General features: G+C 45.5%; 111 protein-coding genes and 1 tRNA gene. 70 read left to right on the top strand and 42 right to left on the bottom strand.

The features are described from left to right. Positions 1 to 34: 34 nt before the first annotated feature. A complete protein-coding gene (locus KFK88_RS00565; RefSeq protein WP_223576711.1) occupies positions 35 to 1,348 on the bottom strand; it encodes an HD-GYP domain-containing protein in 1,314 nt (437 codons plus the stop codon). A 258-nt stretch (positions 1,349 to 1,606) separates the two neighbouring features. Between KFK88_RS00565 and KFK88_RS00560 the strand changes: the two genes are divergently transcribed. The 25 genes from KFK88_RS00560 (at position 1,607) to KFK88_RS00440 (ending at position 27,373) form a co-directional block, all read left to right on the top strand. Further along, positions 1,607 to 1,963: an NADH-quinone oxidoreductase subunit A gene (locus KFK88_RS00560; protein WP_223576710.1), complete on the top strand. Its 357-nt coding sequence runs from the start codon at positions 1,607 to 1,609 to the stop codon at positions 1,961 to 1,963. A gap of 3 nt (positions 1,964 to 1,966) precedes the next feature. Continuing rightward, a complete protein-coding gene (locus KFK88_RS00555) occupies positions 1,967 to 2,518 on the top strand; it encodes a NuoB/complex I 20 kDa subunit family protein (protein WP_223576709.1) in 552 nt (183 codons plus the stop codon). Then, positions 2,511 to 3,203: an NADH-quinone oxidoreductase subunit C gene (locus tag KFK88_RS00550; RefSeq protein ID WP_223576708.1), complete on the top strand. Its 693-nt coding sequence runs from the start codon at positions 2,511 to 2,513 to the stop codon at positions 3,201 to 3,203. Before KFK88_RS00555 ends, KFK88_RS00550 begins: the two co-directional genes overlap by 8 nt. Continuing rightward, positions 3,196 to 4,449 (top strand): NADH-quinone oxidoreductase subunit D, encoded by a 1,254-nt coding sequence (locus tag KFK88_RS00545; protein ID WP_263296320.1) that lies wholly within the window; start codon positions 3,196 to 3,198, stop codon positions 4,447 to 4,449. Before KFK88_RS00550 ends, KFK88_RS00545 begins: the two co-directional genes overlap by 8 nt. A 14-nt stretch (positions 4,450 to 4,463) precedes the next feature. Further along, complete coding sequence (locus tag KFK88_RS00540) at positions 4,464 to 4,967, top strand: NADH-quinone oxidoreductase subunit NuoE family protein (protein WP_223576706.1); 504 nt, start codon at positions 4,464 to 4,466, stop codon at positions 4,965 to 4,967. Positions 4,968 to 4,969: 2 nt separating this feature from the next. Continuing rightward, the gene (gene nuoF, locus KFK88_RS00535) at positions 4,970 to 6,244 is read left to right on the top strand and encodes an NADH-quinone oxidoreductase subunit NuoF (protein ID WP_223576705.1); all 1,275 of its coding nucleotides are present in this window, start codon (positions 4,970 to 4,972) and stop codon (positions 6,242 to 6,244) included. A 62-nt stretch (positions 6,245 to 6,306) separates the two neighbouring features. Continuing rightward, entirely contained in the window at positions 6,307 to 8,541 is a 2,235-nt protein-coding gene (nuoG, locus tag KFK88_RS00530; RefSeq protein ID WP_223576704.1) for an NADH-quinone oxidoreductase subunit NuoG, read from the top strand. Then, positions 8,541 to 9,581 (top strand): NADH-quinone oxidoreductase subunit NuoH, encoded by a 1,041-nt coding sequence (gene nuoH, locus KFK88_RS00525; RefSeq protein WP_223576703.1) that lies wholly within the window; start codon positions 8,541 to 8,543, stop codon positions 9,579 to 9,581. Before nuoG ends, nuoH begins: the two co-directional genes overlap by 1 nt. Further along, on the top strand, positions 9,581 to 10,072 hold the full coding sequence (nuoI, locus tag KFK88_RS00520; protein WP_223576702.1) for an NADH-quinone oxidoreductase subunit NuoI: 492 nt from the start codon (positions 9,581 to 9,583) through the stop codon (positions 10,070 to 10,072). The genes nuoH and nuoI overlap by 1 nt, the downstream gene beginning before the upstream one ends. A 36-nt stretch (positions 10,073 to 10,108) precedes the next feature. Continuing rightward, on the top strand, positions 10,109 to 10,789 hold the full coding sequence (locus KFK88_RS00515; RefSeq protein ID WP_223576701.1) for an NADH-quinone oxidoreductase subunit J: 681 nt from the start codon (positions 10,109 to 10,111) through the stop codon (positions 10,787 to 10,789). Further along, positions 10,786 to 11,088, top strand: a complete 303-nt coding sequence (gene nuoK, locus KFK88_RS00510; RefSeq protein WP_223576700.1) for an NADH-quinone oxidoreductase subunit NuoK — start codon at positions 10,786 to 10,788, stop codon at positions 11,086 to 11,088. The genes KFK88_RS00515 and nuoK overlap by 4 nt, the downstream gene beginning before the upstream one ends. Further along, positions 11,088 to 13,106: an NADH-quinone oxidoreductase subunit L gene (gene nuoL, locus KFK88_RS00505; RefSeq protein WP_223576699.1), complete on the top strand. Its 2,019-nt coding sequence runs from the start codon at positions 11,088 to 11,090 to the stop codon at positions 13,104 to 13,106. Before nuoK ends, nuoL begins: the two co-directional genes overlap by 1 nt. 27 nt (positions 13,107 to 13,133) lie before the next feature. Then, positions 13,134 to 14,645, top strand: coding sequence for an NADH-quinone oxidoreductase subunit M (locus KFK88_RS00500; RefSeq protein WP_223576698.1), 1,512 nt, complete (start codon positions 13,134 to 13,136; stop codon positions 14,643 to 14,645). Position 14,646: 1 nt separating this feature from the next. Then, the gene (gene nuoN / locus KFK88_RS00495) at positions 14,647 to 16,077 is read left to right on the top strand and encodes an NADH-quinone oxidoreductase subunit NuoN (RefSeq protein ID WP_223576697.1); all 1,431 of its coding nucleotides are present in this window, start codon (positions 14,647 to 14,649) and stop codon (positions 16,075 to 16,077) included. 193 nt (positions 16,078 to 16,270) lie between these two features. Beyond that, positions 16,271 to 16,347, top strand: a tRNA-Met gene (locus KFK88_RS00490). 289 nt (positions 16,348 to 16,636) lie between these two features. Beyond that, the gene (rimP, locus tag KFK88_RS00485; protein ID WP_223576696.1) at positions 16,637 to 17,089 is read left to right on the top strand and encodes a ribosome maturation factor RimP; all 453 of its coding nucleotides are present in this window, start codon (positions 16,637 to 16,639) and stop codon (positions 17,087 to 17,089) included. 66 nt (positions 17,090 to 17,155) lie between these two features. Further along, entirely contained in the window at positions 17,156 to 18,649 is a 1,494-nt protein-coding gene (gene nusA, locus KFK88_RS00480; RefSeq protein WP_223576695.1) for a transcription termination factor NusA, read from the top strand. A gap of 35 nt (positions 18,650 to 18,684) precedes the next feature. Continuing rightward, positions 18,685 to 21,327: a translation initiation factor IF-2 gene (gene infB, locus KFK88_RS00475; protein ID WP_223576694.1), complete on the top strand. Its 2,643-nt coding sequence runs from the start codon at positions 18,685 to 18,687 to the stop codon at positions 21,325 to 21,327. A gap of 27 nt (positions 21,328 to 21,354) precedes the next feature. Continuing rightward, the gene (gene rbfA, locus KFK88_RS00470; RefSeq protein WP_223576693.1) at positions 21,355 to 21,741 is read left to right on the top strand and encodes a 30S ribosome-binding factor RbfA; all 387 of its coding nucleotides are present in this window, start codon (positions 21,355 to 21,357) and stop codon (positions 21,739 to 21,741) included. A 27-nt stretch (positions 21,742 to 21,768) separates the two neighbouring features. Further along, positions 21,769 to 22,686, top strand: coding sequence for a tRNA pseudouridine(55) synthase TruB (truB, locus tag KFK88_RS00465; protein WP_223576692.1), 918 nt, complete (start codon positions 21,769 to 21,771; stop codon positions 22,684 to 22,686). Positions 22,687 to 22,693: 7 nt separating this feature from the next. After that, entirely contained in the window at positions 22,694 to 23,245 is a 552-nt protein-coding gene (locus KFK88_RS00460; RefSeq protein ID WP_223576691.1) for an alpha/beta hydrolase, read from the top strand. Between the two features lie 177 nt (positions 23,246 to 23,422). Then, positions 23,423 to 23,692, top strand: coding sequence for a 30S ribosomal protein S15 (gene rpsO / locus KFK88_RS00455; protein WP_223576690.1), 270 nt, complete (start codon positions 23,423 to 23,425; stop codon positions 23,690 to 23,692). Between the two features lie 105 nt (positions 23,693 to 23,797). Beyond that, the gene (pnp, locus tag KFK88_RS00450; RefSeq protein ID WP_223576689.1) at positions 23,798 to 25,918 is read left to right on the top strand and encodes a polyribonucleotide nucleotidyltransferase; all 2,121 of its coding nucleotides are present in this window, start codon (positions 23,798 to 23,800) and stop codon (positions 25,916 to 25,918) included. Between the two features lie 556 nt (positions 25,919 to 26,474). Next, positions 26,475 to 26,981 (top strand): hypothetical protein, encoded by a 507-nt coding sequence (locus KFK88_RS00445; RefSeq protein ID WP_223576688.1) that lies wholly within the window; start codon positions 26,475 to 26,477, stop codon positions 26,979 to 26,981. Continuing rightward, positions 26,981 to 27,373 (top strand): hypothetical protein, encoded by a 393-nt coding sequence (locus tag KFK88_RS00440; protein WP_223576687.1) that lies wholly within the window; start codon positions 26,981 to 26,983, stop codon positions 27,371 to 27,373. Before KFK88_RS00445 ends, KFK88_RS00440 begins: the two co-directional genes overlap by 1 nt. Before the next feature lie 17 nt (positions 27,374 to 27,390). Here the strand turns inward: KFK88_RS00440 and KFK88_RS00435 are convergent, their stop codons facing one another. The 5 genes from KFK88_RS00435 to KFK88_RS00410 form a co-directional block, all read right to left on the bottom strand. Further along, positions 27,391 to 28,476, bottom strand: a complete 1,086-nt coding sequence (locus KFK88_RS00435) for an endonuclease/exonuclease/phosphatase family protein (RefSeq protein ID WP_223576686.1) — start codon at positions 28,474 to 28,476, stop codon at positions 27,391 to 27,393. Positions 28,477 to 28,632: 156 nt separating this feature from the next. Further along, the gene (locus KFK88_RS11975) at positions 28,633 to 30,555 is read right to left on the bottom strand and encodes a M20/M25/M40 family metallo-hydrolase (protein WP_317851533.1); all 1,923 of its coding nucleotides are present in this window, start codon (positions 30,553 to 30,555) and stop codon (positions 28,633 to 28,635) included. A 67-nt stretch (positions 30,556 to 30,622) separates the two neighbouring features. Further along, positions 30,623 to 32,833: a M4 family metallopeptidase gene (locus tag KFK88_RS00420; RefSeq protein ID WP_223576685.1), complete on the bottom strand. Its 2,211-nt coding sequence runs from the start codon at positions 32,831 to 32,833 to the stop codon at positions 30,623 to 30,625. A gap of 588 nt (positions 32,834 to 33,421) precedes the next feature. Further along, on the bottom strand, positions 33,422 to 33,922 hold the full coding sequence (locus KFK88_RS00415; protein WP_223576684.1) for a hypothetical protein: 501 nt from the start codon (positions 33,920 to 33,922) through the stop codon (positions 33,422 to 33,424). 177 nt (positions 33,923 to 34,099) lie between these two features. Further along, positions 34,100 to 34,714: a YceI family protein gene (locus KFK88_RS00410; RefSeq protein ID WP_223576683.1), complete on the bottom strand. Its 615-nt coding sequence runs from the start codon at positions 34,712 to 34,714 to the stop codon at positions 34,100 to 34,102. Positions 34,715 to 34,833: 119 nt separating this feature from the next. Between KFK88_RS00410 and KFK88_RS00405 the strand changes: the two genes are divergently transcribed. The 24 genes from KFK88_RS00405 (at position 34,834) to KFK88_RS00290 (ending at position 59,347) form a co-directional block, all read left to right on the top strand. Further along, complete coding sequence (locus KFK88_RS00405; RefSeq protein ID WP_223577650.1) at positions 34,834 to 36,234, top strand: sodium:solute symporter family protein; 1,401 nt, start codon at positions 34,834 to 34,836, stop codon at positions 36,232 to 36,234. Between the two features lie 118 nt (positions 36,235 to 36,352). Further along, a complete protein-coding gene (miaB, locus tag KFK88_RS00400) occupies positions 36,353 to 37,702 on the top strand; it encodes a tRNA (N6-isopentenyl adenosine(37)-C2)-methylthiotransferase MiaB (RefSeq protein ID WP_223576682.1) in 1,350 nt (449 codons plus the stop codon). A gap of 25 nt (positions 37,703 to 37,727) precedes the next feature. Continuing rightward, positions 37,728 to 38,747, top strand: a complete 1,020-nt coding sequence (locus KFK88_RS00395) for a PhoH family protein (protein WP_223576681.1) — start codon at positions 37,728 to 37,730, stop codon at positions 38,745 to 38,747. A 17-nt stretch (positions 38,748 to 38,764) separates the two neighbouring features. Then, positions 38,765 to 39,253 (top strand): rRNA maturation RNase YbeY, encoded by a 489-nt coding sequence (gene ybeY, locus KFK88_RS00390; RefSeq protein ID WP_223576680.1) that lies wholly within the window; start codon positions 38,765 to 38,767, stop codon positions 39,251 to 39,253. A gap of 48 nt (positions 39,254 to 39,301) precedes the next feature. After that, entirely contained in the window at positions 39,302 to 40,153 is an 852-nt protein-coding gene (locus tag KFK88_RS00385) for an HlyC/CorC family transporter (protein ID WP_223576679.1), read from the top strand. 36 nt (positions 40,154 to 40,189) lie between these two features. Further along, a complete protein-coding gene (gene lnt / locus KFK88_RS00380) occupies positions 40,190 to 41,713 on the top strand; it encodes an apolipoprotein N-acyltransferase (protein WP_223576678.1) in 1,524 nt (507 codons plus the stop codon). 337 nt (positions 41,714 to 42,050) lie between these two features. Further along, on the top strand, positions 42,051 to 42,386 hold the full coding sequence (locus tag KFK88_RS00375) for a hypothetical protein (protein WP_223576677.1): 336 nt from the start codon (positions 42,051 to 42,053) through the stop codon (positions 42,384 to 42,386). 113 nt (positions 42,387 to 42,499) lie between these two features. Then, positions 42,500 to 45,106 (top strand): leucine--tRNA ligase, encoded by a 2,607-nt coding sequence (leuS, locus tag KFK88_RS00370; RefSeq protein WP_223576676.1) that lies wholly within the window; start codon positions 42,500 to 42,502, stop codon positions 45,104 to 45,106. Between the two features lie 55 nt (positions 45,107 to 45,161). Then, positions 45,162 to 45,674: an LPS-assembly lipoprotein LptE gene (locus tag KFK88_RS00365; RefSeq protein WP_223576675.1), complete on the top strand. Its 513-nt coding sequence runs from the start codon at positions 45,162 to 45,164 to the stop codon at positions 45,672 to 45,674. Positions 45,675 to 45,695: 21 nt separating this feature from the next. Then, entirely contained in the window at positions 45,696 to 46,778 is a 1,083-nt protein-coding gene (holA, locus tag KFK88_RS00360; RefSeq protein ID WP_223576674.1) for a DNA polymerase III subunit delta, read from the top strand. A gap of 10 nt (positions 46,779 to 46,788) precedes the next feature. Continuing rightward, a complete protein-coding gene (gene nadD / locus KFK88_RS00355) occupies positions 46,789 to 47,460 on the top strand; it encodes a nicotinate-nucleotide adenylyltransferase (RefSeq protein ID WP_223576673.1) in 672 nt (223 codons plus the stop codon). 8 nt (positions 47,461 to 47,468) lie between these two features. Beyond that, entirely contained in the window at positions 47,469 to 47,813 is a 345-nt protein-coding gene (gene rsfS / locus KFK88_RS00350; protein ID WP_223576672.1) for a ribosome silencing factor, read from the top strand. A 17-nt stretch (positions 47,814 to 47,830) separates the two neighbouring features. Then, entirely contained in the window at positions 47,831 to 48,301 is a 471-nt protein-coding gene (gene rlmH / locus KFK88_RS00345) for a 23S rRNA (pseudouridine(1915)-N(3))-methyltransferase RlmH (protein ID WP_223576671.1), read from the top strand. Positions 48,302 to 48,342: 41 nt separating this feature from the next. Further along, positions 48,343 to 50,295, top strand: a complete 1,953-nt coding sequence (gene mrdA, locus KFK88_RS00340) for a penicillin-binding protein 2 (protein WP_223576670.1) — start codon at positions 48,343 to 48,345, stop codon at positions 50,293 to 50,295. Next, positions 50,279 to 51,403, top strand: a complete 1,125-nt coding sequence (gene rodA / locus KFK88_RS00335) for a rod shape-determining protein RodA (protein ID WP_223577649.1) — start codon at positions 50,279 to 50,281, stop codon at positions 51,401 to 51,403. The genes mrdA and rodA overlap by 17 nt, the downstream gene beginning before the upstream one ends. A gap of 53 nt (positions 51,404 to 51,456) precedes the next feature. Then, positions 51,457 to 52,488, top strand: a complete 1,032-nt coding sequence (gene mltB / locus KFK88_RS00330) for a lytic murein transglycosylase B (protein WP_223576669.1) — start codon at positions 51,457 to 51,459, stop codon at positions 52,486 to 52,488. A gap of 17 nt (positions 52,489 to 52,505) precedes the next feature. Beyond that, entirely contained in the window at positions 52,506 to 53,399 is an 894-nt protein-coding gene (locus KFK88_RS00325; RefSeq protein ID WP_223576668.1) for a septal ring lytic transglycosylase RlpA family protein, read from the top strand. 43 nt (positions 53,400 to 53,442) lie between these two features. Continuing rightward, positions 53,443 to 54,603 (top strand): D-alanyl-D-alanine carboxypeptidase family protein, encoded by a 1,161-nt coding sequence (locus KFK88_RS00320; RefSeq protein WP_396326639.1) that lies wholly within the window; start codon positions 53,443 to 53,445, stop codon positions 54,601 to 54,603. Between the two features lie 68 nt (positions 54,604 to 54,671). Beyond that, on the top strand, positions 54,672 to 55,556 hold the full coding sequence (locus tag KFK88_RS00315; RefSeq protein ID WP_223576666.1) for an aminotransferase class IV: 885 nt from the start codon (positions 54,672 to 54,674) through the stop codon (positions 55,554 to 55,556). 15 nt (positions 55,557 to 55,571) lie between these two features. Continuing rightward, complete coding sequence (locus KFK88_RS00310) at positions 55,572 to 55,838, top strand: YbeD family protein (protein WP_223576665.1); 267 nt, start codon at positions 55,572 to 55,574, stop codon at positions 55,836 to 55,838. 40 nt (positions 55,839 to 55,878) lie between these two features. After that, positions 55,879 to 56,532 (top strand): lipoyl(octanoyl) transferase LipB, encoded by a 654-nt coding sequence (gene lipB / locus KFK88_RS00305; protein WP_223576664.1) that lies wholly within the window; start codon positions 55,879 to 55,881, stop codon positions 56,530 to 56,532. A 102-nt stretch (positions 56,533 to 56,634) separates the two neighbouring features. Next, positions 56,635 to 57,555: a lipoyl synthase gene (lipA, locus tag KFK88_RS00300; protein WP_263296348.1), complete on the top strand. Its 921-nt coding sequence runs from the start codon at positions 56,635 to 56,637 to the stop codon at positions 57,553 to 57,555. A 527-nt stretch (positions 57,556 to 58,082) separates the two neighbouring features. Further along, the gene (locus KFK88_RS00295; RefSeq protein WP_223576662.1) at positions 58,083 to 58,565 is read left to right on the top strand and encodes an FKBP-type peptidyl-prolyl cis-trans isomerase; all 483 of its coding nucleotides are present in this window, start codon (positions 58,083 to 58,085) and stop codon (positions 58,563 to 58,565) included. 119 nt (positions 58,566 to 58,684) lie between these two features. Next, positions 58,685 to 59,347 carry a glutathione S-transferase family protein gene (locus KFK88_RS00290; protein ID WP_223576661.1) on the top strand — a complete coding sequence of 221 codons (663 nt, stop codon included), beginning with the start codon at positions 58,685 to 58,687 and terminating at the stop codon, positions 59,345 to 59,347. 76 nt (positions 59,348 to 59,423) lie between these two features. On the opposite strand, the gene KFK88_RS00285 is transcribed toward KFK88_RS00290, so the two are convergent. Then, a complete protein-coding gene (locus KFK88_RS00285) occupies positions 59,424 to 60,224 on the bottom strand; it encodes a M48 family metallopeptidase (RefSeq protein WP_223576660.1) in 801 nt (266 codons plus the stop codon). Positions 60,225 to 60,383: 159 nt separating this feature from the next. Between KFK88_RS00285 and KFK88_RS00280 the strand changes: the two genes are divergently transcribed. Next, a complete protein-coding gene (locus KFK88_RS00280) occupies positions 60,384 to 60,977 on the top strand; it encodes a hypothetical protein (RefSeq protein ID WP_223576659.1) in 594 nt (197 codons plus the stop codon). Between the two features lie 37 nt (positions 60,978 to 61,014). On the opposite strand, the gene KFK88_RS00275 is transcribed toward KFK88_RS00280, so the two are convergent. Continuing rightward, positions 61,015 to 61,461, bottom strand: a complete 447-nt coding sequence (locus KFK88_RS00275) for a hypothetical protein (RefSeq protein ID WP_223576658.1) — start codon at positions 61,459 to 61,461, stop codon at positions 61,015 to 61,017. A gap of 167 nt (positions 61,462 to 61,628) precedes the next feature. Here KFK88_RS00275 and KFK88_RS00270 point away from each other — a divergent pair, with 167 nt between their 5' ends. Both KFK88_RS00270 and KFK88_RS00265 read left to right on the top strand, forming a co-directional pair. Continuing rightward, positions 61,629 to 62,405 (top strand): DedA family protein, encoded by a 777-nt coding sequence (locus KFK88_RS00270; protein WP_223576657.1) that lies wholly within the window; start codon positions 61,629 to 61,631, stop codon positions 62,403 to 62,405. After that, positions 62,405 to 63,106, top strand: coding sequence for a LysE family translocator (locus KFK88_RS00265; protein ID WP_223576656.1), 702 nt, complete (start codon positions 62,405 to 62,407; stop codon positions 63,104 to 63,106). The genes KFK88_RS00270 and KFK88_RS00265 overlap by 1 nt, the downstream gene beginning before the upstream one ends. Positions 63,107 to 63,122: 16 nt before the next feature. Here the strand turns inward: KFK88_RS00265 and KFK88_RS00260 are convergent, their stop codons facing one another. Together KFK88_RS00260 and KFK88_RS00255 are read right to left on the bottom strand one after the other, a co-directional pair. After that, the gene (locus KFK88_RS00260) at positions 63,123 to 64,550 is read right to left on the bottom strand and encodes an ATP-binding protein (protein ID WP_223576655.1); all 1,428 of its coding nucleotides are present in this window, start codon (positions 64,548 to 64,550) and stop codon (positions 63,123 to 63,125) included. Then, positions 64,531 to 65,229, bottom strand: a complete 699-nt coding sequence (locus KFK88_RS00255) for a response regulator (protein WP_223576654.1) — start codon at positions 65,227 to 65,229, stop codon at positions 64,531 to 64,533. The genes KFK88_RS00260 and KFK88_RS00255 overlap by 20 nt, the downstream gene beginning before the upstream one ends. Positions 65,230 to 65,614: 385 nt before the next feature. Here KFK88_RS00255 and KFK88_RS00250 point away from each other — a divergent pair, with 385 nt between their 5' ends. After that, entirely contained in the window at positions 65,615 to 66,481 is an 867-nt protein-coding gene (locus tag KFK88_RS00250; protein WP_223576653.1) for a DUF1853 family protein, read from the top strand. 43 nt (positions 66,482 to 66,524) lie between these two features. Here the strand turns inward: KFK88_RS00250 and acs are convergent, their stop codons facing one another. From acs to KFK88_RS00200, 10 genes are all read right to left on the bottom strand, one after another. After that, the gene (gene acs, locus KFK88_RS00245; protein ID WP_223576652.1) at positions 66,525 to 68,456 is read right to left on the bottom strand and encodes an acetate--CoA ligase; all 1,932 of its coding nucleotides are present in this window, start codon (positions 68,454 to 68,456) and stop codon (positions 66,525 to 66,527) included. A 195-nt stretch (positions 68,457 to 68,651) separates the two neighbouring features. Continuing rightward, positions 68,652 to 69,515, bottom strand: a complete 864-nt coding sequence (gene panC, locus KFK88_RS00240; protein ID WP_223576651.1) for a pantoate--beta-alanine ligase — start codon at positions 69,513 to 69,515, stop codon at positions 68,652 to 68,654. 24 nt (positions 69,516 to 69,539) lie between these two features. Then, positions 69,540 to 70,334 (bottom strand): 3-methyl-2-oxobutanoate hydroxymethyltransferase, encoded by a 795-nt coding sequence (panB, locus tag KFK88_RS00235; RefSeq protein ID WP_223576650.1) that lies wholly within the window; start codon positions 70,332 to 70,334, stop codon positions 69,540 to 69,542. A gap of 46 nt (positions 70,335 to 70,380) precedes the next feature. Further along, positions 70,381 to 71,031: a deoxynucleoside kinase gene (locus KFK88_RS00230; protein ID WP_223576649.1), complete on the bottom strand. Its 651-nt coding sequence runs from the start codon at positions 71,029 to 71,031 to the stop codon at positions 70,381 to 70,383. A gap of 38 nt (positions 71,032 to 71,069) precedes the next feature. Beyond that, positions 71,070 to 71,558, bottom strand: a complete 489-nt coding sequence (folK, locus tag KFK88_RS00225; protein ID WP_223576648.1) for a 2-amino-4-hydroxy-6-hydroxymethyldihydropteridine diphosphokinase — start codon at positions 71,556 to 71,558, stop codon at positions 71,070 to 71,072. Between the two features lie 8 nt (positions 71,559 to 71,566). Beyond that, the gene (gene pcnB, locus KFK88_RS00220) at positions 71,567 to 72,835 is read right to left on the bottom strand and encodes a polynucleotide adenylyltransferase PcnB (protein ID WP_223576647.1); all 1,269 of its coding nucleotides are present in this window, start codon (positions 72,833 to 72,835) and stop codon (positions 71,567 to 71,569) included. 120 nt (positions 72,836 to 72,955) lie between these two features. After that, positions 72,956 to 73,924 (bottom strand): tRNA glutamyl-Q(34) synthetase GluQRS, encoded by a 969-nt coding sequence (gluQRS, locus tag KFK88_RS00215; RefSeq protein WP_223576646.1) that lies wholly within the window; start codon positions 73,922 to 73,924, stop codon positions 72,956 to 72,958. Further along, complete coding sequence (gene dksA, locus KFK88_RS00210) at positions 73,924 to 74,370, bottom strand: RNA polymerase-binding protein DksA (protein ID WP_223576645.1); 447 nt, start codon at positions 74,368 to 74,370, stop codon at positions 73,924 to 73,926. The genes gluQRS and dksA overlap by 1 nt, the downstream gene beginning before the upstream one ends. 187 nt (positions 74,371 to 74,557) lie before the next feature. After that, positions 74,558 to 75,298 carry a DNA/RNA nuclease SfsA gene (gene sfsA, locus KFK88_RS00205; protein WP_223576644.1) on the bottom strand — a complete coding sequence of 247 codons (741 nt, stop codon included), beginning with the start codon at positions 75,296 to 75,298 and terminating at the stop codon, positions 74,558 to 74,560. A gap of 12 nt (positions 75,299 to 75,310) precedes the next feature. After that, positions 75,311 to 75,640 carry a Rieske (2Fe-2S) protein gene (locus tag KFK88_RS00200; protein WP_223576643.1) on the bottom strand — a complete coding sequence of 110 codons (330 nt, stop codon included), beginning with the start codon at positions 75,638 to 75,640 and terminating at the stop codon, positions 75,311 to 75,313. Between the two features lie 237 nt (positions 75,641 to 75,877). Here KFK88_RS00200 and KFK88_RS00195 point away from each other — a divergent pair, with 237 nt between their 5' ends. The 3 genes from KFK88_RS00195 (at position 75,878) to pepB (ending at position 78,586) form a co-directional block, all read left to right on the top strand. Further along, entirely contained in the window at positions 75,878 to 76,612 is a 735-nt protein-coding gene (locus KFK88_RS00195; RefSeq protein ID WP_223576642.1) for an alpha/beta hydrolase, read from the top strand. Between the two features lie 84 nt (positions 76,613 to 76,696). Next, on the top strand, positions 76,697 to 77,278 hold the full coding sequence (ribA, locus tag KFK88_RS00190; RefSeq protein WP_223576641.1) for a GTP cyclohydrolase II: 582 nt from the start codon (positions 76,697 to 76,699) through the stop codon (positions 77,276 to 77,278). A 36-nt stretch (positions 77,279 to 77,314) separates the two neighbouring features. Further along, a complete protein-coding gene (gene pepB / locus KFK88_RS00185) occupies positions 77,315 to 78,586 on the top strand; it encodes an aminopeptidase PepB (RefSeq protein WP_223576640.1) in 1,272 nt (423 codons plus the stop codon). 26 nt (positions 78,587 to 78,612) lie between these two features. Here the strand turns inward: pepB and thpR are convergent, their stop codons facing one another. Then, a complete protein-coding gene (gene thpR / locus KFK88_RS00180; protein ID WP_223576639.1) occupies positions 78,613 to 79,200 on the bottom strand; it encodes an RNA 2',3'-cyclic phosphodiesterase in 588 nt (195 codons plus the stop codon). 59 nt (positions 79,201 to 79,259) lie between these two features. On the opposite strand from thpR, the gene mrcB reads away from it, so the two are divergent. Beyond that, on the top strand, positions 79,260 to 81,581 hold the full coding sequence (gene mrcB / locus KFK88_RS00175; protein ID WP_223576638.1) for a penicillin-binding protein 1B: 2,322 nt from the start codon (positions 79,260 to 79,262) through the stop codon (positions 81,579 to 81,581). A gap of 55 nt (positions 81,582 to 81,636) precedes the next feature. Beyond that, on the top strand, positions 81,637 to 82,002 hold the full coding sequence (locus KFK88_RS00170; protein WP_396326638.1) for an HIT domain-containing protein: 366 nt from the start codon (positions 81,637 to 81,639) through the stop codon (positions 82,000 to 82,002). On the opposite strand, the gene KFK88_RS00165 is transcribed toward KFK88_RS00170, so the two are convergent. The 13 genes from KFK88_RS00165 to KFK88_RS00105 form a co-directional block, all read right to left on the bottom strand. Next, on the bottom strand, positions 82,003 to 83,043 hold the full coding sequence (locus KFK88_RS00165; protein ID WP_223576636.1) for a M28 family peptidase: 1,041 nt from the start codon (positions 83,041 to 83,043) through the stop codon (positions 82,003 to 82,005). Positions 83,044 to 83,045: 2 nt separating this feature from the next. Next, a complete protein-coding gene (locus KFK88_RS00160; RefSeq protein WP_223576635.1) occupies positions 83,046 to 84,410 on the bottom strand; it encodes an FAD-dependent oxidoreductase in 1,365 nt (454 codons plus the stop codon). After that, positions 84,407 to 85,696, bottom strand: coding sequence for a kynureninase (gene kynU, locus KFK88_RS00155; RefSeq protein ID WP_223576634.1), 1,290 nt, complete (start codon positions 85,694 to 85,696; stop codon positions 84,407 to 84,409). The genes KFK88_RS00160 and kynU overlap by 4 nt, the downstream gene beginning before the upstream one ends. A 2-nt stretch (positions 85,697 to 85,698) precedes the next feature. Beyond that, positions 85,699 to 86,556: a cyclase family protein gene (locus KFK88_RS00150; RefSeq protein WP_223576633.1), complete on the bottom strand. Its 858-nt coding sequence runs from the start codon at positions 86,554 to 86,556 to the stop codon at positions 85,699 to 85,701. After that, positions 86,553 to 87,572, bottom strand: coding sequence for an amidohydrolase family protein (locus KFK88_RS00145; protein WP_223576632.1), 1,020 nt, complete (start codon positions 87,570 to 87,572; stop codon positions 86,553 to 86,555). Before KFK88_RS00145 ends, KFK88_RS00150 begins: the two co-directional genes overlap by 4 nt. Before the next feature lie 3 nt (positions 87,573 to 87,575). Beyond that, entirely contained in the window at positions 87,576 to 88,118 is a 543-nt protein-coding gene (locus KFK88_RS00140) for a 3-hydroxyanthranilate 3,4-dioxygenase (RefSeq protein ID WP_223576631.1), read from the bottom strand. 14 nt (positions 88,119 to 88,132) lie between these two features. After that, positions 88,133 to 88,552: a RidA family protein gene (locus KFK88_RS00135; protein WP_223576630.1), complete on the bottom strand. Its 420-nt coding sequence runs from the start codon at positions 88,550 to 88,552 to the stop codon at positions 88,133 to 88,135. Positions 88,553 to 88,900: 348 nt separating this feature from the next. Next, positions 88,901 to 89,386: a YajQ family cyclic di-GMP-binding protein gene (locus tag KFK88_RS00130; protein WP_223576629.1), complete on the bottom strand. Its 486-nt coding sequence runs from the start codon at positions 89,384 to 89,386 to the stop codon at positions 88,901 to 88,903. Positions 89,387 to 89,422: 36 nt separating this feature from the next. Then, entirely contained in the window at positions 89,423 to 90,868 is a 1,446-nt protein-coding gene (locus KFK88_RS00125) for an aldehyde dehydrogenase (RefSeq protein ID WP_223576628.1), read from the bottom strand. Between the two features lie 18 nt (positions 90,869 to 90,886). Next, the gene (locus tag KFK88_RS00120; RefSeq protein ID WP_223576627.1) at positions 90,887 to 91,678 is read right to left on the bottom strand and encodes an SDR family oxidoreductase; all 792 of its coding nucleotides are present in this window, start codon (positions 91,676 to 91,678) and stop codon (positions 90,887 to 90,889) included. Positions 91,679 to 91,754: 76 nt separating this feature from the next. Continuing rightward, the gene (locus tag KFK88_RS00115) at positions 91,755 to 93,449 is read right to left on the bottom strand and encodes a diguanylate cyclase domain-containing protein (protein ID WP_223576626.1); all 1,695 of its coding nucleotides are present in this window, start codon (positions 93,447 to 93,449) and stop codon (positions 91,755 to 91,757) included. 81 nt (positions 93,450 to 93,530) lie between these two features. Then, positions 93,531 to 94,808, bottom strand: coding sequence for a glutamate-1-semialdehyde 2,1-aminomutase (gene hemL / locus KFK88_RS00110; RefSeq protein ID WP_223576625.1), 1,278 nt, complete (start codon positions 94,806 to 94,808; stop codon positions 93,531 to 93,533). 70 nt (positions 94,809 to 94,878) lie between these two features. Continuing rightward, entirely contained in the window at positions 94,879 to 95,892 is a 1,014-nt protein-coding gene (locus KFK88_RS00105; RefSeq protein WP_223576624.1) for an aspartate carbamoyltransferase, read from the bottom strand. A 159-nt stretch (positions 95,893 to 96,051) separates the two neighbouring features. On the opposite strand from KFK88_RS00105, the gene KFK88_RS00100 reads away from it, so the two are divergent. Beyond that, the gene (locus KFK88_RS00100) at positions 96,052 to 96,240 is read left to right on the top strand and encodes a rubredoxin (RefSeq protein WP_223576623.1); all 189 of its coding nucleotides are present in this window, start codon (positions 96,052 to 96,054) and stop codon (positions 96,238 to 96,240) included. A 138-nt stretch (positions 96,241 to 96,378) separates the two neighbouring features. After that, the gene (locus KFK88_RS00095) at positions 96,379 to 96,897 is read left to right on the top strand and encodes an Hcp family type VI secretion system effector (RefSeq protein WP_223576622.1); all 519 of its coding nucleotides are present in this window, start codon (positions 96,379 to 96,381) and stop codon (positions 96,895 to 96,897) included. A 37-nt stretch (positions 96,898 to 96,934) separates the two neighbouring features. Here the strand turns inward: KFK88_RS00095 and KFK88_RS00090 are convergent, their stop codons facing one another. The 3 genes from KFK88_RS00090 to KFK88_RS00080 all read right to left on the bottom strand — a co-directional run bounded on the left by KFK88_RS00090 (position 96,935) and on the right by KFK88_RS00080 (position 99,291). After that, a complete protein-coding gene (locus KFK88_RS00090) occupies positions 96,935 to 97,534 on the bottom strand; it encodes a glutathione S-transferase family protein (RefSeq protein ID WP_223576621.1) in 600 nt (199 codons plus the stop codon). A 30-nt stretch (positions 97,535 to 97,564) separates the two neighbouring features. Next, complete coding sequence (yghU, locus tag KFK88_RS00085) at positions 97,565 to 98,434, bottom strand: glutathione-dependent disulfide-bond oxidoreductase (protein WP_223576620.1); 870 nt, start codon at positions 98,432 to 98,434, stop codon at positions 97,565 to 97,567. A gap of 110 nt (positions 98,435 to 98,544) precedes the next feature. Further along, positions 98,545 to 99,291, bottom strand: coding sequence for a hypothetical protein (locus KFK88_RS00080; RefSeq protein ID WP_223576619.1), 747 nt, complete (start codon positions 99,289 to 99,291; stop codon positions 98,545 to 98,547). A 268-nt stretch (positions 99,292 to 99,559) separates the two neighbouring features. Between KFK88_RS00080 and KFK88_RS00075 the strand changes: the two genes are divergently transcribed. The 5 genes from KFK88_RS00075 to KFK88_RS00055 all read left to right on the top strand — a co-directional run bounded on the left by KFK88_RS00075 (position 99,560) and on the right by KFK88_RS00055 (position 103,176). Next, positions 99,560 to 100,066, top strand: coding sequence for an RNA polymerase sigma factor (locus tag KFK88_RS00075; protein ID WP_223576618.1), 507 nt, complete (start codon positions 99,560 to 99,562; stop codon positions 100,064 to 100,066). Next, positions 100,063 to 100,500, top strand: a complete 438-nt coding sequence (locus tag KFK88_RS00070; protein WP_223576617.1) for an anti-sigma factor family protein — start codon at positions 100,063 to 100,065, stop codon at positions 100,498 to 100,500. Before KFK88_RS00075 ends, KFK88_RS00070 begins: the two co-directional genes overlap by 4 nt. Next, positions 100,497 to 100,832 (top strand): YbjQ family protein, encoded by a 336-nt coding sequence (locus tag KFK88_RS00065; RefSeq protein WP_223576616.1) that lies wholly within the window; start codon positions 100,497 to 100,499, stop codon positions 100,830 to 100,832. The genes KFK88_RS00070 and KFK88_RS00065 overlap by 4 nt, the downstream gene beginning before the upstream one ends. Before the next feature lie 161 nt (positions 100,833 to 100,993). Beyond that, on the top strand, positions 100,994 to 102,256 hold the full coding sequence (msrA, locus tag KFK88_RS00060) for a peptide-methionine (S)-S-oxide reductase MsrA (RefSeq protein WP_396326636.1): 1,263 nt from the start codon (positions 100,994 to 100,996) through the stop codon (positions 102,254 to 102,256). A gap of 86 nt (positions 102,257 to 102,342) precedes the next feature. Next, positions 102,343 to 103,176 carry a DUF817 domain-containing protein gene (locus tag KFK88_RS00055; RefSeq protein WP_223576614.1) on the top strand — a complete coding sequence of 278 codons (834 nt, stop codon included), beginning with the start codon at positions 102,343 to 102,345 and terminating at the stop codon, positions 103,174 to 103,176. Here the strand turns inward: KFK88_RS00055 and KFK88_RS00050 are convergent. Together KFK88_RS00050 and KFK88_RS00045 are read right to left on the bottom strand one after the other, a co-directional pair. Beyond that, positions 103,138 to 103,557 (bottom strand): CopD family protein, encoded by a 420-nt coding sequence (locus KFK88_RS00050; RefSeq protein ID WP_223576613.1) that lies wholly within the window; start codon positions 103,555 to 103,557, stop codon positions 103,138 to 103,140. The two genes, KFK88_RS00055 and KFK88_RS00050, sit on opposite strands and share 39 nt — an antisense overlap. A 4-nt stretch (positions 103,558 to 103,561) precedes the next feature. After that, positions 103,562 to 105,415: a chloride channel protein gene (locus KFK88_RS00045; RefSeq protein WP_223576612.1), complete on the bottom strand. Its 1,854-nt coding sequence runs from the start codon at positions 105,413 to 105,415 to the stop codon at positions 103,562 to 103,564. 167 nt (positions 105,416 to 105,582) lie between these two features. Between KFK88_RS00045 and KFK88_RS00040 the strand changes: the two genes are divergently transcribed. From KFK88_RS00040 to erpA, 3 genes are all read left to right on the top strand, one after another. After that, positions 105,583 to 106,323: a DUF6776 family protein gene (locus KFK88_RS00040; RefSeq protein WP_223576611.1), complete on the top strand. Its 741-nt coding sequence runs from the start codon at positions 105,583 to 105,585 to the stop codon at positions 106,321 to 106,323. After that, on the top strand, positions 106,310 to 106,771 hold the full coding sequence (locus tag KFK88_RS00035) for a bactofilin family protein (protein ID WP_223576610.1): 462 nt from the start codon (positions 106,310 to 106,312) through the stop codon (positions 106,769 to 106,771). Before KFK88_RS00040 ends, KFK88_RS00035 begins: the two co-directional genes overlap by 14 nt. A 79-nt stretch (positions 106,772 to 106,850) precedes the next feature. Next, positions 106,851 to 107,177 carry an iron-sulfur cluster insertion protein ErpA gene (erpA, locus tag KFK88_RS00030; RefSeq protein ID WP_263296319.1) on the top strand — a complete coding sequence of 109 codons (327 nt, stop codon included), beginning with the start codon at positions 106,851 to 106,853 and terminating at the stop codon, positions 107,175 to 107,177. Positions 107,178 to 107,190: 13 nt separating this feature from the next. On the opposite strand, the gene KFK88_RS00025 is transcribed toward erpA, so the two are convergent. The 3 genes from KFK88_RS00025 to KFK88_RS00015 form a co-directional block, all read right to left on the bottom strand. Next, positions 107,191 to 108,303, bottom strand: a complete 1,113-nt coding sequence (locus KFK88_RS00025; protein ID WP_223576609.1) for a GGDEF domain-containing protein — start codon at positions 108,301 to 108,303, stop codon at positions 107,191 to 107,193. A gap of 75 nt (positions 108,304 to 108,378) precedes the next feature. Further along, positions 108,379 to 109,488 (bottom strand): anhydro-N-acetylmuramic acid kinase, encoded by a 1,110-nt coding sequence (locus KFK88_RS00020; protein WP_223576608.1) that lies wholly within the window; start codon positions 109,486 to 109,488, stop codon positions 108,379 to 108,381. A 21-nt stretch (positions 109,489 to 109,509) separates the two neighbouring features. Next, a complete protein-coding gene (locus tag KFK88_RS00015) occupies positions 109,510 to 111,066 on the bottom strand; it encodes a peptidoglycan DD-metalloendopeptidase family protein (protein ID WP_223576607.1) in 1,557 nt (518 codons plus the stop codon). 256 nt (positions 111,067 to 111,322) lie between these two features. Here KFK88_RS00015 and tyrS point away from each other — a divergent pair, with 256 nt between their 5' ends. Both tyrS and KFK88_RS00005 read left to right on the top strand, forming a co-directional pair. Continuing rightward, the gene (gene tyrS, locus KFK88_RS00010) at positions 111,323 to 112,522 is read left to right on the top strand and encodes a tyrosine--tRNA ligase (protein WP_223576606.1); all 1,200 of its coding nucleotides are present in this window, start codon (positions 111,323 to 111,325) and stop codon (positions 112,520 to 112,522) included. Positions 112,523 to 112,765: 243 nt separating this feature from the next. Next, the gene (locus tag KFK88_RS00005; protein WP_317851531.1) at positions 112,766 to 114,145 is read left to right on the top strand and encodes a S8 family serine peptidase; all 1,380 of its coding nucleotides are present in this window, start codon (positions 112,766 to 112,768) and stop codon (positions 114,143 to 114,145) included. Positions 114,146 to 114,438 lie beyond the last annotated feature (293 nt).

The following is a 114,438-nucleotide window of genomic DNA, read 5'->3' as shown; positions in this document are numbered from 1 at the left end:
ATGTGAAACTTATGGAGATTACAAACCTAGCGGGTTAAGCGGCGCCTTTAATTCCCTGGATGAATGTTTCAAGGTCAAACTCCACCTCGTTGTCAGCGAGTGTGGTCTTAATTCTAAGTAATTCGCCGTTACTGTCTTGTGGTTGTTTGGTCAAATCGACGGCCCTGGGTTTTATACGGTTTTTATTGGCATCCGTCACTAATTCAACCACAGGTTCGAGCTTACTGTTTTCATTTACAGATAAGACGACGCCAACCTGGCCATTACTAAATTCAACCATGCTACCCACAGGGTAAACGCCAACCATTTGTATAAACTGTTTGATAAGTTGCTCATCGTATAAGTCACCTTGGCCTTTATACAGTTGAGATAGAGCGCGGGAAGGTGACATGCCCTTGCGATAACAGCGATCACTGATCATTGCATCATAACTGTCTACAATGGCAATGATTCGATCGTAAGTCGATAATAGTTCGGCAGAAACTTTTCGCGGATAGCCACGACCATTCATTCGTTCATGGTGGTTGTATGCCGCGGTACACACTTGTTCGTCAATACCACCATGATTGCGTAGAAAAACATAGCCAAGGACGGTATGTTCTTTAACAATTTTATATTCGTCTTCGGTCAACGGGCCTTCTTTGTTAAGGATATGCTGTGGGACTTTCATCTTCCCAACATCGTGTAGCATGCCACAGAGCCCTAACAACTCTAACTCAGCCCTAGGTAATTGTAAGTATTTGCCGAATGCAATTGAAAGTATACCTACTCGGATGCAGTGCTCGGCAGTGTATTCGTCTTTATTTTTGATTTTTGACAGCCAAAACATGGCTGTCTCGTCGCTTAAAATACTATCAACGCAGCTGGAGACCAGTTCTTTAGAGCCTTCTATGTCTATCTTGCTATCGCGTTGAACATCTCGCATCAATGTGTTGATGTGCTTATGGGATTTATCAAATGTTATTTGAGCTTTAGGCAATTCTTCTCGCAAACTGATGCTAGCTTGCTGAGGCGTTAAGTTGGGTTTTTTATAGATTTGCTCACGCTTTCGGTTAACTAGCTGTTGTGCATAAATAGTTTTGTAAGAGTGATAGTCAATATAGACGTGTTGACAATACTTGCGTAGTAAATTGATTTCTTTGTCTGACTCAATGGTCACTTCTTGGAACATGACCGGAACGTCTGTCCAAGGGCGATCAAGCTCAACGACTGTCATACCTTTTGTGAGCTTAGCAACTGGAATTTTTTTCTTTTCAACTTTGTGCGAGGTAACAGTACGCTGTGAAGCTGACTTCCTTGCTTCAGGCTTGGGCTTTAAGCCAAAAAATTGTAATAAAGAGCTGAACATTGTTCTTATCCATTACCTCCATTCCCCATATTAATCAATCTACTGAAATTTTCAATGAAAAGTGATGCGGATCACAAAAAACAATATTTGGTTAGTTGGATAGGGAGGCAGTCTTTGCAAGATACTGAAAAGTTCCTACTTGATTAATCAGTGAGGATAAACATCACTAGCCAAACCAAAAATCTACTGGTAAGGTATTCGGAGTTAATGCCTAAATATTATTGATTTATAACAAGTTAGGGCAAAAAATTTAGACCTATGATAGAACAATACGCACCGATTCTAGTCTTCATCCTGATAGGCTTGCTATTTGGAAGTGGCATGCTTTTGGTTGGTTATTTTGCCAGTCCAACGAAGCCCAGCGAAGCTAAGAACAAACCGTTTGAGTGCGGCTTTGATGCGTTTGAAGATTCGCGCATGAAATTTGATGTTCGATTCTATCTGGTCGCCATTCTCTTCATTATATTTGATCTCGAAATCGCTTTTTTGTTTCCATGGGCCGTAGTGCTTGATGAAATAGGTTGGTTTGGCTTAATTTCAATGAGTGTCTTTTTGCTCTTGTTATTGGTCGGCTTTGCTTATGAATGGAAAAAAGGCGCATTAGAGTGGGAGTAATGCATGGGGTTAGAGGAAAAACTCAATAGCGACGGATTTGTAACGACCAGTGTCCAAGACCTGTTGGATTGGGCTCGTACTGGTTCAATGTGGCCGGTCACTTTTGGGCTTGCGTGCTGTGCGATCGAAATGATGCATGCTGGCGCAGCACGGTATGATATGGACCGTTTTGGAGTGATTTTTCGACCGAGCCCACGTCAGTCTGATGTCATGATAGTGGCGGGGACATTAACCAACAAAATGGCTCCTGCTCTACGCAGAGTTTATGACCAAATGCCAGACCCTAAGTGGGTCATTTCAATGGGATCATGCGCTAATGGTGGTGGCTACTATCACTACTCCTATTCTGTCGTTCGAGGTTGTGATCGTATTATTCCTGTCGATATTTATGTGCCTGGTTGCCCACCGACAGCCGAGGCCCTGTTATACGGCATTATCCAACTACAAAACAAAATCAAGCGCCAGACGGTGATTGCCCGAAACTCTAGAAAAAGTAAATCACAAGAGACTGAAGACAGTGCTGAATCTAAATCCGGCGAGGTGACGAGTGTCTGAACCTTTAGTAAAGCAGCTGGGTGATATTTTTGAAGACTCGTTGGTTGCTTGCGAAGAGGCCTTGGGCGAGGTTACCGTTGAAGTGAGTAAGGATGACTTGCTGGATATATGCCGACAATTACGAGACCAAGATGAACTGGCGTTCGAGCAGTTGATTGATGTGACTGTGGTTGACTATTTGACTTATGGACAAGATGAATGGGCTACCACTGAAGCCACAGGTTCAGGTTTTAGCCGAGGGCGAGAAGAGTCGCAGCCAGTAAGAAAATCATGGCAACGTGAGCGTTTTGCAGTGGTTTATCACCTCTTATCCATTGCTCACAACCGACGCCTTAGAGTGAAGTGCTTTATTAAAGAAAATCGCCCCTCAATTCCTTCTGTTATTGATATTTGGGCAAGTGCTAACTGGTATGAGCGTGAGGCGTTTGATCTATTCGGGATTTTATTTCTAGGGCATCCAGATCTACGTCGCATCATGACCGACTATGGTTTTGTTGGACATCCTTTCCGCAAAGATTTCCCGTTAATCGGTAATGTGGAACTACGATTCGATGCTAAGCAAAATCGTTGCGTCTATGAACCGGTATCAATAGAACCTCGAGTGCTGGTACCGCGTGTGATTCGTAAGAAAAAAGATGAAACGGTGTATGTGGCGGCTCCAGAGCAGGGAGGTCGTGATGGCTGAAATTCGTAACTACACGGTCAACTTCGGACCACAGCATCCAGCGGCGCATGGTGTCTTGCGCTTGATTCTTGAGATGGATGGGGAAACCGTGGTGCGAGCCGATCCGCATGTTGGATTGTTGCACCGAGCGACAGAAAAACTGGCGGAGAGTAAGCCCTTCAATCAAAGCATTGGTTATATGGATCGTCTGGATTACGTGTCTATGATGTCTAACGAACATGCTTACGTGATGGCGATTGAAAAGTTGATGGGGATTACGCCCCCTAAGCGTGCGCAATACATTCGTGTAATGTTCGCGGAGATCACTCGAATTTTAAATCATTTAATGTGGTTAGGCGCGCACGGTTTAGACATCGGTGCTATGACGGTATTTTTGTATACGTTCCGTGAGCGAGAAACTTTGATGGATGCCTATGAAGCGGTCAGTGGTGCTCGCATGCACGCGACTTATTTCCGCCCCGGTGGCGTCTACCGCGACTTACCAGAAACCATGCCACAGTATAAAGAGTCGCCGTTCACGGATAAGAAAAAAGCCGATGAATTAAACGCGAATCGTCAGGGTTCGTTATTGGATTATTTGTGGGACTTCACAGAGAAGTTTCCTGACTGCATTAATGACTATGAAAGCTTGCTGACAGAAAACCGAATTTGGAAGCAACGAACCGTTGGCGTTGGTATTGTTCAGGCGGAGCGGGCATTACAGCTAGGCTTTAGTGGCCCCATGTTGCGAGGCTCTGGCGTTGAGTGGGACTTGCGCAAGAAGCAACCCTATGAAGTCTATGACGAGCTTGAGTTTGATATTCCAGTTGGCAAAACAGGCGATTGTTATGATCGTTACTTGGTGCGCATGGAAGAGATGCGTCAGTCCAATAAAATCGTGCGCCAATGTATCGAATGGTTGCGTCAAAACCCTGGCCCCGTGATGCTCGATAATCATAAAGTGGCTCCCCCTAATCGAGAAACCATGAAACATGATATGGAAGCGCTGATTCATCACTTTAAATTATTCACGGAAGGTTATTGCGTTCCAGAAGGTGAGGCTTATTCCGCCATTGAACACCCGAAAGGTGAATTTGGCATTTATCTTGTCTCTGACGGAGCCAATAAACCTTATCGCGTGAAAATTCGGGCAGCTGGTTTTGCTCACTTGTCAGCGATGAATGAAATGGTGAAAGGACACATGTTGGCAGATGTTGTGGCCATTATCGGTACGCAAGATATCGTGTTTGGTGAAATTGATCGCTAAGGTTATGAATAACAATGACTGATTCAGAGACCAAAACACTGAATGAAATCCTCAGCGCTGAAAGCTTTCAGCAGGTTGAGACCTGGGTTAGAAAATACCCAGAAGAGCGCAAGCGTGCCGCCATCATTCCGATTATGCTTATTGTGCAAGACGAGTGCGGTTATCTAACCCAAGACTTAATGGATGCGGTGGCGGATTATCTAAGTTGTCCAAAGATTGCAGCTTATGAAGTGGCAAGTTTTTATTCGATGTTTCGTTTAAAAGAAGCGGGCAAATATGTTATTTCTTTGTGCACCAATGTGTCGTGCATGCTGGCGGGCAGCGGTGATATAAAGAAGTGGTTTGAAGACGAGCTAGGCATTAAACCGGGTGAGACCACCTCTGACGGTACTTTTACGCTGAAGGAAGTGGAGTGCATGGCAGCCTGTGGTGGCGCGCCGATGTTAGAGGTAGACAAAAAATACCACGAAAATTTAAACGTTGATAAGGTTGCAGAACTTATCAAGGAGTTAAAGTAAGCATGGCAAATGAAGTTTGTTTTAGAACCTTAGAGCTAGACAAACCTTGGACGCTCGAGACCTATGAGTCTGCGGGTGGTTATGCCATGTGGCGCAAAATATTGGCTGAGAAAACTCCCGCCGAAGAGATTATTGAAGAACTCAAACTCTCAGCATTACGTGGTCGCGGGGGCGCAGGCTTTCCTACGGGGCTCAAGTGGAGCTTTATGCCAAAACATGCACCAGGTCAAAAGTATGTGGTGTGTAACTCCGATGAGGGTGAGCCGGGGACTTTTAAAGACCGCGATATATTACGCTATAACCCACATCAACTGATCGAGGGCATGGCGATCGGTGGTTATGTCATGGGGGCGACGGTCGGTTACAACTATATGCGTGGTGAATTTTACGAGCCGATAGAACGTTTTGAACAGGCCTTAAAAGAAGCTTACGAAGCTGGTTTATTGGGCAAAGATATTTTGCAATCTGGCGTTGATTTTGACCTGCATAGCCATGTTGGTGCCGGCGCTTATATTTGTGGCGAAGAAACCGCTTTATTGGAGTCGTTGGAAGGTAAAAAAGGTCAGCCAAGATTTAAGCCGCCATTCCCCGCAAATTACGGTCTCTTTGGTCGTCCGACGAATGTGAACAATACCGAAAGTTACGCTTCTGTCCCCATCATTTTAGAGAAAGGGGGGCAGTGGTTCTTGGACTTAGGAAAGGAAAACAACGGCGGCACGAAAATATTCTCAGTATCAGGCCATGTCAATAAACCAGGCAATTATGAAATTGGTTTGGGTACGCCATTTAAGGATTTACTGGAGATGGCAGGCGGCATGAAAAACGGCAAGAAATTAAAGGCTGTGATTCCGGGTGGTTCCAGTGCTCCGGTATTGCCTGCGGATGTCATGATGGACATTACCATGGATTATGATGCGATTGGTAAAGCTGGCTCCATGCTGGGTTCAGGGGCGGTGATTATCATGGATGAAGATACCGATATGGTTGAGGTTTTGGGGCGAATTGCACACTTTTATTATGAAGAATCTTGTGGTCAATGTACGCCTTGTCGTGAAGGTACGGGCTGGATGTCACGTATGATTCACCGCATCGCACGGGGTGAGGGGCAGGTCGAAGACTTGGCCAAGTTGGATGAAATCGCTGGCAATATCATGGGCCGCACGATTTGTGCGCTGGGTGATGCTGCGGCAATGCCAGTGCAAAGCTTTATTAAATACTTTAAAGATGAGTTTGTGGCCAAAATTGAGCAAGCTCAAAAGACCCGCAAGGCAAGTTAGTCTGATTGTGATGATGCATCAGATGAAAAGATTAGTGAAACAAACGAGGACACGATAAGCCAATGGTTTCGATTGAAATTGATGGTAAAAAAATAGAAGCCGAGCAGGGCTCTATGATTATTGAAGTGGCGGATGCTAACGGCATCACCATTCCTCGTTTTTGTTACCACAAAAAATTATCCATCGCAGCGAATTGCCGCATGTGTTTAGTGGAAGTTGATGGTGTCAAAAAGCCACTGCCTGCCTGCGCCACCCCAATTTCTGATGGCATGGTGGTGAAAACTCAGTCTGACTTTGCACAGCAATCGCAAAAATCGGTAATGGAGTTTTTACTGATTAACCATCCGCTGGACTGCCCGATTTGTGATCAAGGTGGCGAGTGCGAGTTGCAAGATGTGGCTCTGGAATATGGCAATGATGTTTCGCGCTTTACTGAAAAGAAACGTGCGGTGGTGGATGAGGATTTAGGACCTCTGATTGAAACAGAGATGACCCGCTGTATTCATTGCACACGTTGCGTGCGCTTTGGGCGGGAAGTTGCGGGTATTCGTGAGCTTGGTGCGGTTGGGCGCGGTGAACATATGGAAATCAGCACCTTTATCGAACAATCAGTAGACTCTGAGGTCTCGGGGAATATTATTGATTTGTGCCCTGTCGGTGCTTTAACGGCGAAACCGTCGCGCTATCAGGCGCGGTCGTGGGAGATGGCGCAGCGTGACTCAGTTTCCCCTCACGATTGTATTGGTGCCAACTTGCATGTTCACACTTTGCGAAACCGAGTCATACGTGTGGTGCCAAAAGATAATGAAGCCGTTAACGAAGTTTGGCTGGCTGATCGTGACCGTTATTCTTATGAAGCCTTGGAAAAAAGCGAGCGCTTGCTTAAGCCGATGCTCAAGCATAATGGCGAGTGGAAAGAAGTTGACTGGGAAACGGCTCTGGAGCGTACCGCGAGTAAGTTAAACATGACGGTACAGACGGATGGTTCCGATCAAATTGCAGCCATTGCACACCCGAGCTCAACCACTGAAGAAATGTATTTATTGCAGAAGGTGATGCGTGGCTTGGGTTCAAACAATATTGACCACCGCTTACGAGTCACTGATTTTGCTTGGCAGAAATTTGAGCCTTTGCACCCTGAACTGGGTGTTGACCTGTCAGAGCTGGAAAACTTAGACGCTTGCTTACTGATAGGAGCGAACCTGCGTAAAGAGCAACCACTGGCATCACTGCGTGTTCGAAAAGCCACTCGCTACGGCGACGTTGCGTCGATTGGTTTATACCCTGTGTACCATAACTTTGATCTCAAGCATGAGATCATTACCGATGCTGAAACTTGGTTAGGTCAGCTAGCAGGGATCACTAAGTATTTATATCAAAATCAAGATGATAGTGACAAAGAGCAATGGGCTGACGCGATGGACCTTGAGGGGCTTGAGGAGCTGTTAGCGCCAATTAATATCCGCGATGAGCACCGCGACATTGCAGAGATGTTGCTTAAAGGGGAAAAGTCGAGCGTTATTCTAGGAGCCAGTGCATTAGAGTTTAGTTATGCTGGGCACATTCGCTTGATGGCAAAAGCCATTGCCAACTTGTCTGGCGCCAGCTACGGATTTTTCCCCCATGGTGGCAACAGCGTGGGTGCCTATTTGGCAGGTGCAATCCCACACCGAGGCCCAGCAGGCGCGGATGTGGAGCAGGATGGGCAGCATATTAAGGACTTGTTTGAACAAGGTAAGAAGAATTACGTTTTGCTCAAAACTGAACCGGGCAAAGAGTCGGTGATGGGCGAGCAGGCATTGAATAGCTTGCGTAGTGCTGACTTTGTGGTGTCGATGACCTGTCATGCGGATGATGAGGCCTTTGAGTACGCTGATGTGATTTTGCCCGTTGCCAGCTTTTTAGAGACGTCGGGTTCATACGTTAATGTGAATGGTTTATGGCAAGACTTCGCTGCGTCGGTTAACGCTCCTGGAGAGGCCAAGCCCGCTTGGAAAGTGCTGAGGGTTCTCGGTAACTTGCTGAATTTGAAGAATTTTGATTATGTGTCAGCAGAGGATGTTAGAAAAGAAGTGAAAGGTCGCTTGAGCGCTGTTGGTGACCGAATCAAACCTAAATGGCAATGCCCAGAAAAACTACCGCGAGATGGTTTCTCACCACGTCCCGTCAATATGTACCAAATTGATGGCTGGCTTCGACGGGCACCATCGCTTCAAGACACTGCACTAGCAAAAGGGCAGGAAGTATTGAAGCGACCTCGATTAAGTCCGTTCCATAATATTGTGGGGGGCGTTTGATGCTAGACATCATCATCGACTTCTTCATCATTGGAACTAAGATCGGCTTGATTTTGTTGCCGCTAATTTTAGCGGTCGCTTACACCACTTATGCCGAGCGCAAAATTATCGGCTACATGCAGATGCGTGTTGGGCCAAATCGAGTTGGACCGAAGGGTTGGTTACAGCCGATTGCTGATGTCATTAAGTTATTGATGAAAGAGGTGGTGATTCCCTCTGGCGCCAATAAAGGCTTGTTTTTATTAGCGCCAATTTTATTTATCGCGCCGTCTTTTGCCGCCTGGGCGGTGATACCGTTTGATGCAGAATTGGTCCTTGCGAATAGTGATGTGGGCTTACTCTACATTCTAGCCATGACCTCAATAGCGGTTTATGGTGTCATCATTGCTGGGTGGGCATCGAATTCAAAGTATGCGCTACTAGGCTCACTCAGGTCAGCGTCACAAATTATTTCCTACGAGATCGCCATGGGTTTTGCGTTAGTTGGCGTCTTAATGGCCTCTGGCAGCATGAATCTGGGAGAAATCGTTAAAGGGCAAGAGGGAGGCTTCTGGCACTGGTACTGGATTCCGTTATTGCCGTTGTTGGTGATTTACTGGATTTCAGGAGTTGCAGAGACCAACCGAGCACCCTTTGACTTACCTGAAGGTGAGTCAGAAATCGTGGCAGGCTTTCATGTTGAGTATGCAGGCATTTCTTTTGCGCTCTTCTTCTTAGCTGAATACGCTAACATGATTTTGATTTCCGTCCTGACTGCTTTGTTCTTTTTTGGCGGATGGCTCAATCCATTCCAAGGTATTCCTTTTATTGAGGGCATCACAAACTGGGTGCCGGGTATCGCTTGGTTGTTATTAAAAGCGGGTTTCTTCCTATTCTTAATGATTTGGTTGCGGGCGACCTTTCCGCGCTATCGATATGATCAGATTATGCGCCTAGGCTGGAAAGTGTTTATTCCAGTGACGGTTGTTTGGTTGATGATTTTAACCTTCATGATTAAAGCTGGTGTTGGTCCTTGGTTCACAGGAAGAGGTGTTTTCTAATGTCGAAACTCAAACACTTTTTCAGAAGTTACACCCTAAAAGATTTATTAACGGGGTTGCGGATTACGGGTAAGCATCTGTGGCGGCGGAAAGTCACGGTACAGTTTCCTGAAGAGCAAACACCGCAGTCGCCAAGGTTTCGCGGATTGCATGCGTTACGTCGTTATCCGAACGGTGAAGAGCGCTGTATTGGCTGTAAGTTGTGTGAGGCGGTATGCCCCGCGGCAGCGATTACGATTGATGCGGGCCCACGACAAGATGACGGTACGCGCCGAACAACTCGTTACGAAATTGATATGTTTAAGTGCATCTACTGTGGGTTTTGCGAAGAGTCCTGCCCTGTAGATTCCATCGTTGAGACTCGCGTCATGGACTATCACTTTGAACAGCGAGGTGACAATATTTTGACCAAAGCGCAACTATTAGCGATTGGGGATAAGTACGAAGAACAAATTGCTGAGGACAGAAAGCAAGATGCGAAATACCGATAATAGCAACAGCGCCATAAGCAACAGTAAGGGCTATCAATGACCGTTGAGTCCATTGTCTTTTACGTATTCGCGGCCTTGACCGTGATTGGGGCTTTAGGCGTTATTACGATGCGCAATGCTGTGCAGGCTGTGTTGTGTCTTGTTTTGACGTTTTTCTCAGCAGCAGTGCTGTGGATGCTGCTGGAAGCTGAGTTCCTGGCAGTCACTTTAGTGCTGGTCTATGTCGGTGCCGTGATGGTGCTTTTCTTATTCGTGGTAATGATGCTGGACGTGGACTACGCGAGCCTCAAGTCTGGTTTTACTAAATACTTGCCCTTGGGCATTGTTACGGCATTAGCCCTATTTGGAGCGATTTACTGGGTTATTCGCAGTGAAGTGTTAGGCGATATGCCGGAGCCAGCTAAACATAGCGCTGAGTACAGTAATGTCACTGTACTGGGCCGATTGCTTTATACCGACTATTTCTATGCTTTTGAAATTGCTGGGGTGATCTTGCTGGTGGCGATTGTCGCTGCGATTAGCTTGACGTTTCGTGGCCGTCGTGAGCGCCGTGGACAAAGCGTTCCAATGCAACATCAAGCCAGCCGTGAGGAGCGTTTGCGAGTGGTCAGCATGGAGTCTGGCCCGCGACAAGATGCGCATTTACGTAAAGAAGAAGAGGCTAAGAAAAAGCCAAAGTCAAAGCGCAAGAAAAAGACCAAAGGAGATGATGCATGAGTTTAACGCATTATTTAGTTGTTAGTGCTTTGCTGTTTTCGATCAGTGTCGTCGGCATCATTATCAATCGCAAGAATGTGATTACCTTGCTGATGTGCATCGAACTGATGCTGTTAGCTGTGAATACTAACTTTATTGCCTTCTCGCGATACTTGAACGATGAAGTGGGGCAAGTTTTTGTCTTCTTTATATTGACCGTAGCTGCAGCAGAGGCAGCCATCGGACTGGCTATTCTAGTGGTCTTGTTCCGCACCAATAAGAAGATTGATGTAGCAGAGTTGAAGGAGTTGAAAGGCTAATGACGATACAAGCCCAATTACTCATTGCCGTTTTAGCACCACTCGTTGGAGCGATTCTGGCTGGCTTGTTGGGCAAAAAGATAGGCAAAGTCGCTACTCACCGAGTGACGATTGCTGGGGTTCTGATTTCTTTTATTATTTCTGTGAGATGGTTTTTTGGCTTTTTGTGGGGCGACGCTACGGCAGTAGACGTCACTATTTACGAATGGGCGCGCTTTGGTGAAGTTACCATTCAGATAGGCTTCCTGCTGGACAGCTTAACCTCGATCATGATGTTGGTGGTGACGTTTGTCAGCTTGATGGTGCATATCTATTCGATTGGTTATATGCATGATGATTCAGGTTACCAGCGCTTCTTCAGCTATATCTCGTTATTCACCTTCTCGATGCTGATGTTGGTGATGTCCAACAATTTCTTGCAGCTGTTTTTCGGCTGGGAAGCGGTCGGTGTGGTTTCTTACCTGCTGATTGGCTTTTGGTATCAAAAAGACAGCGCGACTTTCGCCAACATGAAAGCCTTCCTAGTCAATCGAGTGGGTGATTTCGGTTTCTTGTTAGGGATTGGAGCCATTTTCTTACTCTTCGGCACTTTTGATTATGCGCCAATATTTAAAACCATGGGGCAAGCAGAAGAGTTGGTGTCATTAGGTAGCCAACAAAAAGTTAATGCTTTGGCGCTAGTCGGGCTTGATCATAGCTTCCCTGTTTGGGGTGAGCTTGAATGGTCAGCGATCAGCTTTATTTGTATCTGTCTATTTATCGGCGCCATGGGTAAGTCGGCGCAGGTCCCGTTGCATGTTTGGCTCCCTGATTCGATGGAAGGCCCAACGCCTATTTCTGCGCTAATCCATGCGGCCACCATGGTCACGGCAGGTGTGTTCATGGTCGCTCGGATGTCACCGCTGTTTGAGTTTTCTGAAACTGCTTTAGGCATGGTGACCTTGATTGGTGCCATAACAGCTTTGTTTATGGGGCTGGTGGCTATTGTGCAAAACGATATCAAGCGCATCATTGCTTATTCCACCTTGTCACAGCTGGGCTACATGGTGGTGGCGTTAGGTGTTTCAGCGTATTCAGCCGCTATTTTCCACTTGTTTACTCACGCCTTTTTCAAAGCCTTGCTGTTCTTGGGCGCTGGTTCTGTGATCGTGGCGCTGCATCATGAGCAGGATATTCGCAAGATGGGCGGGTTATACAAAAAATTACCGATCACCTACTGGTGTACTTTGATTGGTACTTTGGCTTTAATCGGCACGCCGCTGTTTTCGGGCTTTTATTCAAAAGACACCATTATTTCGGCAGTAGCCGCAGCCGAAGGTGGCTTCAGCGGATTCGCACATTTCGCAGTATTAGCAGGGGTCTTAGTAACCGCTATTTACAGTATTCGACTATTAATCCTCGTGTTTCATGGGAAAACACGAATGGAGCAGGAGCAGTTTAATCATTTAACCGAGTCGCCAAGGGTGATTACTTGGCCGTTGATAGCATTGGCGATACCGTCACTCTTAGCAGGGTTTGTGTTTGCTAAAGACTTACTGTTCCGCTCTTTCTTTGATGATTCGATAACGGTTTTAGAACAGCATGACGTGTTAGCTTCTGTCGAACAGTACTTTGGCGACGCTCTGAGTTTTGCGCTACATGGTGTGATGAGCCCGGTATTTTTAATGCTAGTCGCGGGTGTCGTTATTGCCATTGTCGTGTATGGCTGGGCGCCTCGCTTTATTACCATGTGGGCTGTTTTCTTGAAGCCAGTTAAAAAGCTGTTGGAGAAGAAGTACTTCTTTGATGAGTTCAACCAGTACGTTTTTGCTCGAGGTAGTCATTGGCTAGGGCAGGTCTTTTGGCGCTATGGAGATAAGGCCGTGATTGATGAAGGCATTATTGATGGTGGCACAAATGCAATCAAAGTCATTGCGTCAAAGGTTCGTAAATTACAAACCGGTTACTTATTTCACTACGCACTCTTCATGCTGATTGGCTTAGTCGGCTTTTTGGCGTGGCTGCTATTTAAAGGTTAGAGCGATGGGAACGGATAATACATTATTATGTTAGAACAGTTACCCGTACTTAGTTTATTGATCTGGCTTCCGCTGTTAAGTGGAATCTTAGTGCTGCTGAGTCCCGGCGACAAAATGCTGGTGTGGAGTCAGCGCTTTGGGGTCGTTGTATCCCTGGCGGTATTGGCGTTAAGTGTTTGGTTACTCGCCGCTTTTGATACCACGACTGCAGAGTTTCAATTTGTCGAGCGTGGTGACTGGATCCCTTCGTTAAATATTGGTTATGAACTTGGTGTAGATGGTATAGCCTTGCCTCTAGTAGTTCTGACTGGTTTGATAAATTTGTTAGTGCTTTTTGGGTCTACTCATTCAATTAAGTTTAGACAAACCCAATTTGTGGCTGCAGTATTATTGCTGACCGGGGCTATGAACGGCGTGTTCTTAGCGCAAGATAGCATCTTGTTTTATGTGTTTTGGGAAGCGATGTTAATACCGATGTTCTTAATGATCGGTATATGGGGTGGGCCTAACCGAATCTACGCCACGATAAAGTTTTTCTTATATACCTTCTTTGGTTCAATCTTTATGCTGGTCGCGTTAATTTATATGGGACGCGAAACGGGCGACTTTTCAATTCAAGCGATGCAAGGCATGCCTTTAAGTGGCACCGAGCAAAGCTGGATCTTTTGGGCCTTTTTACTGGCCTTCGCGGTGAAAATACCAATGGTGCCTGTTCACACTTGGTTGCCGGATGCTCACGTCGAAGCGCCGACTGGCGGCTCGGTAATTCTTGCAGCGATTATGTTGAAAATGGGTGGCTATGGCTTTTTACGCTTCAGTTTACCTATTACGCCCGATGCAGCCGGTGCTTATGCCAACCTGATAATTGTATTATCGCTTATTGCGATTGTGTATATTGGTTTTGTCGCGCTAGCGCAGAAAGACATGAAAAAACTGATAGCTTACTCATCGATTGCACACATGGGTTTTGTGACCTTAGGCACCTTTATTATCCTTAAGTTAATTAATATGGATGCCCAGTCGATGGCAGTACAAGGCGCTATGGTGCAAATGGTTTCCCATGGTTTAGTGTCGGGTGCGCTCTTTTTCTGCATTGGGGTTTTATACGACAGGCTGCATACCCGAAACATTAGCGATTATGGTGGTGTGGTGAACAGCATGCCGGTGTTTGCTACGTTGTTGATGCTGTTTATTTTTGCCAATGCAGGTTTGCCTGGAACCTCAGGCTTTGTCGGTGAGTTTTTTGTGATTATTTCTTCGTTCCAAGCCGATTGGAGAATTGCCCTGTTTGCTGGGCTTACACTCGTGTTAGGCGCGGCCTACAGCTTATGGTTTTATAAGCGAGTTATCTTTGGCAAAGCCGCGAACGATAAAATTGAACGATTGGACGACATTAATATTAGAGAAAGAAGCGTGTTAATTATTCTAGCGTTATTGGTTATTGCTTTAGGTGTCTACCCGCAGTTTTTGATTAACATCATGCAGCCAAGTATTGAGCAGCTGATTCAACTCACCAGCAGCAGTAAATTAGGGGGCTAGGATGACGCATAACTTGATACACCTGCTTCCAGAAATTTTTTTGCTGACGGCTGCTTGTATTATTTTATTGATTGATGTCTTTTCGAAAGATTTAGACCGAAATTTAACCTACCGCCTATCGCAGTTAGCTTTACTGGCAACTGCTGTGATTTGCATGGTGCAATTTCCAGACGTGCAATACCACTTATATGATCGTCACTTTATTCTCGATCCAATGGCCGGCATCATCAAGATCAGTGTGATCTTGCTCGCCATGCTGGCGCTGCTATTTGCGCGACCTTACATATTGCCACGTCGAATTCTTCGAGGTGAGTATTACCTGCTTCATTTATTTGCAGTACTTGGCATGATGGTGATGGTCAGTGGCGGCAGTTTATTAACGCTTTATCTTGGCTTGGAGCTATTGTCGCTGTCGTTATATGCCCTAGTCGCAATGCAGCGACATGCTTACCAGTCTGCAGAAGCTGCGGTAAAATACTTTGTGATGGGCGCTATCGCTAGCGGGTTCCTGTTGTACGGAATGTCTTTGGTTTACGGTGTGACGCAGGCGATACACTTGACTGATATCGCCGCTTACATTGCTGACAATGAAGCAAGTCTGACCTTGCGCTTTGGTCTGGTCTTTATTGTGGTAGCTATTGCCTTTAAGTTCGGCGCTGTGCCGTTTCAAATGTGGGTGCCGGACGTTTACGATGGCGCGCCGACCTCAACCACTGCGTTTTTATCTTCTGCACCTAAAGTCGCTGCGTTTGGTTTAGCCGTGCGCATATTCGGTTATGGCTTTATTGGGACTCTTATTGACTGGCAGGGGCTACTCATTATCTTGGCTTGCCTGTCCATGCTGGTGGGTAATATCGTTGCGTTAGCCCAAGACAACATCAAGCGGCTACTGGCCTATTCGGCAATTGCCCACATCGGCTACTTCTTGTTAGGACTACTCACTGGTACCGCGGAAGGTTTTGCGGCGTCATTCTTCTATATTTTGGCCTATGCGATTATGTCTCTAGGTGGTTTTGGCTGTTTGATTTATCTAGGCAAAGGCATCGAAGATGTTAAAAACATTGAGCAACTTAAAGGATTGGGGCGAAAGAACCCTTGGGGTGGCCTGTTAATTAGCGTCCTTTTCTTATCAATGGCCGGTTTGCCGCCGTTTGTCGGCTTCTGGGCGAAATTAGAAGTTTTCCTAGCCGTATTAAACTCTGGCTTTGTCTGGTTAGCCATTTTTGCCGCAATTATGTCGATTATTGGTCTTTTCTACTATCTGAAAGTGGTGAAGGTTATTTTCTTCGATGATCCTGAAAAAGAACAGAAGATTGTTGCTGCTCGCGGTTTACGCTTAGGACTGGGCTTAACCAGCTTAAGTGTGGTTGCGCTAGGGCTATTCCCAGCAAAACTGTTGGAGCTATGCGAGCAAGCGTTCCAGTATTTATAGGCTGTGAAGATTTATTGAAATTATTACGTCAGACCTCTTGTCAAAGCAATTTAAGTGAGTATAATGCGTTCCACGTTGAGGTAGGGACTTGTTAAATCTTCTACTGCAACGGGTCTTAAAGACCAAACTTATTAGTCGTACCAGAGTCTAGTAAGTACTCTTTCAAATAATAAGTTTGATAAGAGTTCATGGATGCGGGGTGGAGCAGCCTGGTAGCTCGTCGGGCTCATAACCCGAAGGTCGTCAGTTCAAATCTGGCCCCCGCTACCAACTTCTTAAACTTGTGAATAAGTGATAAGAAGTAAAGTGAGTCTAATTCATTGACTGACTTTCTATTATGAATATAATAATAAGGCCCCTTTATAGGGGCTTTATTGTTTGTAGCTAAAGTTCAGCTATAAACGACGTGGGTAGATGGATGCACTGTTTTTATGCTCCAAACCCATCATAAGCCTTGTTTTCAAGGCATGTCAGATAGATAAATGATGGGGCCGTATGGGCCTTTTTTTGTATTTGGCTTTTGCGAAAGCAAGCCTGATAAAAGTGAATAGTGAGTGTAATGAGTAAACAGTCACAACTGGAACAAATTATTCGTCCAGCTGTTGAGGCCGCAGGCTTCGAGTTTTGGGGCTTGGAATATTTGTCGCAAGGTAAGCATTCGATTTTGCGTGTGTTTATCGAGCATGAAGATGGTATTAGTGTTGATGATTGCGCTGAAGTCAGTCATCAGGTAAGCGGTGTCTTAGATGTGGAAGACCCTATCAGTGGTTTCTATAACTTAGAAATTTCATCGCCTGGAATGGATAGACCTTTATTCACAGAACAGCAATTCGCGATGTACGTAGGTGAAGATGCTGAGCTTCGTTTGTCGTTTCCGATAAACGGGCGTCGTAAATTTAAAGGCACTATTGAAAGTGTAAATAATGGCAAAATTAACTTGCTAGTCGATGGAGAAGTTCACGAAATCGACGTGCCGCAGGTTGAAAAAGCCCAGTTGATCGCAAAGTACTAGTCTAATAAAGATTAGTCTAGAACGGATTAGTGTAATAATCGCGAGTTTTATTGAAGGTTAACGCGTATGAGCAATAAAGAAATTTTGTTAGTGGTTGAAGCCGTTTCTAATGAAAAGGACGTCAAGCCAGAGGTTATTTTTGGAGCATTAGAAGCTGCTTTAGCGACAGCGACTAAGAAGAAGCATGGTATCGACATTGATGTCCGCGTGGATATCGATCGTGAGACCGGCGAATACGATACGTTCCGTCGCTGGACTGTGGTTGAAGATGATGGCGTTGAAGATCCGCTAACGGAGACGACGATTTCTGCTGCACAAGTTGAAGAGCCAGAAATTCAATTGGGCGAGTATGTTGAAGAACAAATTGAATCGATTGAATTCGGTCGTATCGCAGCTCAAACGGCAAAGCAAGTTATCGTCCAGAAAGTCCGTGAAGCTGAGCGCGCAAAAACGGTTGAAGCGTTCCGTGACCGCGTCGGTGAGCTTATCACTGGTGTGGTGAAAAAAATTACTCGCGACTACATCTACTTAGATTTGGGTAATAACGCCGAAGCTGTGATTCAGCGCGATGAAATGATGCCTCGCGAAACGGTTCGTGCGGGTGATCGCGTACGTGGATTGTTATACAGCATTAACGATGAGAATCGTGGCCCTCAGTTGTTTGTTAGTCGTACGCGTCCTGAAATGTTGGAAGAGTTGTTCCGCATCGAAGTACCAGAAATTGGCGAGCAAGTGATCGAAATCAAGGGCGCTGCGCGTGACCCAGGTTCACGTGCAAAAGTTGCAGTAAAAACGAATGACAAGCGTATCGACCCTGTTGGCGCATGTGTTGGTATGCGTGGTGCACGTGTACAGGCTGTAACTGGTGAGCTAAACGGTGAGCGTATTGATATCGTTTTGTTTGACGATAACCCTGCGCAGTTTGTGATTAATGCAATGGCTCCGGCTGAAGTTGTTTCAATCGTTGTTGATGAAGATTCTCGCAGTATGGATATCGCTGTTGATGAAGATCAGTTAGCACAAGCCATTGGGCGTAATGGTCAAAATATTCGACTTGCCAGTGAGTTGACTGGTTGGGAATTGAACGTGATGACTGAAGAAGAGTTTGCACAGAAGAATCAATCAGAAACAGAAGCTATTGTCAGCCTGTTTACTGATGAGCTTGGTGTTGACGAAGACTTAGCAGACATCTTGGTTCAAGAAGGCTTTACGACGTTGGAAGAAGTTGCTTATGTTCCTCAGTCAGAAATGCTTGAGATTGAAGGGTTTGATGAAGACTTAATCGACGCACTGAAGTCTCGTGCAAAAGATATTTTGTTGACAAAAGCTATCGCGACTGAAGAGCAGTTAGAGAAAAACGAACCAGCTGAAGATTTATTAAATATGGATGGTATGGATCGCCATTTGGCTTACGTTCTAGCGAGCCGTGGTGTGATTACGATGGAAGATTTAGCCGAGCAGTCGGTAGATGATTTAATCGATATTGAAGAGTTGGATAATGAGCGTGCCGCTCAATTAATTATGACCGCGCGTGCCCCCTGGTTTGAAGAACAGGAATAATCGGGGAGCGAGAAACCATTAAGCGGGGAGACTAAATGTCAGATACAACAGTTAAAGAATTTGCCGAAACCTTAAACACTCCAGTGGATAAACTGTTGGAGCAGTTAGAGGCTGCAGGCTCAAAAGTAAAAAATGCAGATGACACGATCACTGAAGAGCAGAAGAAGTCGTTATTAACTTATTTGCAAAAGTCGCATGGTGGCGATGAATCAACGGGTCCAAGAAAAATCACTTTAAGTCGTACAAAGAAAAGTACCTTGAGTGTGACCAGTTCTGAAGGAAAGAAAAAGTCTGTTCAGGTTGCGGTTAAGAAAAAGCGCACCTACGTTAAGCGATCGAGTGAAGAACTTAAGCGTTTAGCTGAAGAAGAAGAGAATCAAGCAAAAGAAGCTGAAGAAGCAAAACTAAGAGCTGAAGAAGAAGCTAAGCGTCAGGCTGAGGAAGCTGAGCGTAAAGCGCAAGAAGAAGCTGAGCGTAAAGCAAAAGAAGAAGCCGAAGCGAAGCGTAAAGCGGAAGAAGCCGAAGCGAAGCGTAAAGAAGAGGCTGTGAAGCGTCAGGCTGAAGAAGTCGAAGAGAAGGCAAAGCAGTCTAAGAATAAGGCTAAGCAAGAGAAGCAATCTTCTGACAAAGTTCAAAAGAAAATTGAAAAGCAGCTTGAAGAGCAGCAAGAACCCGAAGAAAAAGTGGTTAAAGCTGATCCAAACAAGCCTGCTAAGCCGATGTCGTTACGCGACTTTGAGGAAAAGTCAGGTAGAGGCAAGAAGAGAAAGAAAAAAGGTAAGAAGAAATCATCCGATGCGGATTTAGTAGCTAACGCTTATGAAGACAAAAATAAGCGTGGCACCAGTCACAAGAAAAAAGTATACCAGGCTCCAGATAATATGAAGAAACACGGTTTTAAAAAGCCAACGGACACGATCATTCATGATGTGCAAATTCCAGAAGCGATTACCGTGGGTGATCTCGCAAAAGCGATGGCAGTAAAAGCGCCTGAGCTGATGAAAGCCATGATGAAAGTTGGTGTTATGGCGACAGTTAATCAATCAATTGACCAAGAAACGGCGAGCTTGATTGTTGAAGAAATGGGTCATAACCCAGTTCTAGTAAATGAAAACGCGATGGAAGAAGCTGCACTGTCTGATGCAATGACAGATGATGGTGAAGGCAAGCCTCGTGCTCCAGTTGTGACCATTATGGGCCACGTTGATCATGGTAAAACATCGCTACTGGATTATATCCGCGCGAGTCATGTTGCGACCGGCGAAGCGGGTGGTATTACACAGCATATCGGTGCTTATCACGTTGAAACTGAACGCGGCATGGTGACTTTCCTTGATACTCCGGGTCACGCAGCATTTACATCGATGCGTGCACGTGGTGCCGAAGTCACGGATATCGTTATTTTGATTGTTGCTGCTGATGATGGCGTGATGCCACAAACGATCGAAGCGGTGCAGCACGCGAAAGCAGCTGGCGTACCGATGATTGTTGCAGTAAACAAAATGGATAAGCCAGAAGCTGATCCGGACCGCGTGAAGAATGAGCTATCACAGCACGATGTTATCCCTGAAGATTGGGGTGGCGACGTTCAGTTTGTACACGTATCAGCGAAATCAGGTGAAGGCGTTGACGGTTTATTAGAGTCTATCCTGTTGCAGTCTGAGTTATTAGAGTTAACGGCAGTTGACGAAGGCGCAGCAAAAGGTTTCGTTATTGAAGCTCGCCTTGATAAAGGTCGCGGTGCGATTGCATCTGTCTTAGTTCAAAAAGGTCAGTTGAATCAAGGCGATATCCTTTTAGCAGGTACTCACTATGGTCGTGTTCGTGCTTTATTGGATGAAAATGGTCAAGCGATTGATTCTGCAGGGCCTTCTATTCCAGTAGAAGTGCTGGGTTTATCCGGTGTTCCAGTGGCGGGCGACGAGGCAACAGTTGTTGCTGACGAACGTACAGCTCGTGAGATTGCGGAGCGTCGCGAAACCAAACAGCGTGAAGAGTTCCAAGCGCGCCAGCAAAAAGCCAAGCTAGAAAACATGTTTGCCAACATGGGTAATAGCGATGAATTACAACAACTTAACGTTATCATCAAGGCTGACGTACAGGGTTCGGTTGAAGCACTAAGCAAATCACTAACGGACTTTGCCACAGACGAAGTCGAAGTGAAGGTGATTTCAAGCGGTGTCGGTGGAATTAAAGAAACAGACGTTTCCTTAGCTGCTGCTTCAAACGCGATTATCATCGGTTTCAACGTGCGTGCTGATGCGACTGCTCGAAAAGTGGCTGAGCGTGATGCGGTTGAAATTCGTTACTACAGCGTAATCTATGAAGCGATTGAAGAAGTCAAAGCGGCATTAAGCGGTATGTTGTCGCCAGAGTCGCGTCAAGAAATCATTGGTCTTGCTGAAGTACGTGATGTCTTTAAGTCACCAAAGCTGGGTGCAATTGCCGGTTGTATGGTGGTTGAAGGTGTTGTTAAGCGTAGCAACCCAATCCGCGTATTGCGTGATAACGTTGTCATTTATGAAGGTGAGCTTGAGTCACTTCGTCGCTTTAAAGACGATGTGCAGGAAGTTCGTAAAGATATGGAATGTGGTATCGGCGTTAAAAACTACAATGATGTGAAGCCTGGTGATCAGATCGAGGTGTTCGAAATCGTTGAAGTTAAGCGTACGCTTTAATCCATTCCAACAGTGACGAGAAATTAAATGTCGCAAGCAAGAGCTAATCGAGTTGCAGACCAGATCCAGCGAGAGCTGGCTCTGGTTTTTCAGCGCGAAATGAAAGATCCTCGTTTAGGTATTGCTACCGTGTCTGCGGTAGAGGTATCGAGCGATTTACAGAACGCAAAAGTCTTTGTGACCTTTTTAGGCAAAGATGAGCAGGAACAAATTGATGAAGCGCTCGAAGTGGTTCGGGGCGCCGCAGGTTTCTTACGTTCGCAGTTAGCGAAAGAAATGCGGATGCGTAGCGTGCCAGCGTTACGATTCTTTTACGACAAGTCGATACAAGAAGGGCAGCGAATGTCCAGCTTGATTGATAAAGCCCTGTCGGAAGATAAGCAAAAAGCGTCTGATCAAGACGACCAATCTTAAGCGTTAACCGCTACTCCGGAGCAAGCAATGGCAAGAAGACGTAAGCGCGGTCGCGATATTACCGGTATTTTACTATTAGATAAACCGATGGATATGACCTCTAACAAGGCGTTGCAGCAAGCGAAGTTCTTGTATTTTGCACAAAAAGCAGGTCATACGGGCGCTTTGGACCCTATTGCTACGGGCGTTTTACCGCTCTGCTTTGGTGAAGCAACTAAGTTTTCACACTTTTTGCTGAATGCCGATAAGAAGTATCGTGTCGTGGGCAAGCTCGGACAAAAGACTACTACGGCCGATAGAGAAGGTGATGTTATCGAAGAAAAGTCAGTCGATGTGACTGAGCAGGAATTTGTAAAGGTAGTGCAACAATTCAAAGGTACTATCAAGCAGGTTCCTTCAATGTATTCGGCCTTAAAAAAAGATGGCGTGCCACTGTATAAATTAGCACGACAAGGTATCGAGGTGGAGAGGGAAGCACGCGAAGTGACCATTCACTCCATCGATATATTGCGTTTTGAAGATGATGAATTTGAGCTGGATGTCCATTGTTCCAAGGGAACTTATATCAGGAATCTGGTCGAAGATATGGGGGATGAGCTAGGTTGTGGTGCCCACGTTCAGGAGCTTCGCCGTACCGCGGTGAGTCACTTGCAACTGGAAGACTGCGTGAGCCTGGCTCAATTAGAGACGATGAAGCAAGCGGATGAGAAGCTTGCTATGGATGAATTATTAATGCCTCTAGAGAAGGCGTTGCATCATTTGCCTATTGCAGAATTAGATAGCGACCAGGCGTACTATATACGCATGGGACAGTCAGTGCAGATGAATGGTGCGCCACAAGAGGAAGAGTTTATCCTTAGAGATCCAGATGGATTTTTAGGGATCGGTTGTATTGACGATGATGGCAAGGTTGCTCCTCGTCGATTAATAAAGCAAACCAATTAGGAATCGTATGAACCCAGCTGTAAAACCATTAGTCATTTTCTCACACGGTAAGGTGTCGGGGCAGAAAGGAAGCCGTATTCAGGCACTGTCTAAAATTTGTGAGAAGAATGGCTTTGACGTAGAGTCTTTGGACTACCGTCGCTTGCCAACCAATGAACGGGTCACCAAGCTCAATAATTACTTATTGAACCTATCACGTCCTTATATTTTAGTGGGCACCAGTATGGGTGGTTACGTTTCTGCCGTTGCTGGATTGAATAATGACCCTATGGGGATATTTTTGATTTCACCAGCGGTTTATATGGACGGTTATGCCGAGGCTGAGCTGGAAAAGCTCAAGTGTCCCGTGACTGTGGTTCATGGCTGGCAAGATGATATTGTTCCCGTTGAAAACGTAATTCGCTTTGCTGGCGCAGCAAAAGCTGACTTGCATATCTTTGATGGTGGCCATCGTTTGCGGGAAAAACTCGCGGAAACAGAGACCTGTTTTGGGCAATTTTTAGATAATTGCAGAGAGCAGCAGCCACAACATCGGCTACGCAGTGTTGCTAACCAGTAGTCTTAGTTAACTTTTTATTTAAAAACCCTGTAAATTCAGGCCTTGTAGCTGAAATTTCCTTGCTGTCGGGGTTTGAAGTAGGGTACAATCGCGCATTCATTGAGCTGGCTGAATTAGTGATTGGCTGGCTCGTCAATAAAACTGAGTGTAATCACTCGAAATTGGAGATATAGAAGTATGTCACTAAGTGCAGAACAGAAAGCAGAAATCGTAGAAGAACATGGTCGCGGTGAAGGCGATACAGGTTCTCCAGAAGTTCAGGTTGCATTGCTATCAGCGCAAATCAACCACTTGCAAGACCACTTCAAGGCACACAAGCATGACCACCACTCACGTCGTGGTTTATTACGCATGGTAAGCCAGCGTCGTAAATTGCTTGATTACTTGAAGCGTAAAGATCATAGCCGTTACTCAGACTTGATTAAAAAGCTGGGTCTACGTCGCTAAAAAAATTAAGGGGCCTTGAGGCCCCTTTTTTGTTTGCTTTCAGACGATGTGGGTTCTGAGGGCAAGAGGGTACATAAGCCCAAGTAACTTAAATAGGAAAATATTGTGGATTATACGAAAAAATCATTTCAATACGGTGGCCGTGAAGTCACTATCGAAACAGGCCGTGTGGCTCGTCAAGCATCAGGTGCAGTAATTGTAGACGTTGAAGGAACGACTGCATTTGTATCGGTTGTTGGTAAAAAAGAAGCGAAAGAAGGCCAAGACTTCTTCCCGCTAACCGTTAATTACCAAGAAAAAACTTATGCTGCTGGTAAGATCCCAGGTGGTTTCTTAAAGCGTGAAGGCCGTCCTTCAGACGAAGAAACACTAACAGCACGCCTTATTGATCGTCCGTTACGTCCTTTATTCCCAGAAGGTTTCGTTAACGAAGTTCAAGTTGTTATTACTATTGTGTCAATCAACCCAGAAGTTGATCCTGCAGTACCATCAATGATTGGTGCTTCTGCGGCGTTGGCTATCTCTGGTATTCCTTTTGGCGGCCCAATTGGTGCAGCCCGCGTTGGTTATATTGATGGTGAGTACGCTTTGAACCCATCAACAACTGATATGGAAAACTCTAAGCTAGACTTGATGGTTGCTGGTACAGATAAAGCCGTATTAATGGTTGAGTCAGAAGCTGACGAATTACCAGAAAACGTGATGCTTGGTGCCGTTATGTATGGTCACCAAGAGTTACAAGTTGCGATTCAAGCGATTAAAGAATTACAAGCGGAAGCAGGTAAGCCTGCTTGGGACTGGACTCCTCCAGCTAAGAACACTGCATTGTATGATGCCGTTAAAGAAAAAATGCACGGCGCTATCGTTGAAGCTTATCAAATTGCTGAAAAAGCTGATCGTTATGAGAAGATCAACGAACTATCAGCAGAAGCGGTTGAAGCGTTAGCTGGCGAAGAAGAAGGTCAGCCTTCAGCAGATGAAGTAAAAGAAGTCTTCCACGACATCGAAAAAGAAGTGGTTCGTTCTCGCATCGTTTCTGGCCAGCCTCGTATCGACGGTCGTGAGCCAGATATGGTTCGTGCCTTGGATATTCGTACAGGCGTTTTACCGCGTACACACGGTTCTGCAATCTTTACGCGCGGTGAAACACAAGCGTTAGTGGTCGCGACTTTAGGTACAGAGCGTGATGCACAGATCAAAGACAGTATCATGGGTGAAGGTAAAGACCACTTCATGATGCACTACAACTTCCCTCCATACTGTGTAGGCGAAACAGGCTTCATGGGCTCTCCAAAGCGTCGTGAAATTGGTCACGGCCGTTTAGCGAAGCGTGGTGTTGCAGCGATGGTTCCAAGCATTGCTGACTTCCCATACACGCTACGTGTGGTGTCTGAAATTACAGAATCTAACGGCTCTAGCTCGATGGCTTCAGTCTGTGGTACCTCGCTCGCATTGATGGATGCAGGTGTACCGATGAAAGCACCTGTAGCAGGTATCGCTATGGGCTTAGTCAAAGAAGGCGAGAACTTTGTGGTTCTTTCTGACATCTTAGGCGATGAAGATCACTTAGGTGATATGGACTTTAAAGTAGCGGGTACTTCAGATGGTATTACCGCACTTCAAATGGACATCAAGATTGACGGTATTACTCAAGAGATCATGGAAAAAGCGCTTCATCAAGCAAAAGGTGGTCGTTTACACATTTTGAGCGTGATGAATCAAGCGATTGATAAGCCACGTGATGACATCTCTGAGCATGCGCCACGCATCACAGCGATTAAAATTCCAGTGGACAAAATTTCTGAAGTTATCGGTAAAGGTGGCTCTACTATCCGCGCGCTAACTGAAGAAACAGGTGCTACGATTGAAATTGAAGATGACGGTACTGTAAAAGTTGCGTCTAGTGACTCTGAAGGTGCTGCTGAAGCGATTCGTCGTATAGAGTTAATGACGATGGAAATCACTGCAGGTATGGAGTTCGACGGAAAAGTTGTTCGTATCGCAGACTTCGGTGCATTCGTAGAGTTAACACCTGGTCGCGACGGTTTGGTTCACATCTCACAAATCGCTCACGAGCGCGTCAACAAAGTTACCGACTACTTAAAAGAAGGTGACATTGTTAAAGTCAAAGTACTAGAAGTGGATCGCCAAAACCGCATCCGTCTTAGTATGAAAGCTTTGATTGACCCACCAGCGCAAGAAGAAGCGCCAGCTGGTCAAGAGTAATCACTTACTCGTTATGTTGTGAAAAGGGAGCTTAGGCTCCCTTTTTTGTGTCTTCTTGAATTATCTAAGCATGAATGAGTAATACTTTTTTCGCTACTCAGCGAGTTACTTTTTCTTGCGTGGACAAGAAAAAGTAACCAAAAAGAAGTCCACCCCTATATTTAGGTCATTCAAAGAATGACTACCTTCGTAAACTTCAAGTCATTATACGCACCGTTAAATACAGCACTTCCATGTGCTGAATTTAACTATTCAAATCTTCCATGATTTGAATTGCTATGACTTTAAGTTCACTCAGCTAAATATAAAGGGAAAACGGTGCTATAAGTTTGTGCTTTCGGTTACCCCTTAGAGCTTGCTGAGTATCGCAGTAATAATTGGAAATAAAGCATTTGAATGTTTGAGCGTAGCGAGTTGTCAAATGCGCCAATTATTATGAGAAACGGAGGGGAGCCGTAGGCCAAGCGACCGGGGTGTCGTTTCTTTTGGTTCGTTTTCTTTGGACAAGCAAAGAAAATGAACATATAACATAATAAACAGAGAAAAAGGAGAGCACATGAAATATCTAATAACTACAACATTGTTACTAGCGAGTTTCATCGCTAGTGGCGCTGAACAAAAGCAAGTACCTTGCTCGACTGAAGAATACAGTCAGTTTGATTTTTGGAGCGGTGAGTGGGAAGTCTTTGATCCCAAAGGAAAGAAGGTTGGTGAGAATACCATTGAGAAGATTTTAGGTGGTTGTAGCTTACAAGAGAGTTGGCGTGGGGCTAGTGGCAATGTCGGTCACAGTTATAACATTTATGATAGAAGCCAAAAACAATGGCATCAGACTTGGGTCGATAATAGCGGCACTTTGCTGGAGTTGAATGGTGGCATGGAAGGTGACTCAATGGTGATGTCTGGTACGACGCAGGGGGAAAGAGGTGTGGTGCTGAATAAAATTAGTTGGACTCCCGAAGAAGCTGATGTCAGACAGGTATGGTCAGTATCGACAGATAATGGTGAAAGTTGGAAAGTTATATTTAATGGCTTGTATAAAAAGAAAGTGGGGGAGTCATAATGGGTAAGCAAATACTAGCGGTGATTGTAGGAGTCATTGTTGGAGGTTTAACAATTTACGGTATTGAGTCTATCAATATGGTCCGGTATCCGTGGCCTGACAATTTGAGCATGGAAGATAAAGAGGCTTTTGCAGAGTATGTTTCGTCGTTGCCTGTTGATGCGTTTATTACGGTAATTATTGCGCACCTTATTGGGAGTTTTGTTGCAGGTTTTGTGTGCAGTAAGATCACTCCCTTTAGAAAATTACTGCTCGGAACGATTTGTGGAATGTTCTTTTTAGCTGGCGGTATCATGAACCTCGTGATGATTCCGCATCCGCTATGGTTCATGGTGATCGATCTTCTGATCTTCGTGCCATTTGCTTGGCTAGGGGCTAAGCTAGCAAAGTAGGGTAGGGCTTTAGGGATTCAAGTGGGGTTGTGAACATTATGGCTGGAAGCATTTTGCTCAGCCATAATAGATTCAGCCAGCTGCTCATCACCATCTTCTTTATCAACGCCTGACTGGTTAGGTGCTTTTTGGGGCTCTAAACTGAGTTGTGTGTAGAGGGCGAAATGGTCTGAACCGTAACCAGGTAAACGGGTAATTTTATCTAGGGTAAAGTGTTCGCTGTGGAATAGATGATCTAAGGGCCAGCGCATAAACCAGTATTTTGCGTGAAAGGTATTAAACATACCGCGACCGATTCTTGGATCGAGAAGCTGACTGATTTTACGGAAGAGTCGTGTTGTTCTTGACCAAGCCACATCATTCATATCGCCTGTCACAATGACTGGTTGATAACCATTACAAGTGTCTTCGATATTCTTAGCCACCATAACTAACTCTGCATCTCGTTCAGCGGATTCTTCATTTTCAGTTGGGCTGGGGGGTGCCGGGTGTAAAAAATGTAGCCGGACCTTATCACCACTTGTTAGAACGGCTTGTGCATGCATTGATGGGATATCATCTTCAACAAGAAATTGTGTTTCGGCACTTTCCAGCGGTAAACGGGAGTACACGTGCATGCCATACAAATTATCCAGGGGGCATTTGATGGTGTGAGGGTAAACGTCTTCTAGCTTGTCTAAATGCGACTGCCACCAATCGTTAGTTTCAAGAGTGACTAATATGTGTGGGTTGTATTGTCTAACTAAGTCGATGAGTTTGCGAGCATTGCGGTTAGTCATTAAAACATTAGCCGTGACGATACTAATGGTCGAGTGTTGCGCTGTGCCAGAGGGTTTAACCTCAGGCTTTGCCAATGATGTATACGGATAAATCCACCAGCTTTGATACACAAAACAAGCTAGGGTTAGCACGACCAATAACCAAGTCACAGGATGGGCAAAATCAAGCCAGATACATTCAGCGAGTAGCATCACTAAGCAAGTGATCGCCAGTTGGAGTCGTGGGAAGTCAAAAGCTCGAACCCACCATTTAGCGTTGCGCGATAGAGGAATAAGCGTGCAAAGCACCATAAGTGTGACGCAAATGCTGAGTAATACGACCATACAGTGTGAGGAATCCTTTTTATTGAGTAGTGCTACTAACCTTATGCTAAAGGATTTGAGGTGACTTTTCTGTAAAAGTTATCAAAATTTGGGAAGAGAAAGAAAAAAGCGCACATCCATGTACGCAACTACTGTGGAAGTTATAAAATCTTATGATTATTGTGGTGTTGCTTGAACGCTTAGTGTGATGCCTGAGGAGTTATTGTAGCCTCGTAGCCCAATGTGCCATGTGCCTGACTGCGGCGCACTGATAGTACAGGTTTCTTCGTTACCCCAACGGTAAGGACGGCAGTCGTAACTTGACGTTGTTGGCTGAGAGCCGTGACGAACGTATAAGTCGGCATCACCTGAACCACCGGTAATAGTGACGGTTAAGCTGCTGTAGTCACCGTTTAAGTCTTGGGTGTAGCGTGCCCATGCACCTTGAGCAACCGAAACGTTACTGTAGGTCTCATCGATTGGAGGATTACCCGGAGCCGTACCATCGTCATAGCTGCCGACCAGTGTGACGCCTGAGAAGCTAGAGTAGGCTTTTACACGCACGTAATAAGTGCCTTCGCCACTGCCTGAGCAACTTTCGTTGTTACCGTTTCGGTATGGACGACAATCGTAGGTTGAGTCAGTTGGTGCCGCGCCTTTACGAACGTACAAGTCTGCATCACCTGAGCCACCGCTGATGGCAAAGCTGATGTTGCTTGCGCCAGCTGGAACATCCATGGTGTACACAATGTCGTTACCTTGAGTCGCTGAAAGATCGGTTTCAGGAACGCCATTGTTTAAGACGTTATTGCCCGGTGGTTCGGGATCCGGATCAGGGTCAGGGTTTGGGCCAGTGCTCCCTTTAGCTAATTCGGCTATGTAAGTGACCGAGAGCTTGGCAAAGTTTACTGAGTGGTTGGCGTCAAAATGGTCATCGTTCGCGCTGTGAATATCACTATTGTAGTCATTCATGTAAGACTCAAAAGGCATCGATGCTGCATAACCTTTGTTATGCCATGACGCATGATCTGAGCAACCATAACCGCATTGGTCATAACCATAATCAACGCTTGGAAGATAGGTATCAATCAGATCGGCCATGAATTGATTTTGGTCTTGATTGGTGTAGTCCGTCATGAACACGATATCTTTGTTGCTACCCTTGTAGCCTGACATATCAAACTGCACCACACCGATGACATTGGCATTGTTGGATTTATGCTCTCCCGCGATTTCTTTCGAACCACGTAGACCGACTTCTTCTGCAGCGTAACCGATCAGTTTTATGGTGCGATTTGGCTTGAAATCAGTAGCAACAATGGCGCGCAAAGATTCCGTGGCGATAGCGATGCCAGAAGCATTATCGTCTGCTCCAGGTGCACTGCCTGACGTGTTAAAGCTATTGATAGAATCTAAGTGTCCCCCAACAACAACAATCTCGTTGGGGTTAGTTGTACCGGTGATGGTAGCTACAACTGACGGTTGGTTCCAGTTACTGTGGTTATAGAGTTGCACGTCAATATCATTGCGCCCGCTCGCGATAGATTGCCACTCACTCTTAATCCAGTTAGCTGCTTCAACGCCGGTATTGCTGGTGTAATATCGATTGTTATAACTGCTTAGTGTATTAACGGTTGAGATTAAATTGTTGCTAGAGATTTGACCGAGCAAGGCATTGACTGCATCAGGATTATCAATGGTGTAGTTGACGGCAGCAAACTCTTGGGTCTGATTTTTGCTGTGTGCGTAGTCTTGAGCTTCTTGCTGAGAGCTATGGTAGAAGAAACCACCGCAACGTTTGTGTTCCTCATGCATTAGTTGGCTCAGTTCCAAAATCTTGGACTCAGAGATTTGGGCAATAGCAACTTGGTTATCTTGTTTCTGGCCAATAAGTCCTGATAGTTTCATTGGAATCTTGGTTTGGTATTTGCGTTGAATCGTCTCGACAGCGTCGCCGCCTAAGGTGATCCAAACTTGTTTATTGCTGATTGATTGTTTGGCTACTGGTGCTGAGTCTTGTTCAGCAATTACACTTTGTGTAAGTACTAGCGATCCAGCAACCACTCCTGAAATAAGGAGACCGGTTGATAGACATTTCATGATGTGTACCTGCGAATTAAAAGTATCGAAAGGAGGGGCTTGAAGCCCCTCGCTTAGGTTGGAATGGTTATTGAGGAGTAGCAGTAATGTTTAATGTAACACCAGAAGCTGCATTGTAGCCTCGTAACCCAATGTGCCATGTGCCTGACTGTGGCGCACTGATAGTACAGGTTTCTTCGTTACCCCAACGGTATGGACGGCAGTCGTAACTTGATGTTGTTGGCTGAGAGCCGTGACGAACGTATAAGTCCGCATCACCTGAGCCACCGGTAATAGTGACGGTTAAGCTGCTGTAGTCACCGTTTAAGTCTTGGGTGTAGCGTGCCCATGCACCTTGAGCAACCGAAACGTTACTGTAGGTCTCGTCGATTGGAGGATTACCCGGAGCCGTACCATCGTCATAGCTGCCGACCAGTGTGACGCCTGAGAAGCTAGAGTAGGCTTTTACACGCACGTAATAAGTGCCTTCGCCACTGCCTGAGCAACTTTCATTGTTACCGTTTCGGTACGGACGACAATCGTAGGTTGAGTCAGTTGGTGCCGCGCCTTTACGAACGTACAAGTCTGCATCACCTGAGCCACCGCTGATGGCAAAGCTGATGTTGCTTGCGCCTGCTGGAACGTCCATGGTGTACACAATGTCGTTACCTTGAGTCGCTGAAAGATCTGTTTCAGGAACGCCATTCTCGAGGACATTGTCACCAGGAGGCGGTGGTGGGTTGCCGCCACAATCACGGCCTGGGCTAACGTTACTGCTGATGCCTACCGCTTGAAGTGTTGCGTTAACGTCGTCGACGCTATAGCCCAAATCACATGCTGAGTCTAATACGCCGTCACCAGCATCGTCCCAGTTGGTTCTAGATGTCCAGTAATTTTGGTTAGCGCGTGTGTAAACTTCAAATGCTTTTTTCGTGTCCCAGCCAGCGGTTGTGGCTAGCAAGTAAAATGCTTTGTTGTAGACACCTGAGCTGTGGTGTACGTCCATGCCAGAAGTATAATCACTTTGATGGCCAATAGAGTTTCCATCTTTTGTCGGATCATCCATGTAGCGTAATGCGCCATTACTCTTAAAGATTTGCTCACCAACTAAGAAGTCGTTTGTGCCGTTCATATAAAACTCAGCCGCTTCACCTGACATATCAGAATAGGACTCGTTTAGGCCACCTGATTTACCACTGTAAACTAAGCCTGAGTTTTGCTCGGTGAAACCGTGACTCACTTCGTGCGCCATGACGTCTAGCGATACCAATGGGTAAAAGCGATTAGCGCCATCACCAAAGGTCATTTGTTGCCCGTCCCAGAAAGCGTTTTCATAGTTGTTACCATAGTGAACGCGGACGCGAAGTTTTTGAGTCAATGGCGCTGTATTAAACCAGTCACCGAACATGTTAAAGACAACGCCGCCAAAGAAGTGGCCATCGTTTAACGGGGAATAAGCACCATTAATTTCTTTAACTGTATTTTCAGGACAGGTGAAGCTATGGATGCTTCCACCATACTGTGAGTTGTTCATGTTGATGGTATCAACGTTGCTATTGCTCATAGTACAAGTGTTGCCTGACTGTGAAACGTTCATTGGATCGAAGTCAGTTCCATATACATAACGTCCAGTTTTTTGGTTACCGCCTGGGCCTGTCGCATTAGCCGTTTGTAGGTTTTCATACGAGTGGAGCACATCGCCAGTTTTCGCATCAACGAACATTTGTGGACGTGATGGTTTATCACCGTGAGATACGTAGCTTACTGAGTAAACTAACTTTGCAACACCATCGTTATCTTGCCAGATGACTAAGTCAGACTGCTCGTTTTCAAAGTGTGATGGTGCTCGGTTAGTTTTACCTTGTGCGTTGAATGCTTGCGAGCTTTTCGCAATAGACAAAGCTTCTGCTGACGTAATGCTAGGCTTAACGCTAGGTACGTCTAACTCAATGTCGCTCAACACTGCGCCGTGAGCGAAGCTAAAAGCACCTGAGCTAGTGCGCGTGATAATCACGTCATCGCCAATAACTGGAATACCCTTGTAAAACTGTTGGTAACGTTTAGTCACCTGGCCGTTGCTATTGTAGCTTTTGCGAACTTGCAAAGAATCGTTGTTGCTATTTAGGCCTGCAATTTGTTTGGCATTCATAGAAACAGAGCCTGGTAAGGCTTGCTGTTCAGCGATGAGATTATTAACGGTGGGATTGTCGCGTAGCGATTGTCTTTCGGCAGCGTGACCAACAGCGGTCAACATGCTTAACGACAGCGCGCTGAACACGAATTTTGAACGTGTGTTCATAAACTTCTCCTTCTCATTTTGAGTAGATACTATTTTTTTGAGTGGCGCTGAAGTCTCTTTCGTTACCTTCTTAATCGCAGCGTTTAGACAGAGGATTAAGACCTATCAGGTATTGAAAAGAGTACCCCCCTCAGCGCCTTGTGTTCTAGATTTAATCTAAATAATTCTTTAAACACGACCTGTAAACTATCAGTGAAGTTAGAGCTGTTCAATTATTAAACTGTATCGAATTGTGTAGTTATGTAGCTTTGTGACAGGGGCGGGCTTTTGTTTGTGAGGCAATGCCTCGTTGAGTGTGAAGTGACGCTTTTTTGAGATTTTTTAAGTCATTGGTGCATTTTATATCTCAAATTACGTCGAGTTGTTATGTGCGTCTTTCAATAAAGTCGGGCACCGAGGTGCCCTTTTGTGGAGGAGAGTGTTGCAAGAAGATCTGTAGGGAGAGTCTGTAGAGAGTGCCTGTAGAGATTTCCTGTAGAGAGTTCTGTAGAGAGAAATAATAAGTGTGACATCCTTGTCTTGGAGTAGTCCTATGCTCTGGGGGATATTCTCAAAAGCCGCTAGTTCAGGGAGTTTAGTTCTGAGCTTTTAATTTTGAGCTATAGCGCTTTGGTTTAAGTGCTCTGAAAAACTCATGTCACTGGTTTGATGGAAACCCACCAGTAGGTTTGAATTCAACTCATAGCGCACGGTGTAAGTAATGGTCTCGCCACTGTTTAATGCCAGCTTTTGTGGATCGGATAGTTGGTTTGTTTCTTTATCCGTGTTGATGCTGTAATTGATTAGCGCACCAGGGTTTGGCAACGGAATATGGTAGTAGCCATTTAAAGCATCGTCCGTGTCGTTAGTAAAAGTTTGCGACAACGTTAAAACGGTCAGACCATCATAACGCTCCTGTTTGATGCTACTTGAGCTTGGTTGAAGAGGGCGCACTTCACGATTGGTATCGATCGAGTGGATGACGCCAAATAACTTAACATTCTCTAAAGGCTCAGTGGGTTGATCAGCTTTTAAATTGGTACTAAGACCTAAAGCCAGCATAGCGATTGCAGCAAAAGCGACTTGTTTAAATTTTGTGTTCGTGTTCATGGTTCACTCCTTAGAAGCTTCGTGCTTGAAGCTGTTTCGTTGTTCGATGGTGTTATTTAACCGAACCTTTGTGGAGCTAATCTGTGAACAAAATGATGGAAAATTTATAGAATCAGGCAGAAAAATGGCGACTTAAGGAAGTCGCCATGTCATGTTTGATAGCAGTAACCGCTGTGTTTACTGTTTCTTCATGGTAAAAGTAAAAGTTACAGGGACTTCGTCACTAATGCTATTTAACCCAGCAATTTCTTGAAGTTTATCCACTCCAGCTTTGAGCCCTAAGTTTTCAGCAGAAAGAACGATAGGTTTGGCAGTTTCAACTTTAAGGGTCCCTGCATCTATACGGGTGATAGTAACTTCAGCTTCGACGTCGACTTTATTGCCAGCTAAATCAAGCTCGGCTGCCATGGTCTTTGTTTTACTATCCGCAGGAAGGTCTTTTGATGTTATTTGGCCAGTGATAACTGCTTTAGGTGTTTTATCCGTCATGAACAAGTGCTTTTGCATACGCTCATCACGAATCTCAATGCCGGTATCGACGCTAGTCAGATCGACGCTTAAGCTAAAATTACCTTCAATGCCCACCACGGCATCAAAACGTTTAAACTGATGGTTTTCAGTGATGTCACCATTCTTGGTGCTGCTGAAATGAAGCTCCGATTGTTGTGAATCTAAACTCCACTGGCCGACGTGTTCTTTGCCTTGGTCGTTGTTGCAGGCTGAGACTGCTAATAATGCGCTGAGGGATAAGGCTTTGATTAAGGTGTTATTGGATAGAATATCTTTGGACATCTTGTGCTCCTTTGATTTCGATGGATTCGAGTGTATCAAATCTTGGGTGAAAAAAAATCTGGTGTTTTGGCGAAAAAAGGATTAATTTTCGCTTTTTATACTGCTTGGAATCGCTTTTGATGAATGCTGTGGTTCTGGGGGTTACCCTCTTTGTGGTTGTCCAACTCATGGTTGGGCTGTGGGCGTCTCGTAAACCTAAAAGCGAGACGGATTTTCTGTTAGCCGGGCGCCAGCTCAAGCCGAGCTTGGCGGTCTTTACCATTTTCGCGACTTGGTTTGGCGCTGAGACCTGTATTGGTGCTGCGTCGTCAATCTATGATAATGGTTTGTCGGGCGGTACTGCCGATCCCTTTGGTTTCGCTTTGTGCCTTTTTCTGATGGGCTTTGTCTTTGCGATGCCTTTGTGGAAGCGAAAATTCGTTACTTTTGCGGATTTATTCCGTCAGCGTTATTCGCCAAACATTGAAAAGTTGGTGGTGCTGATTTTAGTGCCCGCGTCGATGTTATGGGCGGCCGCACAAATTCGTGCATTTGGACAGGTATTATCATCACTATCCGGCCTACAAGTTGAAATCACCATTACCATTGCTGCAGCTGTGGTGATCATTTACACCATGCTGGGTGGCTTACTAGCTGTGGCGGTGACCGATGTGATCCAAGCCAGCTTTTTAATTCTGGGCTTGTTGTTATTGGGTATTTTTGTTTTTACCAGTGGCGATCCTAACGCCAGCTTGAGCACGGTAGACGCTGCACGTTTTAGCTTTGTCTCGGAAGATTCAACCTTGCTCCAGAAATTTGAAGCTTGGGCCATACCGATTTTGGGTTCAGTGTTAACGCAAGAGCTGATCACGCGAGTTCTAGCTTGTCGTAGTGCTGAGGAAGCGCGTCGTTCTACACTGATGGGGGCGAGCTTGTATTTGACGATAGGTCTTATCCCTGTCTATTTAGGGCTTGTCGGCTTAAATCTGATGCCTGGCTTGGTCGAGTCAGAACAGTTATTACCGCAACTGGCGAAAGAGTATTTGCCGACTTTCCTCTACATATTGTTTGCAGGGGCGCTGGTGTCGGCGATCTTATCGACCGTGGACTCGGTATTACTGGCTGCTAGTTCATTGATTTCACATAACATTGTGGTGCCTTTTAAGAAAAGACAACAAACCGTGTCCGAGCGCCAAAAAGTCTTGTTCGCACGAATTGGCATCGTCGTATTAGGCACCATCGCTTATTACCTCGCGTTACATGCTGAAGGGGTGTATGAACTGGTGGTGACGGCGTCGGCTTTTGGTAGTGCGGGCGTCTTTATTGTCGGCAGCTTTGGCCTATTTACTCAGTTTGGGGGAGCTAAAGCTGCCGCCAGCGCACTCATCAGTGCCGCTACGATTTGGATACTGGGTGAGTTTGTTTTTGCTTGGGCAACGCCATTCTTTATATCGCTATTAACAGCTTTAGGGGTCTACGTCGCTGTAGGTCTTGTGGAGCATAGCTTTGCAGACGATAAAAACAAACTGACATCTGCTTAAAAAATAGCCAGCCAACACTGGCTTAGGGTGGGGCGCTGATGGTATAATTCGCGCCCTTTTTTGAACAAATCGGCTAATTTTAGCTAAATTGCGTAGCGTCAGGAGCAAGTAAGGTCACATGAGCAAGAAACTATTTATCAAAACCTGGGGTTGTCAGATGAATGAATACGATTCGTCTCGTATGTCAGATCTGTTGAACAAAACTCATGGTTTAGAAGCGGCGGCATCGGCAGAAGAAGCTGATGTTGTGTTGCTCAACACTTGCTCGATCCGTGAAAAAGCACAGGAAAAAGTGTTTTCTCAGTTGGGTCAGTGGAAAAACCTGAAAAACGACAAGCCAGACTTGATCATAGGTGTTGGTGGCTGCGTGGCGTCGCAAGAGGGTGAAGCGATTCGCCAGCGTGCGCCTTATGTGGACGTGATTTTTGGCCCACAAACTTTGCACCGCTTACCTGAAATGATTAAAGAAGCGAGTGGTGAAGGAACCACTAAAAAAGCGGTGGTTGATATTACCTTCCCTGAAATCGAGAAGTTCGACCGCTTGCCGGAGCCTCGTGCTGAAGGCCCGACAGCTTTTGTGTCGATCATGGAAGGTTGTTCTAAATATTGTTCTTTCTGCGTGGTGCCTTACACTCGTGGTGAAGAAGTGAGTCGTCCATTTGATGATGTTTTAGCTGAGTGTGCGCAATTGGCAGAGCAGGGTGTTCGTGAGATTAATTTATTGGGTCAGAACGTGAACGCGTACCGTGGCCCAACCCATGAAGGCCACACCGCTGACTTGGCAGAATTGATTACATACGTTGCGGCGATTGACGGCATTGATCGTATTCGTTTCACCACATCACACCCGGTTGAATTTTCAGACCGGTTGATTGAAGTGTATGAAGATGTGCCTGAATTAGTCAGCCACTTACACTTACCTGTCCAAAGCGGCTCAGATCGTGTGCTGGCTCTAATGAAACGCGGCCATACGGCTCTGGAGTATAAGTCGAAAATTCGTCGCCTACGCAAAATTCGCCCGAACATGTCAATGTCCTCTGACTTCATCATTGGCTTCCCGGGCGAAAGCGAAGCTGATTTCGAAGATACTATGAAGTTGATTGGCGAGATTGGTTATGACCACTCGTTCAGCTTTATTTACAGCGCGCGCCCAGGCACCCCAGCATCGGACATCGTTGACGACACGCCGATGGAAGTGAAGAAACAGCGTTTGTCGATTTTACAGCAACGTATTAATCAACAAGCTTTCTCCATCAGCCGTAACATGGTTGGCAACAAAGAAAAAATCTTGGTTGAAGGGCCTTCTAAGAAAGACCCGATGGAGCTTCGTGGTCGCACTGAGAACAACCGCATCGTTAACTTCGTTGGGCCACACAGCCTGATCGGTAAGTTTGCTGAAGTGACCATCACCGACGCGTTCCCGAATTCATTACGTGGAGAGTTTGAGCCTGATGGCTTGGTTCACTAAGTTAAACATCTTTATAGGATAGTTTTTGTCTCAATTATCAAACGAAACTTTTGAGTTATTGCCTGCCGATAATAATCGTTTATCGGCTTTATGTGGCTACCTTGATGAACATTTAAAGCACATTGAGCGCCGACTGGGCATTGAAGTCAATGTCCGCGGAAACTCTGTCAGCCTGATTGGTGAAGGCATGAATGTTGCTGCCGCGCGTCAGGTAGTCGAAGGTTTGTATAACGACACCGCTAAAAAGAAGGTGCTCGATAGTGCTGATATTCACTTAGCGATTCAAGAAATTTCGACTGAGTTAGAGTCAGCTAAACCCAAAGGGCATGTTGATGATAACGTCACCTTGGTGACGAAGCGCGGCTTGATTAAGCCTCGTAGCCCGAATCAAAAGCAATACCTACAAAACATTATCCACCATGACATCAGTTTCGGAATTGGTCCTGCGGGTACCGGTAAAACCTACCTTGCGGTGGCGAATGCTGTGGATGCGTGGGAAAAACAGCAGGTTCGCCGTATCTTGTTAACGCGTCCAGCTGTCGAAGCGGGTGAGCGCTTGGGTTTCTTGCCTGGCGACTTGGCGCAGAAGGTGGATCCTTATTTGCGACCGCTTTATGACGCTTTGTATGAAATGTTTGGCTTTGAAAAAGTGGCCAAGCTAATGGAGCGTAACGTGATTGAAGTTGCGCCTTTGGCGTACATGCGTGGTCGAACCTTGAATGATGCCTTTATTATTCTGGACGAAAGCCAAAACACCACGGTTGAACAGATGAAAATGTTCCTGACCCGTATTGGTTTCAGCTCCAAAGCGGTAGTGACCGGTGATATTACGCAGGTGGATTTGCCGCGAGGGCAAAAGTCCGGTCTGCGCCACGTCATTGATGTTCTAAAAGATGTGGATGGCATTAGCTTCACCTTCTTCCAGTCTAAAGATGTGGTGCGTCACCCCGTGGTACAGCGTATTGTGCAAGCGTATGAAGATGCGGATGTTGCCGAAGCCAAACGCTCTGCGGATACCGCCAGCGACGCAGCGAAAAAACTGTAACGCCCTGATACGTATCAATGAGTACCGTCGATTTAGAATTACAAATTGCTGATGATGCCGCCGATAACTTGCCTGAAGAAAAGCAGTTTTTGGCGTGGGCGCAAGTTGCGGTATCCAAAGTGTTGCAGAGCACGAAGCCCGCTTCGTTAACCATTCGCATTGTATCTCGCGATGAAAGCCAAGAGCTGAATCATCAGTATCGTGGCAAGGCGCGTCCGACAAACGTCTTATCTTTCCCGTTTGAGTTGCCTCAAGGTTTGCCTCAGGACTTACTGCCCGAAGAGCGAATTCTGGGTGATTTAGCGGTGTGTGCAGAGGTCGTAGCGGCAGAAGCACAGCAACAGGATAAACTGTTACATGATCACTGGGCTCACATGGTGGTACACGGGTGCTTGCATTTATTAGGCTACGATCATATAAAAGATGAAGAAGCTGAGATCATGGAAGCGCTGGAAGCTGAGATTTTAGCTGGACTAGGGATAAGCAATCCCTATATCATTGAATAATCAATATTTTTAGTATGTTTTGGTAATTAGAGGACAAGATAAAGCGCCATGAGCGATGACAAACCTCCGTCGAGGAGCTTTCTTCAACGAATTTTCGATATTTTCCATTCTGAACCCCAAGATCGCCAGCAACTGGTGGAAGTGCTGCGGGTCGCAAAAGACGATAAATTAATTAAAACCGACTCCTTGGCGATGATGGAAGGGGTGTTGCAGGTCGCTGAAATGCAGGTGCGCGACATTATGATCCCGCGCTCGCAAATGAACGTGATCCATGAAGATGCGTCATTGCAGGAAATCTTGCCGATTGTCAGCGAAACCCGCCACTCGCGTTATCCAGTTGTGGGTGAAAACCGTGATGACATTGAAGGCATTATGCTGGCTAAAGAGCTGCTCAGTTATGCTTTTGATGAAGAAGGTCGTGAGAAGTTTGACATTAAAGACGTGTTGCGTCCGGCTTATATCATCCCGGAGAGTAAGCGCCTTGATATTTTGTTAACCGAGTTTCGTTCAAAGCGTAACCACATGGCGATCGTTGTGGATGAGTATGGCTGTGTATCTGGTTTAGTGACGATTGAAGATGTACTGGAACAAATCGTCGGCGACATTGAAGATGAGTTTGATATTGATGAAGAAGAAAGTAATATCAAGCTGCACTCGAATGGTGAATACATCATTAAAGCGCAAACAGATATTGAAGACTTTAATGAACGCCTAGGTTCGGACTTCCCAGATCAAGAGTTTGATACGATTGGTGGTCTGTTAGTCAACAAGTTTGGGCACATGCCTGAGCGTGATGAGACCATCAAGATGGGTGACTTCAAGTTCACAGTTTTAAATGCTGATCAGCGCCGAGTGCACCTACTTAGAGTGAAACCACTGGTGCAAGAGCAAACCAATTAAACCGTTAATCAATATAGAACAATTAGAGAGTTAACGATGACAGACAAATTTGCCAGTCCGAACGGCTGGCTGGCATTTTTTTTAGCCCTAATTTCAGGAGCCGTTTTTCCCTTAGCCTTCGCACCATTTGACTGGTGGCCTTTCGCGCTCTTTTCAATCGCGACCTTTTGGTGGCTGATCACCGATAAAACCCCCAAGAAAGCTTTTCGTCTCGGCTGGGCTTATGGCTTTGGCGTTTTCATCGCAGGGGTATCTTGGGTCTATGTTTCAATTAATACCTTTGGTAACGCATCTCCTACGCTAGCGGTCATACTGACTATCGTTTTTGCAGCTATATTGGCTTTATTTTACAGCCTGTTGGGCTGGGCGATGCAGAGGTTCTTCAGTAAGTACTCGCTCATCTCAAGAGTGCTATTATTCAGTATTATCTGGGTGGGGCTGGATATAGCCCGTGGCTCCGGTTTTGTTAGCTTTCCTTGGTTATACGCAGGTTACAGCCAAACAGAAGCCATTATGCAAGGTTTGGCTGGTTTCTTGGGTGTGCACGGCGTGACTTTGTTTGTAGTGATACTGAGTTGCCTGTTGGCAGAGGTCGTGTCGACTAAAGGCTATGGTCAGCAACGACGCTTTCTATTGCCTATTCTTGTGGTGTTGTTGATTCCTTTTATCGCGACATTACACATGTTCTCAAAAGAAGCGAACAAAGAGCAGACCTTAACACTAGCTTTGGTCCAGCCCAATGTTGATCAACACATCAAGTGGGATAGACGCTATTTTAGCGACATCATGTACGGTCTTTTTGAGCAGACGGAGCCTTACTGGGGTGCTGATTTGGTGGTGTGGCCTGAAGGCGGTATTCCATCATTTGAGAATAATGTTCCCGGAATTATGGCTGAGCTAGAAGAGAAGGCGAAGGATAGCGGTACAAACTTTATTACTGGCATTCCAATGTATGAGCCTGATAATCGTGAGGTGTATTACTCAGGAGTTAGGCTACTAGGGGATGAAAACCAAGCGTATCATAAGCAGCAGCTGGTGCCATTCGGTGAGTATATTCCTTTTACTGAGTTACTACGCGGCGCGATTGACTTCTTTGATTTGCCCATGTCGAGTTTTACGCCAGGCGACTCCGCTCAAGAGCCGCTGCGAACTCAGAAAGCAGCGCTAGTGCCTGCGATTTGTTACGAAATTGCCTTCTCGGGCTTGATCCAAAGTCTTGGTGAAAAGTCACAAGACCAATTTACCGCCATTCTAACCATCAGCAATGACACTTGGTTTGGCGACAGCTGGGGGCCATTGCAACACTTCCAGATCGCTCAAATGCGTGCCATCGAAACAGGACTTCCCGTGATTCGCGGCACTAATAACGGCCTAACAGCAGTCATCGCCTCAAACGGCCGCGTGATGGAACAAATCCCACGCTTTGAACGCAAAGTTCTTGCCGGCGCTTATCTTCTCGATAACAAACCTACCTGGTTCTTACAGTATGGGTACTGGACTTTATTGGTGTTAGTGATTGTTTTGTTGGGCGTGGCGTTTGGTTTGAGAAGATACACTTAATCATATAGGTTGGGTTAGTCGTTAGACGTAACCCAACAAAAACTTGTGATGGGTTAATCCATCCCATGAACTTTTTCAAAGGAAGCCTAATTCACTGTTATGGGATGGTTTTAACGTTCATTTTTTGACGAGCAAAAAACGAACCAAAAAACTCGCCCCAAAAGTTAGGCGCTAAAGCGCTTCCCTCATGATTCAAAATGACTAAACGTGCCGCAAAACGAAACTTCCCTGTTTCGTTTTTGCTAAATTGGGCTTTCCATGCCCAATTTACACTATCATTTGGAATCACTTGGCTAACTTTTACGGGGTAAGGGTGCGATAAACTTCTGGAGCGTAAATGAACAGGTTAGAAGTTGAAAGTTGGCTGTGGAGTACACTCAATGACTACCCCTATAAGAGGGACCAAGAAGACTTCTTAAACTTTCTGGATAGACAATCAAAGAAAATTGTTAAGCAGGATAGGCAAACTTTGCTATGTATTGTAAACGATTGGTTAGAAAGTGGTGATAAAACAAAGTTTTCATATGCGCTAGCTATGATCCAATCAAATAATCTTGTAGAAACGATAGAGTCGGTTAAGTTACAGGTAGTTAGGTATAAAGAGGAAGGTATTATTACCGAAGTCGAGTATCACTATTACGCTAATTATGTCCTTAATTTAGAAAAACATTAACCTTGTTGCTCTCCCCCCTGTCAGGTAACATTAACGGTTTGTAGTTTGAGGCTGTGCGGGGCTTTTAGCCTGTTTCCTCTTTATCCTATTTTATAAACAAAGATTTTCAGACAATGCAACTAACTGAGCACTACCAACCTTCTGAAATTGAAGGAAAAATTCAAGAGAAGTGGCAAAAAAATCAAACCTTTAAGGCGGTCGAAGACGCTTCGAAAGAGAAGTTTTACTGCCTGAGCATGTTCCCGTATCCGAGTGGTCGATTACACATGGGCCACGTTCGTAACTATACCATCGGTGATGTGGTGTCGCGTTTCCAGCGTATGCAGGGTAAAAATGTGATGCAGCCGTTTGGTTGGGATGCCTTTGGTTTGCCTGCTGAAAATGCGGCGGTGAAGAATAATGCGTCGCCTGCACCTTGGACTTACGAAAATATCGAATACATGAAAGGTCAGTTGCAGACGTTAGGCTTTGCTTTTGACTGGGACCGTGAGTTTGCGACCTGCCAACCTGAGTATTATCGCTGGGAGCAGTGGTTTTTCACTAAGCTCTACGAAAAAGGTTTGGTTTATAAAAAGACCTCGTCGGTTAACTGGTGTCCGAATGACCAGACGGTACTGGCTAACGAGCAAGTTATCGATGGCACTTGCTGGCGCTGTGATACGCCGGTTGAGCAGAAAGAGATCCCTCAGTGGTTTATTAAAATCACGGACTATGCGGAAGAGCTGTTAGACGATATCGAGAAGCTTGAAGGCTGGCCTGACATGGTGAAAACCATGCAGAAGAACTGGATTGGTCGTTCGGAAGGCGTTGAGGTAGAGTTCGACTTTGATCAAGGCGACAACTTGCGTGTTTATACCACGCGCCCAGACACTTTGTATGGCGTCACTTACCTTGCGGTTGCGGCGGGACACCCGATTGCAGCGATGGCCGCTGAGAAGAATGATGAGCTTGCTGACTTTGTACACGAGTGCAAAAACAGCAAGGTTTCAGAAGCCGAGATGGCGACCATGGAAAAGAAAGGTATGGCGACCGGCTTGTACGCCAAGCATCCGTTAACCGGCAAAGAGGTACCGATTTGGGTCGCGAACTTTGTGTTGATGGATTATGGCACCGGCGCAGTGATGGCAGTTCCAGCACACGACCAACGTGATTATGAATTTGCGACAAAATACGGCATTGATAAAGCCGAGGTGGTGAAGCCAGCTGATGGCTCTGAGCTAGATATTAGTGAAGCGGCTTATACCGAAAAAGGTATCGTGATTAATTCGGGCGAATTTTCTGAGATGCCTTTCGATAAAGCCTTTGATGCCATTGCAGAAAAATTAGAGTCGATCGGTAAAGGTAATAAAACCGTTAACTATCGTCTGCGTGACTGGGGCGTTTCGCGTCAACGTTATTGGGGCGCGCCAATCCCGATGGTGAATATGCCAGACGGCTCAGTGGTTCCTGCACCAGAAGATCAACTGCCGGTTCGTTTGCCAGAAGATGTGAAGATGGATGGCGTGACCAGTCCGCTCAACACGGACGACGAGTGGAAAAAAGCGGTGATTGATGGTGTTGAGGGAATTCGAGAAACGGATACTTTTGATACCTTTATGGAATCGAGCTGGTACTACGCACGCTTTACTTGCCCAAATTACGAAGACGGCATGCTTGATCCTGAGAAGGCCAATCATTGGCTGCCGGTGGATCAGTATATTGGTGGTATTGAACACGCTACCATGCACTTGTTGTATTTCCGTTTCTTCCACAAGTTGTTGCGTGACATGGGTTTGGTCAATTCTGACGAGCCTGCAAAAAAACTATTGTGTCAGGGCATGGTGCTAGCTGACGCTTATTACTATGTGGATGACAAAGGTGCGCGTCACTGGGTGTCGCCGCTAGAAGTCGAAGTGGTCGAGCGTGACGATAAAGGTCATATTGTTAAAGCGGTCGATAAAGACGGCAATGAAGTGACCCACGCTGGCATGACCAAAATGTCGAAGTCGAAGAACAATGGTATCGATCCGCAATCGATGGTCGAACAGTATGGCGCAGACACCATGCGTTTATACACCATGTTCGCGTCGCCGCCGGATCAGTCATTGGAGTGGCAAGACTCTGCGGTAGAAGGTTCGCTGCGTTTCTTACGCCGTTTGTGGAAAATGGTGCAGTCGCATCAGCAGAAAGGTGCCGTAAGTCCGCTAGACGCTTCAAGTCTGAACAGCGACCAAAAAGCTTTGCGCCGTAAAACACATGAAACTATCGCTAAAGTCACGGACGATTATGATCGTCGCTTTACCTTTAATACAGCGATTGCAGCGGTAATGGAACTGCTGAATCACGCGGGCAAAGCCGAAGAAATGTCAGAGCAGGACCGAGCGGTGTTGCATGAAGCGTTAGAAACGGCTGTGTTATTGCTGGCTCCAATCGTGCCGCACGTTTGTTCTGAGTTGTGGGCAGCTCTTGGTGAGTTGGTTAATGATAATGACCGCGCCGATGTGGTTGATGCCAAGTGGCCTAAAGCGGACAAGTCAGCTATGGTGCAAGATGAAAAGTTGATCGTGGTTCAGGTCAACGGCAAAGTTCGTGCCAAAATCACCGTGTCAGCCAGTGCATCGAAAGAAGAAATTGAAGCCTTGGCACTGGAGGACGAACACGTGGTGAAGTTTACTGAAGGTAATACCATTCGCAAAGTGATTGTCGTTCCGGGTAAACTGGTTAATATTGTTGCTAATTAATGGTAACTGCACTAATGGTAACTATAGAAAGTTAAACGCGAATAGTAGGATGTTAATGAATACACGTTTATTACTGATGGTGATTGTCTTGAGTGGTTTGTTAACGGCTTGTGGCTTTCACCTGCGTGGCGCTGGAACTGATCTGGATGGAGCCAACGTTTGGTTATTGAGTAAAACCCCTAATGCGGATTTTGAGCGAACGTTGAAACAACGCCTGGCCTACCAAGGGGCTAACCTAGTGGATGCTGCTGAAGATTCACAGATGCAGTTGGCTATTGTTGGATATAACACTGAAAAGCGTACAGTAGCTCGTGATAGTTTTGGGCGTGCCAGTGAGTTGGAATTGATTTTTACGCTGAAATATCAGCTTCTAACGCCGCACATGGTGACTGAGGGGGAGCCGGAAACGCAAACTCTTAACAGTCGCCGTGAATTTGCTTATCAGAGAACGCTGGAGTCAGGGCAAGTGAATGAGCAGCAACGCTTAATCGACGATATGCATCAAGGTGTGATCAATCGCCTGTTATTACAGATGGCGACAACGTTACACTTGAAACCTAACTCTTAACACATTTATGCCAAGGCAAACGTGAAAGTTTATCCTGAGAAATTACAGCAAGCGCTTCACCAAAATTTTCCAGTCTATCTAGTGGCTGGCGATGAGCCTTGGCAAAAAATGGAGGCCGCCGATCAGATACGTGCTCACTGTAAAAAGCAGGGCATATTAGAACGTCAAATCATTGAAGACACCAATGCCGCAAACCCACTGACGGATCAAGCCGGAACCATGTCGCTGTTCGCCGAAAGCCGTTTGCTTGAATGGCGATTTGATAAGTCCATAAAAAAAGCTCAAGGCGAAGCGATTCAAAGCTTTATCAATAGTCAGCCAAGTGATGTTCTCTTAATTACGGCGCCAAAGCTTTCCAACGAAAAGCGCACCTCGTGGTTTAAAACGCTAGAGCAAGCGGGCATCGTGGTCGAGGTCTGGCCGATCCCTGCGGAGCGGCTAGGCGGTTGGTTACGTCAGCGAGCGACGAATCTTAATGTGCAGCTCGATAACGACGCCGTACAAGTATTAATCGAGCGTTGTGAGGGGAATCTACTAGCGGCGCATCAAGACCTGCAGATGTTATCGTTGCTAGCTGAAGGTAACGTGATCACCGGCGACAATATCCGCCAGTATGTCGGTGAAAACGCGCGCTACTCGACGTTTGAGCTGGGCGATGCCTGTTTAGCGGGCCAAGCCGATCGTGCCTTGCGTATGCTGGCCAGTATTGAGGCCGAAGGAACTTATCCTTTGCCCATCGTTAACCAGTTATTGCGCGAATGCCAAAGTCTTGCCAAATGGTCAGAAGACATTGCAGCAGGCAGCTCAATTCCAGAAATTTTCAAGGCTAACCGTGTCTGGCCCAAAAAACAGAAAGTGTTACAGGTGGCTCTAAGCAAGGGCAGCGTCAAAAAATGGTACGCCATGATTCAGCGCTTAACCATGATTGATAAAGGTGTTAAAGGGCAAGCGGATATTGATGTGTGGCAAGAGTTATCCTACGTGGTGTGCTTAATCGCAGGTGTTAATCCGTTCCGTTCTAAGAGCAAACCGACTCAGCAAAAACCATCTCAGGCTGCTGCAGAAGGTTTGAGTGATTTGAAAAAAGCCTTTGGCATGTCGTGAGTCGTGACAGATGAGTAAGTCCTTCTCTACAGATAAGTCAATCCATATCATCCTCGGTGGAACCTTTGATCCTGTGCATTTTGGACATCTGCGAATGACCCAAGAAATGCTCAATCGCTTCCCTGCGGCAAAGGTCTCTTTGATGCCAGCCGCTTATCCGCCACACCGACCACAACCAGGTGCTTCACCACAACAGAGGATCGAGATGTTGCAGTTGGTGGTGGGAAAATACCCACAGTTAAGCGTGGATACTCGAGAATTAGAACGCGAAGAACCGAGCTATAGCGTGGTGACGCTCCGCGAAATTCGCGAGGAGATCGGCGAAGATTGCTTGGTATTTTTGATGGGTACTGATGCATTTGCCAAACTTAATGAGTGGTATGAATGGCAAGAGCTCATCACGCTAACCAATATTTTAGTGGTTGGTCGCCCTAGCAGTCAGTTACCGAGTGATGGCGAAGTGGCTGAGTTTTATGAGCGATACGCTATCGCTGATTTAGACGAATTGCCTGAACACCGCTCCGGAAAGGTTGGCTTTTGCCAAATGCCACAACTGGATATTTCATCGACCTATATTCGAGAGCAAATAAATCAAGGCTTTTCGCCCCGATTCCTATTACCTGATGCTATAATAGACTACATGAATCAGCATGGCCTATATGGCTTAAACCCTAACAATTAAGGTAATCAATGCAAGTCGAGCAATTAAAGAACGTTGTTGTTGAACAGCTAGAGGATTTAAAAGCTAAAGAAATCAGTGTGTTAGATGTTAGAGAACTGAGCACTGTCACGGATTATATGATTGTCGCTAGCGGTACCTCAAATCGTCACGTTAAGTCGGTAGCGCATAACCTGATCAGTGAAATGAAAGACCTTGGCCAGCAGCCGCTGGGCGTTGAAGGTGATGACGTTGCTGAGTGGGTGCTGGTTGATTTAGGTGATGTGGTGGTTCATATCATGCTGGCACAGACGCGAGATTTTTATCAGCTCGAAAAACTGTGGGATCCTAACTGGAAAGAAGCTCGTACGCAGTAATTTACTGAGTGCCTTCGATGCAGTTACGTTTAATCACCGTCGGGCAAAAAATGCCCAGTTGGGTCGAGCAGGGGTATGATGAGTATGCTCGTCGTTTCCCTAGAGATTTTCAGCTGGAACTGATCGAGGTTCCAGCGGTCAAACGCGGTAAGAACGCGGATATCGCACGGTTAACCGATAAAGAAGGCGAAGCCATGTTGTCACACGTATCGAGTGGTGACTGGGTTATTGCTTTAGATGTGAAGGGGAAGCAACTTTCTACTCCACAACTTGCGCAGCAAATTGAACACTGGCAACAGCATCACCCGAGTGTGGTGTTATTTGTGGGTGGTCCAGAAGGGTTGGCGCCAGCTTGTCTGGAAAGAGCCAACCAAAAAGTTTCTTTGTCGAATCTGACGTTCCCGCACCCTTTGGTTCGAGTGATCATTGCTGAGTCGCTTTACCGCGCTTGGTCAGTAACCGTGAATCACCCGTACCACCGAGAATAATAGACAATACTTAAGGTCCGTAAACGACCCAATCACGTAATATGTTAAAACGTCGCGAAGCCATAAAAGATGTCGGTCGAGAAACTTCTATGTTTTTCGTTCGTTGCGTGATCGCGTTAGGTATTGTTATTGGCCTGATGATTTTTCTGCTGGTTCGTGAATTCAAGCTACAAGTCGTAGACCATAAAAAATATCAAACCCAATCTGAGAACAACCGTATTCGAGTACAGCCAATCGCGCCAGTTCGAGGGTTAATTTATGATCAGACAGGTCAGTTACTAGCGCAGAACCGCTCGATCTTTGCTTTAGAGATTGTTCCCGAACAGGTAGACAACATGCAGGATACGGTAAGCCGACTGCGTGAAATGTTTGATATTACCGATGAGCAGGTGGATAAGTTTTTAGAGCAGGTGAAGTTCCGACCTAAGTTTAACTCCTACGCTATAAAAACTAACCTCAATGAAGAAGAAGTCGCCGTTTTCTCTGCCAACCAACACTTTTTCCCCGGTGTCAGTGTTGAAGCGCGACTTGAGCGCTACTATCCGCCTGGAGCGAGTTTAGTGCATGTGTTGGGGCGCATGGGGGCTATTACCCAAGAAGACCTCATCAGGATGGATGAGAAAGATCTGGCCGAAAACAAAGAGGTTGGAACCACTCGCCAGCGATACGCTGCTACAGGAAAAATGGGCAAGTTGGGTTTGGAGCGAAACTATGAAGACCGGCTGCACGGTGAAGTTGGTAGCGAAAAAGTAGAAACTGACGTTAGAGGACGAATTGTTCGCGTGCTTGAGCGGCAAGAGCCACAGGCCGGCGACGATTTGCACTTGTATCTACACCTTGGTCTGCAAAGAAAAATTACTGAGCTGATGCAAGAAAAGGGCGTTCGTGGTGCGGTGGTTGCTGTTGAGCCGTCTACCGGTGGTGTGTTGGCGATGGTCAGCCAGCCTGCTTACGACCCAAATATTTTTACTGGTGGTATTTCTAATAAAGATTACCAAAAATTATTGACCCCTGAGCGCCCTCTCTATAACCGTGCGGTTCAGGGAACTTACCCGCCAGCTTCAACGATAAAACCACATCTTGCCTTTCTTGGACTGAAAGAAGGGGTGATCACGCCCAATACACGAATTGCCGATCCAGGGTGGTTTTCGTTGCCGAATAATGATCACCGCTACCGAGATTGGAAAGCGTGGGGACATGGCGCAACTGTTGACGTGATGCAGGCTATAGTCGAGTCTTGCGATACGTTTTTCTATGACTTATCAGTCAGAATTGGCATTAACCGAATCTATGAAGGAATGACGCAGTTTGGCTTCGGGCAAAAAACAGGAATTGATATCGTCGAAGAAAAAGTAGGTATTATGCCGTCGCGTACCTGGAAAAAATCAGCTCGCGGCGAACCCTGGTATAACGGAGATACGGTTAATATAGGTATTGGGCAAGGGTTTTGGACCGTTACACCATTGCAGTTAGCGAACGCTACTGCGGTATTAGCGAACGACGGTATTCGATTTAATTTGCAGCTGGTTAAAGAGTTTGCACAGGGCAATCGGTTTGAGGCCAATACGCCAGTGATGGCTTACCATCAAATTGATACGGGCGACGGTAGTTGGCTTGATCTAGTTAAAGACAGTATGAAAAAAGTGACCGAGCCTCCGCGTGGTACGGCAAGAAGCGCTTTTGACGATGCAGAGTACATCGCTGCCGGTAAGACTGGTACGGCGCAGGTGAAAAGTATTGCGCAAGATGAAGAGTATGATGCCACAAAAATAGCAGAAAAATTCCATGATAATGCCCTATTTATCGGTTACGCTCCTTTTGAGCAGCCGAAGATCGCCTTGGCGGTGATGATGGAAAATGCCGGTGGCGGTGGCTCTAACGCCGCGCCTTTAGCCCGCCAGATCATGGATTACTATTTATTAGAAGCTTTGCAGCTGAACCAGAAGGGCGAGCAAGCTAACCACGAGGAGAGCAATGATGGCGCTGCGAACTAGTGCGGCAAACACCCATAAAGCGCGCAGAAGTTTGCTCTGGCGCTTGCACATTGACGCCCCCTTGTTGCTAGGGTTGTTGGCATTAATGGCGTTCAGTTTGCTCGTGGTTTATAGCGCCGGTGGTGAGAGTCTGGCTCTAGTCGAGCGCCAAGTCATACGCTTTGGTGCGGGATTGGTAATCATGCTGCTTTTAGCTCAAGTGGCGCCAAGAACTTTGAAAGAGTGGGCGCCCCTATTTTTTGTGGTTGGCATAGGGTTTTTATTGGCGGTGCTGTTTTTTGGTGAGTCGAGTAAGGGTGCGCAGCGTTGGATAGATGTCGGAGTTCGTTTCCAACCCTCGGAAATCATGAAGTTAGCCGTCCCTATCATGGTTGCAGCTTATTTAGCGGATAAAGCCCTGCCACCTAGCTTTAAGCACTTGGTCATCAGCTTAGCGTTGGTCATCGCACCAACCGTGCTGATTATGATTCAGCCGGATTTGGGAACGTCACTTTTAATCGCGGCATCTGGTTTTTTTGTGATTTTCTTTGCGGGTTTACGTTGGCGCTATATTCTTGGTGCTTTGGGTATCGGCATGATATTGGCGCCGATTATGTGGTATTTCACTATGGAGGAATACCAAAAGGGCAGGGTATTAACCTTTCTGAATCCAGAAAGTGACCCGTTAGGCTCGGGTTACCATATTATCCAGTCCCAGATTGCGATTGGTTCTGGCGGTATTTACGGTAAAGGTTGGTTAAATGGCACCCAATCACAGTTAGAGTTTTTGCCAGAGCGCCATACGGACTTTATCTTTGCGGTTCTAGGCGAAGAGTTTGGTTTGATCGGCATTATAATTTTGTTAGCGCTCTATCTGTTTGTGATATGGCGCGGACTGTATATTAGTTTACAGGGACAGGATAGTTTTAGTCGTTTGTTGGGTGCGGCACTAACACTCACATTTTTTGTTTATTTGTTCGTAAATATCGGCATGGTCAGTGGTTTGTTACCGGTGGTCGGGTTACCATTACCGTTGATTAGCTATGGCGGGACCTCGATTGTGACCTTGATGGCAAGCTTTGGGATATTAATGTCTATCCAAACCCATCGAAGGCTTCATTCGGCTTAAAATATGATCAATTTTTGCTGACAACAAAAGATAACTGGCTCCAGGAGAGTTCAATGAAAAAAATACTAGCAACAGTGTTACTGACTTCAGGACTTGGCTTGTTTGGTGCTGCAGCGCATGCTGGCGAAGCGCCCACTGAAAAAGAAGCCTTTGCCAAATTTATGGAGAAAGAGCATGGTTTTACTGCGGACTATGTGACTGCAATGTTAAGCAAGGCTAAGAAGAGTCAAAAAATCCTTGATTTGATCAGTAGCCCTGCGGAAGGCAAAGACTGGTATGAGTATCGTCCAATTTTTATTGAACAAAGCCGTATTAAGTTAGGTGTTGAGTTTTTAGAAGAAAATAAAGAGTTACTTGAAAAAGCAGAAAAAGACTTCCAAGTACCCGCTGAAATTATTACAGCGATCATCGGTGTGGAAACCAAGTATGGGCGAATCCAAGGAAACGATTCAGTGCTTGATGCTCTTAACACATTAGCGTTCCACTACCCTAAGCGCGCAAAGTTTTTTGCCGGCGAACTCGCAGAGTATTTTGTACTCGCGCGTGAACAAGGTTGGAAGATGGATGAGCCAAAAGGTTCTTATGCTGGCGCCATGGGAATGGGGCAGTTTATCCCAACGTCATACCGTCATTACACAGTGGACTTTGATGGTGATGGAAAAATTAACTTATTCGAGAGTAAAGCTGACGCGATAGGTAGCGTGGCAAATTATTTTAAAGTACACGGCTGGCGAATGGGTGAGCCTGTAGCTGAGTTTGTTGACGTTGACGACTCGATGGCTCAGCAGTTCAAGAATGATCAATTGAAACCGAAGTTCACGGTTGCAGAGCTAAAAAAAGCAGGTTTAGAGTATCAAGGCAAGGCTGACGAAAAGGACATCACGGGTATTTATCATTATAAGCAAGAAGATCGTTATGATTATTGGCTTGGGTTTCACAACTTTTATGTGATTACTCGATATAATCGTAGCCCAATGTATGCGATGGCAGTGTACCAGCTGAGCCAAGAAATTAAGGCTGAGTATGATGTTAAGCAACAAAAGGCATTAGCTGCAGAGCAAACCACAAAAAGTAGCAAGTCATAAGCTGTTTAGGTAGAACAATGGTATTAAAACAGATAACACAATTGATTAGCGCATTAACCTTATTGGGCGTGTTAAGCGCCTGTACGACGACCACTGGAGGCAGTACGTCCGATGACGAGGCGCCCGCATATGGTAGCGCTGCGGATCGCAAAATCCCTGATTATGCGCCGGATGGCACAGCAAGTTCGTTTCAAGATGGCCCGATAACTGAACCAACGCCTCGGGTAGAAAAAAAAAGTCCGTTTGGTAACCCGCCTTACTATGAAGTCGATGGCGTCGTTTATCACGTGTTATCGAGCGGTGTCGGCCATAAAGAAGTCGGTACTGCGAGTTGGTATGGACAAAAGTTTCATGGGCGACGGACGTCATCAGGTGAGGTGTATGATATGTATCAGTACACGGCGGCTCATAAAACGTTACCATTGCCAAGCTATGCTCGCGTGACAAATATCGATACTGGCGATTCAGTGATTGTAAAAATCAATGATCGCGGGCCTTTTGTCAGTGATCGAATTATTGACTTATCTTATGCCGCTGCAAAAAAATTGGGTTATGACCACCGTGGAACAGCTCAGGTTGAAGTTGAAGTATTGGCATCTCCTGGCGGCCCGCAAAAAGAAGCAACATCTGATGGCGAGCTTGAAATTCCGCCAATGGAGCAGCAACAGGACAATGCAAAGTTGTATGTGCAAGTTGGTGCTTTTGCTGACGAGATGCGCGCTGATACATTAGCCGCTCGTTTGCGAGAGTTTTTCCGCCAGCCGATTAGCTTGACGCCAATTGATGTCAACGGGCAACGTTTACAACGTGTCCGCATTGGCCCCTTGGAAGATGCTCGTGCGGCTGAAGCGATTCTGTCGCAGTTAAAGCAATACAGTTTTGGTTCGCCGCGTGTCGTAACCGACGAATAAACCTTTGAATTTGATAATTGATTAAGTAGATAGTATTAAAATGATGAAGCGTAATTTTTTAAACATTGTAATGATAGGCCTGGTTTTGTTGACGCTTACCGGTGTTGCGCAAGCAATTCAACCGGCAAAGCCGAGCGTGGACGCTAGCTCGTGGTTATTAATGGATTATGAAACAGGCCAGATTATTCAGGAAGAAAATGCGGATCAGCAGCTGCCACCTGCTAGCTTGACCAAAATGATGACCAGCTACATCATCGCTGATCAATTGCATAAAGGTAATATTAACAACGAAGACAAAGTGCTGATTAGTGAGAATGCTTGGGCACAGAATCCAAAGCTTAGAGGCAGTTCTTTGATGTTCGTTGAAGTTAACAAGTATGTCACGGTTGAAGACTTGCATCGTGGGATCGTAATTCAATCGGGTAATGATGCGAGTATCGCCATGGCTGAGCATATTGCCGGTAGTGAAGAAGCCTTCGCAGACCTGATGAACCAGTATGCAAAGCGTCTGGGGATGGCGAGCACTCACTTTATGAATAGCACAGGCTTACCGCATGAGCAGCACCAGACCACAGCGCGTGACTTGGCTAAGTTAGCACGTGCGTTAATTACCGACTTCCCAGAAGACTACAGCTTGTATGCGGAGAGAGAGTTCCAATACAACGGAATTACGCAGCAAAATCGAAATGAACTGCTGGGTGACACCACATTAGGCGTTGACGGTATTAAAACGGGTCATACTGAAGCTGCAGGCTACTGCTTAGTGTCTTCTGCTGAGAAAAAAGGCATGCGTTTGATTTCCGTGATCATGGGGACGGACAGCATGAGTGCTCGCGCGAGTGAAAGTCGCAAGCTCCTAAACTATGGTTTCCGATTCTATACTAACGTCAAAGCGTTTGCGGCGGGTAAGCCGTTAAAGCAGGCTGAGGTTTGGAAAGGCGAGGAAGAGGAAGTCGCCGTGGGTTTGGCGCAAGATGCAGTGTTAACCGTATTGAAAAGTGAAAAAGATCAACTGAAAGCCAATTATAAACTGAACGGAAAGCTAATGGCTCCAATCCAAAAAGGGCAAGTCGTTGGTGAAGTTTACTTCCAAATGGGCGATAAAGTCGTCAAGCGTATGCCGATGGTGGCCTTAGGCAGCGTCGAAGAAGCAGGCTTTTTTGGTCGAATGTGGGATTCGATGGCGCTATGGTTTGAAGACTAAAATGTGACGATTAGGGTCTTGAAGACTCGATCGCAATAAGTGATAACTGATTGATATAAGATGGATGTATGACGGTAGCCTACTTAAACGGTAAGTTCCAAAATCTTGAACAAGCAACAGTCCCGGTCTTAGATCGGGGCTTTTTGTTTGGAGACGGGGTCTATGAGGTGATTCCTGTCTATGCCGGAAAACCTTTCCGTTTTTCGAGTCATATCAAACGCTTACATAAAAGTCTGTCGGCAATTTTGATGTCCATAGAGGTGTCTGAAGAGGAGTGGTTATCGATTTGCCAGGAGCTTATCGCACATAATCAATTCGATAATGCGTCAATTTACCTTCAAGTAACGCGCGGTAGTTATATTGACCGGCACCATGACATTCCAACATTGGATACACCGACTATCTTCGCCATGATATCGCCGCTACCACCTGTAAAGAAAGAATGGCAAGTCTCTGATATTAAAAGCTATTCCGTCATTACTAAGGAAGATATTCGTTGGCAGCGCTGTGACATTAAAGCCATCACTTTGCTTGCGAACTGTATGTTAAAACAGATGGCGCTTGAATCTGGCGCGGACGACACCATATTAGTGCGAAATGGCGAAGCGAGTGAAGCTACCTCAAGCAACCTGTTTATTGTGCGTGATGGTGTTATCATTACGCCGCCGTTGAGTGAGCATTTACTGGCAGGCGTCACACGCGAGTTCATTTTAGCCCTAGCAAAGCGACATGGTATTGGCTATGAAGAGCGAGCGATTCCTGAACATGAGTTAGAGCTAGCCGATGAAGTTTGGTTGACCAGCTCGACCAAGGAAATCCGCCCAGTGATAAAAGTAAATGATGTTACAATAGGCGAGGGCGTTGCAGGACCAGTGTGGCGCCGAATGTATCAATATTATCAAGAGCTGAAAGAGCAGCTGTATTTAGGCGAGATAAGTGGTGAGACAATTTAGTGGTGGAGCAGTATTATGACACAGTATGATCGCGATAAAGTTTGGGAGTTTCCTTGTGAAATTTGCTTCAAAGTCATGGCCACAAATCGCGACGGGATTGATATGGAGGTTGCCGAAGTGGTCAATCGCCATGCCCCCAATGATTATTCACCTACGTCAAAACTAAGCCGCGACGGTAATTATGTCTCCTTATCGTTCATGGTCACGGTAGAAAATCGTGAGCAGGTCGATGCCATGTATAAAGACGTATTTACGGTTGATGGCGTAAAAATGACGCTATAACGTCTGCTGTTTTGTGCGAACACTGGTGATTTAAAAACCTATGAGTAACGACAATACCATTATTCTCCGTGAGCTGGGGCATGAAACCTATGTGCCAGTATGGAAGCGTATGCAGCGCTTTACTGACGAGCGTGACGACACTACTACCGATGAAATTTGGCTGGTAGAGCATGACCCTGTCTTTACTCAGGGGCAAGCTGGAAAACCCGAACATTTACTATTTACAGGCGATATTCCTGTGGTTCAGGTTGATCGTGGTGGGCAAGTGACCTATCACGGACCAGGTCAGTTGGTCGCCTACTTTATGATTGACCTTCGCCGTAAAAGCATGGGCCCAAGAGACTTAGTGTCAGCGATTGAAGATGCTGTGGTCGATACATTGGCAATCTATGGTATTGAGGCTTACCCGCGCTCAGACGCGCCGGGGGTATATACCGATGAAGCGAAAATCTGCTCATTGGGCTTGCGTATTCGAAAAGGCAAGTCGTTTCATGGCTTGGCTTTGAATGTTAACATGGATCTTGAGCCATTCGCTCGGATCAACCCTTGTGGTTATCAAGGGATGGCGATGACGCACATCGCCGAGCGTGGTGGTCCCGAAACTCTGGAGCGTGTAAAGCCAGATTTAGTGGATCAATTATGCAGCAAATTAGGCTATACTAGCCGTCTAGAAATGAAGGGCCTACCTGAGTAATCGGGTAAGGTTTGAGTGCTTTTTATGTCAAAACCTGAGTCTGTTGCACAGGCTAATCCTCGTAAGAAGAAAGTTACAGGAAAAGTCGTACCGGGTCACAAAATGCGTGCCGAAGAAAAAATGGCGCGTATTCCAGTAAAAATTATGCCGACGGAAGAAATGCCGCGAAAGCCAGACTGGATTCGTGTGCGTTTACCGAATGGTAACCAAATCACTAAAATCAAAGACATGTTACGTGATAACAAGCTCCACACCGTATGTGAGGAGGCTTCGTGTCCAAACTTGCCTGAGTGTTTTGGTCACGGTACTGCGACCTTTATGATTATGGGTGACATCTGTACTCGTCGTTGCCCTTTTTGTGACGTGGCCCATGGCCGTCCGTTGGCGCTGGATCCAGAAGAACCACAGAATTTAGCCGACTCAGTGAAGTCTATGGGACTGAAGTATGTGGTGATTACATCGGTAGATCGCGATGATTTGCGTGACGGTGGCTCTCAACACATCAGTGACTGTGTACGAGTGGCGCGTGAACAAAACCCGGGCTTAAAGATTGAAGTTCTAGTACCGGATTTCCGTGGTCGTATGGAAGTAGCGCTGGATAAAATGGAATCAGGCTTGCCAGATGTTTTCAATCATAACCTTGAGACAGTGCCACGCTTGTATAAGCAGGCGCGTCCAGGTGCAGATTATCAGTGGTCGCTCGACCTGCTGAAGAAGTTTAAAGAGCGCTACCCTGGTATTCCAACGAAATCAGGCTTGATGGTTGGCTTAGGCGAAACCAACGAAGAGATTATTGAAGTACTGAAAGATCTTCGTGCGCATGGCGTCGATATGTTAACTCTAGGGCAGTATCTGCAGCCGAGTAAATATCACCATCCAGTAATGCGCTTTATGCCACCGAAAGAGTTTGATGAGTTAGGCAAGATTGCTGAAGACTTAGGTTTTACTAATGTGGCGAGTGGGCCGATGGTGAGATCGTCGTATCATGCGGATCAGCAAGCCGCTGGCCAGAAAGTTAGCTAAAAGCGGCCTTTTTGCTCAATAACTGCGTTACTTGTGATAAAAAACTCGGTTGTGTATTTGGTATACACGCCCTTGCTTTTTATCACAAAAGCCTTGTTCTTGAGCAAAAATATCAGGTTTTTTAGTTTTGTGTGTATGTGGGTTTATAAGTTCGGTCATGTATTTTGATATACATTCTCTCACTTCTAACCCCAAAAGCCTTGCTCTAGGACGACAGCATAACTTCTGGCAGGGCTGAACTTTAAGGTCTAACGCCTACTAAGGCGAAGTCCGATCCTGTTATAGCGAAGAGTATTGCAGATTGGGGTTGTAATTATCGTTACGACCCCCATGTCTATTTCTAGTAATGAATTAGTCACAATTTGATTGCTCTGTGAAAGAGCTGCTCTGTATAAGAGTTTCCCTGTCGATAAATCCCTTCATATTCTTTTATTTGCCAGAGCAACGTATTTGGTGAGCATCGTATTCCGTATCCAGCATGTTGCAATGTCTGGATAAAATTTTATAGAAAGTAAAGTGAGTTGATTATGCAAATTGAAGAAAACAAAGTCGTAAAGATTGAATACACTGTAAAAACTGAAGAGGGTGTATTAGTCGATACATCTGAGGGTAATGAGCCATTGGCCTATTTGCATGGTCATAAAAACATTATTCCAGGTCTTGAAAACGCACTGATTGGTAAAGGCGTTGAAGATGAGTTGTCGGTTACTGTGACTCCTGAAGAAGCTTACGGTGAGCGTCATGAGCAATTGATCAAAGAAGTACCAATGCAAGCGTTCCAAGGTGTTGATAAAGTAGAGCCTGGTATGCAGTTCAATGCTGAGTCGCCACAAGGGCCTCAGTTGATCACTGTAACAAAAGTTGATGGTGATACAGTCACAGTCGATGGTAACCATCCTTTAGCGGGTGTAACGTTAAACTTTGATGTGAAAGTGGTAGAAGTTCGTGATGCAAGTGAAGAAGAACTCTCACACGGTCATGTTCACGGCGCTGGTGGTCACGAACACTAGAGCATTAAAAAGGCTTTCTTCGGAAAGCCTTTTTTGTATCTGAATTCAGGCAAAGGTTTGTTGCTTTTCTGATAAATCCGTTTTACATTAGCCTTAGATGCTAACTTAAAGTTGTAATTATGACTTCTTTAGAACAACCTATTTTAATAAGCTTTAAGCTATGTCCTTTCGTGCAGAGAGCGGTTATTACGCTATTGCATAAAAAGATCGATTTCACTATCGAATATATCAATCTGCAAAAGAAACCGGATTGGTTTCTAGAAATTTCTCCGCTGGGCAAAGTGCCTTTACTTCGTGTGCAAGACCATGTGCTTTTTGAATCAGCGGTGATTAATGAATACCTTGATGAAACTCATGGTGAGCCAATGTTACCGAAAGATCCGCTAGAAAAGGCTGAACACCGAGCGTGGATTGAATTCAGTAGCAGTTTATTTAATGCTCAACATCAATTGACTCAGGCTCGTCGCGAGGAAACTTACCTTAAAATTGAAGAAGACTTAACCAAAAAGCTAGCGCCTCTCGAGCGCAAGATTGGTTCCAATGGCTTCTTTGAAGGTAAAGAATTTAGTCTTGTGGATAGTGCCTTTGCACCATTCTTAATGCGTTCACAAATTGTCGCGGATAATATTGGTATTGATCCTGTTAGTGACTACAAGAAAATTTCAAAATGGAGAGACAATTTATTGTCGCTTCCTGAAGTTCAGAAGTCCGTAGTTAAAGATTTCGAAGACTTATATATGGAAAATATTTATGAACGTGGCGGCTACTTAGCAGATCAGTAGTAAGCGTTTGGATATAATGTTATGGATCTAGTGGCCCTCTTTCAGGGCCACTTTTCATTTGTATCTTAAAAAAGAATTAAAGACGGCAGTTTGGACGCTTACCTTGCGACTGGGCTTGTTTATAAAGCTTCAATGCACTATCCATTTGCGCTTGCAGGTCTCTTATTCGGGTATCAGTGGCTGGGTGAGTGGATAAAAACTCAGGAGCATTTCCCCCACCTTGTTTTGCCATGTTTTTCCATAGTTCGACACTTTGACGAGGATCAAAGCCTGCACGCGCCATGAGTTTTAAACCAATATCATCTGCTTCTGACTCATGAGTTCGACTAAACTTTAGTACACCAACCTGAGTACCTACACCCAGTAAGCCAAGAATTTGTTGCTTCTCAGCGGTTGGCTCTCCCGCCAACACAGACGCCAACTGTAAACCTGCTGTGCCAATATATTGATGAGAAACGCGTTCATTACCATGCCTTGCCCAAACGTGACCAATTTCATGACCAAGGACTGAGGCTAATTGACTGGCATTGTCAGCGACTTTGAACATGCCTGTGTGAACGCCTATTTTGCCGCCAGGTAAGGCGAAAGCATTAGCGCTATCATCAACAAACACTTTAGTCTCCCAACGCGTGGTACGCATGTCCGGCGCAATGGCATTGAGTTCTGGTATGAGTGCATCAACGATGCAGTTAACGTAACGGTTTTGGTTGCGGTCGTTAGAAACTTTCTGGCTTTGCTTCATTGACGTAAATGCTGCAGAACCCATTTGTGACATTTGAGATTCTGGGAAAAGTGTGACCTGACTGCGTCCTGTCGGCGAGGTTGCGCAGGCACTAAGAAATGCAGCTGTCGCTAATGTGAGTACAAGTTTTTTCATAATGCGGCTCCATTGCTTTGATTTATCAATATCTTAGAAGTTAGAGTGCTTGATAGCAATCATCTTATGTAACATTTAACAAAGCTTTGTTATTTGCATCACAACCCAATTTGTAGTAATTTTTTAGTGTGCTGGTGGAATAAATGGAGTGATAACAGGATGCGCAACGAAACTGATCGTGGTGATAGTTTGCGGTATTCAGAGCAGGAGGACATGGAGGTAATTGTTTCTGTAACTGGTAGTGATAATGAACTCATTATTGTCACCCTCTCTGAAATCATCAATCGTTTTAACGGACGGTTGCAGGCTTCTCGTTTCAACCGAATTGAGAAAACCTTTAACGGCCTGTTCTATATTTCAATTAACTTAGCCTATTTCGGGCCCTTCAGAGCTTGTCTAGAAAGTTTAAACTCAGATCGACTACACTTCGAGTTCTCTCCTGCTAATTCATCCAATAGTAGCTTAACGAGTGACAAGATAAGCTTCGAGATTGAATTATATGGTCTGAGAGATAAAGTCGTCGATGTCGCGCTGTTACGTGCTTTGGCTCAAAATCAGCTGGTCGTTGATGAGATGACGCGAAAGCAATATATCTGTGACAAAGGTCGGCAGGCTTATAAAGTTAGACTGCAGGTGTCAACAGATTATATTTTTGACATTGATGAGGTTGAACGGGAGTTGCAATTACTGGCTGAAAGGTTAGATGTCCATTTAGTCGTGAACTTTGATGAGGAGTTACAGGAAGCCATCTGATTTCGGTAGTGACTTCCTGCGTCAGTTTATCAATAGATTATTCTTCGGTTTCTTCGCCATCGATGACGAAACCAATACGTCTGTCTGGTTCCTCTTCAGGAACTTTCTGAACATAACACAGCAATTCAACGTTACTTTGGTGTGCTAAAACCATACAGGGGTTGCCGCCGGCAGTACCTTCTATGCGTATGCCATGGAAAGATTCTTGTACCAAACGAGAAACTTGTATCTGTAAGCCGCCGTTGAGCATGGCTACAATTGTCGGCTCTGCATCTTTCGGCATATGCTGGCGCCACTTTTTTATCGTCCGAGCTAGACTTCTAATTAACTCGCCAGAGGAACGGTAATCATTAATTTTTTCATGATCACTGTAGAGATCGTCCAAATCCGTTTTGGGTGGCTTCACACTTGGGTGAACATTATGGAATACTTCGACTTCCTGTGGTTGGCGTTGTTGGATAATGGTTTTGTAATCATTGCTCATAAATGACCCAGTCCTTAAATAAGACAAAATAGAATACAGAAACGATAAACGAGGGTTGTGAAATAAGCAAGAGCAACGAATGATTAAGCTGTTCCAAATTTTATATAAAATAAAGCCTTACAAAAATAGTTCGACTTTTGCTGTAACTTTATTCATCATTAGCTCCCATGGAAGAGATTGTAAATAACATTATTGAGTGGATCCGGGCAAACCCTCATTGGGCAGGTGCGGCCGTTTTTGCTATCGCCTTTTTAGAATCGCTAGCTATTATCGGTTTGGCGATGCCTGGTTGGTTGCTCCTTGTTGGCGTCGGAAGCTTAATAGGTGCAGGAACCTTGAGCTTTTGGCCCATAGCCTTCTTTTGTTTTGCTGGTGCAACATTAGGCCAAGCCGTGTCGTATTTAGTTGGAGTTGCGTTTAAAGATCGCGTTCATCATTGGCCTTGGGTGCAGCGCCATCAAGGGTTGCTCCGTCGCTCAGAAGTCTTCTTTAAAAAGCATGGATTTGCAGGAATTCTTGTGGGACAGTTCATCGGGCCAATTCGAGCTGTCATTTCTTTGATAGCGGGTATTCTCGATATGCCGGCCAAAAAGTTTTTGTTAGCCGTGGTTATGGCAACATTAATTTGGGCGCCAGTCTATCTGATGCCAGGTGTTGTGTTAGGCGCTGCGTTAACTTTCCAAAAGCATGAGGTTATCATTTTAGTCGGTTGTCTGGTCACGATGGCAGTATGTTTATGGCTCCTGGGCGGTTATATTCGTGAACTGATGGCACAGCGTACAGCGCTACGTTCTGGAAAAACAATGGAATTGTCGGGCTATTTCAATCTTAAACTAGCGATAACTCTTTTTGTCATGGTAAGTGTTGTTGTATTTTTGGTGATCAGTTCTTACGGCTCACTGATGATTGAATTATCAAAAAAGATTCTCGAAGTGATTGGCTGATGTGGTGGCAAGACTTTATACAAAACCTGGCTGAGTATTGGCAACAGTTCCTGTTGATTGCCTCAGCGCACCTGTTAGCAGTAATGAGCCCAGGCCCTGATTTTGCTATCGTGATGCGCCAATCCTTGGTTTTTGGAAAACGCTTTGCCATTATTACCAGTTTAGGTATTGGCCTCGCGATATTTGTTCACGTTGCTTATGCTGTGCTGGGTATCGGCATTTTGATTCAAAGTACACAGTGGTTGTTTACGCTGATTCAGCTAGCAGGCGCGGGGTACTTAATGTACATCGGTTATGGTGCTTTGCAGGCGAAGGCAAGTGATTCAAGCAGCAATAAAGCCACTGCGAATGAAAGTGTTCAACACATGGATCAACGATCGGGCATGACTGATGGCAAAGCATTTCGGCAAGGGTTTGTGACTAACGTTTTAAATCCAAAAGCCACATTGTTTTTCTTATCACTATTTACCACTCTGGTTGAGCCAAGCACACCACTAGCGGTGCAAAGTTTTTATGGTATTTGGATGGCAGTGGTAACGGCAGCTTGGTTTGTATTTTTGTCTTATATTTTATCCAGCAATAAAGTTCGCGGATTCTTTAACCAATTTGGGCACTGGATTGATCGCGTCTTAGGACTACTGCTGATAGGACTTGCTTTGTTACTGCTCTGGAATATTGCTCAATCATTAGAGCTGATATAAGGTTGCTTCTTAAGTATTAGGTATATGCAGGACTGTTTTTCGGTAGATTGATGGTGACCTTGAGCCCACCATCGCTCGCATTTTCTGCAGAAATAGTTCCACCATTAACCTCTATGCCCCGTTTTGCAATAGTCAGGCCTAACCCTGTGCCGCCTGAGCTGCGCTCCCGAGCCTCGGTGGGGCGGTAGAAAGGTTCGAATATTTTGTCCAAGTGAGCCTCATCAATTCCCTGTCCTTTGTCATGAATTACAATACTAAAAAATGCGTTATGTTCGCTCACCGTGACAGTAACCTGAGTACCATCAGGTGTATGACGAATCGCGTTACGGATAACATTTTCGACTGAACGAGCCAATAAATTGTAGTAGCCCTTAAAGCTGATAGGCTTGCTGTTATTGAAAATAACCTCTTTGTTATTGGCCGCTGCTTCAAATTGTGCGTCACTGATAATGACATCCAATAAATCATTCACCACAAAAGTGTCTACTTGCTGATGTTGTTGGCCACGCTCTAGGGCGGCTACTTGCAATAATTCGCCAATCAGCTCATCTAGCCGTTCAACCTCTACTTCAATTCGCTCAATATGGTGAGAGCAGGCCGCTGCGTTTTGGTCACCTTGGCTGTGCTTTTGAGCTAGGCTGGCTGCGATCTGCATGCGAGTCAAAGGTGAACGGAGTTCATGCGAAACGTCACTTAGTAAACGTTTCTGTGACATGATGATGCGATTAATTCGGTCTGCCATTAAATCAAAATCTTCGGCTAAATCATGGAATTCATCGGCTCTTTTGCCGATATAGTCTTTAGCTCGGGCTTGCAGGTTACCTTTGGCGATGGCCTTGGTTGCTTTTTGTAGTTGATGAATAGGCCGAGTTAAATACCAAGCTAGTGCAAAACAAACTAGAAAACTAATACCCAAAGCAGCTAAAAGTTGCCAAATACTAATAGAGTGAAAAAAATCTGATACTAATGTACTAAAGTGCTGTTGGCTTTTTTGCTTGATAAAAAGAAGGTAGTACTGTCCGCGGCTAAAAACGATCTCTGGTCCCGAGTAGGAATAATTATTGATTGTCACCGTAGCCGGTCGGTTTCTTTGCTTATAGTAAGCGCTTAATTGGTATATAACCTCAGGTACGGTTTTACCAGAAATTTCATAACCTTGATTATTAATTATAAACGTATTATCAAGTTCTTTGGTTGAGCCACTGGGTTGGATGGGTAAGCCATTCTGATACTCTTCAATCACATGACGCAATTGAATGGTGATGGCTGTTTGTCGTAGTAGCTCTGATTCTTTGGCTGCAATGGGCACTAACCTCGTGTCTTTAGAGGTCATGCTATATAGGAATATCACACTGGTAAGGGTTAGCAAAGTAGCTAACCAGAACCATAAGAAAATCTTCCAAAAAAGGTTGGGTTTAGCGAGTTTACGTATCGTGTGAAACATACTGATAACCGACACCCCGAACGGTTTTTATTCGCTCTTCACCTTTGATGTCTGTGCCGAGCTTACGGCGAAGATTACTAATGTGCATATCAATACTTCGATCATATGCTTCGAGTGAGCGGCCCAAACACTTTTCTGATAAATCATCACGCTTAACAAGTTCGCCGGCCTGATTGGCCAGTAAATACAAAATATCAAACTCCGTAGCCGTAAGTTTAATCGCTTCATTATTGACCAGCGCTTCACGTGAACCTGGGTTGATATAAAGATCATCCAAATGAATCGAGCGAAGCTTTTTCTTCTGACGGCTATAATCTGTTTCGGTCCGGCGCAGTATCGAGCGAATTCTGGCTGTTAACTCTCTTGGGTTACAAGGCTTGCCAATGTAGTCATCAGCGCCTAACTCTAGTCCGACAATACGATCAATTTCATCTCCGCGAGCGGTTAACATCAAAATCGGTACTTGCGACTCTTTACGGACTTCTTTTAAGACATCAAACCCATTCATGTTGGGCAACATAACGTCTAACACCATCAAGTCGAAAGTGTCGTTAAGAATCAATTTTGCAGCTGAGCCACCATCGTGGGCAAGAGTAATCTCAAAGCCTTCTTGCGTCAGGTATTCCTGAAGAAGTTGGCAAAGCTCAATGTCATCGTCGGCAATTAGTAATTTGACCATATTATTCCTTGTAAAACAGACTGAACCCATTTTTGATCTTAAAAAACAGCCAGTTATTCACAATAGTAGCATGCAGCGGCTTTCTCAAGTGTAAAGAATAGTCAGTAGCCTTTACATAACTTTTCTTAGTTTTTACCGAAACCCTCAATATCTTAACACTAATTTTCGGTATAGTTTTACTTAAGCGTTGGAATACATGAACTACCCCTTAGTGATTCTAACCTTGTATGAATTTTTCTCTCCTTGATTAGACTACCCCTGTGAAATTCATACCTCTAGAACCAGGGTTGGCCTTGTTAGGCTAGCCTTGGTTTTTTTATGCCCCCAGCTATCATCATTTCTGCTATGATATTTCAAACCTCACTGGATGTGTTCGCCAGATACGATGACGCGCTATAAAAATGACTTAAATTGGATGTTGCGTTCACCAGAGCTATTGGCGCTAACTCGTCATATGAGTACTGATGAGTTAATGAGTCGAATGGAGGCTGATGACAACTTTCAATTTAAAGATACGCACCGACTGGGAGTTTATTTCGAACAACTCTGGCAGCATCTCACCAATCGCTGTGAAAGCCTAGATTCAGTCAAGCATAACTACCAAGTAATAATCAACAAACACACCTATGGTGAGTTCGATTCTATTCTTTTCGATAAGGTATTGAGCTACACCATCCATTGTGAGCTGGCCGTAAAGTTCTACTTGCAGATTGGTTCAGGTAGGGAGCTTCATCATTGGGTAGGTCCTAATTTAAGAGACCGCTTTGATCATAAGCATCAGCGATTGTTTGAACACCAACTGGCTTTATCAAATGATGAAACGATTGCTCCTTGGTTAGAGCAACAGGACATTACAATTGATCAGGTTAAGGTGTTAACACGTGGCCGACTTTTTTATCCTTTAGAAGACTTCATGCAAGAAAAGTTTAGATTCCCAAATGAAGTTAACCCGAGTCATCTTAAGGGCTTCTGGACCAGCTGGGAATCTTTTGCGCACCTCCAACTAAGCTCCGGCATTGATTGGTACTTATTGCCAAAAATGTATTGGCTGTCACCTATTTCGCCTATGGAGGTTAAAGAGTTATCACTGATTGATGATAAAGCTTTTCTCATTCACGGTCACAATGAACAGTATGAGTTTCAGCGTATTCAGCAGGTTGTTGGCGTGCGTGATGGTGAAGAAATGATGCGTGGCTTTGTGGTAACTGAGGACTGGCTAAAAAAAGCCAAGGCCCGAGTGTTTGAAGCTTAGTGTGTAAACCTAGCTACAAACACTCAATTCTAACAACACAGACCTAGAGCTTTTCGCGAATGAGTTTCTCGACTACGGCGGGTTCCGCTAGGGTAGAGGTGTCGCCGATGTTTTCAATATCGTCTTCCGCGATTTTACGCAAAATACGGCGCATGATCTTGCCCGAGCGGGTTTTCGGTAAGTCATCTGCAAACTGAAGTTTATCAGGCTTGGCAATAGGACCTATTTCTTTGGCCACATGAGCAATGAGCTCCGCTTTTAGTTCATCCGACCCTTGTTTGCCTTTCATTAAATTCACGTAGACATAAATGCCTTGGCCTTTGATATCGTGAGGATAACCGACTACAGCCGCTTCGGCGACCGACTCGTGAAGCACCAGTGCGCTTTCGATCTCAGCAGTGCCCATACGGTGGCCTGAAACGTTAAGAACATCGTCCATACGACCTGTGATCCAATAAAAACCATCGCCATCGCGCTGTGCTCCATCGCCAGAAAAATAGTACCCTGGAAATTGTGAAAAATAGGTGTCGTAAAAGCGTTGGTGATCACCCCACACGGAGCGCATCTGCCCAGGCCATGAGTGCTTCATGACTAAACTGCCGCTTGCGACACCATCGAGTTCATTGGCATCCGTGTCCAGTAACGCAGGTTGTATGCCAAAGAAAGGACGGGTCGCAGATCCCGGTTTAAGCTTTGTTGCGCCCGGAAGTGGTGAAATTAAAATACCACCTGTTTCCGTTTGCCACCAAGTATCAACGATAGGACAGCGCTTTTCGCCGACAACATTAAAGTACCATTCCCATGCTTCAGGGTTAATCGGCTCACCAACCGTGCCTAAAACTCTCAGCGATTGGCGCGAGGTCTTGGTCACCGCTTCGTCGCCACCAGCCATCAGTGCACGTATAGCGGTTGGCGCGGTATAAAAGAGGCTGACCTTGTGTTTATCGACAATATCCCAAAAGCGTGAAGCATTAGGATAATTCGGTACGCCTTCAAACATTAAGGTAGTCGCACCGTTGGCGAGTGGGCCATAGAAAATATAGGAGTGACCGGTGATCCATCCTGCGTCAGCCGTACACCAGTAAATATCACCATCGTGGTAGTCGAAAATGTATTTATGCGTCATGGCAGTGTAAAGAATGTAGCCGCCTGTGGTATGCATCACGCCTTTAGGTTTGCCGGTTGAGCCTGAGGTGTAAAGGATGAACAGTGGATCTTCTGCGTCCATGACTTCAGGAGCGCATTCTGGCTGCATGTCTTGCTTTAAGACGTTGTAATCGACATCGCGCTCAGTGTGCCACTCTATATCGTTATTTTGGCTTTTTACCACCATCACGGTATGAACATCAGGGCATCCCTTCAAAGCTTCGTCAGCATTAGCTTTTAATGGCACCTGTTTGCCACCACGTACGCCTGCGTCGGCGGTGACAACCACTTGGCAATCACTGTCCAGAATTCTGCTTTTCAGAGCTTCAGGAGAAAAACCGCCAAAAACGACAGAGTGGATAGCACCGATTCGAGCACAAGCCAACATGGCGTAGCCAACTTCAGGAATCATCGGCATGTAAATACAGACACGATCACCTTTTTTAACGCCGCGAGATTTTAATGCGTTAGCGAAGCGACAGACTTCATCATGCAACTCTTGGAAACTGATGTAGCGTTGCTGGTCGGGTTCATCGCCTTCCCAAATGATAGCGGTTTGATCGGCTTTGTCTTTTAAGTGACGATCAATACAGTTGTAGGAAGCGTTAAGCTTACCGCCTTTGAACCAGCTAATCTCAGCCTTGTTATAGTCAACATTGCTGGTTTCTTCCCACGGCTCAAACCAATCCACAAACTGGTGCGCCATACGAGACCAAAACTTATCGGGATCTTGTACCGACTGTTGGTACATACGGTGGTATGTGTCTTCATCAATATGCGGCTTATATTGAGGGTTATTGATGATGGGATAGGTTTTCACCTCTGACATTTCTGACTCCTGTAATCACTAAGCTTTATATTTTTTTCTTTAATCGATTGTCTCAGCATAAACCAAATCGAAAAAAGGCGAAAGTGACAAACCGTCATATCGGTTATTCGGGTAGTTTCTGTCTTTGCTGAGCAAATCTAAGCTTACTTTGCTCTCTTGCGAAAGCGGGAATCTGTCGACAATTGGTGTGTGCATTTAAAGCGTAAGCGTTACATTATCGATGAGTCTTACTTTTCCGAGGAAAGCAGCGGCTAAGATCACAAGGTTCTTGTCGGAGGTTTCTGCGACTTGCAGCGTGTCCGCGTTAGCAATATTGAAATAATCGACGCGAAAGCCTTGTTCCGTTAATTGGTTTACAGCAGACTGTTCAACTTGATCGAAACTCAGTTTGTGGTTGGCCAGCTGCTCTTTGGCCCACTGCAAAACGCGTTGAATGCCAGCAGCATGATCTTTTTGTTCTTGGCTCAGGTAGCCATTGCGGGAACTCATGGCTAGGCCATTGGCTTCACGCAAAATCGGCGCGCCGATAATGGTCACGGGCATGTTGAGGTCTTGCACCATGCGACGAATGATAGCTAGTTGCTGGAAGTCTTTTTGACCAAAGATAGCTATATCTGGGCGAACCATATTGAACAATTTAGTCACGATGGTGGTGACCCCGTCAAAGTGCCCTGGGCGTGATGCTCCGCAATGATCTTGACCAAGGTCCGCGACATGCACGCTGGTTAGGTTGGGGCGAGCAGGGTTGTCAGAAAAACCAGGGTAGACTTCTTCAACGCTTGGTGCGAAAACGATATCCGTATCGTGGTTCAATAGTTTTTCACAGTCCGCATCAAATGTTCGTGGGTAGGAGTCGAAATCTTCATTGGGCCCAAACTGCGTTGGATTAACAAATAAACTGACCACCACGACATCAGACATTTCCTTGGCTTTATCGACCAAGCTCAAGTGACCTTGATGCAAATTCCCCATGGTCGGAACAAAGCCAATGGTCTTTCCTGTTTGACGATGTTCTAGCAATGCTTGCTGCAATTCTGCAATGGTTTTGACGGTGATCATGGTTCTGTTCTAGGCTTCGCCCGTTTATTCGAATGAGTGCTCTGCGGCAGGGAAATTCTCTGCTTTGACTTCGTCATGGTAAAGTTTGATAGCAGCCTTGATGTCGCCATGAGCATCGGCCATAAAGTTACGTACAAACTTGGCTTGGAAGGGTGATATACCCAGCATATCGTGCAACACGAGGACCTGACCATCAACATCAACACCTGCGCCAATGCCCATCACGGGAATTGAAAGCTCCTGTGCAATTTGTTTGGCTAATTCGTTTGGTACGCATTCAAGAACGAGCATTCGTGCGCCAGCGGCTTCGAGCGCTTTGGCTTCCTCGATCATGGTTTGAGCCGCATCGTCTTCACGGCCCTGAACTTTGAATCCACCTAGCGCATCGACTGACTGTGGTGTTAAACCGAGGTGAGTACAGACCGGAATACCACGGACAGTTAAGCCTTGAATCGTATCCAGTAACCAAGCACCGCCCTCGAGCTTCACCATTTGCGCACCTGCCTGCATGATGCGGCGAGCGGTATCGTAGGCTTCTTCAGGCGTGCTGTAGGACATGTAAGGCATATCACCGACGATTAAGCAGTTTTCGTTGCCACGGGAGACGCACTCGATATGGTATTCCATTTGCTCTATTGTCACTGGAACCGTGGTTTTTTGACCTTGAATGACGTTCCCCAGCGAGTCGCCAACTAAAATCATATCAATACCAACTTCAGACATGACGTTAGCAAAAGTGGCGTCATAAGCCGTCAGGCAGCTGAATTTCTCGCCTTCGGCTTTGAGTTTTTCGATATGACTAATGCTTGTGAACTTCATTTAAATTCTCTACTCTTTACTCGTTATTCTCTGCTGGTAGACCTGCTTACACTGCCGGGTGTGGATTGAAATAATTCCGTCCGGAATCCGTCGCGTGTATTTGCTCCAGCAGCATTTCAAAATCTTTCTCGTTTTCCACTAAGTCGATCCCCGATGCGTTAACGATCAGCAGCGGCGATTCGTGATAGTAATAGAAAAAGTCCGTATAAGCATCGCAAATGGTTTGCAGGTATTCCTGGCTAATCGGAGCTTCTTCACGACGACCGCGCTTTTTGATGCGATCGGCCAAGACGGATACTGGAGCCTGTAAATAAATGACTAAATCAGGCTTTGGAGCATCAATAGTTAAGTTGTCATAAACCTGCTCATAAAGGCGTAACTCTTCTTCGTCCAGCGTTGAGCGTGCGAATAATCGGTCTTTATCCATCAAGTAGTCTGCCACACGAAGCGGCGTGAACATATCCGACTGGCGAACTTCTTGTAATTGACGGGCTCGCTGAAAGAGAAAGTAAAGCTGTGTCGGTAGAGCGCCAGCTTTCGGATCTTGATAAAAGCGCTCCAGAAACGGATTTTCTTCGGCTTCTTCTAAAATCAGTTCGCTACCTAAGACTTCCGATAACTTACGAGCCAGAGTGGTTTTGCCGACGCCAATTGGGCCTTCTACTGCGATAAAGTTGTGTGGGATTTTGATGTTCATGCTGACTCTTGGTCTCCTAATCGCTCGTCGTTATCGTCTTAGTCTATTTTTTCGAGTTGGTAACGTTCACACTGCTCTAATGCTTCGTTTATCGTATCGCCATCTGGAAAAACAAGGGTTGGGCTTATTTCGGCCAGTGGCAAAAGGACAAAGTCACGCTCTTTGGCCCCATAGTGTGGCAGGGTTAAGCGCTCCGTCTGCATGATTGTATGATCGTAGAGCACAATATCCAAATCAATTGTGCGTGCTCCCCAACGTTCTTTGCGTACACGACCTTGTTGTTTTTCAATGGCTTGCAATTTATCCAGTAGCTCTAATGGTGCCAGTCTGGTATGAACTTTTGCGACTGCATTGATGAATGGTGGTTGATCTTGTGGACCCATTGGAGCGCTTTGGTACAAGCTTGAGTATGCAAGAAGGTAAGTGCCGGGCAGTTGATCAATAGCAAGCAAGGCATCATGCACTTGCTGCGCGGGATTTTCTAAGTTGCTACCAAGAGCGATATAGCTAACAACGGTTTGTTGCATCAAGAATCCTAGCGATCGCCCTTTGGCTTACGGCGACGTTTACCACCTTTACGGCGACGTCCTTTTGGCAGCATGGCATGTTGTGTCTCTTTGTCCGCGTCTTGGAACTTTGTCCACCAGTCTGCAATTTCTCGCAGCGATGGATCGGATTCTGCGCGTAGCATCAGGAAGTCATAGGCCGCGCGGAATCGTGGATGGCCTAAGACGGACCATACTTTTTTGCCATGGCGCTGAGGTAAGCGAACCTGTAATGCCCAAATATCACGAATGACGAGGCTGTAGCGTTTCGGGATAGAAATGCATTGGCCTTGCTCGCCGAGTATGCGTCCCATGCTTTTAAAGAAAGCATCATTAAAATTCATGCCTTTGGTTTCAAGCTGATGAGCTCGCTCGAGTAATGGCTGCCACAACAACACTGCAATCAAAAATGCTGGGTTTACGGTGTTATCACTAGCGATGCGTTTATCTGTATTTTCTAAGGCTGCATGAATAAAAATTTCAAAGTCTTGGTGTTCCGCTAATAATGCTTCGGTAGCTGGAAACAATTTTCCGAGAAGCCCATGTTGCTGCAACGCTTTAAATGTCGCTTCGCCTTTACCGGCGAGGAACATTTTGCGGTATTCTTCAAACAGTCTGGCTGCTGGGACTTGCTCTAAATAGGGCGCTAGCTCAGCAATGGGTGCTAATGTTTTTTCTTCTATCGTGAGATCAAGCTTAGTCGCTAGACGCACGGCGCGTAGCATTCTAACGGGGTCTTCGCGGTAGCGAGTTTCAGGATCACCAATCATGCGTAGCTGACGCTTACGCAAATCCGTCAAGCCACCGCAGTAATCGTGCACACTGAAATCTTTAACGCTGTAATAGAGTGCGTTTACCGTAAAGTCTCGACGCTCAGCATCTTCTTCAATAGTGCCGTAAACATTATCGCGTAGAATCATGCCGTCTTTGGCTTGCTCAATATTGCTGTCGCAGTGGGCACGAAATGTCGCAACTTCGATGATGTCGCGACCAAACATAATGTGTACCAACTTGAAGCGTCGGCCAATGATTCGACTGTTACGGAACAGTCCTCGAATTTGTTCAGGCGTGGCGTTGGTGGTGATATCAAAATCTTTTGGGTGCAGCCCAAGAAGAATATCTCGCACGCCACCGCCGACTAAAAACGCATCGTACCCAGCTTTATTGAGACGATACAGCACCTTCAGCGCATTGTCGCTGATGTCTTTGCGTGAAACTCTATGTTGGTCACGTGGAATGATGTGGTCGGATTGGGTCATGTTTGAGGTTGTACTGCTGTGTTGCTTGCTATCTGCTCCAGAAAACCACCGTTTAATTGTTGAGATCAATGCGCTTCATGAGTATGGGTTACTTTTGATTGTGCAATAATAGCACAGACCCTAGTCAAAATAAGGTATTTGTTGCTGCTGGGGGATGCTTTCTAGCGAAAAATGCTCGATTGCCCAATCAATAATGATTTCAGGAGGTTCGTTGCGTAATGATACAGGAGGCTTTTGCCCTAAAAATGCTATGGCTTGATGGAGCTGCTGACTTGGGTGTTGCGAATCTATCGCTTCAGCATGGTTCTGTTTGGAGAGTTTATTGCCGTCTTGATTAATCGCTAAAGGCAGGTGGTACCACAAAGGCGCTGGCTTATCTAAAACCTCGTATAAGCGCAGCTGGCGCGGTGTTGAGTCGAGCAGATCGATACCTCGCACTACATGATCAATCCCGGCATCAATATCATCAACCACTACAGCCAGCTGATACGCCATGAGCCCATCTTTGCGCTTTACCGTGAAGTCTTCTTGGTACAGGCTGGAGTCGAATTCGCAATCCCCTTGGATATGATCGTAAAAATGGTAACTGCCTTCGCCATGACGCAGTTTCCATGCGACTTCGCCATCAAAGCTTAGTTTTTTGTTCTGGCAAATATTAGGGTATCGACCATCATCACTGAGTTTACTGATTTTCTTTCGCGTGCAGTCACAGGCATAAAGCAAGTCTTTGCGTTTTAACTCTTCAAGAATCTCATGAAAGCGCGGAATGCTTTCGCTTTGATAAACGATTGGACCATCCCAGTGCAGCCCAAATGCTTCTAGCTGTCTCAGAATAGTATCAGCTGCACCTTCGATTTCGCGTGGTGGGTCGATATCTTCGATACGAACTTGCCACTCGGCACCATAAAATTTTGCGATAAGATAACTGCCGACGGCAGCGACTAATGAACCAAAGTGTAAAGGGCCTGAAGGCGAGGGTGCAAATCTTCCGCGAAGGTAGGGTTTCGCTGGGGGTGACGTCGATTGTCCGAACTCGCTGTTAAGGCGAGTCCGGGAATCTTTGAGAGAGCTGTTGGGTGTCGCGGGCATTAACTGCCGTATTGACGCTCTTTAATTTCGTCAAGCGTTTTGCAGTCGATACAAAGCTCTGCTGTTGGGCGGGCTTCTAAGCGGCGGATACCAATTTCAATACCGCAAGACTCGCAATAGCCATATTCATCGTCATCAATCTTGTTGATTGACTGAATAATTTTCTTCAACAGTTTACGCTCGCGATCACGCGTACGAAGCTCTAAAGAAAACTCTTCTTCTTGTGACGCGCGGTCGACTGGGTCTGGGAAATTAGCGGCTTCGTCTTGCATGTGATGCACAGTGCGATCCACTTCTTCCATCAACTGACGTTTCCATTCGTTTAGGATATGACGGAAGTGCTCATATTGAGCATCGTTCATATATTCTTCGCCTTTTTTTTCTTTATAAGGCTGAATTCCTAATTTTTCTAAGGTTGTATTTGTAACTGCTTTTTTACGTGGCATCTAATTCAATGCTCCATTTACTTAATGGTAACTTCTGACTTAAAGTCAGCCCACTTCTTCATTTGTGCATTGACAAACTTTTAAAAAAGTGAAAGAGGGATATTAGCCCCCTGAGTACCAATTGAAAAGCCAAATTTGCCAAAATAGGACAAATTTTTCTTAAGATTGATCTAACCAGTTGAAATTACTATAAAATTACTGGTAAGGCCTGTCGCAGTTTTATTTCTGCGGCACTGATATGGGTATTGTATGCATAAATTTCAACCCCTTTTTGTGCTGCATCGTTCAATAATTCAGCATATTTGGGGTCAATATGAGACGCAGGGCTCACCGTTCGGATGCCAGTATGCTGCACCAAGAAGAATAAAACTGCTCGGTGACCTTGCTCAACCATGCTGATGAGTTCGCGAATATGCTTCTGCCCACGAGTACTGACGGCATCGGGAAAATACCCCGCTCCGGGTTGAAACTCTTCGCCTGTTTTTTCATTAACACCAGATTCGAGCAAGGTTACGGTTTTAATTTCTACGTAGCAGTTTGGTTTATTAGGATCGGTTAGCAGCAGATCAATACGGCTATTCTCATCGCCATACTTTACTTCCTGTTGCAACGACTCGTAACCTCGCAGTTCCGCTACAACACCATTGTCGATACCTTCACTGACCACTTGATTAGCCAAGTGAGTATTAATACAAATCCAGTCACCTTGCAGGTTTTGATTCAATACCCATGTGTATAAATACTTCCGTTTAGGGTTTTGTGAGTCTAACAACCAGGCCGTATCGCCTTCTTGCCAGCAATTTTTCATCGAACCTGTATTCGGACAATGAGCCGTAAATTCACCATGCTCATCATTCACCACATCCGACAAAAAGCGTTTATAGCGTTTAAGCAGTGTGGTTTTTATTAGGGGTGGAGAGAATTTCAAGGTGTTTGGTCGTTATTCAGCGTAAAATACTTTGCCGTTTTCTATTTCTAGATTCACTTCGCTGAGGTGGGCGCCGGCGCAGGGTCCTGCGACGCAACGGCCTGTATCGGGTTCGAATAGGGCACCGTGGGTAAAGCACATGAGGTACTGTTCGTCGTCCGTCATGAATTCGTCTTCTTGCCAGTTAAGATTGGTTCCGGCGTGTGGGCAGCGGTTAACATAGCCATAAACATTCAATCCACGACGCACAATGATCAAGTCGCGATCTTCGCTTGGCGAAGGGTGTGGGAATGCTTTTGCTTGACCGTCTTTAATGTCGGTGACTAAACATAAGTGTGACATATTGAGCCCCCTAAGAAACCCTATCAGTTTGTAATAACCATTTTAACATAACGGAAACCTGCAATAGCTTGATAAAACAGCTGTATTCCGCGTTGTTAGTGTTAGAATGTAAGAATTCTAACAGTATAAACAATAGACGCAATATTTAGATTTATGCAAATTGCTTTATGGGTTCTTATATCTGCAGTTGGATTTTATGTCCTTTATGTGCTGTTTTTTTATCTACTTCAGCGCAGAATGCTATTTCCTGTCCACGAGCTACCGGCTCATAACGCTGATCTAATCATTCAGGCTGGCGGTGACATTGTTCGATTACCTTTCTCGCAAGGTGAGTTCGAGCTGGCGCACTTGGCGCCGCTTAAAAACATATATGGTGATAAGTCGCCAGTGGTCATGTTGGCGCATGGTAACGGCAACATCATTGATGACTGGGCACCTCGGCTGGATTATATCCGTGAGCAGGGCTTTAGTGTGGTATTGGCTGAGTACCCGGGTTATGGTCGCTCTGATGGTCGTCCGAGTTATAAAACCATCAAAGAGTGTATGTTAAAGGCCTATGACTGGATGGAACAGCAGCCTCAATTCGATCATGAACATATCTCACTTCTAGGTCGCTCCATGGGCGGTGGTGCTGTATTGAGCATCTTGTCAGAGAAGACGCCACACGCAGTGATTTTGATGTCGACCTATTCCAGCGTGATGGACTTAGCGAAGAAACGTTGGGTGCCGCGCTTTTTGGTACGGGATCCATTCGATAATGTGTCTGCCTTGAGTAACTATAAAGGGCGTGCTTATTTAGTGCATGGCGAGGCGGACAAAACGGTACCGATCGATGCTTTGACCAAGCTCTTGGCGGCGAAGCAAGATGCTGAACATCAAATATATTCAACGGGACATGCCGACACCCCAGATAATTGGGACGAGTTTTGGGTTAAAGTCTCTGAAGTCATCAAACCAAAAAGCGCAGCTTAGTGCAGGTTTGAGATACAGACTGTCGATTATTTGACACATCGTGTAAAATGGTCCCGTTTTCAAAATGAGTGGTATACAAACCGAATGAACCAGCAAGATAGCCTACAGGCCAAGCTCCCAACTCCTTGGGGAGATTTTGTGATCCATGCGCTTGAAACCAACGACGGCAAAGAACACATTGCCATGACGTATGGTGAGTGGGACAAAGAACAGGCCGTATTGGCAAGAATTCACTCTGAGTGCTTAACTGGCGACGCATTGTTCAGTTTGCGTTGCGACTGTGGTTTCCAGCTTCGTGCAGCGTTAGAAAAGATTGCCGAAGAAGGCTCTGGCGTGCTGTTGTATTTGCGTCAGGAAGGCCGCGGTATCGGATTAACCAACAAAATCCGTGCTTATTCACTGCAAGATCAGGGGATGGACACGGTACAAGCCAATGAGCACTTAGGGTTTGGAGCTGACGAGCGTGACTTTAAAGTGGCGTCAGATGCGTTGGATATTTTGGGCGTGTCGAAGATTCGCTTAATGACCAATAATCCTCGCAAAGTCAGTTCGATGAAAGACGCTGGTATCGATGTTGTTGAGCGCGTGCCTTTGAAGTTTGGGCAGAATCCTCACAATGCTATGTATCTATCCACTAAACAATCGAAATTAGGGCATTTGTTTTAGACGCAACTCGCCCAGTGTAACGAAATAAGGATTCACATGACTTTAGATATTTATCTTTCCAGCGATAGTGCGCCCGCTCAATGGGGCGAAGGGGCTTTACTCAGCTTTAAAGATGATAGCGCAACGATTCACACCGAGCACCCAGAACTAATCCAAGTTGCCGCTCGCCGTTTAATGACTCAGGGATTGTCGTTTTTTGCACTGAAAGGTGACTGGCAGTTAGAGCAACAGTGGGCTTTTTTCCAAGGCGCTTACGAGCCAAAGGTTGATGTCCAGATTGATTTTGCCAACTTAAGTGAGGCTGATAGCCAAGAGCTTGATTCTCGTATTCAAGTCAGCCGTTGGATGCGCTCGATGGTTAACGAAACCCCAGAAGTATTGGCGCCTGAAGTGTTGGCACAAGAGGCCGCGCAATTTATTCAGGGCTTGGCACCAGATCATGTCAGCTACGATATTGTGTCTGGAGACGATTTGGAAAAGCAGGGCCATATCGGCACTTGGGAAGTCGGTCGTGGCTCAACTCGCCCACCAGCGTTATTGAAGCTGAAGTTCGATCCAAAAGGCGATAAGGGCGCTCCAGTCGCTGCGCTAGTGGGTAAAGGCATCACGTTTGATAGCGGTGGTTACAGTATTAAGCCAAGCGCTGGCATGTTGCACATGAAAGCGGATATGGGCGGAGCTGCAACTGTCACGGGCGGTTTGGCATTGGCCATATTGCGCGGACTAGACAAACCTGTAAATTTATATTTGTGTTGCGCAGAAAACTTGATCAGCGGTCATGCTTACAAGCTGGGTGACATTCTAACTTACCCGAATGGTCTAACCGTTGAAATTCAAAACACTGATGCTGAAGGTCGTGTGGTTATGGCTGACGGCTTATTGTTAGCGGGGCAGTCTGGTGCTAAAACCATTATTGATGCGGCAACCTTAACAGGAGCAGCTGTGACTGCTGTAGGCGGCGATTATAATGCGGTGTTTGCGCTAGATGACAGCGCTAGAGCAGAATTCTTGAGTATTGCTGAATCTGAAAACGAGCGCCACTGGCCGTTGCCTCTGGAGCCGTTTCATGCGCATCGTTGTCCATCACATTTTGCAGACACCGCCAATAGCCGTGCTGTGAAAGGTGGCGGACCAGGTGGTGCAAGTAATGCCGCAGGGTTCCTATCACGCTTTGTGCCTAACAATGGCCAGGGTTGGATCCACGTCGACTTGGCGTCTGCATATAATGACAGTCCAACGCCAAAGTGGTCCGCGGGCGGGACTGGCTTAGGCTTCAGAAGTATTGCGGCTAAGTTGTTAAAAAGCTAATGAGGCGAGGGTGGGCTTAGGCCCACCTAGTCCTTTATCCCAAAAAACTGTTCTTTGATGCTTGGCTCATATACCGGCCATTCCTCTAAAACCTCGTAGTACACCCCTTTTTCATTCTGCACGGACTCCATTAAGCAAAACCGCTCGACTTTACATGATAGATCTAAGGGCTGCAGGATATCTCCAATTGGCTGAGACTCTCGAAACAGCGTAATGTGAGGCCGAAATTCATGCTTGTCTTTGGAGAAGTGTAATCCTGCACTGGCGAGGCACTGATTAATATGGGTCTTGAGCTGTTTGAGGTGCTGCTTGCCTTCCAATATCTCAACACAACCAATTTCAGTATTAGGGTAGTAAGCATAACGATCTATACTGAGTTCAAAAGGCTTAATGTTAGGAGTGTCAATCGAATCGAACAGATCGTGTATATCTTGATGCGGAACAGCGCCTAGGAACTGTAGAGTGAGGTGAAAGTTGTGAGGTTTTACCGGGCGTCCTGCGAAGACAGGGCTGCTCTTCTGAAGAATTTCTAGTTTATTCTTCAGATCTTGCGATAGTTCTATCGCAAAAAATAGCCTTGCCTTATTTTTAACAGAATTTGCAATAGATGACATATAATTCTTGATGGTTTATTTGCTAAGATGGCATTAATGAAACGAACTTTATTGATAATATGTCAAAAAAGCCTAAAAAGAAAACCAGTAAAGCAACAAATAAAAATACCAAAGCAAAGTTAGCGCGAAGAAAAAAGTGGCGTTCACTATTTTGGAAGCTGTCCCTCGTCTTTGTGGTGCTTTTGGCCGGCTTTGTGCTGTATCTCGACTCGGTTATTCAAAGTAAATTTAAAGAGAACCGTTGGCAGTTACCTGCTCGTGTTTATGCGCAGTCGTTGGAGTTAGCCAATGGAAAACCGATGACGCCAACGCGTTTGCGCCAAGAGCTTGAGCTTTTGGGATATCGTAAAGTTGTGAAAGCCACGCGCCAAGGTGATTACGAAAATTACAAAGGCTCTTTCTTTATCCACATCCGTGAATTTCAGTTTTGGGACGGGCAACAAGATTCTCTACCCGTATCGTTCAATATTAAATCGGGGCGTATCGCAGAGTTGAAAAATCGTGATACGGGTGAAACCTTGCAAATGGCGCGGCTTGATCCACTACTTATTGGACAGTTTCACCCTAATCGATTGGAAGACCGAATATTGGTTCACCTTGATGATGTCCCGGAGCATTTTAAGCAAGCTCTGTTGACCGTCGAAGATCGTGATTTCTATGAGCACAGCGGGGTCTCGCCTAAAGCGATCATGCGTGCACTTTGGCACAATGTGACCAGTGACGGCCGTTCGCAGGGCGGTAGCACCATTACCCAGCAGCTGGTCAAAAATTACTTCTTAACAAATGAGCGAACTTTGTGGCGTAAATTTAAAGAAGCCATCATGTCGGTGATACTTGAAGTTCGTTATGAGAAAGATGACATCCTGCAAGCTTATTACAACGAAGTCTACTTTGGTCAAGACGGTGGTCGCGCTATTCATGGCGTGGGTTTAGCCAGCCAGTACTTTTTTGATAAGCGTGTTCGTGACCTAACGCCAGCGCAGTCTGCGTTGCTTGTAGGTATGCTGAAAAGTCCTAGCGGTTACAACCCCCGTCGTAAGAAAGAAGCGGCTTTGAAGCGTCGAAATCAAGTATTGCGACTGATGCATGATCAAAAGTATTTAACCGAGCAAGAGTATCAGCAGCAGCGAGAGACCACGCTGTCGGTTGTGAATAAGCCGGAATTAAAACTATCTCGAGTGCCTGCGTTTATGGATCTGGTGCGTCGCCGTTTACAGGACTCTTACTCTGAAGACGAGCTAAAATCAGAAGGACTTCGTATTTTCACAACGCTGGACCCAGTGATGCAACGTTATACCGAAGAGAAAGTCGCTTCGACATTGGCTCGGATAGAAAGCTCAAAAGGTATTGAAGAAGAGTCGCTACAAACAGCAGTTATTATCACCTCTAGCCAGACAGGAAATATTCTGGCCTTAGTCGGTGATCGCTATACGGACAAAGCGGGTTTTAATCGTGCGATAGATGCCAAGCGTCAAATCGGTTCGGTCATCAAACCTTTCGTAGTGTTAGCTGCTTTAGAAAAGAGCAGTCAGTATGATTTGGCGACCATTATTAGTGATGAACCCTTATCGCTGAAGCAACGAGATGGCACCTTATGGCAGCCGCGAAATTATGACCGTCAGCATCATGGACAAGTACCCTTGTTCGTGGCGTTGATGAACTCCTACAATATTGCAATGGCTCGCTTAGGACAGCAAGTGGGTATTGATACGGTTGCGGACTTTATCGAACAAGCAGGCGTAGAAGGCGAGGTTAGAGCCTTGGATGCATTGCCGCTCGGCGTACTCGAGCTGACGCCAGTGGAATTAGCAGGGTTGTATCAATCGTTGGCCAGTGGTGGTTTGAAAATTAAACCTGCAGCGATTACTGCAGTAACCGATAACCAAGGGGGTCTTTTAGAACGATATCCGATTGAGTCAGAGCGAATCGCATCTGAGCTAAATACTTACTTGGTCAAAGCTGGAATGCAGTTGGTTGTAGAAAAAGGGACCGCGCGTTACCTGCATAATCAAAACCCGTTTACCAAGTTTGCAGGAAAGACCGGTACGACCAATGATCTAAAAGACTCTTGGTTCGCAGGATTCTCAGGTGAGCATTTAGCGGTAGTATGGGTTGGTCGTGATGATAACAAAGAAGCGAATATTACCGGCTCGTCAGCGGCGCTGCCAGTATTTACGGATATCTTTAATGGGCTACCAACTGAGACATTGCGTCTGGGCTATGAAGACAATATTGAGTGGAAACTGATCGATGCCGACAGTGGCCTGCTAGCGAATGATTATTGTGAGGTGTCAGTCGAAATTCCATTTATTAGAGGGACGGCGCCAACAGAAGAGGCTCCATGTGCCCCAGAAGAAGAGGAGTCCTTTTTTGGCCTTTAAACTGCACCCCGTATTAACGAAAGATTGCATACAGCTCGGACGTTTTGAGTTGTGTATGGTATTGCTGATGAATGATGAACATTATCCTTGGGTCATTTTAGTCCCTCAGGTTGAGAATATTCGTGAAGCTTTTGAGCTTTCAGAAGCGCAGCAACACCTTTTGATGAAAGAATCTAATTTTGTTTCAAAAGCTATGAGCGAAATGTTTCATGCCGACAAAATGAATCAGGCGGCATTAGGTAATATGGTGCCGCAACTTCATATTCATCATGTCGCACGGTTTAAAAGTGATGTCGCTTGGCCTGCGCCAATTTGGGGCAAAGTTACGCCGAAAGCTTATGACGAGCAAGGATTAGAAGCGATGATTGCTAAGCTTAACCAAGGGCTTAGCAATCACCCGAACTATCGTCCGTTAGACTGATTACTCAGGACGAGTAAACTCAAACTGACCATTCTCTAGCCACTCGATTGCTGTGTCAGCAGGGAGAGTGTGGAATGCTTTTCCTAAAGACTCGGCAAGAGAAACCAGGTTAGGTATATTAATAATAGAAGCATCATCGTTCGGTTGGTGATAATGCCCTTGCCCACGCCAAACAGAAATAGCATGCATTGGAATACCTGTCACTTCAGCTTTCTTCTCGTTTTGAAACGCTTTTTTGATGTCATCTTTTGAAGCATCAAGCATGGCGAATGGAGCATTGTCTGAGCGGAAGAAGAGGCCCATCTTTGGGTCCAGCACAGGGTCGAGTTCCCAACCTTGTTTTGCTAGCTCTGCTTTTAACGTTGGATACAGTGTGGAGTATTTATCGCCTGTCATCCACGCACTGTTTAGCTTGTCTTCTAGTGGAACACCTACTAGTTCAAACATAAAGCCACTTTCGATCTTGTTGAGTGGAATCCATGGGTTTTGTGCGAAATACTTTGAACCTTGCAAGCCCATCTCTTCGGCATCCCAAGCAGCGATGACGACGTTAAACGGTAAGCTGTCATATTGCTTCAATGTTTTGGCAAAAATTAAAGATGCGACAACACCACTGGCATCATCGTCTGCGCCATTGAAGATTTGGTCACCTTCAAGCTTAGGGTTGGTACCAACATGGTCATAATGAGCACCGACAAAAAAGTAACGCTCAGACTCACAGTTGCAAGGGATGTAACCAATAACATTGGCAGCCTGTAGTGGCTCGCCCTTTCTGTTGTGAGCCGTAAACTTTTGTAAGTATGAATCTTGCCCTGGGACTTGCTCAATACCGATATCTTCAAAGCGTTCAATGAGCCACTGCTGAACGTCAGTATTTTCCACGCTACCGGTTAAGCGACCTTGGCGGTCATCGTGCGCTAAGTAATTCATCCAGTCATCAGCAAGTTGAATAGTACTCTTATCTTGTGACTCGTTATCATTCGCTAAGACTAAACTTGAGCCGAAACACAAACCAAGTATCACAGTTTTAATCGTTGTCATTTTCAATGTAAAAACTCCTTTGAAATAGGTTTTAAGCATTCCTGGACGAGTTGTCCTGCATACTTCCAGTCAATATCATCAATAGTTTCGTTGTCTGCTGCAAGCTTAGTTAAGATATCCGCTTGGATTTTTCCACGCTGATAAGCTTCTGCATAAGGAATATGGTGGAACATGACCATAGAGTATCGCGGAATAAATTGGGTAGGGTAGTGTTGCTCGAGTTTAAAAGCGATGGCTTTCTTCAATTGAAATTGTGGATCGCGGACGGAGTCGCGCATTTCTACATAGTTCTCCAAGGCCATATCAGCAATGGCATCGGCATTGTCGCGACGTGTTGCTGTAAACTCAGAGAGAACTTTAGCCCAGTCGTCAGAATACTTATTGAGTAAACGATAAAGCTCTGAGCAATCCTCAAAGCCACAGTTCATACCTTGACCGTGGAAGGGCACAATGGCATGCGAGGCATCACCAAACAACAAGATATCTTTGTATGCCCAGTTTTCTGCGCGAACCGTACCTAGAATACCCGTTGGGTTTGTGAAGTAGTCGTCTGCCAAATTTGGAATCAACTCTAGGACATCGCTAAATTGTTCTTGGAAGAACTGCTCGACATCAGCCTTGTTTTTAAAAGCTTCAAAACTTACTGGACCTTTGTTCGGCATAAACAAAGTAACTGTAAAGGAACCATCCAAGTTTGGTAAGGCGATAAGCATATAGCCGCCACGAGGCCAGATGTGGAGAGCTTCTTTTTCGATTTGAAAAGCGCTGGTTTTGCCTGCCGGGATAGTCAACTCTTTATAAGAGTGCTCCAATAATTCTGACGAAAACCCTTTGAGTCCAAGTTGCTGTAACGTTCGCCGTGTCTTTGAGCCAGCACCGTCTGTGCCTAATAGGACATCGTAGTCGTGTGAGAACTCATGGTCGGTGTTTTCATTCTTCAGTGTGATGCTTTTGTTGTTAGGATCAATATCTATGAGCTTACTTTCGAAGTGAAATGTCACGTTGCCAGTTGCTTCGGCTTCATCTCGCAATAGACTGACTAAACCTGCACGGGATACTGAGTAGATAACTTCTTCAGCTTTTTGACCATAGGGTTGGAGAGTCAGCTGACCTGCAGCGTCATGTAGCATTCGCCCCTTCATCGGAATCAATAACTTCTCAACTTTATCCATAACGCCGACTTGCTGTAGTGCGCGAATGCCTCTGTTGGCGAGAGCTAAGTTGATGGAGCGACCGGCTGGGATTGATGTGCGACGAATGTCAGGCAGTTTATCAAAGACATCGACCGTGTACCCACGATGGCCGAGGTAAATACTCATCAAAGAGCCGACTAGGCCAGCTCCAATCATCGTGATGCGTTGACTCATGAAGCTGCTCCTTCGATGGCTTGCTTTAGTATCATGACGAAACGGTAGCAATCAGTAAAAGAATTGTACTGTGGTACAGGCGCAACACGGATGACGTTAGGATAACGGAAATCACAAGTCACACCAGCGGCTTCAATGGCGTCGAAAATTTGCTTGCCATCGGCTCCATGCAAGTTAACCGTTAATGATAGTTGCGAGCCTGATGCTGCTGTGTCCTTTGGCGTAAGAATATTAATTTCTGTTGATAACTCTTGCTCTAACAGCTCACGCAAATAGCCTGTCAGTTTTAAGGATTTCTCACGGAGCTTTTGAATACCACCGGCTTTTTTTATGGTGTCCAAAGAGCCACGAATTGCAGCCAAAGATAGAATTGGTGGGTTTGATAGTTGCCAAGCTTCGGCACTTTCCATTGGAATAAAGTGGTTTTCCATCTTAAAGCGGGAATCTTTATCGTGACCCCACCAGCCAGCAAAACGTGGCAAGTCTTTATTTGAATGATGGCGCTCATGAACGAAGCAGCCAGCCACTGAGCCCGGGCCTGAGTTAAGATATTTATAAGTACACCAAGCAGCAAAGTCGACGTTCCACTCATGAAGCTTCATCGGAATGTTGCCAGCAGCATGAGCTAGATCAAAGCCGACGTTACAACCTTGTGCGTGACCTGCCTCAGTAATGATTTTCATGTCCAGCACTTGGCCTGTGTAGTATTGAACACCCGGCAACATGATCAAGGCAGTGCTTTGGCCATGTTCTTCAATTGCGCTCAAAATATCTTCGGTGCGCAAGGTTTCTTCACCTTCTCGCGGCTTGAGTAACACCATACTCTCGGTAGGGTCAAAGCCATGATATTTGATTTGCGATTCAACTGCGTAGTGATCCGATGGGAAGGCGTGGTCTTCAATAATGATTTTATGACGTGTTGCAGTAGGGCGGTAAAAGCTGACCATCATAAAGTGCAGGTTTGCGGTTAAAGTATTCATGCTAACGACTTCTTTGACCTTAGCGCCAACTAAGTCGGCAAAACCGTCACTTAAAAACTCATGGTACGGCATCCAAGGAAAGTCACCTGAGAAATGACCTTTCACACCGAGCTTTTGCCATTGTTGTAATTCGTCGTTAACGTATTGCGCCGCAAGTTTTGGCTGTAGCCCTAGGGAGTTGCCACAAAGATAAATTTCTTCTTCACCATTACTTTGCTTGGGGATGCTAAACTCTTGGCGAATAGCGCTAAGAGGATCTTGTGCATCAAGTTGCTGTGCATATTCTAATGAAAATAAGTTACTCATGATTATTCTGTTCCAACGTCTTCGCCACCATTGTCTTGGGTGACGTCAGTTAAAGGGTAAAGTACAGGACGACTAGGTGCTGCATCTAACTGGAAGTGTGGGATTTGAAGGTTTAACCAATAAAGCCCATCGGTAATATCATCATTGATGTATATCATTTCAGTAATGGTGCGATGCGTCAGTGTGGTATCGGTTAATTCGTGGCTTCCTGCAGGGACATTCCAGAAAGTATGATGGTTGTGAAGTTGACCTTCGTCATACATCTTATCGATAGAAGGAAAGTCGACCAGCAGATGATGAATGTTCGACTGGCTGAGCCACTGAATCGCTTCAGTAGTAAAAAATGGTGGCTGATGCTCTTGTCCATAAACCGTTTCACATTTTGATGGTGCATTGGGCAAGGTACGAATCGCGACGGAGCCCATTAAGTCTAAATCTTCGGAGCTAAGCTGCTCTTGTAACATGGCTTTGGTAATGACTTGATCATTCAGCTCCAAGTTTGGATGGTAACTCTCTTCAGTGTCGCTAGCGGCAATCGGCGTAACGGAGAGTACAAAACAGCTAGTCAAGGAGCTGCTCAGAGCATCGCCAACGGCAACGCTCTGGTCAACGATGTGCTGAACCGTTTCTGTATGAGTCCCATTGCAATGTGGAACCATAGAAATGCTCTGCACATTACAGCTACCACCACGCTGTGTGTCGCCAACAAAACCGCCAGCTTGTAGGGGCTGTGCTTGCGCTTGAGCCGCACCGAAGTGATTGGGCTGATGTTCGTCAAACGTCAGAGGGATCGCTATCGAGCAAGCTTGCGATAATTCTAACTGGAATAGCTGCCCATCAAACTCCACGTAGGGGTTCATGATATAAAGTCCTGCTTATTGAGCTTAAGCCATTCAAGAGCAGTGCCGTGCAATAAACGATCCTCGATTGATGCATCGTAATTCATGGATGCAATTAACTTACCAGGCTCAAGTTCACCTAGCGGGAATGGATAGTCAGTACCTAGCGCCAATTTTTCAGGCCCCATCAAGTTAACGATATAATCCAGCATGCCTTTATCATGTACCAGTGTGTCGAGATAAATTTGATCAAGATATTTACGAGGGTTGTGTGGATTATCCACCGTCATCAAATCTGGGCGAACATTATAAGCGTGCTCAATTCGGCCAATAGTCGCAGGGAAACTACCACCGCCGTGCGCGAAAGCTACTCGCAGTTTTGGGTGGCGCTCTAACACACCGCCAAAAATCATGGAGTTAATCGCAAGCGATGTTTCTGCCGGCATACCGACTAACCATGGCATCCAATATTTCTGCATTTTTTCTTTACCCACCATGTCCCAAGGGTGAACAAAGATAGCCGCGTCTAACTCTTCTGCTGCTGCAAAAAACTCAGCCAGTTCAGGTGCATTTAAATTCCAGTCATTAATATGCGAGCCAATCTGCACACCGGCTAAACCTATTTCGTTGACGCATCGCTCTAGCTCTTTAATCGCCAGTTCTGGCGCCTGCATCGGCAACGTACCCAAGCCAATAAACCGCTTAGGGTATTGTTTAACAATACCTGCAATATGGTCGTTTAAGTAACGTGACAGATCATGAGTATCGTCTGGTTTGGCCCAATAGTTGAACATCACAGGGACTGTTGAGAGCACCTGCACATGAACGCCATGCACATCACATTCCTTCATGCGAACTTCTGGTGACCAGCAATTTTCCTCAATCTCGCGGAAAAACTTACCATCGACCATCATTCGGGCGCAGCCGCACTTATGGTGGTCAAGCTGCACAAAACCACCATAACCATAACGTTCTTTTAAATCAGGCCAGTTTTCAGGGAGAATGTGCGTATGTATATCAATTTTAAGTTGGCTCATAAGTTACAGATCCAATTTGTTTTCTTTCGGCATGACAGTACCGCATTGTTCACAAGTGCGGTTTTCTTCGCTATCCAGAAAGCGTTCGAAAACCGGCAGGAAATCTTTCTCAACATTGGTCAGTTGGAAATACTCTTCATAGAGTTTGTGATCACAGTTTTCACAGAACCACATCAACCCATCTTTTTCATGGTCTAACCGCTTCCGCTCGACCACTAAGCCAATCGAATTCTCGAAACGAACAGGTGAGTGGGGAACTTTAGGCGGTAATAAAAAGATTTCACCTGCTTTAATAGGGTAGTCCACACGCTTGCCATCTTGAATGGTGCGTAACTCCATCTCCCCCTCAAGCTGATAAAAGAATTCCGGCCCCTCGTCGTAATGAAAGTCACGACGACCATTCGGACCGCCGACGACCATGACAATAAAATCATCCTGCTCAAAGACTTGCTTATTACACACGGGTGGTTTCAGCAAATGACGATGTTCATCAATCCACTGTTGAAAATTAAACGGGGCGACGGGTTTGCTCATTGATTCGCTCATATCTGACTCCTTGATTAGTCTCCAATCGTTGCGACACACTTAAGTTCTATAGCGATTGGCGTCGGCAACGAACTGATTTCAATGGTCGTTCTGCATGGCTGGTTGTCAGCAAAGTACTCAGCATAAATTTTATTGTAAGTCTTAAAGTCGTCTTTCATGTTGGTCAAAAAGACTTGAACATCGACCAGCTGGTCCCAGCTTGATCCCGACTCTTCAAGAATCCAGCGGATGTTATCGAACACACTGCGACACTGAGTTTCAATACAGTAATCCGTGATGTTGCCTTGGTCATCCAAAGTGACGCCAGGAATATCTTTGCTGCCTTTCTGGCGCGGGCCAACCCCAGACAAGAATAATAAATTGCCCACACGGCGAGCGTGAGGGTATAGACCCACGGGTTCAGGAGCTTTGCTGGAAACAATTTTCTCTGACATAGATTCCTCAAACGTTTGATTGTGTTTGGTTTAGCTCACGAAAGACTCATTACATAGAAGAGCTTGTGACTGATAGTTCAGCGTACGGACTAAACCATTGTTTACTTTATAAGCGATTTTAAAAAATACTAGGAAATACAGGCGTGTGCAAACGCCCAAAAAAGGAAAGGGTATGCTATTTATCCAAGATCCACTTACATCCGCCCTGATGAGCGAAGATAAATCCTGATGTTTTTTGATGTGGAAAATATTGCATGACGCTAGTTATATCGAATTAGGCCGTTTTAAGCAAGGGGTGTCGCTGCCTGGGAAGCGCTCCGTAGCGTGATGTACGGAGCGAAATTTTGGCTAATCTCTGAAGTTATTAAACTGGAATGGCTGGCCTAAATCGGCTTGGCGTACAATTCCCATGGCGGCCTGTAGGTCGTCACGTTTTTTACCGGTTACGCGGACTTGATCGCCTTGAATCGAGGGTTGTACTTTTAATTTGGACTCTTTAATCAATTTGACCAATTTTTTAGCGGTGTCTTTATCAATGCCTTGCTTAAAGGTAGCTGTTTTAGAGAAAGTCTTGCCTGAGTGAGTGGCTTCGTCGGATATATCCAACGCATTAATATCGATATTACGTTTGGTGCAACAGCGGTAGAACATATCGACCATCTGATCGACTTGGAATTCAGCTTCAGCAGTAATTTTTACGCTGTCCTCACTTTGCTCAAAACTGGCGTCTACGCCTCTAAAGTCAAAGCGTGTCGTTAACTCGCGATTAGCGTTATCGACGGTGTTAGTGATTTCATGTTTGTCCACTTCGGAGACAATATCAAATGATGGCATGATGTATTCCTATAAATTTAATGGGTACAAGTAATCTCAAGAGTACTTAATACATACGTTCTTGGGTTCGGTAAAGAAACGTAGCGCCTCTAAACCGCCTTCGCGACCAACGCCGGAGCTTTTGACGCCACCGAAAGGTGTACGTAGATCTCGCAGTAGCCAGCAGTTAATCCAGACAATGCCCGCTTCTATATCTTTAGCGACCTGATGTGCGCGCTTGAGATCGCTAGTCCAGACACTCGATGCTAAGCCATATTGAGTGCCGTTGGCGAGAGACACTGCCTCTTCGTCTGTGTCAAATGGCATAATAGTGCAGACAGGGCCGAAGATCTCTTCTTGATTGGTTCGGCAGTCATTGTCTAAACCTTCGATTACCGTAGGCTCCACAAAGTAACCATTTTGGCAGCGGCCGTTAACGGTGGTCTGTTTACCTCCCGTTAACACGCGCCCACCTTCCTGTCGTGCTAATTCGATATAAGACAAAACCTTGTCCATGTGGGGCTTAGAGACCAAAGCGCCATGTTGGGTTGAGTTATCTAGCGGGTCACCTATTTTTAATGCTTTGACCTTATCAATAAAGGCTTGTTTAAATTTGTCATAGATCGGTCGCTCAATATAAATCCGAGAGCCACACAGGCAAATTTGACCTTGGTTAGCGAAGGCTGCGCGAACTACATTATCGACGGTATCTTCAAAATCACAATCAGCAAAAACCAGCGTTGGGTTTTTTCCGCCAAGCTCAAGCGATAGTTTTTTGAACATACCTGCGGTGACTTTACTGATGTGAGCACCGGTTGCGGTACCCCCAGTAAAGCTGATGGCTTTGATCTTTGGATGTGTGGTTAGTGGATCCCCAATTGATGGTCCTGTGCCGTGTAGGATATTCAGCACTCCAGCAGGTAACCCTGCCTCGATGCAAATTTTGGAAAACAAGTAAGCTGTCATCGGTGTAATTTCCGATGGTTTGGCGATGACGGTATTCCCAGCAGCTAACGCCGGAGCAATTTTCCAAGTAAATAAATACAGCGGTAAATTCCATGGCGAAATACAACCAACCACGCCAATCGGATCGCGCAAGGTGTAATTAATGGCGTCATTGCCCATAGCGTGGCTTTCGCTAGAAAACTGAGTAATCGCTTGGGCGAAGAAGCGGATATTTGCTGAGGAACGATATATATCGACGCTTTTCGCTAGGGAAAATGGCTTACCGTTGTCTACAGCTTCGGCCTTTGCCAGCTCATTGGAGTGGTCATCAATAGTGTTAGCGACTTTGGTTAAGATTGTTGCGCGTTCTTCCAGCGATAGGCCCGCCCAAGCAGGTTGAGCCTTTGTTGCTGCCTCAACCGCTTGCTCCAAATCTTCAGCTGTCGAGTCAGGAATTTGGCTGTAGATCTTACCTGTTGCTGGCTCCACATTATCAATATACTTTCCCTGTATTGGCTCAACTAACTTACCGCCAATGTAGTTTTCTAGCATTTGCATTAACGCATCCTCTTGGGCTTATAAGCAGCTGGTTCTGCCACCATCAACAGGAAGGTTGATGCCTGTTATGTAGCCAGCTGCTGGAGAAGCCAAGAAACCAACGGCATTGGCGAATTCTTGAGCTGTACCAAAGCGCTTCATTGGAATAATCGACTTTTCTTCTTGCTCCATTTCTTCAACCGACAAGCCTTTCTTGTTAGCTTTGTTTTGAATAATGGCTTCCAGTCGCACAGTGTTGGTTGCGCCTGGCAAGACATTATTGACGGTGATATTGAACTGCCCTAACTCGTTAGCCAGAGTTTTTGCCCAGTTGGCAACAGCTCCTCGAACAGTGTTGGATACGCCAAGACCATCTAGCGGTTGCTTCACCGAGGTAGAGATAACGTTAATGATGCGGCCAAAGTTAGCTTCTTTCATGCTGGGTAACGCCAGCTTCATGAGCTCATGGTTACAAACAAGGTGCTGGTTAAATGCTGCTAAGAAGTCGCCGGTTTGTGCTGCGTTAGCTGGACCTGGCGCTGGACCACCTGTGTTATTGATCAAGATATGAATGGCTGCTTCTGGCTCTTGTAGATAGTCGTGAACAACTTGTTTGACATTATCTGGGTTCGTAAAGTCAGCCACTAGGATATGGTGGTCTTGACCCTGTGAGTGATCCAGTTCTTTCTGAACGGCTTCGAGCTTTTCTTTATTTCTTGCCAATAATACGATGTTTGCGCCTTGCTCAGAGAGTTGCTTGGCAATGGCTTTGCCCATGCCTTGGCTTGAGCCGCAGACTAATGCGGTTTTTCCAATAAGTGTTAAGTTCATAGTAATGTCTATTTTTATGTGACTTAAAAGAATATTTAAGCATATTTAGGCAGGGACGGAAATGGTCAAAAGGCCTTTAAAGATAGGTTATGGTATTACGTCCATCACGTTTTGATTGATACAACGCTTTATCAGCTCGGACGTAGAGCTCGCGCAAAGACTCATATTTTGAAGCACAGGACACTCCAAAGCTACAAGTCAGCGATTTAACGGTGCTGAATTCTGTTGTTTCAATCAGACTGCGTAGCTTTTCAGAAAGCTGCTTAGCATGATCTGGCTCTGTAGCAGGGCACAATATGGCAAACTCTTCGCCGCCCCAGCGGGCTAAAGTATCAGTTTTCCGGATGTTATTACTCAGCAAGGAGGAGAGCTCAATAAGAACTTCATCGCCGACGAGATGCCCGTGGTTATCATTGATCGATTTGAAGTGGTCAACATCCAGCAGAATAAAGGCCATGTGAGAATGATCTTCTTGATACGTTTGGTAACGTTGCTCAAGAAATTCACGGTTGTTAAGCCCCGTTAAACGATCCGTTTGGGCGCGGCGCACTAAGGACTTATGTTTTCGCGACTCAACTCGACGGTGTAGTATGGCAAATGTAAGAAGGGACAGTACTGCGACTATAATTGATGAGTAAGTCAGTATTTGATAAAGCATCAACTGCTTTGTCATTCGAGTGGATGATAACAAGCTTAAGGTATCAACCGCTGAGTATACCGAGTAAATATCGCTAGTGAAGGCTCCGCTTGGATCACGAAAGCTTTTAATGAACTGCACAACATCAGGAACAGAAATGGTTTCAAGTCGTTCTAAATCATGCAACATCCAAATCAGCAAATGGGTTGCTTTTAAGGAGTTTCTTTCCGAATGACCTTCCTCACTGTAAAGGTTGTCAGTAGTTTTAAACGTGGTGTTTAAAGTTTCGAGCATCTCTTCAAGACGTAAAATATCGGTAATGACCTGCGTGTTACTCTGATTGATTGGCAAATGATGAATGCTTACCCAAGCTCTGTAAGCATCGTAACTACTGATGGCAGGGTGGCCTGGAAAGGGACTAAAAGCCTTGGTGTCAGTACTCCAGCTGTTCTCAATAAAGGTATTGATCTGTTGCTGTTTTTCACTATCGACTATGGTCGAATTTAATTTCCCCATGTGGTGCAGGGCTCGCACCGCATAAGATGTGGCTTTAACCGTGGATTGTTGCCCAAATTCAGGGTAGCCGGGATCCCAGAAGCCACCGTCGTTGTTTTGATAGGCTAAAATAAGCTGAGCCACAGCTTCGGTATCAATCGTTCCTAACGCATCGAGCTTGTCTAGAATTATAATCGAGTCGAGAGTTGAGCGTATGTTTACGGCGCTGTTTGGAAGCGCGGAAAAACCTTTGAGATTTCCTATGGCATTACTTGGAGCTTTAAAGTTATTCAGTAAGAAACTGATGAGCGCATCTTTGTTCACTCTCTCTAGAGCATTAAGCTCATCTAGAGAAGCGATGGCATAGCGTGTGAGTCGTACACTTTCCCGGTTGAGCGTTGTTGGCTCATCAAATAAATCCGGGTTGTTAACAAAGTAGCCGTCGGGGTGTTGTCGTTTCAATAACCCGTTGATGGTTTCCGCTGCGTAAATGGGTGCTTGATCATTAACTGGTAAAATGCCGTAGTGAATTTGAAGCTGGCGATATTTTTGGAAGAAAAAGCCGGAGAGGACAACGCTAATTATGGCTATCCAAAAAAGAATGGATCGTTTCGATCTTAAAAATGGGCCTAGGCTCATTAGACTCGGCTAATTCCTTATCGGTTAAAGGTTAAGGATTGTACAGCGCCTAGGCCCCAATATATCAAAAAAACTGTAAAATTACTTGCTTAACGCTCGCTCAAAGGCTTCCAAGGTTTTCTTAAGTTCTTGGTCACCATGAGAGGCAGAAACAAAGCCCGCTTCGAATGCTGATGGTGATAGATAAACCCCTTCATCAAGCATCGCATGGTAAAAGCTTTTAAAACGCTCCATATCACCATTGGTTACTTGCTTGTAGCTCGTCACAGTTTCTGCATCATTGAAGAAGAAACCGAACATGGAACCGACGTGGTTAGTGGTAAAAGCGATGCCTTTTTGCTCAGCGATATCGCGCATACCATTGACCAATGCTTCAGTGTACGCAAACAAGGGCTCGTAAAAGCCTGGCTTGGATAGTTCGTTGAGTGCAGCTAATCCCGCCGCCATAGCCACAGGGTTACCTGATAAAGTACCGGCTTGGTAGACAGGCCCAACAGGCGCCATGTAATCCATGATGGCTTTTTTGCCACCAAATGCGCCTACCGGCATGCCGCCGCCAATAACTTTACCCAGAGTGGTAAGGTCGGGTTGAACCTTGTAGTAGCCCTGCGCGCCATCAACACCCATGCGAAAGCCTGACATGACTTCATCAAAAATCAGCACAGCGCCATATTGATCACACAGATCGCGTAATCCTTGAAGGAATCCATCAACTGGCGGAATGCAGTTCATGTTGCCTGCAACAGGCTCAACGATGATGCAGGCTACATCATCTTTGTTTGCTTTAAGTAAGGTTTCTACGCTATCCAGATCATTAAAGTCTGCGGTTAATGTATGCTTGGCGAAGTCTGCTGGCACACCTGGAGAGGTCGGTTCGCCAAGAGTGAGAGCGCCCGATCCTGCTTTGACTAGCAAGCAATCGGCATGGCCGTGATAACAACCTTCAAACTTGATGATTTTGTCTTTACCCGTATAACCGCGCGCTAAGCGAATTGCGCTCATGGTCGCTTCAGTGCCTGAGTTGACCATACGCACCATGTCAATCGAAGGAATCAGCTCGCAGATTTTCTCCGCCATTTCCGCTTCAACTTCCGTTGGAGCGCCGTAGCTTAAGCCACGTTTTGCGGCATCGATCACCGCGTCTAGAATCGCAGGATGATTATGGCCTAAAATCATTGGCCCCCATGAGCCGACATAGTCAAGGTACTGCTTGTCATCAGCTGATGTAAAGTAAGCACCATCGGCTGCTTTGATAAATACAGGTGTTCCGCCGACGCCAGTGAAGGCTCGGACCGGAGAGTTTACGCCGCCTGGAATATGCTGTTGGGCACGGCTATAAAGTTGTTCGGAAATCGTCATAATCGTCACACTATTAGATGTAATGAATGTTTAGCCGATACTATTGTTACAAACCTCTGTTGCTCTGACGTTAAGAGTGTCGAGGGGAGTACCAGTTCATCGGCTTTTCGAATTGAGTGAGCTTATCTTCTACACCCAGCACAAGGGCAAAGAGTGCCATGCGAACTTTTACGCCATAGTGAGTTTGGCGGAAGATTGCTAAGTTCGGGTTATTGTTCATGTCGTCACTGAGCTCGTTGGCTTCTGGTCGCGAATCGCGTGGGAGTGGGTGCATGATAATGGTGTTTTTATCGCAATGTTGCTGGTAAAGGCTTTGGTTGAGGCAGTATTTTCCGCGATACAAATTCGCTTCTTCTTGCGTGGTGAAACGCTCTTCTTGTACACGGGTTAAGTAAATCACGTCTTGACCTTTCAGGCCGTAGTGGAAATCTTCAGAGATACTGTAGTTCAGGCCTGCATTGTCGCAGGCATCCAACACTTTATCTGGCATAGCCAGAGCTTGCGGCGAAATAAAGGTAAAGTGGATATTCGGGAATAAGCACAGTAGTCGGGTCAGCGAGTGAACCGTACGGCCATTCTTCAAGTCGCCAATCATGGCAATCTTAATGGTACCCTTGTCTTTACCCAACGCTTCCAGCTCGTTATGAATCGTATATAAGTCGAGTAGTGCTTGGGTAGGGTGCTCGTTTGGGCCATCGCCACCGTTGATTACGGGAACATTACTGCCTCGCGCAAACTCCGCGACAGAGCCGATGTCAGGGTGACGCATCGCGACAACATCTGCGTAGTTTGCTGTGACACGAGCTGTATCGTACAGGGATTCGCCCTTAGATAACGATGAGGTGGTCATGCCGACGGTTTCGCGAACATGGCCGCCAAGAAGGTTGAAGGCCGTTCCAAAGCTAATGCGTGTGCGTGTGCTTGGTTCAAAGAATAGGTTGGCGAGAATCGCACCATCGAGCACATTACAACACTTAACACGTGTTGCGTAAGGTGTCATTTCGTCAGCAACTTGGATAATCCTTTCGACTGCTTCTCTGTCCAGCTGATCAATCGATAGTATGTGTTGCCCTTGAAATACCATTCAGTTACCCAAATTCTTAGTGTTAAGCTACTTGGGACGCAATTCTAACACGAACTGCGGCAGATGTAGCTAAAATTACAGGGCTCAAAGTGGAAATTCAGCCAGAAATGCTTAAAATGGGCACGAAATTTATGAAAGCGCTAACTTTAGAGGTTATTTGTGGAATATAGAAAGTATCGTTGTTTGGTCTGTGACTTTATTTATGACGAAGAATTAGGCTGGGAAGAAGACGGTATTGCCCCAGGCACACGCTGGGAAGATATTCCTGAAGACTGGTATTGTCCAGACTGCGGCGTGGGCAAAGAAGACTTTGAGCTGATGACCGATGAGTTTAAGAAAAGCCTCTAAGTCACGGTTTCTACTCGATTTAAAAACCTCCTTTTCGGGAGGTTTTTTTATGGCTGAACTGTAAGAATTATCAACAGTGGCGGGGCCTTGCGGATAGGAGTACTCTGACAAATGGTCAAATGGAACTGGAGGTTTGTCATGAAAGTTAAAGCTTTGTTAGCGACGTTGGTGGTTGCTGCTGTTTTAGGGTTTGCAGGAACTGCGTGGTCTGCTGCTTATCTAAAAATTGGTGATATTAAGGGCGAAAGCCAAGCGGATGGCCACAAAGACGAAATTGATGTCTTGAGCTGGTCTTGGGGCGCTGATTCCAATCGACGTAGAGGGTGCGTACGTGATTTCCACTTTGTGAAGCCTATTGATGCAAGTTCACCGCCAATCTTAATGGGACAACTGACGCAAGAAGTCTACCCAGAAGCTCGGTTGAGTGTGGAGCACGATGGTTCAAATCGCTCGCGCTTTGAGTATCTAACGCTAAACTTCCGTAATGTTCGAATTGAAACCTTCCGTACCGGTGGTACCGATGGCGCGCCTGTGACAGAACAGGTGAGTTTCAATTTTGAAGAGGTGGAATACAGCTATCTGCAACAAAGAGCCGATGGTTCATTCGGCGATAGGGTGACCGCGACCATTAGAGGTCGCCAATGTCGTGATAACTAAATGACACGAAGCCTCCTAATTTGGAGGCTTCTTAACATTACTCGCTCATAGGATGGAACTTTGGATGAGACTGTATTCTTTGAATCCAGCGCTGAATAGCGGGATATTCATTAAGGTCAAACCCTCCGTCATCAGCAACGTGCGTGTAGGCAAATAATGCGATATCCGCAGTGGTGAGCTGGTTGTTGACTAGGTAATCACTTTTACTGAGCTTTTGCTCCATAATGCTGAGTGCTTTATGGCCGTCTTCTTGTTTCGATAGAAACTCTTCGCGTCTTTCTTCGGGCATTCCCAAATATTTAGCAATAAAGCGTGCCACGGCAATGTAAGGTTCATGGCTGTATTGTTCAAAGAATTGCCATTGAAGTACTTCGGCATGAAGAAATCGTTCTGAGGGATAATAGGTCGAGCCCGAGGCTAGATAGTTAATGATGGCGTTTGATTCGGATAGGTAGCGCCCATCATCGAGCTCTAGTACTGGGATCTTTCCACTCGGGTTTTTGGCTTTAAACTCATCATTGAGGTTGTCACCTTTGAGGATATTGATGTGTATCCATTCGTGCTCAATATCCAGCAGGGACATAATAAGTTTGATTTTGTAACAGTTTCCAGACCGAATATCGCCGTAAACCTTCATGGCAAAACCTTATGTTTGAGTAGTTTCCCTCTAATTATCCTTCAACTTTTGATCAATGTCAGCTCGGCTGTGACGTTCGCTTAATTGCTCATGAGGCTCGCCCCAAGTGCGGTTGACGATTCGACCACGCTGTACAGCTTCGCGGCTTTCGATTTGCTTTGCCCAGCGTAGGACGTTTTTATAGGAGGTGGCATCCAAAAACTCGACTGCATCGTAAGCATGACCAAGCACCAGGTTGCCGTACCAAGGCCAAATAGCAATATCGGCAATCGAGTATTCGTCGCCTGCCATAAATTCATTATTAGCTAAATGCTTGTCTAAGACATCCAGTTGGCGTTTAGCTTCCATGGTGAAGCGGTCAATCGCATACTCGATTGGAAACGGCGCGTACTTGTAAAAGTGGCCAAAACCACCGCCAATATAAGGCGCGCTACCCATCTGCCAAAACAACCAAGACATAGCTTCAGTTCGCTTGCTATGATCCTTGGGTAGTAGCGCGTCAAACTTTTCAGACAAGTACAATAGGATGGCTCCAGACTCGAATACTCTTTGCGGCTTATCATCTAAATCGTCGCTGTAATCCAATAAGGCTGGGATCTTAGAGTTCGGGTTAATGTCGACGAAGTCGCTACCAAACTGATCGCCGTCACCAATTTTAATCAGGTGTGCGTCATACTCAGCGTTGTTGTGCCCCATGGCTAAGAGTTCTTCCAGCATGATGGTGACTTTTTGGCCGTTAGGCGTCGCTAGTGAATAAAGCTGAAAAGGGTGCTCGCCTTTTGGCAGCTCTTGCTCATGACGAGCGCCAGCCGTTGGACGATTGATACTCGCCCATTCACCGCCATTTTCTGAATTCCAAGTCCAAACTTTAGGTGGTGTGTAATTATTGTCGCTACTCATAGTATTGCCTAGCTTTAATAAAGGTGTAGCCACATTGAAACGCTAAAGCTGAGTGGCGTCAATTTAGCCATGCGAATAGCGGCTATGTGCGATTTACATGCTGAGAATATCTATGACTGTTCTAACTCTTTTGAGTAAACGCAGGTTACCGCTAGGCGTAGCGACATGCCGATAAGTAATGTCATCAAGCCTACCAATAGCGAGTCTAGCGCCAATAAGCCAAACAGTTCCCAACTTTCGGTGCCGACTGCCCAGCCATTCAGTTTATAGTGAAGCACCATTGGGGCTACAAGAAGGAGGATGGGGAAGACAATATAGAGGAACTCAAATAGATACGATTTAGACGAAAGCTTTCCTTCAATATTGACGCCACAAAGTCGCAGAAGTCCTTTTAGAAGCTTGTCGCGGAATATAAACATTGGCACTAATAAAATTAACAAAGGTACAAATGGCGCAAGCTCTGATGGAATTTCAACGACTCCAACAAGGTATGCTGAGCTATCTTGTCCATAATAAGTAACAAAGATGAGTGCCGCTAGAATGAATATCGAGATAACCAGCATTAAAACTTTTTCAGTGGTTGTTAAAGGGAAAAGTTTTGTTTTATCCCAGCCATTAGCCGATAGTTTCAGAATTAAAAGTGATGGAATGATAATGCTTAGTACTTTTAAGAAACCAAAAGCTAACCGAATTAAAGTTTCTTTGCCTGCTTCAACGCTATCCCCTAAAACGAACATGCCCAGCTGCACTTCAACAAAGTGCTGTAAGCCTTCAACTAGTGTTGGAATGATCCAGAACAGCGGCGCAAGGAAGATGAGTGTGTAGAGCCCTTTCCCAAAGTCTTTTACGATAGTCATTATTCTTTCCTTCTATATCTCCTTAATTATTGAAAGAAGTATAGTAACTATTTGTTTTTCCATCAATAAATGAAGCATGAGCAGTTGTTACACGATATTAACAAGCACTTTTTTCGGGTTATTCGGATGATCGTGCTATAACTGTTGGCAGAAACCTTTTGTTAAAAAAGTGCTAACAATGGAATAAAATCGGAGGTTGTTCGTTAAACGGTAAAAGAGAGCAAACTCAAGTCACATAGAAGTTGTCTTTGGAAATAAGGAGCCATTATTGTCGAATGCAGTCTCACAACTCGATGACTACTGTCGTAAAAGTTTAGTCTTTGCCGTACAGCTGTTGGGTAATCAGTCGGATGCCGAAGATGTGGTGCAAGCCAGTATCGAAAAAGCATTGGCGCACCCTAAAGCACCGAAAGGTGGTGTGGATTTGCAAAAATGGCTTTATCGCGTGGTGCGCAACGCTTCGATCGATCATTTACGGAAACAATCTCGCGAAGCGCCTTTGGAAGAGACAGCCGTAGCGAAAGCCACCGATGAATCGCCTGAACGCCAATTAGCCAACGAGCAGATTAAATTGCGTTTGCGTGATGCGCTGAACGCGTTACCCGTCCATCATCGTGAGCTTGTGGTGCTGCGGGATTATCATGGACACAGCTATGATGATATTGCTGAGATATTGTCGATTGCTAAAGGAACCGTAATGTCCCGTTTGCATCGAGCGCGTTTGGCGCTTCGAGAAGCTTTGAGTGATTTACAGCATGAACGAGGTGCAGAATGAATCAATGTCATGACATTCAAGAATTGATCAGTGGTTATATTGATCAGGAGCTATCTCAGCAGAAAGCACAACGCGTGCGACTGCATATTGAAAGCTGTGATAGCTGCCGAAAAGTGTATGAAGACTTAGTCGCCATCCGTAAAGAAATGGGGCAGTTGCACTATCCTGAGTGCGAGGAAGCCAAACTGGAGAACATTATGAATGAACCCGTTGCCAAGACCTTGGGGCTTGTTGGTTGGATTATGCTCATTATTGGATTAGTTGGGTTTATGGGGTGGCAGGCTTTTACTTTTTTCACCCAGCCCGTGGTACCTACATGGGCAAAAATTGGTGTGCTACTGATTGAATTAGGCGTGCTAGGGTTATTTTTAAGGGTGTTGCGTCAGCGATTAATTGCAAGAAAAACTGATAAATATAGGAACGTAAAGCTATGAGTTATGATATTGAGTTGTACACATTGGAAGACGTACCGGGTTACAAAGTCGAAAAAGTTTTGGGCTTAGTGCGGGGTAATACCGTTCGAGCGCGTCATGTGGGCAGAGATATTTTAGCGGGGCTGCGCAACATTGTAGGAGGTGAGGTTAGTGAATATACCAAGCTGATGGCTGAAAGCCGTGAGCAAGCGATTGACCGTCTACTTGATGAAGCGCGACTTTTAGGTGCAAACGCCGTCATCGGCACGCGGTTTACCACCTCCATGGTCGCCAGCTCAGCCGCAGAACTGCTGGTTTTTGGTACGGCGGTGGTGCTTGTCAAAGAGTCTTAATTGTTCCGAGTTGTAACAATATCGCCTTCACATCATCTATACAGGGTAGGAGTTATGCTAAATCCTACTTCTCCTTAATTTGATGAGTGAGGGTGATATTTGTGAAGTTGTTATATAAAACCATTCTTTTCGTTGCCAGCGCGGTTGGAGTGGCATACATTTTGACCGGTGGCCTTAAGCATCCCCAAACGTCCACTCTGGTCACTCAAAAAGCGGATATCAAGGCGGATATGCCAGCGACCAAGCATTTGGACTCGATTGTTCTTGGTGCTGGTTGTTTTTGGGGTGCTGAAAAACGTTATGCGGCGATCCCCGGCGTGGTGGATGCGGTGTCTGGTTATGCAGATGGTGAAGGGATTGAGCCTGAGTACCGTGAAATCATTAAGCCGAAATACCGTTTAGATCCGAATAATTATGCTGAAGTGGTCAAAGTCACTTTTAATCGTAATAAAGTGAGCTTAGAAGCGATCTTGAAAAACTACTTTGAAGGCCACGATCCAACGCAAGTGAACCGCCAAGGCAATGATATTGGTACTCAGTATCGCTCGACCATTTTGACTAATTCTTCTGAGCAACAAGATATTGCTGAAAGAATTACGGCAGAATATCAGGTGCTGATGAGTGAAGAAGGCTACGGCGAGATCGCAACTATCATTAAGCCGCTTGATGAATTTCACCGCGCCGAAGAATACCACCAAGATTATTTAGTCAAGAATCCTAACGGTTATTGCCCAGACCATTCGACGGGTGTGGTTTTCGATGACAAAGACAAAGCGCCTGAGGTCGACAATACTGCGCTGCAACAAGGCAAACAGATTGTGGTGATTGAGCCTCAGTCTTACTGTCCGTACTGTGAAAAATTTAAAGAGAACGTTACCAGCGACTATCAGGGTACGATTCCTTTAACTTGGCGTCACGGTAGCCAGCTGGACGGTTTAGACGTGACCACAGAAACCTGGGCAACGCCGACCATTCTGTTTCTAGAAAATGGTAAAGAGGTGTTTGGTCATCAGGGCTACTTAACGCCAGAAGAGTTTTATGCCGTACTGGGTAAGTTCAAACTGGGCGACTCCGAAGCCTATGACGTAGCATTCCAACAGGGCACGGACAGTCGTTTCTGCAAAGAGTACGATATTTTTAAAGACACACCGCCAGGCGTGTTTATCGATAAGCTAAGCGGTCAGCCCCTGTTTGATACCAAAGACCGATTTAATTCAGGCACGGGTTGGTTGTCGTTTACTCAGCCTGTTGAAGGTTCTGTGACTTATCATGAAGATAATGCCTTTGGTTTAGAGCGTACTGAGATTCGTTCAAAATCTTCGGGCATTCACTTGGGGCACGTGTTTGATGATGGCCCTAACGGACAGCCACGTTACTGTATTAATGCGACAGTGTTAGAGTTTGTTCCTCGCTCGAAAACTTAGAGTCACAATTAGCCATATTCCCACAATAATCTAGCCACTTCTGTTGCGTAGCCTTATGATAAGGGGCGAATTAACAAGAAGTGGCTATGACACCATACCCATCTAGATTTAAAACATTTATTCATGAATTCTGGTTGTTCGGACTGAAGCAGGCTTATGCCTGTGTGTTCGGTGGCTTTTTATTGTTGGTGATGGTGGTGACTCACTATTGGTATCCCATCGAGTCCCTGCATCGGTATGATTTTATTTTTATCGCGGCCGTGGCGTTTCAGTTAGTCTTATTGCTATTCAAGCTGGAAACGTTACGCGAAGCTGCGATTATTTTACTGTTTCATATCGTTGCGACAGTCATGGAACTGTTCAAAACCTCTGACGCCATCCAGTCGTGGCATTATCCCGAAGCGTTTACTTTTGGCATCGGTAATGTTCCATTGTTTACCGGCTTCATGTACAGCGCGGTTGGGAGCTACTTAGCACGTGTTTCAAGAATTTTCGATTTTCGATATTCACACTACCCAAAAATATCTTATACCGTGATTTTAGTCTTGGCAGTCTACCTTAACTTCTTTAGTCATCATTACATCATGGATATGCGGTGGGTCATTCTATTGGTGACAGTTATGCTTTTTTATAAAACACAGATCCACTTTAAGGTGATTAAGACTCACAGAAGGATGCCGTTATTACTGGGATGGTTTCTTGTGGCGCTATTTATCTGGTTTGCCGAAAACATCGCAACCTTTGCCAATATCTGGATTTACCCGAATCAAACAAATGGCTGGAAAATGGTATCCCTGTCTAAATTAACCTCGTGGTATCTGCTGATGATACTGAGCTTTGTTATGGTGACCTTAGTACAAGGGATTCGATACCCAGCAACGTTAAAAAGGCTTAACCACTGCCAAGATCACGGCACCTAATAAAATGAGTACGGGGATTTCGTTAAAAACTCGGAAGTAGGTGTGGCTTTTGTCACAACGGCCATCAGCGAACTGCTTTTGATACATGCCGCAGATGAAGTGATAAATAACCAGTAGAACGATTAAGGCCATTTTTGCGTGGAACCAACCTGCTTTTAGATAGTACTCCCAGTTGTAGGAAGCCAGCCAAAGCCCAAAGATAACGGTTAGTACCATGAATGGTGTAACGAATCGGTAAAGCTTTCGCGCCATGATGTTCAGTTGATTGAAAGCGCCATCGTTTTCAGTTTGCGCTAAATTGACGAAAATTCTTGGCAAATAGAATATCCCTGCGAACCAAGCGACCATAAAGAAAAGGTGAAATGTTTTGACCCATTGCATAGCGCTAACCTGTTTGTGCTTTTGAGAAAATGTACTGATCTGTAATCATATCGCGGGTCACGATTCCGTAAATACGCTCTTCCTTGTTATGTGTGATCCGATAGACATAAGCCGCTGAAATTTTACGTTGTTCCATGCGATCATAAGCTTCCTCAAGAGTTGCCTGCAAATCAATGGCGACGATATCTTGACGGTTTGCTGGAATTTCCATGAGATTTATAATCTGCTCGACGTCGCCTTCATCATTTGCATGGGCTTCTTGCGTGATTTCTTCCTGCTCGTCGCTAGTATCTTCATCATCTTTCTGCTTGGAAGCTTTCGCTTTTTTACGCTCTAGTTCCTCTTCCTGCTCAATAAGATAGCGACCTAGGTCACTGGCGACCATTAATGAAATCACTTCGTCGGCGTAATCTTTGATGAGAATCCAGCGAGGTTTGTCTTTTAAGGCAACGGCAATATCTTGTAACGTGGACTCCGCTTTTAAGAAAGCAATATTACGAGTCATAACGCCCGCGACGCCAATGCTGCGTAATACCTGCTTCATTGGGCTGACTTTTAAGCGCATACCACGGTCTTTCATTTGTGTTTCCCAGTAGGACTCGCGTTTGAATAACTGGCTAACGACCAAGTTGCCGATAACGATTGAAAACATGCCCGGTAAAATAATGTTGGGATTATTGGTTAACTCCAATAATGCCATCAGCCCAGCAAGCGGCGCTTGCAGCACGGCACTCATTAATGTCGCCATCCCGATAATGGCGTAAAAACCCGTGTCACTCGAAAGGGTTGGAAAGACGAGGCTCCCTAAAGTCCCAAGCAGTCCGCCGAGCATCGCACCCATGAACAGAGTTGGGCCCAACACACCGCCCGGCATCGAGAGACCGGAACAAATACTGGTGGCGATAAACTTACCCGCTAGACTTAAACCCAGTATGGTTAATAGTAGCTCTCCTTGGAGCGATGAGTTAACCGTGTCGTAACCGATACCCATGACTTGTGGTACTGCCAGCGCAATGATACCGACGCTGGTGCCGCCGACTGTGGTTTTGATCCAAACAGGCCAATCTTTTGAGCCTCTGCGAACAACGCTGGTGAACATAATAAACAAGCTGGCGATAATCCCGCAAATAAAGCCCAGTAGTAGGAAGTAAGGCATTTCCCACAGCGATTGTATGTCCATTGATGCAGGAATGATGAAGGCAGGATCTGAGCCAAAAAACATGCGACTCATCACTGCGCCAGCTACTGATGCCAAAATGATCGGAATAAAGCTGGCGACAGCATATTCCATCATCACGATCTCCATAGCAAAAACAACGCCTGCTAGTGGCGTATTGAAGTTTGCAGAAATCGCGGCCGCACAGCCACAGCCGACGAGGATGCGGGTACTATTATTAGGGAGTTTTAAGCGTTGGCCTATTAAGCTACCTGTGGTGGAGCCTAAGTGAATCCCCGGGCCTTCTCGACCAACCGACTGACCTGAGGCAATTGTCAGTCCACCTAAGAAGAATTGCACAACCGCATTTTTTGCTGGCAAGTGTCCTTGGTGGTGTGCCATGCGTTCCAAGACATGTGATACGCCGACGCGACGAGTATCAGGTTTCAGTTGTTGCAGTAGTAAGCCAACGATTAAGCCGCCAATAGTCGGCAGGAGAAGTTTGAGCCACCAATCGGCATTTTCAAAGTCAGTATTGCCCGATTGATCTGTTGCCCAGAGAACGTAGGAGCTTTCAGTAAAGTATCGGAACAGAATGTTTGAGCCACCTGCTAATATGCCACAGATTAAGCCAATAACCGCCATTAAGGCTAAAGCATCAAAGCCCCCAAGGCGTAATCTTAACCGATCAATTAGCGTCATTCGTCACTCAAGTATGTGATAGGGTCTGTTCCCTTTGGTTATAATTTCTGTTTTAATGCAACTGGAGTCGACTTCTGGTTGCGGATTCTATGCGTGTATAGCCAGCGTCATTAATGACTTACATAATAAGAAAATGTGACCGAAAGAACAAACGATTTCAATGATTTATGACTAAAGATCCCAATCAGCCAGACTATATTATCCGAAAGCGTCGCACGGCCACTTGGTATTGGTCTTGGGCAATCATTATTTTGATTGTATTGATAGCTGCAATGGCCTTAGGCTATTGGCTTAATAAGCGTCAGCACGGCATGACCGCGACAGCTCAACAACAATTCCAGATGTTGAAAGAACAGTTGGATCAAGCTCAAGAAGGGCAAACGCACTGGCAGCAACAATATCAAATCGAGCATGAGATCACACAGCAGCTGAAAACTGAGCTGGATAAATTACACCGTCAAAATCGAAATTTGGAAAAAGAGCGTGAAGCTTTGCAGCGAATTTTTGATCCTGATGGAGTAGAGTCTGGGCTTCAAATTGCCAGTTTTGTCTGGGAACAGGGGCTGGACACGATGTATCGGTATCGTTTGATGTTGATTCAAGCCAAGCAACAATCAGGATCACTGAAAGGTACCATTACGATATCCATCGTTGGCGAGGAAGCTGGCGAGAGAAAAAGTTACAGCTTTGAACAGCTGCAAGGAAACGATAGCAATAATAATACATTTGATTTTACTTACGTCTCGACACACACGGGCACTTTTCAGCTGCCTGAAGGTTTTGAGCCGAGTTTCGTCCGAGTCGTAGCCGCGACATCAGGGCGAGGAGCAAAATCAGTACTCCAAGACTTTACTTGGAAACCCACAAATCCGAGCAATGAGGTTGAAGAAACGAATGCGAAAGAGTAAACGTAAATCTAACAATGTCGATACTTTAATTGCAGATGGAACTTGTATTAATGGTGACATGAGCTTCTCTGGGGCACTGTTTGTAGATGGTGAGATTAACGGAGAGGTGAAGGGCGATACGGAGAAACAGTCAGTTTTATCGATCGGTGTTCACGGTAAGATCAAAGGCAATATTTCGACACCGTACGCCATTATTTTTGGTCAGGTGGATGGTGATGTTTATGTCACTGAAAAGATCGATCTTAAACCTGGCGCTAAAATTAACGGTGACTTGTATTACAAAGTGATTGAGATGAATGCGGGTGCCGAGGTAAACGGTAAAATGGTGGTCGTCGGTGATCCAAAAGCATTGGAGCATAAAGCGGAAGAAGCGCAAGCAGACAATTCTTCGGTTCGTTCAGAAGAGACTCATCAAGAGGCTGTTGAAGCAGAGCCAGCAAAAGCATAAGCTTATGCCCTTGAGATGTTGCGGTGTGACCCCCATCTTCGGCTATAATAGTAAGGTGTTGTAAGAAATAGGTGACAGTATGTCAATTACCGTAACAGACGCCGCCAGTAAAAAAGTGCGTCAACTGATTGAAGAAGAAGAAAATCAGGAGCTTAAGCTACGTGTGTTTGTCACAGGTGGTGGTTGCTCAGGTTTCCAGTATGGTTTTACATTCGATGAAAATCAGAAAGAAAACGATATGACCATTGAACAAGATGGCGTCAAAATCCTCGTGGACTCACTCAGTTTTCAATACTTGATGGGCTCAGAGGTGGATTATACCGAAGGGCTTCAGGGCTCAAGGTTCATTATTAATAACCCACAAGCCAAGACAACCTGTGGCTGTGGCTCCTCTTTCTCAATCTAATTCTTATACGCGCTTAACTCGTCTGTTGAGCGCGTGATAATTCTTTATCTTTAAACATTTGGCTATCTGCCAGCTTTAGTATGTCATCTTTATTTTTAAGTTCAGGCGTGGATGTCGCGTTATATTCAGCATAACCAATGCTACCTCTAACTTTCAATTTGGTCTTTTCATAAATATAGGGAATTTCAATAGCGGCCTTTATTCTCTTGATGACAACCTCAAGCTCTTGTGGGCTATGGCGTTGCGGACTGTCTATAAGCATTAAAAACTCATCGCCGCCGATGCGGCATAAGGTATCTTCTCCACGAGTGACGTTGAGGAGCTGTTTCGCGATATATTGAAGTGTCGCGTCTCCAGCATGGTGACCATAATTATCATTGATGCTTTTGAAGTTATCTAAATCAATATTGATGAGGTAAACCCAAGTGTTATGCCGTTTTGAACGCTCGATCGCTTGTTCTAATAGTTTGCGGAATACTCGAGCATTATAAATCCCTGTCAAATCATCACGTTCAGCGAGAATGGTAATTTCTATGCGTTGACGCTCTAAACGAATCAAGGAGTCTCTAGCGGCTTGATAAAGGGTGCCTATGATTAATACGCTAATGGAAAGTGGTAGCAAGGAGCCGATAATGCCGGTTAGCCAACCGCTAACTGAAACAGCGTAAACGGATGGATCTGCTTGCGGGGTAATGATTCCTTGGGTATAGAGGTAACCGATAATTGAGACATAGACAAAGAACAACCCAATAGAGAATATCCCAAACTTAATACCATAGTATAAAGTGATGAAAATGATGGATAGAATTGACCATAAAATACCATTGCCTAGCAATCCCCAGTTATACACTCCCGCTAGTGAAATGAGAACAGTTAGCACCAGTACCATGTTGAGTTTAAATTTGACTGAAAGCTTATGTCGAATGTAAGCCGAGGTGACTAGGCTGATGGCAATGAACAGATGTAAAGCCATTGAGATTTGGAAACCTGAGATGGGGATTCGACTATATGAAGCAATAGTGGCTGGAACGCTGCAGATCGCTAAAATGATAATAATTTTATCAATAGAACCAACTAGGATTTTTTCCCATTCGCTAAATTGACTGATGTCATTTAGTAGCTTCATGACTTTAGTATGTCACGAGTAATGCAAATTTGCATTAAATTTCGAATAAGCTCTGCTAATCCGATCTGTTGCTAATTATGCTGAGTATATGCCGCCTAGAACGCTGTTTTTGGTTGAGCCTGTGATACTGGATAGCATGATGGGTTCTTTTTTAAGAGTTTTAGAGGCGAACCACGCAAAGGTCATGGCTTCAACCCAATCAGGCTCTACGCCTAAATCAGAGGTGGTGGTGACAGTAAAGCTAGGTAAGTGATTCTGCAACTCTTGAATAATAATCGGGTTGTGCGCTCCGCCGCCACAAAGATAGATTTCACCTTGATCTATCTGTGATAGCACAGCATCAGCAACCGTTTTTACACTTAACTCAAGTAATGTGCGTTGGACGTCTTCAGGTTGGTATTCGCTTAAAGGTTGTTGCGAACTTTCGGCCAACCATTCAGCATTAAAGTATTCGCATCCGGTGCTTTTGGGAGCTGCTTGCTTGAAGTAAGGATCCGCCAGCAATTGCAGTAATAGTTCAGGAATAATTTGCCCGCTGGATGCCCAGTTCCCATCAGCATCATAGTGTTGACCCCGGTGTTGATAAATCCAATGATCCACCAGAGTATTGGCGGGGCCTGTATCAAAACCGATGGCGGGTTTCCTCGGCTTAAGTAGCGTCACATTGGCAATACCGCCGAGGTTAATGACGGCTCGCGGCCTGTCGTTATCCGCAAAAAACGCTTGATGGAATGCTGGGGCAAAGGGAGCTCCTTGACCACCATACGCCATGTCCCGACGTCGAAAATCAGCAACAGTGGTTATGCCTGTTTGGGCTGCGATGATACTGGGATCTCCAATTTGAAGCGTGAAAGGGTAGCTGGAGTCAGGTCTGTGGCGGACCGTTTGACCATGACTACCTATCGCAGCGATATCCGATGCCAGATAGTTTGATTTATCTAAAAGCGTCTTGGTGGCTTCTGCGAACAGTAAGCCGACCTGATGATCTAATTGTCCCAACTGATCGATAGGGTCGCCTTCATATTGCGATTTGCCAAACTTTAGCAACGCTTGCTGAAGATTACTTGGAATGGCTTGGTTATGGGAATCTAGCAGTTGGATCTTTGAGTCGGAGTGGATATCACAGAGAACAGCGTCGACAGCATCGACGCTAGTCCCTGAGATCAGTCCAATGAATAAGGTCACGAGTTAGGCTCTCGTCACCAATTACTTTTGAAGCTTGCTGTTACTTGCTGTGCCTGACGCTTCTTGCTCATTTAGGCGTGCAAAATAAGTTGTACGTTCAGTCTCAAGCTGTGACATGAGCGGTTTTGAGTGCTCTTGGAAGCGAGCCATCTCAGCTTTAGGAACCGGTGCCGCGTGCGGTAATTTTACGCGACGAGGGTTACGGTGCACGCCATTGACTACAAATTCATAGTGTAAGTGTGGCGCTTGTGACATGCCTGTAGAACCAACATAACCAATAATCTGACCTTGCTTGACACGTTGCCCCGCTTTAACTGCACGCTTCGAGAAGTGTAGGTATTTGGTTTCAATGTTACCGCCATGCTGGATAAACACATAGTTACCATTAAAGCGGTTATAGCTGGATTTCGTTACTCGACCATCGCCTGCTGCGCGAACCGGTGTCCCGATTGGAGCACGATAATCCGTACCACGATGTGGTTTGACACGTTTCTGAATTGGATGAAAACGTTTCGGATTAAAGTTAGAGCTGACATAGTTAAACTGCAAAGGTGCACGTAAGAATGACTTTCTTAATGCTTTACCTTCTGGCGTGTAATATGCCGTGCGGCCGTTGGTATCGGTGTAGCGTACAGCGGCATAATGTTCACCCATATTGTTGAACTCTGCCGATAAGATGTTGCCGTAACCGACTTTTTTCCCATCAATATACTTTTCTTCGTAAAGTACAGAGAAACTGTCGTTTTTACGAATTTCTAGCGCGAAATCAATGTCGTATTCGAAAACGCCTGCCAACTCCATGATAACGCCATCAGGAAGTCCTGCTTGTTTGCCCGCGTTATAAAAGCTACTGGTGATGGTGGCTGTCGCGAAACGTTGTTTGAATTCGATCGGTTTAACATCCAGCGATACGTGAAACTCTTTATCAGCAATTTTAGTGATAACAAGAGTATCGCTTGAGTTAAATGGATAGCGCATGCTGTGGAATTCTTTTTCGTCATTAGCCGCGAACTCTAAAGTATGTCCTGGGCGAATTTTCTTTAAGATGTCCACTTTATCGTCAGCTTGCATCATATAATGCAAATCTTTTGAGCTGAACCCAAGTTTTTTAAAGATTCGAGCTAAGCTCTCACCTTTGGCAACTTCAATGGTTTGCCACTCAAAACGAGGCTTTGTGGTTTTTTTGACGAAGTTTTTGATGGCATCGGTAGCTTCGCTAAGCTCGGCAGAAGCTTGCTGGCTATTCATGCTATCGTTTGCTTTACTCTCAGCAGGTAACTCTTTAGCAGGCTCAAGTGCGCCCTCTGACAACTCTGACTGACTTGATGCCATATCAAGATTTGCTGGTTGTGAAGAGGATTGAGTGTCGTCCGATGATAATTGTAATGTAAGAAGTTCTTGTTGTTTATTATTCTCTTGAGTCGATGACTCTTCTCCTGGAGTCATTGCTAAGTAAGAAACTGCCGCGAATATGACCGATAATGCAGAGATCGTAATGATCGCGCCCTTACGTCGGTTTTTCTTTCGGGCAAACAGCGGTTTTTTGCTGTTAAAGCCTTTATAATCACGGTTTATCATAGTTAACTTAAGAAATTGGTTGAATAGTTTTTGCGCAATAACCATAACCTTATGAGGGGTTTTGGTCAATGTTAAAAAGTATTAAATCCATAATTTGGCCACATTTGTTACGGAAATGTGAAAGAGTCAGGATTTTTTACACTTTTGAAAAGCTATCGGACGAAAACTGTCATCAGCTGCTTTTTGCCCTGAAACCGTTGCATACTATGACAATTCGTGTATCTTTGAGCCATCGAAATTTGAGAGAAATACCCTTATGAGTGATTTTGAAGCCATGTTTGAGGAGCTTAAACGTGGAGCTGATGAGATTTTGCCGGAAGAAGAGTTGTTGGCAAAGCTTAAAGAAGGCCGTCCCTTAAAAATCAAAGCGGGCTTTGACCCAACAGCACCTGACTTACATCTTGGTCATACCGTATTAATTAATAAAATGCGCCAATTCCAGCAGTTTGGTCATGAGGTGGTATTTCTTATAGGTGACTTCACTGGAATGATCGGCGATCCAACGGGTAAGAATGTGACACGTAAGCCGTTGACCCGAGACGATGTGCTCAAAAATGCTGAAACTTATAAGGAGCAGGTCTTTAAAATTCTTGACCCTGAGAAAACCACCGTCGCGTTTAATTCTGAGTGGTGTGAAAAGCTGGGTGCTGCAGGGATGATTAAGCTTGCGGCTAACTCTACAGTGGCGCGTATGTTGGAGCGTGATGATTTTAAAAAGCGCTACGCAAATGAACAGCCTATTGCTATTCACGAGTTCTTGTACCCTCTGGTCCAAGGTTATGACTCAGTAGCCATGGAGTGTGATGTAGAGTTGGGCGGTACCGATCAGCGCTTTAACCTGTTGATGGGGCGTGAACTCCAAAAATCAAATGGACAGAAGCCACAGACCGTACTAATGATGCCTTTGCTTGAAGGCTTAGATGGCGTTAATAAAATGTCTAAGTCACTGGACAATTACGTGGGTATCACCGAAGCACCAGGCGTGATGTACCAAAAGCTCTTGTCATTGCCAGACAGCATGATGTGGCGTTATCACGAATTACTGTCGTTTAAGTCGCTGGAAGAAGTTGAGCAGCTTAAAAAAGATGTAGAAGCCGGGACTAACCCGCAAGAGATTAAGAAGGCGTTTGCACTAGAAATCATTGAGCGGTTCCATGGTAAAGAAGCTGCGGACAATGCTCATAAAGGTGCGGGCAACATTATTACGGAAGGTGAGGTTCCCGAAGGAACGCCTGAAGTGGAAGTCAGCCTAGATGGCGCTGAGCAGTTCCCGATAGGAGCTGTGATTAATCGTGCGGGTCTTGCAGCAAACTCAGCTCAGGCAAAAGACATGCTAAAAAACGGGCGTGTTAAAGTTGACTGGGAAGTGGTAGAGCCTTCCTATATGGTCACTCCGGGTAAATATTTGATGCAAGCAGGCAAAAAGAAAATCGCCTACGTTATCGTTACAACGTAAAAAAACTGTACAAAATATCAAAAAGGTCGCTTTCGCGGCCTTTTTTGTGCCCTTTATTAACAATGGTCTCAGACGAAGAAGTTGTCAGCCTACTTTACAAAAAACAAAAATAGCTCCAGTTTTTATTTCAAAACTGCCCACTTTTACCCAATTCCAATATTCACCTTCAGCCAGGGTTTGATTAGTATTTAGTGAAGCTGCATGGGGTAGCTTGTCACACCACTGGAGAAAATAATGGATAATATGTTTAGAAAGTGCGCATTAACGATGGTAATCGGCGCTTCATTAGCACTGCCTGTATCAAGTTATGCAGACTCATTTGTCGTAGTAGCAAAAAATAAGATCAATAAAAACCTTGTGGATAGCATTGAAGCCATGGGCGCAACTGTCACCCAAAGAATTCCACAAGTCGGATTACTCCTCATAGAAAGTGATAACCCTGACATTCGAGAGCGCTTGGCTGGCGTCTCTGGTGTGGGTTCGACTTTTGCAGACTTTACCTTAAATTATGTCGAACCGAATCAAGCTGATGCATTTGACATAAAGTTTGATGAAATGGCCGCTAGTCCCCCAAATACAGGAGATGACGATTTTTTCTTCGACTTGCAATGGGGCCATGATGCAGTAAACGCTACTGAAGCTTGGGAAGCAGGCGTTAGGGGCCAAGGCGTTACTGTCGCAGTTCTTGATAGTGGTATCGATTCATCACACCCGGATTTAGCACCTAACCTTAATGTAGCACTTTCGACATCGTTCGTGCCTGGGGAAGATTTTGATAACCCTCCTGGTAGCCACGGCACTCACGTCGCAGGGACTATCGCTGCTGCGGACAATGCATTTGGAACCATCGGTGTTGCGCCTGAAGCCGAAATCATCTCAGTAAAGGTATTATCAGCAATAACTGGTAGTGGTAGCACTTCAGGTATTTGGCAAGGGATGATTTATGCCGCGGACAACGGTGCGGATGTGATTAATATGAGCCTTGGAATTAGCGGTGGCTTCCCTAAGAACTGTACGTTTACCGATCCTGATACGGGAGAGTCTACACATTACCCGGCCAGAGACTGTAGTGAGTTGATTCGAACCTATAACAAAGTAACACAGTACGTGCGTGATAAAGGAGCCATTATTATTTCATCGGCGGGCAATGATGCTCGCGATATGAACCACGATGGACCTATTATGGCGTTACCCGCTGAAGCAAATGGAGTGGTGTCTGTGTCAGCAACTGCACCATACCTGTGGGGGTTAGACACTACCACAGAATTAGGAGAGTTAGCTTCTTATTCTAATTATGGTCGCAAGGGGGTTGATTTGTCAGGGCCGGGTGGTGACTTTGATGTTTTCTTTGATTTTGGCGCAGCACCTTGTAATGGTCCTGTACTACCTGGACGCCCTTGTTATGTCTACGACATGGTTCTAAGCACAACGCCCGGTGGTTGGGGGTGGAATGCGGGTACGAGTATGGCCTCGCCACATGTTGCGGGTGTCGCTGCGTTAATCATTAGTGAATATGGTGGCAATATCAGCGTTGGGCAACTAGAAAAAGAGCTTCGTACGCGCGCTCTGGGGAAAGGAAAAAGTACCGAGCACGGCAAAGGGCAGGTTTCTACAGGTTATTAATAGAAACTGATACAACTTAAAAAGGCCGCACTCGCGGCCTTTTTTAATGCATAAGCTTAAAAAATGGATCTAATTGATTGTTTTACCATCGTTTTGGGCAAGTTTTAGGCGAAAAGTAATGGTTTTGAAATTAATTTAAAAAAAGATTCAAAAAAGGGTTGCGGGAAGCGATTTAGTGTCTATAATGCGCACCACTTTCGAGGCAAACGAAACATTTGAAACGCAGCGAAAGAGCTCAGGAAGAGCGGTTTTTAAGACGGTTTAAAAAGTTTTAAAAAATGTGTTGACAGGAA

It is taken from the genome of Kangiella taiwanensis (genome assembly GCF_020005165.1).
Taxonomy (GTDB): Bacteria; Pseudomonadota; Gammaproteobacteria; order Enterobacterales; family Kangiellaceae; genus Kangiella; species Kangiella taiwanensis.
This window is presented reverse-complemented; position numbering and strand designations above follow the sequence as displayed.

What these genes read in the sequence shown, in the direction of transcription:
- KFK88_RS00260 (WP_223576655.1), bottom strand. Translation starts at nt 64,550, where the DNA reads ATGTTTCACACGATACGTAAACTCGCTAAACCCAACCTTTTTTGGAAG.
- acs (WP_223576652.1), bottom strand. Translation starts at nt 68,456, where the DNA reads ATGTCAGAGGTGAAAACCTATCCCATCATCAATAACCCTCAATATAAG.
- KFK88_RS00545 (WP_263296320.1), top strand. Translation starts at nt 3,196, where the DNA reads ATGGCTGAAATTCGTAACTACACGGTCAACTTCGGACCACAGCATCCA.
- rlmH (WP_223576671.1), top strand. Translation starts at nt 47,831, where the DNA reads ATGCAGTTACGTTTAATCACCGTCGGGCAAAAAATGCCCAGTTGGGTC.
- KFK88_RS00255 (WP_223576654.1), bottom strand. Translation starts at nt 65,229, where the DNA reads ATGGTCAAATTACTAATTGCCGACGATGACATTGAGCTTTGCCAACTT.
- yghU (WP_223576620.1), bottom strand. Translation starts at nt 98,434, where the DNA reads ATGAGTAGCGACAATAATTACACACCACCTAAAGTTTGGACTTGGAAT.
- KFK88_RS00055 (WP_223576614.1), top strand. Translation starts at nt 102,343, where the DNA reads ATGACACCATACCCATCTAGATTTAAAACATTTATTCATGAATTCTGG.
- truB (WP_223576692.1), top strand. Translation starts at nt 21,769, where the DNA reads ATGGCAAGAAGACGTAAGCGCGGTCGCGATATTACCGGTATTTTACTA.
- ribA (WP_223576641.1), top strand. Translation starts at nt 76,697, where the DNA reads ATGAACCAGCAAGATAGCCTACAGGCCAAGCTCCCAACTCCTTGGGGA.
- KFK88_RS00095 (WP_223576622.1), top strand. Translation starts at nt 96,379, where the DNA reads ATGAAAGTTAAAGCTTTGTTAGCGACGTTGGTGGTTGCTGCTGTTTTA.
- nuoF (WP_223576705.1), top strand. Translation starts at nt 4,970, where the DNA reads ATGGCAAATGAAGTTTGTTTTAGAACCTTAGAGCTAGACAAACCTTGG.
- KFK88_RS00285 (WP_223576660.1), bottom strand. Translation starts at nt 60,224, where the DNA reads ATGAAAAAACTTGTACTCACATTAGCGACAGCTGCATTTCTTAGTGCC.
- KFK88_RS00070 (WP_223576617.1), top strand. Translation starts at nt 100,063, where the DNA reads ATGAATCAATGTCATGACATTCAAGAATTGATCAGTGGTTATATTGAT.
- kynU (WP_223576634.1), bottom strand. Translation starts at nt 85,696, where the DNA reads ATGAGTAACTTATTTTCATTAGAATATGCACAGCAACTTGATGCACAA.
- KFK88_RS00280 (WP_223576659.1), top strand. Translation starts at nt 60,384, where the DNA reads ATGCGCAACGAAACTGATCGTGGTGATAGTTTGCGGTATTCAGAGCAG.
- nusA (WP_223576695.1), top strand. Translation starts at nt 17,156, where the DNA reads ATGAGCAATAAAGAAATTTTGTTAGTGGTTGAAGCCGTTTCTAATGAA.
- KFK88_RS00365 (WP_223576675.1), top strand. Translation starts at nt 45,162, where the DNA reads ATGAATACACGTTTATTACTGATGGTGATTGTCTTGAGTGGTTTGTTA.
- KFK88_RS00435 (WP_223576686.1), bottom strand. Translation starts at nt 28,476, where the DNA reads ATGGTCGTATTACTCAGCATTTGCGTCACACTTATGGTGCTTTGCACG.
- KFK88_RS00405 (WP_223577650.1), top strand. Translation starts at nt 34,834, where the DNA reads ATGAATGCTGTGGTTCTGGGGGTTACCCTCTTTGTGGTTGTCCAACTC.
- KFK88_RS00385 (WP_223576679.1), top strand. Translation starts at nt 39,302, where the DNA reads ATGAGCGATGACAAACCTCCGTCGAGGAGCTTTCTTCAACGAATTTTC.
- lipB (WP_223576664.1), top strand. Translation starts at nt 55,879, where the DNA reads ATGAGTAACGACAATACCATTATTCTCCGTGAGCTGGGGCATGAAACC.
- dksA (WP_223576645.1), bottom strand. Translation starts at nt 74,370, where the DNA reads ATGCCACGTAAAAAAGCAGTTACAAATACAACCTTAGAAAAATTAGGA.
- lipA (WP_263296348.1), top strand. Translation starts at nt 56,635, where the DNA reads ATGCGTGCCGAAGAAAAAATGGCGCGTATTCCAGTAAAAATTATGCCG.
- folK (WP_223576648.1), bottom strand. Translation starts at nt 71,558, where the DNA reads ATGCAACAAACCGTTGTTAGCTATATCGCTCTTGGTAGCAACTTAGAA.
- KFK88_RS00195 (WP_223576642.1), top strand. Translation starts at nt 75,878, where the DNA reads ATGCTATTTCCTGTCCACGAGCTACCGGCTCATAACGCTGATCTAATC.
- nadD (WP_223576673.1), top strand. Translation starts at nt 46,789, where the DNA reads ATGAGTAAGTCCTTCTCTACAGATAAGTCAATCCATATCATCCTCGGT.
- KFK88_RS00170 (WP_396326638.1), top strand. Translation starts at nt 81,637, where the DNA reads ATGGTATTGCTGATGAATGATGAACATTATCCTTGGGTCATTTTAGTC.
- KFK88_RS00540 (WP_223576706.1), top strand. Translation starts at nt 4,464, where the DNA reads ATGACTGATTCAGAGACCAAAACACTGAATGAAATCCTCAGCGCTGAA.
- KFK88_RS00500 (WP_223576698.1), top strand. Translation starts at nt 13,134, where the DNA reads ATGTTAGAACAGTTACCCGTACTTAGTTTATTGATCTGGCTTCCGCTG.
- KFK88_RS00320 (WP_396326639.1), top strand. Translation starts at nt 53,443, where the DNA reads ATGAAGCGTAATTTTTTAAACATTGTAATGATAGGCCTGGTTTTGTTG.
- hemL (WP_223576625.1), bottom strand. Translation starts at nt 94,808, where the DNA reads ATGACGATTTCCGAACAACTTTATAGCCGTGCCCAACAGCATATTCCA.
- KFK88_RS00015 (WP_223576607.1), bottom strand. Translation starts at nt 111,066, where the DNA reads ATGATAAACCGTGATTATAAAGGCTTTAACAGCAAAAAACCGCTGTTT.
- rbfA (WP_223576693.1), top strand. Translation starts at nt 21,355, where the DNA reads ATGTCGCAAGCAAGAGCTAATCGAGTTGCAGACCAGATCCAGCGAGAG.
- KFK88_RS00250 (WP_223576653.1), top strand. Translation starts at nt 65,615, where the DNA reads ATGACGCGCTATAAAAATGACTTAAATTGGATGTTGCGTTCACCAGAG.
- rodA (WP_223577649.1), top strand. Translation starts at nt 50,279, where the DNA reads ATGGCGCTGCGAACTAGTGCGGCAAACACCCATAAAGCGCGCAGAAGT.
- KFK88_RS00440 (WP_223576687.1), top strand. Translation starts at nt 26,981, where the DNA reads ATGGGTAAGCAAATACTAGCGGTGATTGTAGGAGTCATTGTTGGAGGT.
- gluQRS (WP_223576646.1), bottom strand. Translation starts at nt 73,924, where the DNA reads ATGCCCGCGACACCCAACAGCTCTCTCAAAGATTCCCGGACTCGCCTT.
- KFK88_RS00420 (WP_223576685.1), bottom strand. Translation starts at nt 32,833, where the DNA reads ATGAACACACGTTCAAAATTCGTGTTCAGCGCGCTGTCGTTAAGCATG.
- erpA (WP_263296319.1), top strand. Translation starts at nt 106,851, where the DNA reads ATGTCAATTACCGTAACAGACGCCGCCAGTAAAAAAGTGCGTCAACTG.
- KFK88_RS00415 (WP_223576684.1), bottom strand. Translation starts at nt 33,922, where the DNA reads ATGAACACGAACACAAAATTTAAACAAGTCGCTTTTGCTGCAATCGCT.
- KFK88_RS00410 (WP_223576683.1), bottom strand. Translation starts at nt 34,714, where the DNA reads ATGTCCAAAGATATTCTATCCAATAACACCTTAATCAAAGCCTTATCC.
- pepB (WP_223576640.1), top strand. Translation starts at nt 77,315, where the DNA reads ATGACTTTAGATATTTATCTTTCCAGCGATAGTGCGCCCGCTCAATGG.
- KFK88_RS00090 (WP_223576621.1), bottom strand. Translation starts at nt 97,534, where the DNA reads ATGAAGGTTTACGGCGATATTCGGTCTGGAAACTGTTACAAAATCAAA.
- mrdA (WP_223576670.1), top strand. Translation starts at nt 48,343, where the DNA reads ATGTTAAAACGTCGCGAAGCCATAAAAGATGTCGGTCGAGAAACTTCT.
- KFK88_RS00035 (WP_223576610.1), top strand. Translation starts at nt 106,310, where the DNA reads ATGCGAAAGAGTAAACGTAAATCTAACAATGTCGATACTTTAATTGCA.
- KFK88_RS00065 (WP_223576616.1), top strand. Translation starts at nt 100,497, where the DNA reads ATGAGTTATGATATTGAGTTGTACACATTGGAAGACGTACCGGGTTAC.
- KFK88_RS11975 (WP_317851533.1), bottom strand. Translation starts at nt 30,555, where the DNA reads ATGAAATGTCTATCAACCGGTCTCCTTATTTCAGGAGTGGTTGCTGGA.
- ybeY (WP_223576680.1), top strand. Translation starts at nt 38,765, where the DNA reads ATGAGTACCGTCGATTTAGAATTACAAATTGCTGATGATGCCGCCGAT.
- KFK88_RS00295 (WP_223576662.1), top strand. Translation starts at nt 58,083, where the DNA reads ATGCAAATTGAAGAAAACAAAGTCGTAAAGATTGAATACACTGTAAAA.
- lnt (WP_223576678.1), top strand. Translation starts at nt 40,190, where the DNA reads ATGACAGACAAATTTGCCAGTCCGAACGGCTGGCTGGCATTTTTTTTA.
- KFK88_RS00165 (WP_223576636.1), bottom strand. Translation starts at nt 83,043, where the DNA reads ATGACAACGATTAAAACTGTGATACTTGGTTTGTGTTTCGGCTCAAGT.
- KFK88_RS00565 (WP_223576711.1), bottom strand. Translation starts at nt 1,348, where the DNA reads ATGTTCAGCTCTTTATTACAATTTTTTGGCTTAAAGCCCAAGCCTGAA.
- nuoG (WP_223576704.1), top strand. Translation starts at nt 6,307, where the DNA reads ATGGTTTCGATTGAAATTGATGGTAAAAAAATAGAAGCCGAGCAGGGC.
- panB (WP_223576650.1), bottom strand. Translation starts at nt 70,334, where the DNA reads ATGAAGTTCACAAGCATTAGTCATATCGAAAAACTCAAAGCCGAAGGC.
- KFK88_RS00460 (WP_223576691.1), top strand. Translation starts at nt 22,694, where the DNA reads ATGAACCCAGCTGTAAAACCATTAGTCATTTTCTCACACGGTAAGGTG.
- KFK88_RS00150 (WP_223576633.1), bottom strand. Translation starts at nt 86,556, where the DNA reads ATGAACCCCTACGTGGAGTTTGATGGGCAGCTATTCCAGTTAGAATTA.
- KFK88_RS00375 (WP_223576677.1), top strand. Translation starts at nt 42,051, where the DNA reads ATGAACAGGTTAGAAGTTGAAAGTTGGCTGTGGAGTACACTCAATGAC.
- KFK88_RS00555 (WP_223576709.1), top strand. Translation starts at nt 1,967, where the DNA reads ATGGGGTTAGAGGAAAAACTCAATAGCGACGGATTTGTAACGACCAGT.
- KFK88_RS00140 (WP_223576631.1), bottom strand. Translation starts at nt 88,118, where the DNA reads ATGAGCGAATCAATGAGCAAACCCGTCGCCCCGTTTAATTTTCAACAG.
- KFK88_RS00325 (WP_223576668.1), top strand. Translation starts at nt 52,506, where the DNA reads ATGGTATTAAAACAGATAACACAATTGATTAGCGCATTAACCTTATTG.
- KFK88_RS00005 (WP_317851531.1), top strand. Translation starts at nt 112,766, where the DNA reads ATGTTTAGAAAGTGCGCATTAACGATGGTAATCGGCGCTTCATTAGCA.
- nuoN (WP_223576697.1), top strand. Translation starts at nt 14,647, where the DNA reads ATGACGCATAACTTGATACACCTGCTTCCAGAAATTTTTTTGCTGACG.
- KFK88_RS00025 (WP_223576609.1), bottom strand. Translation starts at nt 108,303, where the DNA reads ATGAAGCTACTAAATGACATCAGTCAATTTAGCGAATGGGAAAAAATC.
- KFK88_RS00045 (WP_223576612.1), bottom strand. Translation starts at nt 105,415, where the DNA reads ATGACGCTAATTGATCGGTTAAGATTACGCCTTGGGGGCTTTGATGCT.
- KFK88_RS00310 (WP_223576665.1), top strand. Translation starts at nt 55,572, where the DNA reads ATGACACAGTATGATCGCGATAAAGTTTGGGAGTTTCCTTGTGAAATT.
- miaB (WP_223576682.1), top strand. Translation starts at nt 36,353, where the DNA reads ATGAGCAAGAAACTATTTATCAAAACCTGGGGTTGTCAGATGAATGAA.
- KFK88_RS00130 (WP_223576629.1), bottom strand. Translation starts at nt 89,386, where the DNA reads ATGCCATCATTTGATATTGTCTCCGAAGTGGACAAACATGAAATCACT.
- pcnB (WP_223576647.1), bottom strand. Translation starts at nt 72,835, where the DNA reads ATGACCCAATCCGACCACATCATTCCACGTGACCAACATAGAGTTTCA.
- rimP (WP_223576696.1), top strand. Translation starts at nt 16,637, where the DNA reads ATGAGTAAACAGTCACAACTGGAACAAATTATTCGTCCAGCTGTTGAG.
- mltB (WP_223576669.1), top strand. Translation starts at nt 51,457, where the DNA reads ATGAAAAAAATACTAGCAACAGTGTTACTGACTTCAGGACTTGGCTTG.
- KFK88_RS00050 (WP_223576613.1), bottom strand. Translation starts at nt 103,557, where the DNA reads ATGCAATGGGTCAAAACATTTCACCTTTTCTTTATGGTCGCTTGGTTC.
- KFK88_RS00125 (WP_223576628.1), bottom strand. Translation starts at nt 90,868, where the DNA reads ATGCAAATGCTAGAAAACTACATTGGCGGTAAGTTAGTTGAGCCAATA.
- KFK88_RS00080 (WP_223576619.1), bottom strand. Translation starts at nt 99,291, where the DNA reads ATGACTATCGTAAAAGACTTTGGGAAAGGGCTCTACACACTCATCTTC.
- KFK88_RS00515 (WP_223576701.1), top strand. Translation starts at nt 10,109, where the DNA reads ATGACCGTTGAGTCCATTGTCTTTTACGTATTCGCGGCCTTGACCGTG.
- KFK88_RS00120 (WP_223576627.1), bottom strand. Translation starts at nt 91,678, where the DNA reads ATGAACTTAACACTTATTGGAAAAACCGCATTAGTCTGCGGCTCAAGC.
- KFK88_RS00290 (WP_223576661.1), top strand. Translation starts at nt 58,685, where the DNA reads ATGACTTCTTTAGAACAACCTATTTTAATAAGCTTTAAGCTATGTCCT.
- leuS (WP_223576676.1), top strand. Translation starts at nt 42,500, where the DNA reads ATGCAACTAACTGAGCACTACCAACCTTCTGAAATTGAAGGAAAAATT.
- KFK88_RS00445 (WP_223576688.1), top strand. Translation starts at nt 26,475, where the DNA reads ATGAAATATCTAATAACTACAACATTGTTACTAGCGAGTTTCATCGCT.
- KFK88_RS00105 (WP_223576624.1), bottom strand. Translation starts at nt 95,892, where the DNA reads ATGGTATTTCAAGGGCAACACATACTATCGATTGATCAGCTGGACAGA.
- KFK88_RS00135 (WP_223576630.1), bottom strand. Translation starts at nt 88,552, where the DNA reads ATGTCAGAGAAAATTGTTTCCAGCAAAGCTCCTGAACCCGTGGGTCTA.
- rpsO (WP_223576690.1), top strand. Translation starts at nt 23,423, where the DNA reads ATGTCACTAAGTGCAGAACAGAAAGCAGAAATCGTAGAAGAACATGGT.
- KFK88_RS00200 (WP_223576643.1), bottom strand. Translation starts at nt 75,640, where the DNA reads ATGTCACACTTATGTTTAGTCACCGACATTAAAGACGGTCAAGCAAAA.
- tyrS (WP_223576606.1), top strand. Translation starts at nt 111,323, where the DNA reads ATGAGTGATTTTGAAGCCATGTTTGAGGAGCTTAAACGTGGAGCTGAT.
- KFK88_RS00160 (WP_223576635.1), bottom strand. Translation starts at nt 84,410, where the DNA reads ATGAGTCAACGCATCACGATGATTGGAGCTGGCCTAGTCGGCTCTTTG.
- thpR (WP_223576639.1), bottom strand. Translation starts at nt 79,200, where the DNA reads ATGTCATCTATTGCAAATTCTGTTAAAAATAAGGCAAGGCTATTTTTT.
- mrcB (WP_223576638.1), top strand. Translation starts at nt 79,260, where the DNA reads ATGTCAAAAAAGCCTAAAAAGAAAACCAGTAAAGCAACAAATAAAAAT.
- nuoH (WP_223576703.1), top strand. Translation starts at nt 8,541, where the DNA reads ATGCTAGACATCATCATCGACTTCTTCATCATTGGAACTAAGATCGGC.
- KFK88_RS00040 (WP_223576611.1), top strand. Translation starts at nt 105,583, where the DNA reads ATGACTAAAGATCCCAATCAGCCAGACTATATTATCCGAAAGCGTCGC.
- KFK88_RS00265 (WP_223576656.1), top strand. Translation starts at nt 62,405, where the DNA reads ATGTGGTGGCAAGACTTTATACAAAACCTGGCTGAGTATTGGCAACAG.
- nuoL (WP_223576699.1), top strand. Translation starts at nt 11,088, where the DNA reads ATGACGATACAAGCCCAATTACTCATTGCCGTTTTAGCACCACTCGTT.
- panC (WP_223576651.1), bottom strand. Translation starts at nt 69,515, where the DNA reads ATGATCACCGTCAAAACCATTGCAGAATTGCAGCAAGCATTGCTAGAA.
- KFK88_RS00145 (WP_223576632.1), bottom strand. Translation starts at nt 87,572, where the DNA reads ATGAGCCAACTTAAAATTGATATACATACGCACATTCTCCCTGAAAAC.
- nuoI (WP_223576702.1), top strand. Translation starts at nt 9,581, where the DNA reads ATGTCGAAACTCAAACACTTTTTCAGAAGTTACACCCTAAAAGATTTA.
- KFK88_RS00270 (WP_223576657.1), top strand. Translation starts at nt 61,629, where the DNA reads ATGGAAGAGATTGTAAATAACATTATTGAGTGGATCCGGGCAAACCCT.
- infB (WP_223576694.1), top strand. Translation starts at nt 18,685, where the DNA reads ATGTCAGATACAACAGTTAAAGAATTTGCCGAAACCTTAAACACTCCA.
- nuoK (WP_223576700.1), top strand. Translation starts at nt 10,786, where the DNA reads ATGAGTTTAACGCATTATTTAGTTGTTAGTGCTTTGCTGTTTTCGATC.
- KFK88_RS00315 (WP_223576666.1), top strand. Translation starts at nt 54,672, where the DNA reads ATGACGGTAGCCTACTTAAACGGTAAGTTCCAAAATCTTGAACAAGCA.
- KFK88_RS00560 (WP_223576710.1), top strand. Translation starts at nt 1,607, where the DNA reads ATGATAGAACAATACGCACCGATTCTAGTCTTCATCCTGATAGGCTTG.
- rsfS (WP_223576672.1), top strand. Translation starts at nt 47,469, where the DNA reads ATGCAAGTCGAGCAATTAAAGAACGTTGTTGTTGAACAGCTAGAGGAT.
- KFK88_RS00275 (WP_223576658.1), bottom strand. Translation starts at nt 61,461, where the DNA reads ATGAGCAATGATTACAAAACCATTATCCAACAACGCCAACCACAGGAA.
- KFK88_RS00230 (WP_223576649.1), bottom strand. Translation starts at nt 71,031, where the DNA reads ATGAACATCAAAATCCCACACAACTTTATCGCAGTAGAAGGCCCAATT.
- KFK88_RS00115 (WP_223576626.1), bottom strand. Translation starts at nt 93,449, where the DNA reads ATGAGCCTAGGCCCATTTTTAAGATCGAAACGATCCATTCTTTTTTGG.